The 102,619-nt window shown below is 63.7% G+C and carries 83 protein-coding genes, 1 pseudogene and 1 riboswitch; of the genes and pseudogenes, 52 read left to right on the top strand and 32 right to left on the bottom strand.

Annotated features, from left to right (window positions below):
• Positions 1-109: 109 nt before the first annotated feature.
• Genes BX592_RS23400 through BX592_RS34210 form a run of 8 tightly spaced genes read left to right on the top strand, consistent with a single transcriptional unit; the run spans position 110 to position 7,163 of the window.
• Positions 110-1,138, top strand: coding sequence for a hypothetical protein (locus tag BX592_RS23400; protein ID WP_208327962.1), 1,029 nt, complete (start codon positions 110-112; stop codon positions 1,136-1,138).
• Complete coding sequence (locus tag BX592_RS23395) at positions 1,135-1,686, top strand: PilN domain-containing protein (protein WP_243849687.1); 552 nt, start codon at positions 1,135-1,137, stop codon at positions 1,684-1,686. The genes BX592_RS23400 and BX592_RS23395 overlap by 4 nt, the downstream gene beginning before the upstream one ends.
• Before the next feature lie 2 nt (positions 1,687-1,688).
• Entirely contained in the window at positions 1,689-2,360 is a 672-nt protein-coding gene (locus tag BX592_RS23390; RefSeq protein ID WP_243849694.1) for a hypothetical protein, read from the top strand.
• Positions 2,357-2,902: a hypothetical protein gene (locus BX592_RS23385; protein WP_134195002.1), complete on the top strand. Its 546-nt coding sequence runs from the start codon at positions 2,357-2,359 to the stop codon at positions 2,900-2,902. The genes BX592_RS23390 and BX592_RS23385 overlap by 4 nt, the downstream gene beginning before the upstream one ends.
• A 23-nt stretch (positions 2,903-2,925) precedes the next feature.
• A complete protein-coding gene (locus BX592_RS23380; RefSeq protein ID WP_243849686.1) occupies positions 2,926-5,496 on the top strand; it encodes a secretin N-terminal domain-containing protein in 2,571 nt (856 codons plus the stop codon).
• Positions 5,493-5,984, top strand: a complete 492-nt coding sequence (locus tag BX592_RS23375) for a type II secretion system protein (RefSeq protein WP_134194998.1) — start codon at positions 5,493-5,495, stop codon at positions 5,982-5,984. The genes BX592_RS23380 and BX592_RS23375 overlap by 4 nt, the downstream gene beginning before the upstream one ends.
• Positions 5,985-5,989: 5 nt before the next feature.
• Entirely contained in the window at positions 5,990-6,379 is a 390-nt protein-coding gene (locus BX592_RS23370; protein ID WP_208327961.1) for a type II secretion system protein, read from the top strand.
• The gene (locus tag BX592_RS34210) at positions 6,366-7,163 is read left to right on the top strand and encodes a type II secretion system protein (protein ID WP_208327960.1); all 798 of its coding nucleotides are present in this window, start codon (positions 6,366-6,368) and stop codon (positions 7,161-7,163) included. The genes BX592_RS23370 and BX592_RS34210 overlap by 14 nt, the downstream gene beginning before the upstream one ends.
• A gap of 59 nt (positions 7,164-7,222) precedes the next feature.
• Here BX592_RS34210 and BX592_RS23360 read toward each other — a convergent pair whose 3' ends face one another.
• Positions 7,223-8,221, bottom strand: a complete 999-nt coding sequence (locus BX592_RS23360) for an LLM class flavin-dependent oxidoreductase (RefSeq protein ID WP_134195030.1) — start codon at positions 8,219-8,221, stop codon at positions 7,223-7,225.
• A 1,047-nt stretch (positions 8,222-9,268) separates the two neighbouring features.
• Here BX592_RS23360 and BX592_RS23355 point away from each other — a divergent pair.
• From BX592_RS23355 to BX592_RS23295, 13 genes are all read left to right on the top strand, one after another.
• Positions 9,269-9,838 carry a hypothetical protein gene (locus BX592_RS23355; protein ID WP_134195028.1) on the top strand — a complete coding sequence of 190 codons (570 nt, stop codon included), beginning with the start codon at positions 9,269-9,271 and terminating at the stop codon, positions 9,836-9,838.
• A gap of 49 nt (positions 9,839-9,887) precedes the next feature.
• Positions 9,888-11,075 (top strand): patatin-like phospholipase family protein, encoded by a 1,188-nt coding sequence (locus BX592_RS23350; protein ID WP_134195026.1) that lies wholly within the window; start codon positions 9,888-9,890, stop codon positions 11,073-11,075.
• A gap of 286 nt (positions 11,076-11,361) precedes the next feature.
• Positions 11,362-12,051 carry an ABC transporter permease gene (locus tag BX592_RS23345; protein WP_134194994.1) on the top strand — a complete coding sequence of 230 codons (690 nt, stop codon included), beginning with the start codon at positions 11,362-11,364 and terminating at the stop codon, positions 12,049-12,051.
• A gap of 7 nt (positions 12,052-12,058) precedes the next feature.
• A complete protein-coding gene (locus tag BX592_RS23340) occupies positions 12,059-12,772 on the top strand; it encodes an ABC transporter permease (protein ID WP_134194992.1) in 714 nt (237 codons plus the stop codon).
• 40 nt (positions 12,773-12,812) lie between these two features.
• On the top strand, positions 12,813-13,604 hold the full coding sequence (locus BX592_RS23335) for an ABC transporter ATP-binding protein (RefSeq protein WP_166676439.1): 792 nt from the start codon (positions 12,813-12,815) through the stop codon (positions 13,602-13,604).
• Between the two features lie 49 nt (positions 13,605-13,653).
• Entirely contained in the window at positions 13,654-14,715 is a 1,062-nt protein-coding gene (locus BX592_RS23330) for a GlxA family transcriptional regulator (protein ID WP_134194990.1), read from the top strand.
• Positions 14,716-14,977: 262 nt separating this feature from the next.
• The gene (locus BX592_RS23325) at positions 14,978-16,213 is read left to right on the top strand and encodes an aspartate aminotransferase family protein (protein ID WP_134194988.1); all 1,236 of its coding nucleotides are present in this window, start codon (positions 14,978-14,980) and stop codon (positions 16,211-16,213) included.
• Between the two features lie 99 nt (positions 16,214-16,312).
• Positions 16,313-17,404: an arginine/ornithine succinyltransferase subunit alpha gene (aruF, locus tag BX592_RS23320; RefSeq protein WP_134194985.1), complete on the top strand. Its 1,092-nt coding sequence runs from the start codon at positions 16,313-16,315 to the stop codon at positions 17,402-17,404.
• Entirely contained in the window at positions 17,401-18,492 is a 1,092-nt protein-coding gene (astA, locus tag BX592_RS23315) for an arginine N-succinyltransferase (protein WP_134194984.1), read from the top strand. The genes aruF and astA overlap by 4 nt, the downstream gene beginning before the upstream one ends.
• Before the next feature lie 2 nt (positions 18,493-18,494).
• On the top strand, positions 18,495-19,958 hold the full coding sequence (gene astD, locus BX592_RS23310) for a succinylglutamate-semialdehyde dehydrogenase (RefSeq protein ID WP_134194982.1): 1,464 nt from the start codon (positions 18,495-18,497) through the stop codon (positions 19,956-19,958).
• A 10-nt stretch (positions 19,959-19,968) separates the two neighbouring features.
• Positions 19,969-21,309, top strand: coding sequence for an N-succinylarginine dihydrolase (gene astB / locus BX592_RS23305; RefSeq protein ID WP_134194980.1), 1,341 nt, complete (start codon positions 19,969-19,971; stop codon positions 21,307-21,309).
• Between the two features lie 19 nt (positions 21,310-21,328).
• On the top strand, positions 21,329-22,423 hold the full coding sequence (astE, locus tag BX592_RS23300; protein ID WP_134195022.1) for a succinylglutamate desuccinylase: 1,095 nt from the start codon (positions 21,329-21,331) through the stop codon (positions 22,421-22,423).
• 212 nt (positions 22,424-22,635) lie between these two features.
• On the top strand, positions 22,636-24,033 hold the full coding sequence (locus tag BX592_RS23295) for an EAL and HDOD domain-containing protein (protein WP_134194978.1): 1,398 nt from the start codon (positions 22,636-22,638) through the stop codon (positions 24,031-24,033).
• Between the two features lie 121 nt (positions 24,034-24,154).
• On the opposite strand, the gene BX592_RS23290 is transcribed toward BX592_RS23295, so the two are convergent.
• Together BX592_RS23290 and BX592_RS23285 are read right to left on the bottom strand one after the other, a co-directional pair.
• Entirely contained in the window at positions 24,155-25,612 is a 1,458-nt protein-coding gene (locus BX592_RS23290; RefSeq protein WP_134194976.1) for an HDOD domain-containing protein, read from the bottom strand.
• Positions 25,613-25,697: 85 nt separating this feature from the next.
• Positions 25,698-27,521, bottom strand: coding sequence for a putative bifunctional diguanylate cyclase/phosphodiesterase (locus BX592_RS23285; RefSeq protein WP_134194974.1), 1,824 nt, complete (start codon positions 27,519-27,521; stop codon positions 25,698-25,700).
• A 550-nt stretch (positions 27,522-28,071) separates the two neighbouring features.
• On the opposite strand from BX592_RS23285, the gene BX592_RS23280 reads away from it, so the two are divergent.
• The 3 genes from BX592_RS23280 to BX592_RS23270 all read left to right on the top strand — a co-directional run bounded on the left by BX592_RS23280 (position 28,072) and on the right by BX592_RS23270 (position 30,668).
• Positions 28,072-29,373 carry an EAL and HDOD domain-containing protein gene (locus BX592_RS23280; RefSeq protein WP_377681532.1) on the top strand — a complete coding sequence of 434 codons (1,302 nt, stop codon included), beginning with the start codon at positions 28,072-28,074 and terminating at the stop codon, positions 29,371-29,373.
• Between the two features lie 193 nt (positions 29,374-29,566).
• Positions 29,567-30,130: a peroxiredoxin gene (locus tag BX592_RS23275; RefSeq protein WP_134194970.1), complete on the top strand. Its 564-nt coding sequence runs from the start codon at positions 29,567-29,569 to the stop codon at positions 30,128-30,130.
• 73 nt (positions 30,131-30,203) lie between these two features.
• Positions 30,204-30,668 (top strand): hypothetical protein, encoded by a 465-nt coding sequence (locus tag BX592_RS23270; protein ID WP_134194968.1) that lies wholly within the window; start codon positions 30,204-30,206, stop codon positions 30,666-30,668.
• Between the two features lie 55 nt (positions 30,669-30,723).
• On the opposite strand, the gene BX592_RS23265 is transcribed toward BX592_RS23270, so the two are convergent.
• The 5 genes from BX592_RS23265 to BX592_RS23245 all read right to left on the bottom strand — a co-directional run bounded on the left by BX592_RS23265 (position 30,724) and on the right by BX592_RS23245 (position 40,965).
• Positions 30,724-34,050, bottom strand: coding sequence for an efflux RND transporter permease subunit (locus tag BX592_RS23265; RefSeq protein ID WP_134194966.1), 3,327 nt, complete (start codon positions 34,048-34,050; stop codon positions 30,724-30,726).
• Positions 34,051-34,053: 3 nt separating this feature from the next.
• Positions 34,054-37,173, bottom strand: coding sequence for an MdtB/MuxB family multidrug efflux RND transporter permease subunit (locus tag BX592_RS23260; RefSeq protein ID WP_134194964.1), 3,120 nt, complete (start codon positions 37,171-37,173; stop codon positions 34,054-34,056).
• Positions 37,174-37,203: 30 nt separating this feature from the next.
• Complete coding sequence (locus tag BX592_RS23255) at positions 37,204-38,643, bottom strand: MdtA/MuxA family multidrug efflux RND transporter periplasmic adaptor subunit (RefSeq protein WP_134194962.1); 1,440 nt, start codon at positions 38,641-38,643, stop codon at positions 37,204-37,206.
• A gap of 588 nt (positions 38,644-39,231) precedes the next feature.
• Positions 39,232-40,080, bottom strand: a complete 849-nt coding sequence (locus tag BX592_RS23250; RefSeq protein ID WP_134194960.1) for an IclR family transcriptional regulator — start codon at positions 40,078-40,080, stop codon at positions 39,232-39,234.
• A gap of 489 nt (positions 40,081-40,569) precedes the next feature.
• Positions 40,570-40,965, bottom strand: coding sequence for a helix-turn-helix domain-containing protein (locus BX592_RS23245; RefSeq protein WP_243849685.1), 396 nt, complete (start codon positions 40,963-40,965; stop codon positions 40,570-40,572).
• 635 nt (positions 40,966-41,600) lie between these two features.
• Between BX592_RS23245 and BX592_RS23235 the strand changes: the two genes are divergently transcribed.
• Positions 41,601-42,191: a hypothetical protein gene (locus BX592_RS23235; protein ID WP_134194954.1), complete on the top strand. Its 591-nt coding sequence runs from the start codon at positions 41,601-41,603 to the stop codon at positions 42,189-42,191.
• Positions 42,192-42,419: 228 nt separating this feature from the next.
• Here the strand turns inward: BX592_RS23235 and BX592_RS23230 are convergent, their stop codons facing one another.
• The 4 genes from BX592_RS23230 to BX592_RS23215 all read right to left on the bottom strand — a co-directional run bounded on the left by BX592_RS23230 (position 42,420) and on the right by BX592_RS23215 (position 49,559).
• Positions 42,420-43,928: an efflux transporter outer membrane subunit gene (locus BX592_RS23230; protein WP_134194952.1), complete on the bottom strand. Its 1,509-nt coding sequence runs from the start codon at positions 43,926-43,928 to the stop codon at positions 42,420-42,422.
• Between the two features lie 37 nt (positions 43,929-43,965).
• Positions 43,966-47,151, bottom strand: a complete 3,186-nt coding sequence (locus BX592_RS23225; protein ID WP_134194950.1) for an efflux RND transporter permease subunit — start codon at positions 47,149-47,151, stop codon at positions 43,966-43,968.
• A gap of 171 nt (positions 47,152-47,322) precedes the next feature.
• Positions 47,323-48,507, bottom strand: coding sequence for an efflux RND transporter periplasmic adaptor subunit (locus tag BX592_RS23220; RefSeq protein WP_134194948.1), 1,185 nt, complete (start codon positions 48,505-48,507; stop codon positions 47,323-47,325).
• Positions 48,508-49,004: 497 nt separating this feature from the next.
• Positions 49,005-49,559 carry an RNA polymerase sigma factor gene (locus BX592_RS23215; protein WP_134194946.1) on the bottom strand — a complete coding sequence of 185 codons (555 nt, stop codon included), beginning with the start codon at positions 49,557-49,559 and terminating at the stop codon, positions 49,005-49,007.
• A gap of 197 nt (positions 49,560-49,756) precedes the next feature.
• Here BX592_RS23215 and BX592_RS23210 point away from each other — a divergent pair, with 197 nt between their 5' ends.
• Positions 49,757-50,980 carry a GGDEF domain-containing protein gene (locus BX592_RS23210; RefSeq protein WP_134194944.1) on the top strand — a complete coding sequence of 408 codons (1,224 nt, stop codon included), beginning with the start codon at positions 49,757-49,759 and terminating at the stop codon, positions 50,978-50,980.
• 68 nt (positions 50,981-51,048) lie between these two features.
• Here BX592_RS23210 and crcB read toward each other — a convergent pair whose 3' ends face one another.
• Positions 51,049-51,435 (bottom strand): fluoride efflux transporter CrcB, encoded by a 387-nt coding sequence (gene crcB / locus BX592_RS23205; RefSeq protein ID WP_134194942.1) that lies wholly within the window; start codon positions 51,433-51,435, stop codon positions 51,049-51,051.
• Between the two features lie 106 nt (positions 51,436-51,541).
• Positions 51,542-51,603, bottom strand: a riboswitch (Fluoride riboswitch).
• A gap of 131 nt (positions 51,604-51,734) precedes the next feature.
• The gene (locus BX592_RS23200; protein WP_134194940.1) at positions 51,735-52,937 is read right to left on the bottom strand and encodes an ammonium transporter; all 1,203 of its coding nucleotides are present in this window, start codon (positions 52,935-52,937) and stop codon (positions 51,735-51,737) included.
• A gap of 361 nt (positions 52,938-53,298) precedes the next feature.
• On the opposite strand from BX592_RS23200, the gene BX592_RS23195 reads away from it, so the two are divergent.
• Positions 53,299-54,969: a sensor histidine kinase gene (locus BX592_RS23195; protein ID WP_134194938.1), complete on the top strand. Its 1,671-nt coding sequence runs from the start codon at positions 53,299-53,301 to the stop codon at positions 54,967-54,969.
• Positions 54,970-55,065: 96 nt separating this feature from the next.
• On the opposite strand, the gene BX592_RS23190 is transcribed toward BX592_RS23195, so the two are convergent.
• Complete coding sequence (locus BX592_RS23190; RefSeq protein WP_134194936.1) at positions 55,066-55,392, bottom strand: hypothetical protein; 327 nt, start codon at positions 55,390-55,392, stop codon at positions 55,066-55,068.
• Positions 55,393-55,529: 137 nt separating this feature from the next.
• Positions 55,530-56,111, bottom strand: a complete 582-nt coding sequence (locus tag BX592_RS23185; RefSeq protein WP_134194934.1) for a DJ-1/PfpI family protein — start codon at positions 56,109-56,111, stop codon at positions 55,530-55,532.
• A 98-nt stretch (positions 56,112-56,209) separates the two neighbouring features.
• Here BX592_RS23185 and BX592_RS23180 point away from each other — a divergent pair, with 98 nt between their 5' ends.
• The 3 genes from BX592_RS23180 to BX592_RS23170 all read left to right on the top strand — a co-directional run bounded on the left by BX592_RS23180 (position 56,210) and on the right by BX592_RS23170 (position 60,180).
• Positions 56,210-56,707, top strand: coding sequence for a GNAT family N-acetyltransferase (locus BX592_RS23180; RefSeq protein WP_134194931.1), 498 nt, complete (start codon positions 56,210-56,212; stop codon positions 56,705-56,707).
• Positions 56,704-57,180 carry a BCAL1086 family glycoprotein gene (locus BX592_RS23175; protein ID WP_134194929.1) on the top strand — a complete coding sequence of 159 codons (477 nt, stop codon included), beginning with the start codon at positions 56,704-56,706 and terminating at the stop codon, positions 57,178-57,180. Before BX592_RS23180 ends, BX592_RS23175 begins: the two co-directional genes overlap by 4 nt.
• Positions 57,181-57,372: 192 nt before the next feature.
• Positions 57,373-60,180 carry a mechanosensitive ion channel family protein gene (locus BX592_RS23170; RefSeq protein WP_377681530.1) on the top strand — a complete coding sequence of 936 codons (2,808 nt, stop codon included), beginning with the start codon at positions 57,373-57,375 and terminating at the stop codon, positions 60,178-60,180.
• A 110-nt stretch (positions 60,181-60,290) separates the two neighbouring features.
• On the opposite strand, the gene BX592_RS23165 is transcribed toward BX592_RS23170, so the two are convergent.
• Positions 60,291-60,992 (bottom strand): cysteine dioxygenase family protein, encoded by a 702-nt coding sequence (locus BX592_RS23165; RefSeq protein ID WP_134194927.1) that lies wholly within the window; start codon positions 60,990-60,992, stop codon positions 60,291-60,293.
• 152 nt (positions 60,993-61,144) lie between these two features.
• Between BX592_RS23165 and BX592_RS23160 the strand changes: the two genes are divergently transcribed.
• Both BX592_RS23160 and BX592_RS23155 read left to right on the top strand, forming a co-directional pair.
• Positions 61,145-61,621 carry an Lrp/AsnC family transcriptional regulator gene (locus BX592_RS23160; RefSeq protein WP_134194925.1) on the top strand — a complete coding sequence of 159 codons (477 nt, stop codon included), beginning with the start codon at positions 61,145-61,147 and terminating at the stop codon, positions 61,619-61,621.
• 123 nt (positions 61,622-61,744) lie between these two features.
• Positions 61,745-61,969, top strand: a complete 225-nt coding sequence (locus BX592_RS23155) for a hypothetical protein (RefSeq protein ID WP_134194923.1) — start codon at positions 61,745-61,747, stop codon at positions 61,967-61,969.
• Between the two features lie 16 nt (positions 61,970-61,985).
• Here the strand turns inward: BX592_RS23155 and BX592_RS23150 are convergent, their stop codons facing one another.
• The gene (locus tag BX592_RS23150; RefSeq protein ID WP_134194920.1) at positions 61,986-64,559 is read right to left on the bottom strand and encodes an FUSC family protein; all 2,574 of its coding nucleotides are present in this window, start codon (positions 64,557-64,559) and stop codon (positions 61,986-61,988) included.
• Positions 64,560-64,779: 220 nt separating this feature from the next.
• On the opposite strand from BX592_RS23150, the gene arfB reads away from it, so the two are divergent.
• On the top strand, positions 64,780-65,187 hold the full coding sequence (arfB, locus tag BX592_RS23145; protein ID WP_134194918.1) for an alternative ribosome rescue aminoacyl-tRNA hydrolase ArfB: 408 nt from the start codon (positions 64,780-64,782) through the stop codon (positions 65,185-65,187).
• A 17-nt stretch (positions 65,188-65,204) separates the two neighbouring features.
• Here the strand turns inward: arfB and BX592_RS23140 are convergent, their stop codons facing one another.
• Positions 65,205-66,467 carry an EAL domain-containing protein gene (locus BX592_RS23140; protein WP_134194916.1) on the bottom strand — a complete coding sequence of 421 codons (1,263 nt, stop codon included), beginning with the start codon at positions 66,465-66,467 and terminating at the stop codon, positions 65,205-65,207.
• A 185-nt stretch (positions 66,468-66,652) separates the two neighbouring features.
• On the opposite strand from BX592_RS23140, the gene BX592_RS33975 reads away from it, so the two are divergent.
• On the top strand, positions 66,653-66,799 hold the full coding sequence (locus tag BX592_RS33975; protein WP_166676438.1) for a hypothetical protein: 147 nt from the start codon (positions 66,653-66,655) through the stop codon (positions 66,797-66,799).
• The gene (locus BX592_RS23135; protein WP_134194914.1) at positions 66,792-67,082 is read left to right on the top strand and encodes a putative quinol monooxygenase; all 291 of its coding nucleotides are present in this window, start codon (positions 66,792-66,794) and stop codon (positions 67,080-67,082) included. Before BX592_RS33975 ends, BX592_RS23135 begins: the two co-directional genes overlap by 8 nt.
• Positions 67,083-67,156: 74 nt before the next feature.
• Here the strand turns inward: BX592_RS23135 and BX592_RS23130 are convergent, their stop codons facing one another.
• The 3 genes from BX592_RS23130 to BX592_RS23120 form a co-directional block, all read right to left on the bottom strand.
• The gene (locus BX592_RS23130; RefSeq protein WP_134194912.1) at positions 67,157-67,414 is read right to left on the bottom strand and encodes a DNA-binding protein; all 258 of its coding nucleotides are present in this window, start codon (positions 67,412-67,414) and stop codon (positions 67,157-67,159) included.
• Positions 67,415-67,661: 247 nt separating this feature from the next.
• Complete coding sequence (locus BX592_RS23125; RefSeq protein ID WP_134194910.1) at positions 67,662-67,895, bottom strand: hypothetical protein; 234 nt, start codon at positions 67,893-67,895, stop codon at positions 67,662-67,664.
• A gap of 424 nt (positions 67,896-68,319) precedes the next feature.
• Entirely contained in the window at positions 68,320-69,048 is a 729-nt protein-coding gene (locus BX592_RS23120; RefSeq protein WP_377681531.1) for a YdcF family protein, read from the bottom strand.
• Between the two features lie 269 nt (positions 69,049-69,317).
• Between BX592_RS23120 and BX592_RS23115 the strand changes: the two genes are divergently transcribed.
• Positions 69,318-69,620 (top strand): hypothetical protein, encoded by a 303-nt coding sequence (locus tag BX592_RS23115; RefSeq protein WP_134194908.1) that lies wholly within the window; start codon positions 69,318-69,320, stop codon positions 69,618-69,620.
• A gap of 401 nt (positions 69,621-70,021) precedes the next feature.
• On the opposite strand, the gene BX592_RS23110 is transcribed toward BX592_RS23115, so the two are convergent.
• Together BX592_RS23110 and BX592_RS23105 are read right to left on the bottom strand one after the other, a co-directional pair.
• Positions 70,022-70,300: a hypothetical protein gene (locus tag BX592_RS23110; RefSeq protein WP_134194906.1), complete on the bottom strand. Its 279-nt coding sequence runs from the start codon at positions 70,298-70,300 to the stop codon at positions 70,022-70,024.
• A gap of 239 nt (positions 70,301-70,539) precedes the next feature.
• Positions 70,540-70,935 (bottom strand): annotated as a pseudogene (locus BX592_RS23105) (transposase); the annotation flags it as partial.
• Between the two features lie 464 nt (positions 70,936-71,399).
• On the opposite strand from BX592_RS23105, the gene BX592_RS23100 reads away from it, so the two are divergent.
• The 4 genes from BX592_RS23100 to rluB all read left to right on the top strand — a co-directional run bounded on the left by BX592_RS23100 (position 71,400) and on the right by rluB (position 77,316).
• Positions 71,400-72,302, top strand: coding sequence for a LysR family transcriptional regulator (locus tag BX592_RS23100; protein ID WP_134194902.1), 903 nt, complete (start codon positions 71,400-71,402; stop codon positions 72,300-72,302).
• A 193-nt stretch (positions 72,303-72,495) separates the two neighbouring features.
• On the top strand, positions 72,496-73,710 hold the full coding sequence (locus BX592_RS23095) for a pyridoxal phosphate-dependent aminotransferase (RefSeq protein WP_134194900.1): 1,215 nt from the start codon (positions 72,496-72,498) through the stop codon (positions 73,708-73,710).
• 464 nt (positions 73,711-74,174) lie between these two features.
• Positions 74,175-75,413, top strand: a complete 1,239-nt coding sequence (gene scpB, locus BX592_RS23090) for an SMC-Scp complex subunit ScpB (RefSeq protein ID WP_134194898.1) — start codon at positions 74,175-74,177, stop codon at positions 75,411-75,413.
• 61 nt (positions 75,414-75,474) lie between these two features.
• Positions 75,475-77,316: a 23S rRNA pseudouridine(2605) synthase RluB gene (rluB, locus tag BX592_RS23085; protein WP_134194896.1), complete on the top strand. Its 1,842-nt coding sequence runs from the start codon at positions 75,475-75,477 to the stop codon at positions 77,314-77,316.
• Positions 77,317-77,557: 241 nt separating this feature from the next.
• Here rluB and BX592_RS23080 read toward each other — a convergent pair whose 3' ends face one another.
• Positions 77,558-77,764, bottom strand: coding sequence for a hypothetical protein (locus tag BX592_RS23080; RefSeq protein WP_134194894.1), 207 nt, complete (start codon positions 77,762-77,764; stop codon positions 77,558-77,560).
• A gap of 95 nt (positions 77,765-77,859) precedes the next feature.
• Here BX592_RS23080 and rimP point away from each other — a divergent pair, with 95 nt between their 5' ends.
• The 5 genes from rimP to truB all read left to right on the top strand — a co-directional run bounded on the left by rimP (position 77,860) and on the right by truB (position 84,249).
• The gene (rimP, locus tag BX592_RS23075) at positions 77,860-78,318 is read left to right on the top strand and encodes a ribosome maturation factor RimP (RefSeq protein ID WP_134195016.1); all 459 of its coding nucleotides are present in this window, start codon (positions 77,860-77,862) and stop codon (positions 78,316-78,318) included.
• Positions 78,315-79,790 (top strand): transcription termination factor NusA, encoded by a 1,476-nt coding sequence (nusA, locus tag BX592_RS23070; RefSeq protein ID WP_134194892.1) that lies wholly within the window; start codon positions 78,315-78,317, stop codon positions 79,788-79,790. The genes rimP and nusA overlap by 4 nt, the downstream gene beginning before the upstream one ends.
• A gap of 122 nt (positions 79,791-79,912) precedes the next feature.
• Positions 79,913-82,822, top strand: a complete 2,910-nt coding sequence (gene infB / locus BX592_RS23065; protein ID WP_134194890.1) for a translation initiation factor IF-2 — start codon at positions 79,913-79,915, stop codon at positions 82,820-82,822.
• Positions 82,823-82,895: 73 nt separating this feature from the next.
• Positions 82,896-83,261 carry a 30S ribosome-binding factor RbfA gene (rbfA, locus tag BX592_RS23060; RefSeq protein ID WP_134194888.1) on the top strand — a complete coding sequence of 122 codons (366 nt, stop codon included), beginning with the start codon at positions 82,896-82,898 and terminating at the stop codon, positions 83,259-83,261.
• 22 nt (positions 83,262-83,283) lie between these two features.
• Positions 83,284-84,249, top strand: coding sequence for a tRNA pseudouridine(55) synthase TruB (truB, locus tag BX592_RS23055; RefSeq protein WP_134194886.1), 966 nt, complete (start codon positions 83,284-83,286; stop codon positions 84,247-84,249).
• Between the two features lie 69 nt (positions 84,250-84,318).
• Here truB and BX592_RS23050 read toward each other — a convergent pair whose 3' ends face one another.
• The 5 genes from BX592_RS23050 to BX592_RS23030 form a co-directional block, all read right to left on the bottom strand.
• Complete coding sequence (locus BX592_RS23050; protein ID WP_134194884.1) at positions 84,319-84,780, bottom strand: cupin domain-containing protein; 462 nt, start codon at positions 84,778-84,780, stop codon at positions 84,319-84,321.
• A 215-nt stretch (positions 84,781-84,995) separates the two neighbouring features.
• On the bottom strand, positions 84,996-86,561 hold the full coding sequence (locus tag BX592_RS23045; protein WP_134194881.1) for a DHA2 family efflux MFS transporter permease subunit: 1,566 nt from the start codon (positions 86,559-86,561) through the stop codon (positions 84,996-84,998).
• Between the two features lie 37 nt (positions 86,562-86,598).
• The gene (locus tag BX592_RS23040; RefSeq protein WP_134194879.1) at positions 86,599-87,837 is read right to left on the bottom strand and encodes an EmrA/EmrK family multidrug efflux transporter periplasmic adaptor subunit; all 1,239 of its coding nucleotides are present in this window, start codon (positions 87,835-87,837) and stop codon (positions 86,599-86,601) included.
• 76 nt (positions 87,838-87,913) lie between these two features.
• On the bottom strand, positions 87,914-89,476 hold the full coding sequence (locus BX592_RS23035) for an efflux transporter outer membrane subunit (protein ID WP_134194877.1): 1,563 nt from the start codon (positions 89,474-89,476) through the stop codon (positions 87,914-87,916).
• A gap of 55 nt (positions 89,477-89,531) precedes the next feature.
• Positions 89,532-90,047, bottom strand: a complete 516-nt coding sequence (locus BX592_RS23030) for a MarR family winged helix-turn-helix transcriptional regulator (RefSeq protein WP_134194875.1) — start codon at positions 90,045-90,047, stop codon at positions 89,532-89,534.
• 349 nt (positions 90,048-90,396) lie between these two features.
• On the opposite strand from BX592_RS23030, the gene typA reads away from it, so the two are divergent.
• From typA to BX592_RS23000, 6 genes are all read left to right on the top strand, one after another.
• Positions 90,397-92,223 (top strand): translational GTPase TypA, encoded by a 1,827-nt coding sequence (typA, locus tag BX592_RS23025; protein ID WP_134194873.1) that lies wholly within the window; start codon positions 90,397-90,399, stop codon positions 92,221-92,223.
• A gap of 404 nt (positions 92,224-92,627) precedes the next feature.
• Positions 92,628-95,486, top strand: coding sequence for a 2-oxoglutarate dehydrogenase E1 component (locus tag BX592_RS23020; protein WP_134194871.1), 2,859 nt, complete (start codon positions 92,628-92,630; stop codon positions 95,484-95,486).
• Between the two features lie 157 nt (positions 95,487-95,643).
• A complete protein-coding gene (gene odhB, locus BX592_RS23015) occupies positions 95,644-96,921 on the top strand; it encodes a 2-oxoglutarate dehydrogenase complex dihydrolipoyllysine-residue succinyltransferase (protein WP_134194869.1) in 1,278 nt (425 codons plus the stop codon).
• Between the two features lie 106 nt (positions 96,922-97,027).
• A complete protein-coding gene (gene lpdA, locus BX592_RS23010; protein ID WP_134194867.1) occupies positions 97,028-98,458 on the top strand; it encodes a dihydrolipoyl dehydrogenase in 1,431 nt (476 codons plus the stop codon).
• Between the two features lie 111 nt (positions 98,459-98,569).
• Positions 98,570-99,667, top strand: coding sequence for a cell division protein ZapE (zapE, locus tag BX592_RS23005; RefSeq protein WP_134194865.1), 1,098 nt, complete (start codon positions 98,570-98,572; stop codon positions 99,665-99,667).
• Positions 99,668-99,814: 147 nt separating this feature from the next.
• A complete protein-coding gene (locus BX592_RS23000; RefSeq protein WP_166676437.1) occupies positions 99,815-100,270 on the top strand; it encodes a transposase in 456 nt (151 codons plus the stop codon).
• A 122-nt stretch (positions 100,271-100,392) separates the two neighbouring features.
• Here BX592_RS23000 and BX592_RS22995 read toward each other — a convergent pair whose 3' ends face one another.
• Positions 100,393-100,881 (bottom strand): DUF2147 domain-containing protein, encoded by a 489-nt coding sequence (locus tag BX592_RS22995; RefSeq protein WP_134194861.1) that lies wholly within the window; start codon positions 100,879-100,881, stop codon positions 100,393-100,395.
• Between the two features lie 533 nt (positions 100,882-101,414).
• Here BX592_RS22995 and BX592_RS22990 point away from each other — a divergent pair.
• A complete protein-coding gene (locus BX592_RS22990) occupies positions 101,415-102,140 on the top strand; it encodes a DUF2968 domain-containing protein (RefSeq protein WP_134194859.1) in 726 nt (241 codons plus the stop codon).
• Between the two features lie 109 nt (positions 102,141-102,249).
• On the opposite strand, the gene BX592_RS22985 is transcribed toward BX592_RS22990, so the two are convergent.
• Positions 102,250-102,447, bottom strand: a complete 198-nt coding sequence (locus BX592_RS22985; RefSeq protein WP_134194857.1) for a hypothetical protein — start codon at positions 102,445-102,447, stop codon at positions 102,250-102,252.
• Positions 102,448-102,619 lie beyond the last annotated feature (172 nt).

Genomic DNA, 102,619 nt, shown 5'->3' with positions numbered 1-102,619 from the left:
GTGAAGGACAAGGCGCGCCGTAACGGCACGCGTCATCTGCGCGAAGTGGCACTGGCGCAGGTGAAACGTGGCGAGACGACGCTGGCCGAAGTGAAGCGGGTGACGCTCAATGCGTAAGTTTTCGATGCCCGCTTGGCCTGCGCCGTTTGCAACACGCCGCGGCCACTGCCGGCTGGCGTTGTCGCGCGGTGCCGTCGCGGTGCTGGGCATAGATGCACCGCGTTTTGGCCGTGCGCGCAAGACGGCACCGCGCGTGGCGGAAAGGCCGCTCGCGGATATCGCTACGGCCGCGCCCGACGAACTCGCCGCGCAGATCGCTACCGCGCTTGACGAAGCGGGCGGCAAAGGCATGCCGGTCTATGCGACTTTCAGCGACGACCTGGTGCGCTACTTCATCGTCACGCCGCCGGCCAACAGCGCGCGGATGCACGATCTGCGTGCGGCGGCCGGCCTGCGTTTCCAGATGCTGTACGGCGAATCGGCTGCCGCGTGGCAACTGGTTGCCGACTGGCAGGCGGGCGCACCGTTCCTCGCCTGTGCGGTATCGCAACGTCTGCATACGGCGCTGCAGCTTGCGGTACGCACGCAGCGCGGCTGCCTCGCGACGGTTGCGCCGAACTTCGTCGCCGCGTGGAACCGCTGGCGCCGGCGCGTAGCCGCCGATGCGTGGCTGGCGACGCTGCATGGTCATACGTTGACGCTCGGGCTGGTGTCCGGCGCGGCGCGGCACGCGCGCCTCGCGGCGGTGCGCAATTTGATGTTGCCGGAACAGACGCCGCCGCTCGCGTGGCTACAGGAGCAGATCGTCCGTGCCGCGCTGCTCGACAATATGGCGCCGCCTTCTGTGCTGCACGTGCACGGGGCGCAGATCGATGCGTGGTACGTAGCCGCCCCGGTGGGAGCCGCGCCCGCCTCGGTGACGGCAGGGACAAGCGCGGAGACAAGCGCGGGGACAAGCGCTGGGACAAGCGCTGGGACAAGCGCTGGGACAAGCGCAGGGACCATCGGGACCCCCGCGGACGGCTCAGGCATCAGCGTGCGCTGGTGCCTGACCGGCAACGCAGCTGTGCCCGCGCTCGCGCAAACCACGGCGCTGCCGGCGCTTGCACAACTCGCATGGGGCGGTGCCGCGCCGTGAGACGTCTGCATATCGATCTCGCACCCTTCAGCGTGCGCCGCTTGCTCTACCGCACGCATCCGGCGCTGCGCTGGCTGGCGCTTGCCGGTCTGCTGATGTGTCTGTTGGCCGGCGTCCGTGCGCAAAAACTGCTGACGCGGCTCGACGCTCTCGATGAGGAAACCGGGCATCTGGCCGAGCGCGCCGCCCGCGCGGCGCGCGTGCGCTTAACGGTTGCGCGCGCACCGGTCGACCCGAAACAGGGCGCGGCCGTCAATGCCGCGGTGGCACGCCTGAACCTGCCGTGGGACGACATTCTCGACGCGCTTGAAGCGGCCACGCCGCATCAGATCGCGTTGCTGTCGATCACGCCGGATGCGAGCCGTGCACTGCTGCGGATCGAAGCAGAAGGGGCCAGCAGCGAAGACATGATCGGCTATTTGAAGTCGCTGCAGCAGCAGCCGCTGTTCGGCCGCGTTTATCTGGTGAGGAACGAGCTTGCGAAGGATCACAGCGACGGCGTGATGCGCTTTCAGATTGAAGCGCAGTGGCGCAGGGCCGCGCCGTGAAGATGCCGGATTTCGCCCGCGCGCTGTTGCGGCCGCATCTGGCGCTCCGCCGTGCCAGCCTGGGCGCGCTGACGGCAGGCGCGTTCGTGCTGGGTGCCGCGTCGATGTGGTGTGTGCTGCTGCCGGGGATGGCGGCGCGTATCGTCGACGAGGCGCGCGCTGTCGCACGTGCGCGTTCGACGCCGCTTCCCAGGCCGGTGGTGTCGCCTGCGACGCTGGCGGCCGAGCGGCTGGCCGCGTTCTACACCGCGCTCGGCGACGCGGGCCACACCGAGCAGGTGGTGATGCGTCTGTTCGACGCGGCCGCTGAAGCCGGCGTCAAGCTCGACAAGACCGAATACAAGCCGGGCGACGACCGTGTCGGTCGCTTCGAAACCTACACGATCGTGCTGCCGGTGAAGGGCGATTACGCGAGCCTGCGACGCTTCTGCGAAAAAGTGCTGTTGAAGGTGCCGTATGCGTCGCTCGACGACATGCGCTTTAAGCGCAGTTCGGCGAACGACCAGACGATCGAGGCGAGCTTGCGCTTCACGGTGTTTCTGCGACCGGCTGCGCCGGTGACGCGGGCTACGATGGCCACCCTCGCATCGAGTAGCGCAACGTCGCGCAGCGTCGCACCGGCCACCACCGCGCGCGCCGCCGCCGCGGTTGTAGCCAGCGAGGTGGACCGGTGAAAACGACGCACATCGCGCTCGCCGTCGCGTTCGTCGTTTGCGCAGGCCTGCTGCTGTTCGTGGACCGTACACCGCCGGACCAGGTGGTCGAAGCCGCGCCGCACGCGGGCCGTAGCGAGGCGCCGGCGGCAGCCGCGGCAAACCGCGCGAATGGCGCTGACGGCACGCCCGCTGCAACCGTCATCCTCGCACTGCGGCCGCGCGCCGAGCTATTTCACGAGACCGGCGGCGGCCGCCACGAACTGTTCGGCAGCCAGTCGTGGGCCCCGGCGCTGCCTTCGATGGCGCCGGCAAATGCGCAGATTCCGCCCCTGCCGCCGATACCCGCGGAGCCTGTGTTGCCGTTCACGTATCTGGGCAAGAAGTTATCGGGCGGCACCTGGGAGGTGTATCTGGCGCGCGGCGACGAAACCCTGATCGTGCACGACCAGATGTTGATCGATTCGATGTATCGCGTCGAATCGATCAAGCCGCCGACGTTGACACTCGTTTATCTGCCGAAGAAAGCGGTTCAAACCATTGATATTGGCAGCGCCGATTGACGGGCCGCCAAAGGAAGCAATCGTTGCGTACGCAATTTTCCACTCGAAAGAAACTTCACGTCGCCCGCGGCTTTGCGCTGCGCAACTGGCGGGTGCTAGTGCTCAGTGTTGCGCTGCCGGCGGTGCTGGCCGGCTGCGCGGCTGAAAAGGCCTATCGCGACGGCGAGGATCTGGTCGCCCGAGGCAAAGTGGACGAGGGTCTCGCGAAGCTGCAGGAAGCCTCGACTCAGGAGCCGCGTGATGCGCAATACCGCGAGACTCTGCTCGCGGTGCGCGAGCACACGGTCGATCACGATGATGAGCAGGGCGACCGGCTGGCTGCCAGCGGCGCGCGTGAAGCCGCCCGCCAGTCGTATCGTCACGCGCTGACGCTCGAGCCGGCTAACGAACGCGCGCTGGCGGGGCTGGTCGCACTCGAAAACGAGAACCGGCTGGACACGCTGGTCGAGCGCGCCCAGGCGCTGGCCGCGAAACACGATGCCGACGGCGCGCGCCGCCTCATCGCGCAGGTGCTGACCGAAGCGCCGACGCACAAGCGCGCATTGGCACTGCAGCGTAGCCTCGGCGCCGATAGCGGCGCGTCACGGGTCGAGGCGTCGCTCGCGGCCGCGTACCGCAAGCCGATTCAGATCGACTTCAAGGACGCGACACTCAAGCAGGTGTTCGAAGTGATCTCGCGCAGCGCGGGCCTGAACTTTCTGTTCGACAAGGATGTGCGCACCGATCAGCGCACGTCGATCTACCTGCGCAACAGCACGATCGAAGCGGCAGTGCGCTATGTGCTCGCGACCAATCAGCTGGCGCAGCAGGTGCTCGACGAGAATACCGTGCTGGTCTATCCGAATACGCCGGCCAAGCTGAAAGACTACCAGGAGCTCGCGGTACGCACCTTTTTCCTGTCGAATGCAGACGCGAAGACCGTGGCCACGACGCTGAAGACGATCGTCAAGTCGCATGACATCGTGGTGGACGAGAAGCTCAACATGGTGATCGTGCGTGACACGCCTGACGCGATCAAGCTCGCCGAAAAGCTGGTGGCGCTCGAAGATGTGCCCGAGCCCGAGGTGATGCTCGAAGTGGAAGTGATCGAAGTGCAGCGCAACGCGACACAGAACCTCGGCGTCGCATGGCCGGATTCGGTGACACTCACGCCGCTGCCGGTGGGCAGCGTGATCAGTTCAGCCAGCAGCGCGGGCAGCGCGATCGGCGGCTCGTTCGGCAACCCGTTCGGTTCGCTGGGGACGACGACCGGTTCAACGAACGGTTCGTCGCCCTCGCTGTCGCTCAACGACCTGTTTCACCAGACTTCCCACACCGTCGGCGTGTCGTCGCTTTCGGCTACCGTCAATGCGAACCTGACCGATTCGGGCGCGAAACTGCTGACCGATCCGCGCATCCGCGTGCGCAACCACGAGAAGGCCAAGATCCTGATCGGCGAGCGCGTGCCGAACATCACGTCGACGGCCACTTCGACCGGCTTCGTTTCGCAGTCGGTCAACTACATCGATATCGGCCTCACGCTGAACGTCGAACCGACCATCTATCTGGACGACACGGTGGGCATCAAGGTGGCGCTCGAAGTCAGCAGTCTGCTCCAGACGCTGACCGGATCGTCCGGCACGACCGCGTATGAAATCGGCACGCGCACGGCCAGCACCGTGCTGCAGCTGAAAAATGGCGAAACCGACATCCTGGCCGGCCTGATCGACAGTCAGGAGCGCACCTCGGGTGACAAGATTCCGGGCTTCGGCCAGTTGCCGGTGCTCGGCCGCCTGTTCGGCGCGACCAAGGACGAAGACGACAACACGGAAATCGTGCTGGCGATCACGCCGCACCTGATCCGCAATATCCAGCGCCCGGATGCGAACTCCGCGTACTTCACGGCGGGCACTGAATCGAACATGCAGAGCATGGTCCAGTCGAACGGCAGCAGCGTGGTGACGACGTACAGCGGCGGATCGACGACGTCGGGCAGCAGTTCGAACCGCAGTTCCAGTTCGGGCAGCGCGGATGCATCGGGCGCGTCCAGCGGTGGCGGCTATGGCGCTAACGGGTCGAATTATCCGTCGGGTTACGGCAGCGGCAGCAGCGGCGTGGGCGGCGTGGCGGGAGTCGGCAGTTTCGCGGGCAGCGGTGTCGATCCGGCGGTGGTCGGCGGCGCCGGCCTCGCGGCGGGCACCGCACAGATGACGCTGCAGGGGCCGCCGCAAGTGAAGGTTGGCGACTCGCTGACGGTCGCGCTGATGATGCAAGCCGACCAGCCGGTGACGGTGGTGCCGGCCACCGTCACGTTCGACAACACGAAGTTGCAGTTCACCGGCGTGACCGAAGGCGACTTCATGAAGCAGAGCGGTGCGCCTACCAGCTTTTCGAGCCGGGTGAACAACGGCCAGCTGATTCTGGCCGATTCGATATCGGGCGGCACCGGCGCGGCGGCGCAAGGCACCTTCGCGGTGCTGAATTTCCGCGCGCTGGCGCCGGCTTCGCAATCGTCGATTCAGGTGACGCCCGGCTCGATGATCGGCGTAGCCGGCGTGCCGGTGACCGGTGTACCGCCGACGACGCCGTACGCCGTGACGGTGATCGCGAAATGAGACGCCGCCATGCGCGGGGTGCGGCCAGCGGCTTCACGCTGATCGAACTGCTGGTGACGCTGGCGATTCTCGGCGTGCTCGCCTGCATGACGATTCCGGTTGCCCAGGTGATGCGCCAACGCGAACGCGAACAGGAACTGCGTACCGCATTGCATGAAATTCGCAACGCAATCGATGCATACCAGACCGCGAGCAAGGACGGCCGCATCCAGAAGGAGGCCGGCGCGACCGACTATCCGCCGAACCTCGAACTGCTGGTGGCCGGCGTACCCGACCAGACCGACCCGAAAGGTAGCAAGATGTACTTCCTCCGACGTATTCCGCGCGACCCGATGAACGACGATCCGCAACTCGCCGACGCGGCCACATGGGGCAAACGCTGCTACGCGAGCGAAGCGGAAGACCCGCAGGAAGGCGACGATGTGTACGACGTCTATTCGGTGTCCAAAGGCGTCGGCCTGAACGGCGTTCCCTACCGGAGATGGTGAGCACGATGAAACGGTGTTTGCCTGAACGCGCGGGCTTCACGCTGATCGAACTGCTGATCGTTCTGGCGATTATCGCGTTGTTGATGACGCTGGCTCTGCCGGAGTACTTCCATTCGATCGATACGTCGAAAGACAAGATCCTTGCGCAGAATCTGCACGTCACGCGCATCGCGATCGACCAGTTTTACGGTGACCAGGGGCGTTATCCTGACTCGCTGCAGGAGATGGTGGACAAACACTATCTGCGCAGTTTGCCGTTCGATCCGGTTACCGATAGCGCGACGACGTGGCACATCGTGCCACCGCCCGACGAGCAGTTGCCGGGCAACGTGTACGACCTGAAGAGCGGCGCGGACGGCACGAATCGCGACGGCAAACCCTATGAGGAATATTAGACTGCGCGGCGCTCGAGGCGGGCATCGACGCACGGGTACGCGCAAGCGCGGGACAGCCGGGCGGCTCGCGGCGGGGCAACGCGGATTCGCGTATCTGGCGCTGCTGATCGTCATCGCGATTATTGCGGTGACGGCGGCTGCGCAGATCGAGCTCGGTGCTGTCTATCAGCGGCGCATGGCGGAGGAAGAACTGTTGGCGACCGGCCATGAATTCCAGCGCGCGCTACTGAGCTATGCAAATGCAACGCCGCTGGGCCAGCCGAATCAACCTCGCACGCTGCAAGATCTCGTGCGCGATCCGCGTTATCCGAATGTGGTGCGCCACCTGCGCAAAGTGTATGCGGACCCGATGACCGGCAAGGACGACTGGGTACTGATCAGATCGCCGGACGGGCAGACGATTGTCGGTCTGCATAGTGCGTCCACTGCGCACCCCATTCAGATTGCGCACTTTGCCGCCGAGTTTCGCGGCTTCGAGGACAAGCAGAGCTACATGGACTGGGTCTTCGTCGCGAGGACGCCCGCGTTGACGCAAGGGGGAAGACCACCGGCCGCCGGCGACGGGGCGACGAGCGGGTTACAGAATGGTGGGATGACGCCGACGGATGGCATGTCATTCCCCGCCGCCGGAGCGCCGCTCAGTGGCGGTTCGGGGAGCGGCGGGCCAATCGGTAGTTCGCCGTTCGGCAACCTGCCGGGCGGAAGTCTGCCGTCGAACAGCCCGCTATCCGGGGGGTTGCCGGGTAGCCTGCCGGGAGGCAGCTTCGGCAATCACAGTCCATAGAGCCATCGCGGCGCGGTGTTACCCGATTACATCGCGCAGCCGCCAGCGCGACGAATCGGTCACGCGTTATCCGCGCTCAGTTCGTCGCGCACCTGCCTGGCAATTTCAAACGAACGCAGTCGCGCTGCGTGATCGTAGATCTGCGCGGTCAGCATCAATTCGTCGGCGCCGGTCTGCTCGATGATCGACTTCAGCTGCTCGCGCACCGTGTCGCGATCGCCGATCACCGAATACGCGAGCGAATGCGCGACGCTCGCCAGTTCGAACTCCGACGCTTCGACGCGCTCGACCGGCGGCTGCAACTGTCCCGGCGTGCCGCGTCGCAGGTTGATGAACTGCTGCTGCAGCGACGTGAAGAGCCGTCGTGCGGCGTCGTTGGTATCGGCAGCGAACAGATTGACGCCGACCATCGCATACGGCCGCTCGAGCGCCGCCGATGGCCGGAACTGCGCGCGGTACAGCTTCAGCGCGGTCAGCATGTGATCTGGCGCGAAGTGCGACGCGAACGCGAACGGCAGACCGAGCGCCGCGGCAAGCTGCGCACTGAACAGGCTCGACCCAAGCAGCCACAGCGGCACGTTCAGACCCGCGCCAGGCACCGCGCGCACGCGCTGGCCGGCGACCGGCTCCGCGAAGTAGCGCTGCAATTCGACGACGTCGTCCGGGAACGAGTCCGCGCTGCCTTGCAGATCGCGCCGCAACGCGCGCGCGGTGGTCTGGTCGGTGCCCGGCGCGCGGCCCAGACCCAGATCGATGCGGCCCGGGTACAGCGACGCGAGCGTGCCGAACTGCTCGGCGATCACCAGCGGTGCGTGATTGGGCAGCATCACGCCGCCGGAGCCGACGCGTATCGTCTGCGTGCCGCCTGCGACGTAGCCGATCACTACCGACGTCGCCGCGCTCGCGATACCGGTCATATTGTGATGTTCGGCGAGCCAGAAGCGCCGGTAGCCCCAGCGCTCCGCATGCTGCGCGAGATCGAGCGTGTTGTGGAACGCGTGCGTGGCGGTCGAGCCGGCAGTGATCGGAGACAGGTCGAGAACGGAAAACGGAATCATGGCAATAGGGCGATAGGCGGTGGGCGGCGGCCCGACGAACGGCCGCGTCAGATGCGGGAATGAAGTACGTAAGCGCATGCCAGCGCGCGAGTCGGAACGCAAAGCGTCTTTCACTCCGGATGCAAACCGGTCGCCAAGCCAAATCGATCGCGATACGGAGCGCGCGTGGCAAGCATGCGCAGGCCAAAGCGGATTGTGCCAAAGCGCTTTCAATTCCGCTGACGGCGGCGATAAGCCCACAATCGCTTTAGGGTGTTGCAGCCGACGTCGCAAACAGCAGGTGTTGCAGGCTGACGTGGCTGACAACGGCTGGGGCAGCGGATGCGGCTGCCACGGCTGCCACAGTTGACACATGGCTGACACGAACGCCGCCGCGCTCGTGTGCCGCACGACAGCGTGTGAATTCGCACAGAAATGCGCCGGCCCCCGCGCTAGCCTGACACTGGCGCAGTCATCATGACCGCGGCCTTCCACGGACTTCGACGCCGGTCGGCCCAGCTCGTCACGCGTAGGTCGGCTACGCAGTGCACTCCCGGACGCAGCAGGCCGGCCGGCTCAGTCGGATGTTTGCCGAACGCGCGTCCAGCGAGCATGGCCGGCGTGCCGACCGCGCTGACAGAAACACGCACATCGAGACGAGCGCGGCAGCAATTTGTCAGCCGATTCGGTGTAAACGCGCTCTCGCGCGTTTCTTCGCGCGACGATAGATTGGCAACAACTGGCGAATGAGCGGAATTAGCATAGTCGAGGGGCCAAACGGCCGCGCATCATGTGCGGCCGATCAAAACGGTGGGCACACAACGGCCGTGGATGAAACGTCCACGGCCGTTGTTGTGCTACCTCTGCTACCTCAGCGGGTGGCGTGCAACATCGTCGAACATCGCGTCCGGACGCCCGCCATCGCGTCGCGGCCGACCTTTCTCTTCCTTACAGCCGCTTGCTTCCTGTTTCTGTTTTTACTTACCTGTGACAGGCGCTGCGCGGCGCACGTGCGGTATGCTGTGACGTCGTTGACTTCGTGACGTGTCTGTCACCGACCCTTATCCGATGGCCTTTCGCTACACATCGCGCTACACGTCGCTGATCGCGGCCATGCTTGGAGCGTCCATCGCGCTGACCGGCTGCGACGATCAACAAACCGGGCATGCCGTGCAAAAGCTGAAGGAATTCTTCAACTCGATCAAGCCGGACGTGCTGCTGCTCAAAGGGCTCACGCCCGGCGTGACGACCGAAGCGCAGATTCGCGAGCAGATGGGCAAGCCCGAAACCGAGCGTCACTTCACCGACGGCTCGAAGCGCCTCGAGTATCCGCGCGGCCCGGAAGGGCTCAACACCTATATGGTCGACATCGGCCCGGACGGCCGCTTGCTGGCGGTCACCCAGGTGCTGACCGCGGCGAACTTCGCGAAGATCCGCCCGGGCATGACCGAGGACGAAGTGCGGCGGTTGCTCGGTAAGCCCGGCGAAATCGCCGTCTATCGGCTCAAGCCGGAAACCGTCTGGAGCTGGAAGTGGCGCGAGGGCGGCGTGACCGGGGAAGGGTTCTTCAACGTGCACTTCGACGCGAATGACGTCGTCTACACGACGTCGCGTTCGGATGTGATACGCGGTCATTGACTCGCGTTTCGAGCCATAAACAAAGCAGAACACGGAAAGAGGATTGCAGTTGGTGCATCGGCGTCGTTACAAACGGATCGGTCTTGTGCTTGGCGGAGGCGCCGCGCGCGGTTGGGCGCATATCGGCGCGATTCGCGCGCTGCACGACGCGGGCATTAAACCGGACGTGGTCTGCGGCACGTCGATCGGCGCGCTGATCGGCGCGGTCTACGCAAACGGCGACCTCGACTGGCTCGAAGAGTGGGCGTCGCGTCTGACGTGGCAGTCGGTTGTGAGGCTGCTCGATCTGCGCTTCTCGGGCGGTTTGTTCGGCGGCAAGAAAGTGATCCAGGTGTTTGCCGAGCGCTTTAACGGTTGCAAGATCGCCGACCTGAAGATGCCGTTCGCGGCGGTCGCGACCGAACTCGATACCGGCCGTGAGACCTGTTTGCAGGAAGGCAGTGTGGTCGAAGCCGTGCGTGCATCGATTGCGATTCCCGGCATTTTCACGCCGGTGTGGCATGAAGGCGTGTGGCTGGTCGACGGTGGGCTCGCGAACCCGGTGCCGGTGTCGGTCGCGCGCGGAATGCGCGCGGACTGCGTGATTGCGGTCGATCTGAACAACGACATACTGAATGGCCGCGATTTCGGCGCGATGCTTCAGATGCCGGGCTCCGCCGTGCCGCGGATGAACGTGCCGGCGAGCGCGCGTGAGCTTGCGGCCGGGGCTGCGCTGGGGTCCGCCACTGGGTCCGCGTTCGGACCCTCGCTTGAACCCTCGCTTGAACCCGCGCTTGAACCCTCGCTTGAGTCCGACCCCGCGCCTGCATTGAATCCCAACCCGCGCGCGGACCCGCTTGGCCCCCAGGCCGGCATGCTGACGCGCCACACCGCGCTCGCCGATCAGGCTGCGCCCGCCGTGCCACCCGCGCTGCGTCGCAACGGCAAGCCGTGGCCACGCTGGCTGCAGCCTGCACCGGGATTCGAAGACGCCGCGCGCGCGAGCGACGTGCGCGCGCCGCGCGCACCGGGCGCACGCGTGCCGTCGATGCTGAGCGCGATCGCGCAGAGCATCGACATCATGCAGGTACGGATCACGCGCAGCCGCCTTGCGGGCGAACCCGCCGACGTGCTGATCCAGCCGCGCCTGGGCGGGCTCGGCATCTTCGACTTTCATCGCGCGGAGCCGGCGATTGCGGAAGGGCGCGCGGCCGTCGAGGCGATGCTGCCCGCGATTCGCGCGCTGCTCGACGCGTAAGCGCGGAACCGGCGGCTCGCCGCACCCAAACCTGCGCACCTGATGCACCGGAGCCTCGCCGGTCTATCGAAAAAGCGACTCCAAACTTGCGAATTCGCCGCGCACCGCGGCCACACGCAGCCGCCCGGCGCGCATCGCGCGCGCCCATGCATCCGGGCATTGCGCGCGGTCGGCCACCCGTTGCCGTGCATGCTGCGCCGCAATACCGCATCGGTTATCGGATTGAGCTAATTTTTTTCGCCTGCCAGACTGCGCGCCATTCACGATCAACCGACAGGAGGCGCGCATGGTTCTATACGGTTATGGCCCGCTGCTCGTGGACGGTACGGTGCGGACCATCGAGCTGTCGGTGCTGTCGCTGGCGGCTTCGGTCGTGCTGGGTCTGGTCGGCGCGGCGGCGAAACTATCGGCGAACGGCGTGCTGCGCAGACTGGCGACCGCCTACACGACGCTGATCCGCGGCGTGCCCGACCTCGTGCTGATGCTGCTGCTTTTCTACAGCATCCAGATCGCGGTCAACAACCTGACCGACGCATTGGACTGGCCGCAATTCGACATCGATCCGTTCGTCGCCGGCGTGCTAACGCTCGGCTTCATTTATGGCGCGTACTTCACGGAGACGTTTCGCGGCGCGTTTCTCGCGGTGCCGCGCGGCCAGCTCGAAGCAGGCAGCGCGTACGGCATGAACGGGATGCGCGTCTTCACGCGGATCATGTTTCCGCAGATGATGCGCTTCGCACTGCCGGGTATCGGCAACAACTGGCAGGTGCTCGTGAAGGCGACCGCCCTGGTGTCGATCATCGGCCTCGCGGATGTCGTGAAAGCCGCGCAGGACGCGGGCAAGAGCACGTTCAACATGTTCTTCTTCATACTCGTCGCGGCGCTGATCTATCTGGCGATTACGACGGTGTCCAACCTCGTGCTGATCGCGCTCGAACGCCGCTATTCGATCGGTGTGCGGCACGCGGAACTGTGAGGCGCGCATGATCGACATCCTGAACCAGTATTGGCGCGCGTTTCTTTTCTGGGACGGCCACCGGCTGTCCGGCCTCGCGGTCACGCTGTGGCTGCTGGTCGCATCGATCGGCATCGGCTTTGTCGCGTCCGTGCCGCTCGCGGTTGCGCGCGTGTCGAAGCGCCGCTGGCTGTCGACGCCGGTGCGCATCTACACCTATGTGTTTCGCGGCACGCCGCTGTACGTGCAACTGCTGCTGATCTACACCGGTCTGTACAGCCTCGAGTTCGTTCGCTCGCACGCGATGCTCGACACGTTCTTCCGCAGCGGTTTTCATTGTGCGATTCTCGCGTTTGCGCTGAACACCTGTGCGTACACCACCGAGATCTTCGCCGGCGCGATCCGCTCGACGTCGCACGGCGAAGTGGAAGCGGCGCGCGCGTACGGGATGAGCGGCTTCACGCTGTATCGCCGGGTTGTGCTACCTTCCGCGCTGCGCCGCGCCTTGCCTTTGTACAGCAACGAGGTGATCCTGATGCTGCACGCGACCACGGTCGCGTTTACAGCGACCGTGCCGGATATCCTGAAGGTCGCGCGCGACGCGAATTCGGCCACCTATCGTTCGTTCGAATCGTTCGGTGTCGCGGCGCTGATTTATCTTGCGGTATCGTTCGCGCTGGTAGCCGCGTTCCGGCGCGCCGAGCAGCACTGGCTTGCGCATCTCGCGGTGCGGCGTCATTGACCACGCGGTCCGACCGTCCCTTTTTGCATCGGAGAATATCTTGCTCCATAAAGCTCCCGCTGAAGCCTGCAAGCTCGCCGTGCAGGATATCCACAAGCGCTATGGCGACAACGAAGTGCTGAAGGGCGTGTCGATGAACGCGCAGAAGGGCGATGTGATCAGCATCATCGGCGCCAGCGGCTCGGGCAAGAGCACGTTCCTGCGCTGCATCAACTTTCTCGAGCGGCCGAACGCCGGGCAGATCATCGTCGACGGCGAGGCGGTACGCACCAAAGCCGACCGGTACGGCAACTTCGAAGTCGCGGACCACAAGCAGTTGCAGCGCATTCGCACTAAGCTCGCGATGGTGTTCCAGCACTTCAACCTGTGGGCGCATATGACCGTGCTTGAAAACGTGGTCGAAGCGCCGATTCACGTGCTCGGCCTGTCGCGCCGCGACGCGGAAGAGCGCGCGCGCACGTATCTGGAGAAGGTGGGTCTCGCGCCGCGGCTGGAAAAGCAGTATCCGTCGCACCTGTCCGGCGGACAGCAACAGCGTGTGGCGATTGCGCGCGCGCTGGCGATGAACCCGGACGTGATGCTGTTCGACGAACCGACCTCCGCGCTCGACCCGGAACTGGTCGGCGAAGTGCTGAAAGTGATGCAGAAGCTCGCCGAGGAAGGCCGCACGATGATCGTCGTCACGCACGAGATGGGCTTTGCGCGCAATGTGTCGAATCACGTGATGTTCCTGCATCAAGGCCGCACCGAAGAGGAAGGGCCGCCGGTCGAAGTGCTCGGCTCGCCGAAGAGCGAGCGGCTCAAGCAGTTTCTGTCGGGCAGTCTGAAGTAGCGCGGGATCGCTACACTTCGAGCCCGATCTGCCGCATTTGTCCAACTCCATGTCCAAAGACGCGCGTTCGCCGGCAGGTCCCGCTCGCACGCTGCAAGTCGCGATTGTCGCGTTGCCGCCGGTGTCGATGTCGGGAGTCGGGCCGATCATCGATGCGCTGAACCTCGCGAATGAAATCGACGGTCGTGCGCTGTACCGCTGGCAGGTCTGCTCGTGGGACGGGCGGCCCGTGCCGCTGTCCGGCGGCGCGCAATGGCCCGCCGATGCCGCGTTCAGCGACGCGATCGTGTGCGACTGGCTGATCGTGATCAGCGAGCGGTTCCAGCAGTTTGCCGACTATCGGCTGTTTCTCGCGAGCCTCGCGCGGGTTGGGCAGCGTACGCCGCTTGTGACCGGCATTCATCACGGCGTCTGGTGGCTCGCGATGGCGGGGCAGTTGTCCGGTTATCGCGTCAGCGTGAACTGGGAGACTTATCAGCAGTTCACCGAGCAGTTCGAGCGCTCGATCGTCACGCAGCAGATCTTCGAGATCGATCGCGATCGCGCGACCTGCGCGGGCGGCCAGGCGAGCGTCGATTTCATGCTCGCGATGATCGGCCGCGACCATGGGCAGGAGCTGGCCGAACGGATCGCCGACACGCTTGGCGTCGGCACGCTGCGCGCGGGCGTCGAGCGGCAGCGCATTCCGTTCGTGACCGCGCCGGGCGAACGGCATCCGCGCCTGAACGACGCGTTGCTGCTAATGGAGGCGAATATCGAGGATCCGCTGACCACCGATGAGATCGCAGGCCTCGTCGGCGTGTCGCGACGGCAACTCGAGCGATTGTTTCGCCAGTATCTGGGCGCGATGCCATCCAGGTACTATCTGGGGCTGCGACTCGCCAAGGCGCGCACGCAGTTGCAGCGGACCAGCAAGTCGGTGGTGCAGATCAGCCTCGCGTGCGGGTTTTCATCCGCTGCGCATTTCTCCAACGCGTACCGCGAGCGTTTCGATGTGACGCCGCGCGAAGACCGCCGTAACTGGCTCGAAAAGCAGCAGCGCGCGGGCGCGCGGCCGGACGAGCCGCGCCCGGCCGCGCTGATCGAGCCGCCGGAGCGCGACGGACGATAGTTTGCGTCGTTCGATAGTCCGATGGTCCGGCGAGCGGGCGCTACGTGGCTACCGTGCCGTGCCGCCGCGTCGGCATACAGGCGCACAGGCGCCACCGCGCCACCGCGCCACCGCGCCACCGCGCCACCGCGCCACCGCGCCACCGCGCCACCGCGCCATTGCGCGCGACTCCGACAGATCACGTCGCGTATGCGCAAGACGGCGCGCTCAGGGTTTTCTACACTACTGCCAATACCACCAGGAGCCGCCACGAGGATTCGCCATGAACGACCAGCATGTGACCCGCCAGACTTTCGATGAAGTGATGGTGCCGGTGTTCTCGCCCGCATCGTTCGTGCCGGACCGCGGCCAGGGTTCCCACGTATGGGACACGCAAGGGCGCGACTATATCGACTTTGCCGGCGGCATCGCCGTGACCGCGCTCGGCCACGCGCATCCGGAATTGCTGAAAGTGCTGCACGAGCAGGGCGCGAAGCTCTGGCACATCGGCAACGGCTACACGAACGAGCCGGTGTTGCGTCTCGCGAAGCGTCTCGAGGAACTGACCTTCGCCGATCGTGCATTCTTCGCGAACTCGGGTGCGGAGGCCAATGAAGCGGCGTTCAAGCTCGCGCGGCGTGTCGCGTTCGAACGGCACGGCGCGGACAAATATGAAATCGTGTCGTTCACGCAGTCATTCCATGGCCGCACGTTTTTCACGGTCAGCGTCGGCGGGCAGCCGAAATACTCGGAAGGCTTCGGACCGGTGCCGGCCGGCATCGTCCATCTGCCTTACAACGATATCGAAGCGGCACGCGAGGCGATCGGCCCGAAGACCTGCGCGGTCGTGGTCGAGCCGATCCAGGGCGAAGGCGGCGTGATCCCGGCCGATCCGGGATTCCTGCGCGCGTTGCGCGAAGCGTGCGATCAGCACGGCGCGCTGTTGATTTTCGATGAAGTGCAGACCGGTGTCGGCCGTACCGGCCATTTCTACGCGTATCAGGACACCGGCGTGACGCCGGATATCCTGACCAGCGCGAAATCGCTTGGCAATGGTTTTCCGATCGGCGCGATGCTGACCACCAACGAGCTGGCTGCGCACTTCAAGGTCGGCGTGCATGGCACCACGTATGGCGGCAATCCGCTTGCATCGGCGATCGCGCTCAAGGTCGTCGAACTGATCAGCGATCCGCAACTGCTGGCCGGCGTGCGCTCGCGCAGCGCCGAATTGCAGCAGCAGCTGGCGACGCTCAACCAGCGCTTCGGTATCTTCAGCGAGGTGCGCGGCAAGGGGCTGCTGATCGGCGCGGAACTGTCCGGCGTGTTCAAGGGGCGCGCGAAAGACTTCGTCACCGCGGCCGGCAAGCACGGTCTGATCATGCTGATGGCCGGGCCGGACGTGCTGCGCTTCGCACCGTCGCTGATCATTCCGCTCGACGATCTGCGCGACGGTGTCGCGCGGCTCGCGAAGGCGATCGAAGAAGTGGTTGGCGCGACCGCCGGAGCGCCGGCCCGCTAAATCGCGGTCGACGCTCGCACGCATGCCGCTATACGTCTTCACCGCTTTACGTTTAAACATCACGCACCAGCAACCTGTCCGGACCCTACTGGAACGACGATGCTCTTCGTACGCCCCGGTCGCCTCGCCGACCTCGATGCGCTGGAACAGATGGCGCGCACCGCGCAGCCAGTGTTGCATTCGCTGCCGCACGACCGGCGCGCGCTGGAGGCGCGCGTCGCTCTGTCGGAAGATTCGTTTCGCACGGACGCCGATTTTCCAGGCGAGGAGTTTTATCTGTTCGTGCTCGAAGACGGCGCAACCGGCACTTTGCTCGGTACCGCGAGCATCGTCGCGGCGGCCGGCTATTCCGAACCGTTCTATGTGTTTCGCAACGACGCGCTGATTCACGCATCGCGCGAGCTGCATGTGAACCGCAAGATCCACGCACTGACGATGTCGCATGAACTGACCGGCAAGAGCCGGCTCGCGGGTTTCTATATCGCGCCTGAATTGCGCGGCGCGGCGGCCGCGCATCTGCTGTCGCGCGCACGGATGATGTATGTCGCCGCGAACCGCAAGCGTTTTACGCCGGAGGTGTTTTCGCTGCTGCTTGGCGTGACTGACGATGCGGGTGTGTCGCCGTTCTGGGAAGCGGTGGGTCGCAAGTTCTTCGGGCGCAATTTCGCCGATATCGAAGTGCAATCGGGCGGACGCAGCAGTACGTTTATCGCGGAAGTGATGCCGAGTTATCCGATTTATGTGCCGCTCTTGCCGGAAGCGGCGCAGCGCGTGCTTGGCGAACCGGACGAGAAAGCGATGCTCGCGTACGAGATCCACCTCGAAGAAGGCTTCGAGACCGACCGCTATGTCGATATCTTCGATGCGGGGCCGGTGCTGACCGCGCAAGTCGATCGCAGCGCGTGTGTGACACGCAACGAAACCCGCACCGTGCGTGCAGCGAACGAAAATCTCACAAGCGCGCCCGCCGGTGACACGCGTGGCGCTGTCTATATGGTGGCAAGCAACCGCCCTGGCGAATTCCGTTGCGTGCTCGCCGATTTACCGCGCGCGTGCAGCGCCGGTGCGCCGTTGTCGGCAGCGGCGCGCGCCGCGCTCGATGTGCGCGATGGCGACCCGGTTCGCTGCGTGATCTTGCATCACGATCCGGACTTCGACGGCAGCCAACCAGCTTCGGAGGACGCGCAATGATCGTCGTGCGTGTCGTGCAGACGGACGACCTGGACGCGCTTGTCGCGCTGGCCCAGGAAACCGGTCCGGGCCTCACCTCGTTCAAGCCCGATCGCAATGCGCTCGCAGCGCGTATCGCGCGCTCGCGGCGCACGCTGGAAGACAACGCTTCGCCGCACGAGCAAGGCTACCTGTTCGTGATGGAAGACACGGCGAGCGGCGATGTGGCCGGCGTGTGCGGCATCGAAACCGCGGTCGGCCTCGATCAGCCGTTCTACAACTACCGCGTGAGCACGGTCGTGCATGCAAGCCAGGACCTCGGCATCTGGACGCTGATGCGCGCGCTGAACATTTCGCACGATCTGACCGGTTATGCGGAAGTGTGCTCATTGTTCCTGAGCCCGCGCTACCGGGCGGGCGGTGTCGGTGGCCTGTTGTCGCGCTCGCGTTTCATGTTTATTGCGCAATTCCGCGAGCGCTTCCCGCAGCGCGTCTGCGCGGAAATGCGCGGTCATTTCGATGCGCAAGGCTCGTCGCCGTTCTGGCGCGCGGTCGGCTCGCATTTCTACCAGATCGATTTCAACGCGGCCGACTATCTGAGTTCGCATGGCCGCAAGTCGTTCCTCGCGGAACTGATGCCGCGTTTTCCGGTGTACGTCGAGTTGTTGCCGCAGGAGGCGCAGGACTGTGTCGGCCTCACGCATAGCGATACATTACCTGCGCGCAAGATGCTCGAAGTAGAAGGGCTGCGGTATGAAAACCACGTCGATATCTTCGATGCGGGCCCGGTGCTCGAATGCCATATCGAGGATCTGCGTACGGTGCGTGAGAGCGTGGTCGTGCCGGTCGAGATCGGCACCGCGCGTACCGCACCGGATGCTCCGTCGAATGCATCAACCGACGCGCGGCCAGGCGCCCGTTCCGATGCACCGCGCTCGCTCGTGTCCAACACGTCGCTGCACGATTTCCGCGTCGGCATGGTAACGGGCGTGGTCGAGCATGGTGCGTTCCGCTTGACGCCGGAAGCAGCAGCGGCGCTGCGCGTCACAACAGGCGACCCGGTGCGCGTGATGCCGACCGCGCACGCGCCGAAACACAAACAGGGATGATCATGAGCGAGCTTTTTATCGATGGTGCGTGGACTACCGGCACCGGCCCCGCATTCGCATCGCGCAACCCCGGCACGAATGCGCTGGTATGGGAAGGCAACAGCGCATCCGCCGACGATGTCGAGCGCGCGGTGAAGAGTGCGCGCCGCGCGTTCGCGCATTGGTCGGCGACGCCGTTCGAGACGCGCTGCGCCATTGCGCGCCGCTTCGCCGCGCTGCTGACGGAGTGCAAGGAGGCGCTCGCCGCGGCGATCGGCCGCGAGACGGGCAAGCCGCTGTGGGAAGCGCGCACCGAAGTCGCGTCGATGGCGGCCAAAGTCGATATCTCGATTCAGGCTTATCACGAACGCACCGGCGAAAAGCGCACGGCGATCGCGGATGGCACCGCGGTGCTCAGGCATCGTCCGCATGGCGTGGTCGCGGTGTTCGGCCCGTATAACTTTCCCGGGCATCTGCCGAACGGGCATATCGTGCCGGCGCTGATCGCCGGCAATGCGGTTGTCTTCAAGCCGTCCGAACTGGCGCCGGCCGTTGCGCGCGCAACCGTCGAGATCTGGCACGAGGCGGGCCTGCCTGCGGGCGTATTGAACCTTGTGCAGGGCGAAAAAGACACCGGCGTCGCGCTCGCGAATCACCGGCAGATCGACGGCCTTTTTTTCACCGGCAGTTCCGATACCGGCACGCTGCTGCACAAGCAGTTCGGCGGCCGTCCGGAGATCGTGCTCGCGCTCGAAATGGGCGGCAACAATCCGCTCGTCGTCGCTGAAGTCGCCGATCTCGACGCCGCCGTGCATCACACGATCCAATCGGCGTTTCTGTCGGCCGGGCAGCGCTGCACCTGCGCGCGGCGTATCCTGGTGCCGGACAATGCGTTCGGCGAGCGCTTTATCGAGCGCTTCGTCGATGTCACGTCGCGCATCGCCATCGGCACATATGATGCGGACCCGCAACCGTATATGGGCGCGGTCATTACCGCACGCGCGGCATCGCGGCTCGTCCGTGCGCAGACGCATCTCGTCGATGCCGGCGCGCGCGTGCTGCTGAAAATGGCTCAGCGCGATCCCGAACTCGGTTTCGCCAGTCCCGCGATTCTCGATGTGACCGGGTTGCGGCATCTGCCGGACGAAGAGCATTTCGGCCCGCTCGCGCAAATCATCCGCTACGACACGTTCGACGACGCGATCGAACGCGCGAACGATACGGCGTACGGCCTCTGCGCGGGCCTGCTTGCCGACGACGAAACGCAATGGACGCATTTCCAGCGCGCAATTCGCGCCGGTATCGTCAACTGGAACCGGCCGACCAATGGCGCGTCGTCTGCCGCGCCGTTCGGCGGCACGGGCCGCTCCGGCAACAACCGGCCGAGCGCGTACTACGCGGCCGACTACTGCTCGTACCCGATGGCGTCGGTGGAAAGCGAGCACTTGCAAATGCCCGCGAACGTGTCGCCGGGTCTTCATTTTTAAGGATTGGACGATGCAAGCCACCGAAGCCAATTTCGACGGGCTGGTCGGCCCGACTCACAACTATGCCGGGCTGTCGTTCGGCAATGTCGCGTCGCTGTCCAATGAGAAGTCTGTCGCGAATCCGAAGGCGGCCGCGAAGCAGGGGCTGCGCAAGATGAAGCAGCTTGCCGACCTCGGCTTCCGTCAGGGTGTGCTGCCGCCGCAGGAGCGGCCGTCGCTGCGTCTGTTACGCGAGCTTGGGTTTTCGGGCGCGGACGCGAACCTGATAGCGAAGGTCGCGAAGGAGGCGCCGGAACTGCTCGCGGCGGCGAGTTCCGCATCGGCGATGTGGACCGCGAATGCGGCTACGGTCAGTCCGTCGGCCGATACCGAAGACGCACGCGTGCATTTCACGCCGGCGAATCTGTGCAGCAAGCTGCATCGCGCGATCGAGCACGAGTCGACGCGCCGCACGCTGCGCACGATCTTCGCCGATGAAAGCCGTTTCGCGGTGCACGAAGCGCTGCCCGGCACGCCGGCGCTCGGCGACGAAGGCGCGGCGAACCATACGCGTTTTTGCTCGGCGTACGGCGAGCGCGGCGTCGAGTTCTTCGTGTACGGCCGCAGCGAATACCGGCGCGGTCCGGAGCCGAAGCGCTATCCGGCGCGGCAGACCTTCGAAGCGAGCCGCGCGGTCGCGCAGCGGCACGGGCTCGCGGACGGTACGACCGTGTTTGCGCAGCAGAACCCGGACGTGATCGATGCAGGCGTGTTTCATAACGACGTGATCGCGGTCGGCAACGCGACGACGCTCTTTTGCCATCAGCTCGCGTTTGCTGGGCAAAGCGCGGTTTATGACGAATTGCGCGCGAAGCTCGCGGCGCGCAACGCGGCGTTCGATGTGATCGAAGTGCCGGATGCGCGGGTGAGCGTCGCCGACGCGGTGACGTCGTATCTGTTCAATAGCCAGCTGCTGATGCGCGCGGACGGCACGCAAGTGCTGGTCGTGCCGCAGGAGTGCCGTGAAAACGAACGCGTCGCGCAGTATCTCGACGATCTGGTGTCGGCGTCCGGGCCGATTGGCGAGGTGAAGGTGTTCGATTTGCGCGAAAGCATGAAGAACGGCGGCGGCCCGGCGTGTCTGCGGCTGCGCGTCGTATTGACCGACGCGGAGCGCGAAGCGGTCGCGCCCGGTGTATGGATTGACGACCGGCTGTTCGGCCTGCTCGATACGTGGATCGACACACACTATCGCGATCGGCTCGCGCCGGCCGATCTCGCGGACTCGCAGTTGTTGAACGAGTCGCGCACCGCGCTCGACGAACTGACGCAAATTCTGCGGATCGGCTCCCTGTACGATTTTCAACGCTGAAAACACGGCAGACGCGATGATGCTCGACGACTTTCTTGGCTTTACGCTGGCCGGCAAGCGGCCCGCTTTCGAACAACAGCAACAGGTGTGCGCGAACGGCGTGCGCTGGCGCTGGCTGGAAGACGGCGTGCTGCAATTCGAGCCGGCCGCGAGCGCGGAATCGGGCGTCGCGGCGAATCCGGCCGCGGACCCACGAACGTCAACGCACGCGCACGCACCGGTGCACAGCGTGCTCGCGTCCGCGGGCATTCATGGCGACGAAACCGCGCCGATCGAGTTGCTGTCGCTGCTGGTGCGCGATATCGGCGCCGGCCGCGCGCCGCTCGCGTGCCGCTTGCTGGTTGTGCTCGGCAATGTCGCGGCGATGCGCGCGGCGTGCCGCTATATCGACGACGATCTGAACCGCTTGTTCAGCGGCCGCCACGCTCAGTTGCCAGACAGCGCGGAAGCGCCGCGTGCCGCGGCGCTCGAGCGCGCGGCGGCGCAATTCTTCGCGAATACACCGCAACGGCGCGGCGCACGCTGGCATATCGACATGCATACGGCGATCCGCGCGTCGGTATTCGAGCGCTTCGCGCTGCTGCCGCATACCGGCGAACCGATGTCGCGTGCGATGTTCGAATGGCTGCGCGACGCGCGGATCGCGGCGGTGCTCGTGCATACGACGAAAGGCAGCACGTATTCGCACTTCACATCCGAAGCGTGCGGCGCCGATGCGTGCACGCTGGAACTCGGCAAGGTGCGTCCGTTCGGGCGCAACGATCTGACGCGTTTCGCCGGCGCCGATGCCGCGTTGCGCCGCCTGATTGCAGGCGAAGCGCTCAGCGTGTCCACGCCGTTGAGCGCTACCGATGCTTCGGTTCCACGTGTCTTCACGGTGATCGACCAGATCACCAAGCACAGCGACGCGTTCGAACTGCTGGTCGAGGCGGACGTGCCGAATTTCACCGCCTACGCACAGAACACCGTGCTCGCGCGCGACGGCGGTTATCGCTATACGGTCAGCCATCCGGAAGAGCGGATCGTGTTTCCGAACCCATCGGTCAAGCCGGGGCTGCGCGCGGGGCTGATGGTCGTCGAAACGACACAGCACGCGCTCGCATCGCTGCACTAAGCGAAGTTTCGTTGCGCACGCATAATTTCGCTGTCCGCGGAAGGCATGCGTGCGCTAAAATCCCCGGGCAAACAAATCCGGCTGCGCGCGCAACCGTTTGCGAATGCGCAGCGAATTTGCCGCGAAGCGCTGCAAATCGCCGGGTCCGCCGAAACTGCACCAATAAGATGAGAGCTCAAAGCGCCGCGCGCGCTTTGCAAAAGGGGAGCCGCATGACCACCACCGCAGTCCAGCAGGAAGGCCGGGCACATGGCCTTTCGGGTTTCACTGAGGCGACTTTGGGCGGCACCCCTGAAAACACGCATCACGTGTACTTTGCCCGCCAGCCGCTGTTGAACCGGGACGGCATGCTGTGCGGCTTCGAACTGAAAATCCAGCAGGTCACGGCTACCGCGCAAGCGAACGCGGATAGCGACGCATCGGACGCCGCGGACCGCGAATCTCCGGCCGGCGTCTCCGCGCAGGCGTGCATCGGCGCGCTGATCCGTGCACTGATGAGTTCCGACGTGCGTCTCGCGCTGACCGGTCATCGGGCTTACATCGATGCGACGCGCGAACTGCTGCTCGACGAAGCGGTGAAGACGTTGCCGCCCGAGCGCTTCATTTTCGAATTGCCGCCCGAGATCAATGTCGACGACGAACTGATCGCGCGCATCATCGCGCTGCATGGCCGGCGCTTTCGCTTCGTGATCGATCACGTGACACAGGTCGACGACCGTTTTGCGCGCTTGCTGCCGTACGCGGAGACCGTCAAGATCGATTTGCGGCGCACGCCGCCCGCTTTGTTGCCGAAGCTTGCGAGCGTGTTGAAATCGGCGGGCAAGATGCTGACCGCGCTCGGCACGGACACGCATGAAGAATTCGAAACCGCGTTCAATCTGGGCTTCGACCGGTTTCAGGGTTACTTCTTCGCTCGCCCGCACACCGGCGAGACCGCGCGCCGCGTGAGCGCGCCACGCCATGCGCTGCTGAACCTGCTGCAACTGCTTGCCGGTGAGCCGACGGTTGCGCAACTCGAAGCGGAACTGAAGCTGAACCCGGTGCTGGTGATGCACCTGATGCGGCTTGCCAATGCGAGCGGCCTCGCGCTGGGCTTGCGCGTCACGACGCTGCGCGATGCGATTAATGCGACCGGTACCGACAAGATCGCGCGCTGGACGCAATTGCTGCTGTATGCGGATGGCCGCAAGGTTGCGCTTGAAGACGATCCGCTGCTGCAACTGGCTGCCACGCGCGCGCGCTTTATGGAACTCGCCGTCGCGCGCTTGCCGGATGCCGGACGCGATGAAGCCGATGCGGCGTTTCTGACGGGTGTGTTTTCGTTGGTCGACGCGGTGTTCGGCGGTTCGCTCGAAAACACGCTGAATGTGCTGATGCTGACGCGGCCGATTCGCGATGCGATCGAGCGCCATGAAGGCGCGCTCGGCATGCTGCTCACGCTGATCGAAGCGCTCGAGCGCGGCGCGTGGGACGTGGCCGACCAGACGTGCCAGGCGCTTGCGCCGTTGACGACCGCCGAAGCTGCGCAACTGGCGCTAACCGCGGCCGCGTGGGCGGGCATCGCCGAACATAGCGCGGATGCGGAAGGGCTTGAGCGGATCGAAGATTGACGAGAGGCCGTGCTCGCCGCGCACGCCGTGTTTGAGTGCGCGCGCGTTTCGTACGCTTCAGTTTCCGAACCGACACCCAGGTTTCGCGCGAAGCGTGTGCATCCCGTTCACGCGACCCCTATCAAAGCATCTCCAGTTCACCCACTGGCGCACGCGCGAAAAAACGCCGCAATTCCCGCGATAGCTCGTTTAACGCAGCCATTTCCTGCTGCGTGATCGGACGCAACTCTCCGGAATGCATCCAGTCGCCATACAGCAGCGCGACTGTCGACTGATTGTCGAGCATCACCGGCAGTAGCACAAAAGATCGCGCGTCGCCAAACGAACGTTTATACCAGTCGGGCAGGCGCGCGACCATCTTCGGGTCACGCGCGTTCTCGATGAAAATGCCGACCGAGTTGGCGATCGCCAGATGGAACACGTCCGGCTGGAACGCGCTCGCGAACGACAATTGCGGCATCACCGCATCGACCTTCGGGCCGAAGCCCATGCGCGCCTTGAACGTGCCGCTGTTCTGTCGCACGAACACGACCGTGCGGTCAAAACCCAGCCCGGCGAGCACGGTTTCGGACGCCAACGTTAGCGCAGGCGCAAGCGCGTTATCCGACGGCAGCGCGCGCAAATCTTCGACACCCGCGCGAATCCGCTCCTCCGGCACCAGCGGTTCGCGTGCGATCGCGTCGGCGCTCGCGCGCAGCTCGTTGATCTCGCGCATCACACCGTCGCCGGCTTCCTCGCGCGCGAGCGCGATGCTCATCTCGATCAGCACGTCCGCGTCGGTGTTCAGTGGCCGGCTATAGCGTTGCGCAAGCTCCGCGATGCGCGCGTCGCGTACCGCGACCGGTAGGTCGGGCGCGGTCAGCAGGTTCGCGACGTCGGTCGAGAAGTTGGTGACCGCGCGCATCCATTGCGATTGACGCGAATCGTCGTCGCGCGCCGGATCGTAAGCGGTCATCCCGGTGCGAATGATTTCCGGCAACCGCCAGCGCACCGCGGCCTCGATGCCGATCTCTTCGTACGAGACGCCGAGCACGCTCACGCACGCGTCCTTCTCGGCAATGCCCGCATCGAGCTGGCGGCGAATCTGGTCCCATTCGGTATCCAGATAGAACACCACGAGCAGCTTGCCGACCTGGCGCATCAGCGTGCAGACCACCGCCTCTTCGCCGGCGCGCAGATCGCCGCGTTCGGTCAGCTTGCGCGCGACACAGCCCGACAGCATCGTGCGATTCAGTTCGAGCTTCGCATCGATACGGCGCGGCACGCTGTGATGGAAGTGATCGACGATCTGCAGGCCGACCACCAGATGGCCGACTGCGTCCATGCCGAGCACCATCAGCGCGCGCGAGACCGTCGTGATGTTGCCGCCGAACGCCATATACATCGCCGAGTTCGCGAGGCGCAGCACCTTGTGCGTCAACGCGAAGTCGGACAGCACGACTTGCACGAGCGACGTGAAGTCGAGTTCGTCGTTCTTGACCGCGGCCATCGTCGTGCGCAGCGATTGCGACAGCATCGGAAAATCGCCGCGTTCGCTCATCCTGCCCCAGAGCCTGTCGAGCAGCGCCGCCTTTAACATGTGAGTCCCGCAAAAGCCATACGTGTTCCAGTGAGTAGCCAGCCGCGCACTTCGTGCCGGCCGCCGGTGCCGCGCGCCACGCGCGTCATGCCTCGTCGTGCAGATAAAGCGAGCGCGACTCGAAGCGCTGCGCGAGTTCTTCGGACGGCAGCGCCTTGCAGACGAGCCACCCCTGAATATGATCGCATCCCATCTGGGTCAGCAATGCACGTTGCGCTTCCGTTTCGACGCCTTCGGCAACCAGTTCGAGATCGAGTGTCTGCGCGAGGCCGACCACCGCGCTGACGATTGCCTGATCGTTGCGGGAGGTTAGCAGATTCTCGACAAAACTCCGGTCGATTTTCAGCTTCGCAAGCGGGAAACGTTGTAGATACGCGAGACTCGAGTAGCCGGTGCCGAAGTCGTCGACAGCGAACCGAATGCCGATGGCAGTTAATTCGGCCAGCAGCGCGGTGGCATGCGCGGGATCGTGCATCAGCAGCGTCTCGGTGATCTCGAACACGAGGCGGCGCGGATCGATGCCGGTCAGTGCGATCGCTTCGCGCACGTTATCGGTGAAGCGCGGGTCGCGGAACTGCTGCGGCGACACGTTGACCGCCACGTATTGCAGCTTGATGCCTTTCTCGTCCCATTGAATCAGCTGCATGCACGCGGCTTTCAGCACCCAGTTGCCCAGATAGTTGATCAGGCCGACCGACTCCGCGAGCGGGATGAACATCGACGGCGGCACCAGACCATGCAGCGGATGATGCCAGCGGATCAGCGCTTCGACGCCGACCACGCCGCGCGACTGGCTGCTCGTGATCGGCTGGAAATGCAGCGAGAACTCGCCGTTGCGCACGCCGTCGTACAGGTCCGATTCGAGCTTCAGGCGCTCGGCGTCGGCCGGGCTGTCGTCGGGCACGTAGAACGCGAGGGTATTGCCGCCGGCGGCCTTCGCACGCAACAGCGCATGGTCGGCCCAGCGCAGCAGCTGGCTGTCGCGCGAGGTCGCGTCATTCGAGTGCTGCACGTCCGGATAAAGCGCGATGCCGATGCTGGCCGATAGATGTACGGGTTGGCGGTTGTACGTGTACGGCTGCTGGATCGCGGTCAACAGCCGCCGCGCGAGCGCTTCGGCGGCGATCGCGGCATCGGTGCGCGACGCGGCGGGCGGCAGCAGGATCGCGAACTCGTCGCTCGCGACGCGGGCGACCACTTCGCCTTGCGTCGTCATGTTCGACAGGCGCCGCGCGGTATCGCGCAGCATTTCGTCGCCGGCGTCGTAACCTAGCGCGCGGTTCACGCGTTGGTAATCGTCGAGGTCCAGTAGCAGCAGCGCGGCCGGCGTATTGTTCGCGTCGGCGTGCAATTGCGCTTCGCGAAGCGCATCGACGAGGGCCGGCACGTTCGCGATGCCGGTCAGGTGGTCGGTGTGCAGCGCGCGCTTGAGGCTTGCTTCATTCGCGCGCCATGCGGACACGTCGAAGCCGGCAATCGCATAGCCTTCGATGCCGTCGTGACTGTTGCGCACGACGCGCAATTCGACGGCGACCGGGTAGGTCAGCGACTTGACCAGATCGAGCGAGACCTTTTCGACCGCGCCGCTCGCTTCCGCGCGCGTTAGCACCGCTTCGAGACGGGTCGCATCGGCGGGCGCGACCAGGTCGTGCAGCGTGACGGTTTCCAGGTACTCGCGGTGATAACCGATAAAGCGCAGGCTGGCGTCGGTCACATACAGGAAGCGCAAGTCTCTGTCGACATGCGCGAGGAAGTCGACGGCGCCCACGGTCTGCTCGAGACCAAGGGCCGCCACGCCGGCGCCTGCCGCTTGCGCCTGCGCGCCGCGCGGGGTGCGTGCCGCACGCAGGCGTTCGAACGCCGTGCGCAGCCAGCCCCGTCGAGGTGCGGTGTTCCTGTTCGCTTCCATGTAAGTTGCTGAAAATCCTGTTTCGTCGCATGCGAAGCAGAGCCTGCATGCCGGTTACCGCATCCAGCCGGGAGATGGGAAGACGTCCATCAGAGCAACATAACGGCTGATGCGGGAAAATCTTTAGCCTACGTTCAAAAAAATCATCGCGCAGGCATGATTGATCGCAACCGCACTGCGTCGCCGTGGCGTTTTTCGACCTTTTCACCCCGCGCGCTTGCGTATTTTGCCAGGCTCGCTGCATCACACCCAAGGTTTCACTAAAGTACCGCCCGCCAGGTTCCGTTAAACCGGATGTTCGTGGGGCGGTTCGGTTTTGGTACGATGCGCGGCGGTCAGTGGGACCGTTTCCATCACTGGCCTGCACGATAGCTGTTTTTTGAACCCACGCCGCCACGAATCCATGTCAGAACCGTTCGACGATAGAGACCTTCTTGGGACCGAGAGAGGCGCCCATACCGGCACCGACAGGGCGACTGCCCGGCTCGGGCAGTCGCCCGTGTCCACGCCGCTCGCCGGCGTTGCGTCGGACGGCCTGGGCCATCCCGGCCTGGGCCATGGCGGTCTGGCCCACCATGGCCATCATGCGCAGGCCGGCTCGCGTGGCGCGCACCAGTTCGTCTATCTGGGCCGCCAGCCGATCCTCGACCGCAGCGGCGCGCTCAACGCGTATGAGTTGCTGTTTCGCGACAGTGCGCAGAACCACGCGCGCGTGTCCGACGACGCACAGGCGACCGCGCAGGTCGTCGCGCGCACGATCGGCGCGATCGGCGTGCCGGCCGTGCTTGGCCAGCATCGCGGCTATATCAACATCGGCCGGCGGTTGCTGTTCGACGACATCGTGCATCTGATGTCGCCGCAGCGCTTCGTGCTGGAGATTCTCGAGACGGTGACCGTCGATGCAAGGCTGCTCGCGCGGCTGGCCGAGTTGCGCCGGGCTGGCTTCCGGATTGCGCTCGACGACGTGTGGGAACTGTCCGAAAGCCTGTATGCGATGCTGCCGTACGCCGATATCGTCAAGGTCGACTTTCTGCTGGCCGAGCGCAGTTCGCTGAAGACGCTGACCGCGACGCTGCGTGGCCATGGCAAAACACTGATCGCCGAAAAAGTCGAAACACGAGAGGACTTTCTGCAGGCACGCGATCTCGGCTTCGATCTGTTCCAGGGCTACTTCTTCGCGCGGCCGCAGGTGCTGGCCGCGCACCGTAGCCGCTCATCGAGCACGGCGCTGTTGCGGCTGCTCGCGTTGCTGTCGCGCGATGCGGGGCTGTTCGAGCTCGAGGCGGAGTTGAAGCGCCATCCGAACGTCGTCGTGCAGTTGCTGCGTCTGGTCAATTCGAGTGCATTCGGGTTGGGGCGGCATATCGCTTCGCTGCGTGAAGCGATTATCGCAACCGGCACGCGGCAGATCGCGCGGTGGGCGCAGTTGCTGCTGTATGCGGGCGGCGGTGAGTTGCCGTGGAGCTCCGATCCTCTTGTGCAACTGGCCGGCACGCGTTCGCGTTTCATGGAACTGGCCGCGCGCCTGCTGCGGCCCGGCGACGAGGAATTCGCCGATGCGGCATTCATGACCGGCATCTTTTCGCTCGTGCATGTGGTGGTCGATGCGACACCTGCGAAGGCGCTCGACAAACTCGGGTTGTCGCCGCTGATCCGCAACGCGATCGTCGAGCGCGACGGCGAGATGGGCGCGCTGTTGCGCGTCGCCGAAGCAGCCGGGCAGGGCGCCGATACCGAGGCGATCCTGCAAGCGGAGACGTTCGCGCATTTTTCCGTATTGACGCCGTCGGTGATCGCCGAACTGAATCTGTCGGCTGCCGCTTGGTTCGGCGCGCATGCGGGCGGCAACTGAGCGTCGCCCGCCTGTCGCGGCCTGTCACCGCCTGTCACGGCTTATCGCCGCGATCCCCGGTGTGACGGGTACGGATCGCGCGCAATCTGTGCTCCAATAGCGAATGGACATCCATGACGGCGAACGGCGCATGCGTCGCGGGTAAAGGCGCAGCGCCGGCGACACGCCCGCCGAACGAACCGGAGCAACGCAGATGAAACGAACCCTGGTGCAAGCCTTCACGGCAGCCGGCGTGTGCGCCGGGCTGGCGCTTTTCGCGCTGACGGCCGGCGCGACGCTCAAGCCCGGCGATACCGCGCCGGACTTTACCGCGCAAGCGTCGCTCGGCGGCAAGACCTACACCTACTCGCTTTCCGACGCACTGAAGAAGGGGCCGGTGGTGCTGTATTTCTACCCGGCTGCGTTCACTAAAGGCTGCACGATCGAGGCGCACGAGTTCGCCGATGCAGTCGACGAATACAAGAAGTACGGCGCGACCGTGATCGGCGTGTCGCACGACAACATCGACACGTTGACCCAATTCTCGGTCAGCGAGTGCCGTAGCAAGTTCCCGGTCGCGGCCGACGCCGATGCGAAAGTGATCGGCGAATACGATGCAGGGCTGCCGATGCACAGCTCGATGGCGAACCGCGTGTCGTATGTGATCGCGCCGGATGGCAAGATCCTCTATGAATACACGAGCATGTCGCCGGACAAGCATGTCGAGAATACGATGCGGGCGGTGAAACAGTGGGCGGCGACGCATAAGTCGCAATGACGGGGGCGCGGCGCGCCGCGTCGATTGGGTCAATAGTGTCAATTGTGTCGACTTTCGTGATGACGGAGGCACGATGCCAATCTTTATCGCACTGTTCGTTCTGGCTGGCGTGATCTACGGCGCGGTGCACGCGTACGATGCGCTGGCCGAGCGCTTTGGCGTGGGTGTCGCGATCGGCGCCGCGGTGGTTGCCGCGCTTGTCGTGATTGGCGAAGGCGCGTGGTGGTGGCGACGCCGTCGCGAGATCGCACCGAATATCCATGATGGCGACTGGACCCACGAGTTGAAGGAATCGTGGGGCGGCGTGCGTCTTGCCGCGGGCAAGGGCCTTTGCACGATTCGCCTCGGCAGCGCGCAGGGCGACTATATTTTCGGCGACCTGCAACGCGCGCAGGCCGAACGCGACGGCAGCGGCTGGCGCGTCGGCCTTGCGGTAAAGGACACCGCGCGGCCGGTCTGGCAGTTGCCGATGCAAAGCGAGCGGCAGGCGCGCCAGTGGCAACGCATCCTGACGCTGGCGATCGCGCAGAAGCTGTAGCCGCGGCGCGGCGCGGCGCGTTTTCCGTCGGTTATTCCGTGAGTTTTTCCGCTGCTTATTCCGCCGCTGCGGCCGGCCGGCTCGCGCCGCCGCGCCGGTTTTCCCACCACAGGCGCAGCCGGTCCATGTACAAATAGACGACCGGCGTCGTATAGAGCGTCAGCATCTGGCTCACGATTAGCCCGCCGACGATCGCAAGACCGAGCGGCGCGCGCAACTCCGCGCCGTCGCCGCGGCCGAACGCGAGCGGCAACGCGCCGAGCATCGCCGCGAAGGTGGTCATCATGATCGGCCGGAAGCGCAGCAGGCACGCCTGTTCGATCGCTTCGCGCGACGAAAGCCCACGGTTGCGCGACGCATCGATCGCGAAGTCGACCATCATGATCGCGTTCTTCTTCACGATGCCGATCAGCAGGATCACCGCGATCAGCGCGATGATGCTGAACTCGGTGTCGAACAGCAGCAGCGCGAGCAATGCGCCGACGCCGGCGGACGGCAGCGTCGACAGAATGGTCAGCGGATGGATGTAGCTCTCGTACAGAATGCCGAGCACGATATATACGGCGGCGAGCGCGGCGAGAATCAGGATCGGCTGGTCGTTCAGCGACTGCTGGAACGCCTGCGCGGTGCCCTGGAAGCTGCCGTGAATGGTCGCGGGAACTCCGATCTGCGCCATCGTCTCCTCGATCGCAGCGGTCGCGTCGGACAGCGAACGGCCCGGCGGCAGGTTAAACGAGATCGTCGACGCGACGAATTGCCCCTGGTGGTTCACCGCGAGCGGCGTGTTGCCCGGCCCGAACTTCGCGATTGACGACAGCGGCACCATCGTTTCCTGCGACGTCGATACCGCGGCGCCCGTCGATGCGCTCGACTTGCCGCTTGCCGCGATCGAGTTATTCGCGAGATTGCGCGCCGCATCGGCGGCGATCGCCGCGGCGCTCGACGTGCCTGATGTGCCTGATGTGCCGCCCGCAGTGGCCCCCGTCGCGTTGCCCGACGCGTTGGTCATCGTCACGGTGCCAGCGGTCGCGTTGGTCGATTGCGAGCCGCTCGCGGTGCCGCCGGTCGTGCTGATCCATACCTCCTTTAGCATCTCGGGGCTCTGCCAATACTTCGGCGCGACCTCCATCACCACGTGGTACTGGTTCAGCGGGTTGTAGATCGTCGACACCTGGCGTTGGCCGAACGCGTCGTACAGCGTGTTGTCGATCTGCGAAGGCGTGATCTTCAGGCGCGCGGCGGTTGCGCGGTCGATCGTCACGAACGCCTCGAGGCCGCTTTCCTGCTGGTCCGAATTCACGTCGGTGAGCTCGGGCCGCGCCTGCAGCGCGGTGGTGATGCGCGGCGTCCATTTGTACAGATCGGGCGTCGAATCGGCGAGCAGCGTGTACTGATACTGCGCATTCGATTGCCGGCCGCCGACGCGGATGTCCTGCACCGCCTGCAGGAACGTGCGCGCGCCGGCGACGTGCGACAGCGGCCCGCGCAGTTGCTGGATCACCTGGTCGGCAGACAGCTTGCGGCCGGGCTTCGGCTTTAGCGACACATACATGAAGCCCGCATTGGTCTGCCGCCCGCCGGTGAAGCCGACCACAGTGTCGACCTCCGGATTCGACTGCACGATATGCATCATCTCGGCGAACTTGACCTTCATCGCCTGAAACGACGTGCTCTGGTCCGCCTGAATGCCGCCGACCAGCCGTCCAGTGTCCTGCTGCGGGAAAAAGCCCTTCGGCACGATGATGTACATCCAGATGTTCAGGCCGATGGTCGCGAGCAGCACGATCAGGATGATCCGCGGATGGCGCAGCGACCAGCCGAGCGTGCGCCGGTAGCCTTCCTGCATCCGGTTGAAGCCGCTCTCGAGCCACCGGGAGAAGCGGCCTGGCGTTTTCTTTTGATGCGCGTCGACCAGCAGGCGCGAGCACATCATCGGCGTCAGCGTCAGCGACACAACCAGCGATACCGCGATTGCGAGCGACAAGGTCAGCGCGAACTCGCGGAACAGCCGGCCAACGATGCCGCCCATCAACAGGATGGGCAGGAACACCGCGACCAGCGAAATGCTGATCGACAGCACGGTGAAGCCGACTTCGCGCGCGCCCATGATTGCCGCTTGCATGCGCGGCACGCCATTCCCGATATGCCGCTCGATGTTCTCGAGCACAACGATCGCGTCGTCGACGACAAAGCCGGTGGCGATCGTCAGCGCCATCAGCGACAGATTGTCGATCGAGAAACCCATCAGGTACATCGCCGCGAACGTGCCGATAATCGAAATCGGCACCGCAACACTGGGAATGAGCGTCGCGCGCCAGTTGCGCAGGAACAGGAATACGACCATCACGACCAGCGCGACCGCGATCATCAGCGTGTGCTCGGTGTCGAGCAGCGACGCGCGGATGGTGGTCGAGCGATCGGCGGCGGGCATCACCTGCACGTCGCGCGGCAGCGACGCGACGAGTTGCGGCAGGGTTTCCTTGATCCGGTCGACGGTTTCGATGATGTTCGCACCCGGCTGCCGGTAGATGATCACGAGCACCGCGCGCGTACCGTTCGCGAGGCCGAGGTTGCGCAGGTCTTCGACCGAGTCGACCACTTCGCCGACGTCCGACAGATGCACCGCGGCGCCGTTGCGGTAGGCGATCACCAGATCCTTGTATTGCGACGCCTTGCTGGCCTGGTCGTTCGTGTACAGCTGAACATGGTTGTCGCCGAACTCGATCGAGCCTTTCGGACTGTTCGCGTTCGCGGATGCGAGCGCCGCGCGCACGTCTTCGAGGCCGATTCCGTAGTGGAACAGCGCGTGCGGTTCCAGTTCGACACGCACCGCCGGGTTCGCGGAGCCGCTCACGTCGACTTCGCCGACGCCATCGACCTGCGACAGCGACTGCTGCAGTACCGTCGCGGCGGAGTCGTACAGCTGGCCCGGCTGCAGTGTTTTCGACGAGACCGACAGAATCAGGATCGGTGCATCGGACGGATTGACCTTGTGATACGTCGGGTTCTGCCGCAGGCTTGCCGGCAGGTCCGCGCGCGCCGCGTTGATGGCTGCCTGCACGTCGCGCGCCGCGCCGTCGATATCGCGATTGAGCCCGAACTGTAGCGTGATGCGGGTCGAACCGACCGAACTCGACGACGTCATTTCGGTGACGTCCGCGATCGCGCCCAGGTGCCGCTCGAGTGGGCTTGCGACGCTGGTCGCGACCGTTTCGGGGCTCGCACCCGGCAGCGACGCCTGCACGGAAATGGTCGGATAGTCGACCTGCGGCAGCGGCGCGACCGGCAGCTTCGAGAACGCGAACAGCCCGGCGAGCGCGATGCCGATCGACAGCAGCGTGGTGGCGACCGGGCGCGCGATAAACGGACGCGACAGATTCATCGGTCAGCTCCCGGCATCGGTGGCGGGCGGCGTCGCGTTGCGTGCAAAGCGCGCGCGCAGACGGCGCGCGAGCGAATCGAACGCGAGATAGATCACCGGCGTCGTGAACAGCGTGAGCAACTGGCTGACGACGAGGCCACCCGCAATCGCGATACCGAGCGGCCGGCGCAATTCGGAGCCGGCGCCGCTGCCGAGTATCAGCGGCAGCGCACCGAGCAGCGCGGCCATCGTCGTCATCAGGATCGGCCGGAAGCGCAGCAGACACGCCTGGTAGATCGCTTCGCGCGGCGGTTTGCCGTGTTCGCGCTCCGCTTCGAGCGCGAAGTCGATCATCATGATCGCGTTTTTCTTCACGATGCCGATCAGCAGCACGATGCCGATAATGCCGATGATGTCGAGGTCGTGCCCGGTGACCAGCAGCGCGAGCAGCGCGCCGATGCCGGCCGACGGCAGTGTCGACAGAATGGTGATCGGGTGCACGAAGCTTTCGTACAGCACGCCCAGCACGATGTACATCGTGACGATCGCCGCGAGAATCAGGAATAGTTCGTTCGACAGCGATGCCTGGAACGCGAGCGCCGCGCCCTGGAAGCGCGTCTGGAACGACGCGGGCAAGCCAATTTCTTTCTCCGCCTGCTCGATCGCCTTGACCGCGGCGCCGAGCGACGCGCCCGGCGCGAGGTTGAACGACACCGTGGTGGCCGGGAACTGGCTCAGGTGCGTGACGAGCAGCGGCGCCGGGCGCTCATGAAACTTCGCGATGGCCGACAGCGGCACCTGGCCGCCGGCCGCGGTCGAAGAGGGCAGGTAGATCGAATTGAGCGCATCGGTGTAGTGCTGCAGCGTCGGCGTCGCTTCGAGAATCACGCGGTACTGGTTCGACTGCGTGAAGATCGTCGAGATGATGCGCTGGCCGTACGCGTCGTACAGCGCGTTGTCGACGGTTGCGGGGGTGATGCCGTAGCGCGCGGCGGTCGGCCGGTCGATCTCGACGTACACCGACTGGCCGTTGCTCTGCAAGTCCGTCGCGACGTCGACGATATCCGGCACCTGCTGCAGCCGTTCGACGAGCTTCGGCACCCAGGTCTGGAACTCGTTGATATTTGGGTCCGTCAGCATGAACTGGTATTGCGTCGGGCTCACCGTCGAGTCGATTGTCAGGTCCTGCACCGGCTGCATATAGAGCTTCGTGCCGGGGATATGCGACGTTTCGGCCTGAATCTGGCGGATCACCTGGCTCGCGGTGTCGTCGCGGTCGTCGCGCGGCTTCAGGTTGATCAGCATCCGGCCGCTGTTCAGCGTGATGTTCGTGCCGTCGACGCCGATAAACGACGTCAGGCTCTCGACATTCGGATTTTTCAGCACCTCGGCGGCAAGCTGCTGCTGGCGTTCGGCCATCGATTGATACGACACCGACTGCGGCGCCTGCGTGATCGCCTGGATCACGCCGGTGTCCTGCACCGGGAAGAAGCCCTTCGGGATGTAGATGTACAGCAGCGCGGTCAGCACCAGCGTCAGCACGGCGACGACCAGCGTGGCCGGCTGGCGGTCGAGCACCCAGCGCAGCGCGACTGCGTAGCGATCGATCACGTAGTCGATAAACGCGTGCGCGCGCGCTTCGAAGCGGTGGCTTTCCTTCGGCGGCGTGTGGCGCAACAGCTTCGCGCACATCATCGGCACGAGTGTGAGCGAGACGACCGCCGAGATCACGATGGTCACCGCGAGCGTGATCGCGAACTCGTGAAAGAGGCGCCCGACCACGTCGCCCATAAAGAGCAGCGGGATCAGCACCGCGATCAGCGACACCGTCAGCGAGATGATCGTGAAGCCGATCTGTTTCGAGCCTTTGAGCGCCGCCTGTAGCGCCGAATCGCCTTGTTCGACGTAGCGCGCGATATTTTCGATCATCACAATCGCATCGTCGACGACGAAGCCGGTCGCGATGGTCAGCGCCATCAGCGACAGGTTGTCGAGCGAGAAGCCGCACAGATACATCACCGCAAGCGTGCCGATCAGCGACAGCGGCACCGACAGGCTCGGGATGATCGTCGCATAGACGTTCGCGAGGAACAGGTACATCACGAGCACCACCAGCACGACCGACATCAACAGTTCGAACTGCACGTCGCGCACCGATGCGCGGATGGTGGTCGTGCGGTCGGTGACGATCTGCACGTCGAGTGCGGCCGGCAGCGATTGCTGCAGCGACGGCAGCAGTTTCTTGATGCTGTCGACCACCTGGATCACGTTCGCGCCGGGCTGGCGCTGTACGTTCAGGATGATCGCGGGCGTGCCGTCGACCCATGCGCCGAGCTTCGTGTTTTCCGCGCCGGGGACGATTTTCGCGACGTCGGTCAGCATCACCGGCCGGCCGTTCTTGTACGCGACCACCGCATCCTGGTACGCGGCGGCGTCGGTGAGCTGGTCGTTCGCGTTGATCGTGTACGCGTGCGACGGGCCGTCGAAGCTGCCCTTCGGCGTATTGACGTTCAGGTTCGAAATGGTGGTGCGCAGGTCATCCAGATTCAGACCGTACGACGCGAGCGCAAGCGGGTTCGCCTGAATGCGCACCGCCGGGCGCTGGCCGCCCGACAGGCTGACCAGACCGACTCCGCCGACCTGGGAGATTTTCTGCGCGAGGCGCGTGTCGGCGATGTCCTGGACTTCGGTCAGCGGCAGCGTCTTCGATGTGATCGCGAGCGTGAGGATTGGCGCGTCGGCCGGATTGACCTTCGCGTAGATCGGCGGCGCGGGCAGGTCGGACGGCAGCAGGTTGCCGGCCGCGTTGATCGCCGCCTGCACTTCCTGCTCGGCGATATCGAGCGGCAGGTCGAGGTTGAACTGCAGCGTAATGACCGACGAGCCCGCCGAGCTTTGCGACGACATCTGGTTCAACGACGGCATCTGCCCGAACTGGCGCTCGAGCGGCGCGGTGACCGACGAGGTCATCACGTCCGGGCTCGCGCCTGGATAAAACGTCTGCACCTGGATAGTCGGGTAGTCGACTTCGGGCAGCGCGGACAGCGGCAGAAAGCGCAGCGCGACGAGACCGACCAGCATGATCGCGGCCATCAGCAGCGCGGTGCCGACGGGACGCAGGATAAAGGCGCGGGATGGATTCATGCGTGAGGGCAGGTCCTTGAAGCGGGTCCGTTATTGCGACGACGCTTCCGATGCGCGGCGATGGCGGTGAGCGTGCGCGCCGGACGCGGCCGAGGCGCCGGCGGCCCATGAAGCGCCTTGGCCGCCCGAGGCGGACGAACCCGACGCAGCCGACCCAGCCGATGCGCCGGCCGCACGTTCCGCCGGAATCGTGATCTTCGCGCCTTCCTTCAGGCGGTCCGAACCATCGATCACGACACGCTCGCCGACCTGCAGCCCGGACTGGATACTGGTGCGTTCGCCATCGACCGGTCCAACCTTGACCGTGCGCACCGTGACTGTGTTGTCCGGTTTCACCACATAGACGAACTGGCCGATCGAGCCGTTCAGCACCGCGGAGGTCGGCACGATCGTCGCGTTATGAATGACGTCGACCAGCAGCCGCGCGTTCACGAACTGATTCGGGAACAGCATGTTGTCGGTGTTCGGGAAGCTCGCGCGCAGCTTGACGGTGCCGGTGGTCGTGTCGATCTGGTTGTCGAGCGTCTCGAGGTAGCCGGATTCGAGCGACGTCGTATTCGTGCGGTCGTACGCGGTGACGGACATCTTCTTATTGCCGCGGTATTGCTTGAGGATCGCGGGGAGGTTGTCTTCGGACGTCGTGAAAATAACGCTGATCGGCTGCAGTTGCGTGATCACGACGATGCCGTTCGCGTCGCCCGGCGTCACGTAGTTGCCCGGGTCGACCTGGCGCAGGCCGACGCGGCCCGCAACCGGCGCGGTGATACGTGCATAGGTCAGATCGAGTTTGAAGGTGTCGATATTCGCCTTATCGGACTGCACTTGCCCTTCGTATTGCTTGACAAGCGAGGCTTGCGTGTCGACCTGCTGGCTGGCGATCGAGTCCTGCGAAAGCAGCGTCTGGTAGCGCTTCAGGTCGAGACGCGCGGTTTGCAGCAGCGCGGTGTCTTTCGCGAGCGTGCCTTGCGCGTTGGCGAGCGAGATCTGGTACGGGCGCGGATCGATCTGCGCGAGCACGTCGTCTTTTTTCACCATCTGGCCCTCCTGGAACGCGACCGTCTGCAGCGTGCCGGCGAGCTGCGTGCGGACCGTGACGTTCGCGAGCGGCGTGACCGTGCCGAGCGCGCTAATGACGATTGGCATGTCGCCTTGCGTGACCGACGCGACCTTGACCGGCTGCGGCTGGTTCGCGAATGCGCCGCGCCGCCCACCGCCGCCCATGCGGCTCGCGCGAGCGCCGCTCGCACCGGCCGCGCCGCTCGCGCCGGCGCTTTCGTCGGCCTTGCGCCACGGATGCCAGCGCACGAGCACGATGCCCACGACGATCACCACAACGACAGCGAGCAGCCAGCGGCCGCGCCCGCGCCGCGGTCCGCCGCCCGGCGGCGCGGGGGGCGGGTTGGTCGATGCCGAAGCCGGCGCCGGGGTCGGATGACGGGAAGGTTCCGACTGCTTTTGTTTTTCGTCCATCGGTTCTATCAACTGGCTGACGTGTGTGTTGTGCAAATCTACGGAGCATCGCGACTCTACACGGTCATCCGCGTATCGATATGGCGATCGGCACAGGGATCGGGCGTGTGGAGCACTCATCGGTAGGCGCGCGGCCGATGAGCGAAACGCGATGCGGCGTTAAAAATGAGTCAAAGCAGAGACTCGAGCCGGACAAAGAGCGAGGCAAAGAGCGTGATGCGGCGCGTCAGGCCAAACGGCGATAGACCGTCCGGACGCAGCGTCCGGCGTCAGCGTGCAGGTGGCGCGTCGCGCGCGGCACGCAGGGGCCGATGCCGCGCGGCGCTCGCTTTCACCGTCAGTATCGACGCGCCGATGCTTTGGCGGTGCGGCTGCCGCGGCGGTCGAACCCCCTCGCAACTGCGATGCACCGGCGGGCATGGCCCGCAGGAAAGCATGATGCTACGTCCCCCCCTGGTTACAGTCCAGAGCGGGTTTCTTTCGCAAGGTTACGTAGGTTACAGATTGAAAACGACGCCGCGCGGGACGGCGCCCCACGGGAAGGCATCGCGCGGAAAGCGGTTGCGCGGCAACGCGTCGCGCACAAAGCTAGTTGTCAACGTGCAGGCCGGGTGTGCCGCCGATTTCCCGCGTTATTTTCGCGACGCATTCGATCAGCGCCGGGGCCGCGCGGGTCTCGAGCCAGTCGCGCGGACACTGAAGCGCGGGGCCGCCACAGTTGACCGCATAGCGTTCGCCGGACGGTCCGATAAACGCGGTGGCGATCGCATTCAGGCCTTCGTACCATTCGCCGAGCGCGATCGAAAAACCGCGTTCGGCTGTTTCCCGCATCGCGGCGTCCAAACGCCCGCTAAGCGATGCCCAGTCGTCGCCGGTGGCTGCTTGCAGGCCGAGCAGAAGCTGCCGGCGTTCAGCCGCATCGAGCGCGCACAGATACGCGCGGCCGACCGCGGTGCGCGCGACGTCCATCCGCGAGCCGACGTCGAGCCGCGATACCAGTACCGCCGAGCGCGGCTTGATCGCATCGATGACAACCATGTCGAGCCGGTCACGCACCGCGAGATGGACGGACAGCGATGTCCGTTCGGCGAGTTCGAGCAGAAAGGGGCGGGCCCGCGCGCGAATATCGAAGTTACGCAGAAAGCCGTTGCTGAGTTCGAGTACCGACGAGGTCAATACGAAGCGCTCGCTGTCCGGCAACTGAAACAGAAAGCCGGCGCTGACGAGCGTCGCGGTAATACGCGAAACGGTCGGTTTGGGAATGCCGGTCAGCGCGGTCAATTCGCGGTTACTAATGGGCGCATGGGCGGCGGCGACCTGGCGTAGCACGGTCAAGCCTCGCGCGAGCGCAGTGACTTCCTCGCCAGTCCCTTCCTTTTCCCGGATCGTTCCGGCGGCAACAGTGGAAACGGCAACGGCGGTCGATGGCCTTTTCATGTTAATTTTTTTGAAACTTCATTCCGGATTAACCATATTGGCGTGCAGCGATGAGTATGTCACGCCGTGTCCGATGCGCGCGGCTCGAAACGTTTAAGTGTCCGTTTCATTGTACCTGAACGGTTTTTCAGGATTAGCGGGCACGGGAAGATTTTGCTTGACTTGGTCAGCATAACCATAAAAAATGGAACTTCATTTCGAAAGCGCAGGTTTATGTTTTACAGGTTGGGCGCGGCTGCTTTCATTATCTTGTCGTCGCGCCGTGGTATTCACATCGTGTGGATTCCCCAATATGTTTGCGTGGCTAGCACACCTGACTTTCGACGCAGGTGACGCGCGCGCGGCTTTCGGATTCTGTCTCTCAGGTTCTAGCACGGCCCTCGGAATGGCTAGAACTTTTTTAAGGCGCCACGGTTACGTGGCGCCTTTTTTTCGCGCGCTGTAATCAGGGGAGAAGTGAGCGGCGGCGGTTTTGCTGCTGCGGGTACGTTAGCGACGCGATTTCGACAACCGGTGTCCAAGGCCGAGGTCAGTCGCGATCTGCCAGGTATAGACGCGTGAATAGTGCACACCAAAACGCGAGCCGATCAGTTCGCGCAATCGTCCATTGGTCCACGCGTCGCTCGGAAAGCCATGCTCTTTCGCCGAGCCGCGCAACGCATCGGCGATCCATTGCCGCGCGGTATCGTCGAGCACCGAAGTACGGCCGCCAATACTGATTTTGCTCAATGCGTCAAGGCCGCCGTCATCGAGAATGGTTTTGTAGCGGCGCACGGTGTAGGCCGATATATGGAGCGCGTCAGCGACGGCATCGACAGTGGCGCCGTCGGTCAACATCCTGCCGGCCAACATTCTGCGGGCAACGCTCGGCAAATTTTCAGTCATGGATCGCATTTTCGTTTCATCCGTAGGAAATCCGTTCGGGGGCGCACCGCGCCACTGTCCGGAAGTACGTAAGATTTCCGCCCTAAAGCGGCCCTCGCGGAAAACGCGACGTCCGACCCTCGCGCATCCCAATCCGATCAATGTAAGAACGTCTTCTTTTCAGATATTAATAGTTCGCTTTTTACCGTCTTTGACACTTTCCAGGAAAATATCATCGTCTGCTGAATGTAATGTATTTTCCCTATGAAATGAAGATTCAGATAGCATAACGATGAGCCTGGTCTTATAATCGACGCGGCTTTTATGTGCGGCAACGTATATCAATTGGGTTTTATTCGGCGTTGCATTGAACACAGGATCGAGCAAGCGCGTAACCCGGCGCGGACGCCTATTGCACGGGCGAAGCAGGCGGCCGTCGTCAATCGGCGGGCTGTATTTCTTTGATATATCAGGGTTTTGATTTGCGATGTTATATCCTCCACAGACCGCCGCCGCCGATTTCAATGTCTCGATCTGATTTGAATAAATAATGTCATATTATTGAGCCGGTATATTCAAGTCGTTTAGCGCTCGTGGAAGGAAATCAGAGCGGTGTATTCATGTCGGGTAATCATGTATTGAATAAGGAGACTTGAATGCCAGTTGACTACGCGAAAATTTATGCCGCCGCATTACTGGTTTCAGTGACATTCAACATGCCAGTGGCGAATGCGCAAAGCTCCGAACCGCAAGCGGTACGCGGCGCGGTTGCCGCGCTTCCACCCGTTCGCGTGCAAGCGCAGGTGGTAGCTGTCAATGCGGGCGCGAATAGCGTGACTATTAAAGGGCCGCACGGCGAAGTCGAGGAGGTCGCGATCGACCCGGCCATTGCGGATGTGTCGAAGCTGCATGTCGGCGACATGCTCGACATCGCGTACCAGCATGCGCTGCTGCTGCAACTCGATAAAACTCGCGGAAGCGGTATTCGCGAGCGGGTCGACACCAGTGCGGCGGTTCCGGCGTCAGAAGGGCGTACTGCGATGGTGCACCGTGTCGATGTGATAGCGACCGTGCAGCAGGTCGACCGGAAGAAGCGGGTCATCGTGTTGCGCGGACCGACCCGCACGGTACGCCTCGATGTGTCGCCCGGCATCGATATCGATCACGTGAAGGCTGGCGATTCGGTGCGAGCGGTGTTCGAAGCGGCCGTGGCGGTGCAGGTGCAGCCGCGCGCCGCAGCGCAATGAGTGTGCGGCGCGACGCGCTGCGCTGTCTTACGCTGGGATTCCACGGCTGGCGCACGCGGGCGCTGCATGCGTCCGCCGCACGCGCCCGTTGCACGTGCCCGTTGCACGTGCCTGTTGCATGTGCCTGTTGCACACGCCAACAGACACATGGCCTGACGTAACGCGAATTGCGCGTCCGTGAACGGCTGGCGCTCCGAACGCCGTTATCGTGCGGAGCGCCAGGCGCGCTTACTGCTTCGCGAGGCTCGGTTCTTCCGGCGGTTTCGGCATGACGTCGCCCCAGCCGCCGCCGAGCGCGCGAATCAGATTGACGGTCGATGCCGCCTGCACGCCTTCGAGTTGCACCGCCACGCGGCGCGCATCCAGCACCGTGCGTTCCGCGTCGATCACATCGAGGTAGTTCACCGCGCCCTCGTTGTACTGGACCCGCGACAGATGCGCGGCACGCGACGATGCGTCGACCGCGCGTCCTTCCGTCTGGGTCTGGCCTTCCAGAATGCGCAGGTCCGACAGATTGTCTTCGACCTGCTGGAACGCAACCAGCACCTGCTCACGGTAGTTCGCGACCTGCTCGTCGAACTGCGCGTGCGCGTTCGCGAGATTGCCCTTGCGCCGGCCGCCGTCGAACAGGGTCTGCGTGAGCACGGTGCCGGCCGCCGGCCCCGCGAGAAACGCCCAGCTGCTCGCGCGGAACAGGTCCGCGAGCGTCGCGGCCTCGAAGCCCGCGTTGCCGGTCAGCACCAGCGACGGAAAGTACGCGGCGCGTGCAATGCCGATGCGCGCGTTGGCCGCGGCCATCGCGCGCTCGGCCGCGGCGATATCGGGCCGCCGCTCGAGCAGCGCCGACGGCAATCCCGGCGGGATGCGCACTTCGACCGGTGTCAGCGGATGGGCCGCCAACGTGAACTCGGACGGCGTCTTGCCGAGCAGCACGGCAAGACTATGCTCGGATGCCGCGCGCAGCCGCTGCACGGTCATCAAGTCCGAGCGCGTGCGTTCGAGCTCGGCGTTCGCGCGCGCGACATCGAGCTCGCTGATCTCGCCGTCGTTGAAGCGGTCCTGCACGAGCTTGAGCGCCTGCTCGCGCAGGTCGACCGCGTTCGCAAGCACGGCTGACTCCGCGTCGAGCTCGCGCAGCCCGAAGTAGTTCTGCGCGACGTCGGCCTGTAACGCGAGCAGCACCGAGCGCAGCAGCGCCTCGGTTTCCTGCGCATCTGCTTTGGTCGCGTTGTAGTCCGAATCGACGCGCCCAAACAGATCGACCTCATACGATGCGCTCGCCTGGGCACGCCAGATCGTCTGCTCCGGAATATGCGTACCGTCCGGCTGCAGGAACGACACCGCGGAGATCTGCTGGCGTGTCGGACCGAAGCCCGCGTTGAGCGTCGGAAAGAAGCCCGCGCGCGCGACCTGATTCAATGCGCGCGCTTCCTTCACGCGCGCGACCGCCGCCTTCACGTTCTGGTTCGCGTCGTGCGCCTGCTGTTCGAGCGAGTCGAGCGTCGTGTCGTTGAAGATGGTCCACCATTCTCCACGCGCGATCGCCTCGGACGGCTGAGCGGTTTTCCAGGTGCCGTCGGTCGGCACCTTGATCGCCGTCTGCGTGAAGTCGGGCGCCGTTTCCCTGTAAGCGGGCGCGACCTGCGCGTCCGGCACCTTGTAGGTTGGCGCAAGCGAGCAGCCAGCCATTGTGAACAAGGCGGTCAGCAAAGCCGGCAGCAGTGCCGGTCTCTTCATGAACCCGTCGATTGGAAGTGTTTTCATCGTGTGCCCTTTATTCTTCATAGACGGATTGCGCGACCTGCACATGCGGATGATTGCCGTGCTTGTCGACCAGGTGCTCGTCACCGCTCAGCTTGCGCAGCACGACGTAGAACACCGGCGTGAGCATCAGCCCGAAGAAAGTCACGCCTAGCATCCCGAAGAACACCGCAACGCCCATCGCGTGGCGCATTTCCGCGCCGGCGCCGACCGACACGACGAGCGGCACCACACCCATGATGAACGCGATCGACGTCATCAGAATCGGCCGCAGCCGCAGGCGGCTCGCCTCGATCGCGGCTTCGACGATCGAGCGCCCGCTCATCTCGAGCTCGCGCGCGAATTCGACGATCAGGATCGCGTTCTTCGCCGATAGCCCCACCAGCACCATCAAGCCGATCTGCGTGAAGATGTTGTTGTCGCCGCGTGTGAGCCAGACGCCGGTCAACGCGGACAGCAGACTCATCGGCACGATCAGGATCACCGCGAGCGGCAGCGTCAGGCTCTCGTACAGCGCGGCGAGCACGAGGAACACGAGCAGCACGCTGATCGGGAAGATCCACAGCGCGGAGTCGCCGGCGAGAATCTGCTGATAGGTGAGGTCGGTCCATTCGTACTTGATGCCGCGCGGCAGCACTTGCGCGGCAATCCGTTCAGCCGCCGCCTGCGCCTGGTCCGACGAGAAGCCGGGCGCCGGACCGCCGTTGATATCCGCGGCCGTGAATGCGTTGTAGCGCACCACCATTTCCGGACCGTAAGTCGGCGTCACCTTCACCAGCGACGACAGCGGCACCATCTCGCCCGCCGCGTTGCGTGTCTTCAGCAAACCGATATCGGCGGCGTTCGCGCGGAACGGCGCATCGGCCTGCACGCGGACCTGATAGACGCGGCCGAAGCGGTTGAAGTCGTTGATGTACAGCGAGCCAAGGTAGATCTGCATCGTATCGAACACATCGGTGATCGACACGCCCAGTTGCTTTGCGCGCACGCGGTTCAGATCGACGTTCAGTTGCGGGTTGTTGATCTGGTAGCTCGAGAAGGTCGGCCCGAGCTCCGGCGTTTGCGCGGCCTTCTTCACGAATGCCTGCACCGCGCTATTGAGCGCGTCGTAGCCGAGCGCGCCGCGGTCCTCGAGCTGCATCTTGAAGCCGCCGAGCGTACCGAGACCGAGCACCGGCGGCGGCGGGAACACCGCGACAAACGCGCCCTTGATGCCCGCGTACTTCTGGTTCAGCGCCGCGGCAATTTCATTGCCCGATTCGCCCTTGCCGCGCTCCGCCGACGGATACAGCTTCGCGAACATGATGCCGGCACTCGACGAGTTGGTGAAGCCGTTCACCGAAAGTCCCGGAAACGCGACTGCGTGCTGCACGCCGGGCTGCTTCAGCGCGATTTCGCTCATCTGGCGGATCACGTCTTCGGTGCGATCGATCGACGCGCCGTTGGGCAGTTGCGCGAAGCAGATCACGTAGTCCTTGTCCTGCGCGGGCACGAAGCCGCCCGGCACGATCTTCGCCATCAGGCCGGCGCAGAAGAGCAGCACTGCATAGACGCCCAGCATGATCGCGCGATGGCCGATCACGCCTCTAATGCCCTTGCTGTAGTTCTCCGAGCCGCGGTTGAACACGTGGTTGAAGTGATGAAAGAAGCGGCCGAGCACCTTGTCCATCACCCGCGTGAGCCAATCCTTCGGCGCATGGTGGTCCTTCAGCAGTAGCGCGGACAGCGCCGGCGACAGCGTCAGCGAATTGAACGCGGAGATCACCGTCGAGATCGCGATGGTCATCGCGAACTGCTTGTAGAACTGGCCGGTCAGCCCGCTCATGAACGCGAGCGGCACGAACACCGCGACCAGCGTACAGGCGATCGCGATAATCGGTCCGCTCACCTCGCGCATCGCCGCGTAAGTGGCCTCGCGCGCGGTCAGCCCGTTGCTGATGTTCCGTTCGACGTTTTCGACGACCACGATCGCATCGTCGACCACGATACCGATCGCGAGCACCATGCCGAATAGCGATAGCGCGTTGATCGTGAAGCCGAACGCGAGCATCAGCGAGAACGTGCCGACAATCGACACCGGCACGGCGAGCAGCGGAATGATCGACGCGCGCCAGGTCTGCAGGAACACGATCACGACGATCACCACCAGCACGATCGCCTCGATCAGCGTGTGAATCACCGCCTTGATACTGTCGCGCACGAATTCGGTCGGGTCATACGCGATCTTGTAGTCGACGCCGGCCGGCATATCGGCCTTCAGTTCCTTCATCGTCGAGTACACGTTCTGCGCGATCGCCAGTGAGTTCGCGCCAGGCTGCTGGTTGATGATCATCATCACCGCCTGCTTGTTGTCGAGCATCGCGCGCAGCCCATATTCCTGCGCATCGAGATCGACCCGCGCGACGTCGCCCAGGTGCGTGACCGCACCGTCCGGCGACGCTTTCAGCACGATGTCGCGGAATTCGTCGGCGGTCGTCAGGCGCCCGCGCGCGTTCACGTTCAGCTGCAGCGGCGCATTCGACGGCGCACCGCCGACGATACCCGCGGCCACCTGAATGTTCTGCTCGCGGATCGCGTTGACCACGTCGGTCGCGGTCATGTTGTGCTCGGCGATCTTCTGCGGATCGAGCCAGATGCGCATCGCGTAGTCGCCGGAGCCCCACAATTGCACTTCGCCGACGCCCGGAATCCGGCTCAACCGGTCCTTCACGTTGATCAGCGCGTAATTGCGCAGATACGTCATGTCGTAGCGGCCGTCCGGCGACACGAGGTTCACGCCCATCGTCAGTGTCGGCGAGCTTTTGATGGTCGTGATGCCGAGGCGCTGCACTTCGTCGGGCAGGCGCGGCAGTGCCTGGTTCACGCGGTTCTGCACGAGCTGCGTCGCGAGGTCCGGGTCCATGCCGAGCTTGAACGTGACCGTGGTCGTCATATTGCCGTCGCTATTCGCCTGCGACTGCATGTACAGCATGTTCTCGACGCCGTTGATCTGTTCCTCGATCGGCGATGCGACGGTCTCCGCGATCACCTTCGGGTTCGCGCCTGGGTATTGCGCCTTCACGACCACCGAGGGCGGCACGACTTCCGGATATTCGGCAAACGGCAGAAGCTCGAGCGAGATCAGGCCGCCGAGCAGAATCAGCATCGATAGCACGCCCGCGAAGATCGGCCGGTCGATGAAGAATCGGGATATGTTCATGATGAGGTTCCGTCGTATTTCACAGGCTTCGTCGTCCGGCGGGCGCCGCGCGGTTCATACGCGTGGCGCGGGCCGCCGCTCGGTATCGATCGCTCGCGATCGTTGCGCCTATCGGACTGAGGTGGCCGCATCAGGTAGCCGGAGCGGGCCACCCGCTCGGGTCACGCTGGATCAGGCCGCCGGGCCGCTTGCGTGTGCGGCGGTCGCCATGTCGACGTCGTGGGCCTTGATCAGATCGCCGGGACGCGCATGCTCGATGCCATTCACGACGATCCGGTCGCCCGTCTTCAGGCCGCTCGTGACGACGCGCAGGCCTTCATGCAGGTTGCCCTGAACGATCTCGCGGTACTGCACGTGATTCGTGTGGTCGACGACGAGCACGAATTTCTTCGCCTGATCGGTGCCGATCGCCGCATCGTCGATCAGGATCGCCGGATGCCGTTCGCCGCCGCCGACCTGCACGCGCGCATAGAGGCCCGGTACCAGCGAGCCGTCCGCGTTGTCGAAGCGCGCACGCACGCGGATCGTGCCGGAGCTCGTATCGAGATGGTTATCGACGAAGTAGATCGCGCCCTGGCGCGAGTAGCTGGTTTCGTTCGCGAGTTCGAGTGAAACGGGCACCGGCTTCCCGGAGTCGCGATTCAGGTAGTCGAGGTACGTGTGTTCGTCGACATCGAACGCCGCGTAGATCGGCGACACCGATACAAGCGTCGACAGCACCGGCGCATTCGCACCGGGCGCGACGACATTGCCGACCGTCAGCAGCGCGCGCGACATGCGCCCCGACACCGGCGCGGTGATGTGCGTGTAGTCGAGGTTGACCTTCGCGGCTTCGAGTGCGGCCTGCGCCGCCTTCACCTGAGCGATCGCTTCGCGCGCGCGGCTCTGTGTTTCGTCGTAGTCGCGCTTCGCAATCGCGTTGTCGGGCAGCAAACGGTCCGCGCGCGCGGCGTCGGCATCGGTGTACTTCTCGTGCGCGACGGCCATCGCGAGCTGCGCGGACGCGCGATCGACTTCGGCGACGTACGGGCGCGGATCGATCGTGAAGAGCGGGTCGCCTTTCCTGACCAGCGCGCCGTCCTTGAAATGTACGGCGACAATCGTGCCGGGCACGAGCGGTTTGATTTCGACCGCGTCGATCGCCTCGAGCCGCCCCGAATAATCCTGCCAGTCTATGATCGGTCGTGAGATCACGGTGGCGACGTCGACTTCGACCGCCGGTGGCGCCGCGTGATCGGCGGCCGCGGCGGAGCTGACCGGGCCCGCGCCGTTACGCCACGCGACGAGTCCAACAGCCCCGCCGATCAGAATGAGCGCACTGAACGCCCAGATCATCCGCTTTGAATTTTTCAGCATATTGGTATCCCAGCCGAATCAAGTTAACGCTTTAAAACGAAGGCGAATCGAACGGACGAGCACGCACAGCGCCGCCTCGATAGAGGCTGCTGCCTGGCTGATTCGCACGACCGGGTTGTCCGCCGCGAAAAGAAGACTGCATGAAGACTGCTTGAGCGCAGTCCACACGAAGCACATAACACCCGACACAGCCGATTAATGCCGAACTGGATCAGGTGTATTTACAAAAAAATCGGTTTTTGCAACAGCAAGGGGAATTGACTTGACGCATGCGCATCGCAATTACCGGGGGGCGCGAGCCGGTCTGTCAAAAACGCACCGATTGTCGCCGCATGCGTACTAACGAATAAACGGTGGAGCGTAGATGACACTATTGCGTGAAATGACTTCATGTTTAATGTTTGACATGGAATAAGCACTCAGTTGAAGCGTTCCATTTTCACCGCGACGGTGGCGCGGTCGATCGTGCCGCGCCATGGCGAATCGCGTCACATCGCTTAGATGAGTTCGTTATCCACGTCGCGCGAAGGCGTCGGTTCGACAGCGTGCAGTGCCGGTTCATCGAGCAGCGCACCGATCGAACGGCGCGCGCGCGCGATACGGCTCATCACAGTGCCGATCGGCACGCCAAGCGCCGCGGCTGCCTCGCTGTAAGTCAGTCCTTCGACGGCAACCAGCAGCAGCGTCGCGCGCTGGGTTTCAGGAAGATGCGCGACCGCCTGAATGATCTGCGCGTACATCAACCGTGTTTCGGGCGTGCGAGCGTTCGGGTCGGCGACGACCTCGAGCAGTGCGTCATCCCATCCGACCGTCGTGCGGCCGCGAATGCCGCGTGAGCGCAGCTCGTTGAGCCAGACCGAATGGGCGATCGCGAACATCCAGCTAAGCGGCGAGGTATTCGCTTTCAACTGATGCTGTCGTTCGAGCGCGCGCAAGCAGGTGTGCTGCACGAGGTCTTCGGCGTCATGCCGATCGCCCGACAGGCGCAGCGCGAACGCCCAGAGCCGCGGCAACAGGTCGGGAAGCAGGCTGGGTAAGTCGGTGCCGTTCATCGGCAATGCCAGTCGGGTCGATCCGGATAATTCGATTCCGATTGATTTTGACATCGATGTCAATATTGTCAACGCTGTCGATCGTTTCGCGGTGAGAAGGTGTTTTGTTCAGGGGCACGGTAATGTTCGCCGGATATCGGCCGCTTGCGCGGGTTTCGCTATCATGTAGCCCGTACCGCTACCGCCTGGAGTTCTTTTTGCAGTCGCGTCTTGCCCGTTCTGCCCATGCTGATCGAAACCGCTTTCTGTCGCTCTATGCGGTGATGGCGATCGGCTTGATCGTTGCCGCCGCGCTATTTGTTTTCGAGGCGCGCAAGATTGTCGAAGATGGCTTGCGTGACGAGGACGCTTTCGCGGTGTTGGGCGCGGCGAACCGGGTGCTGCACGACCTGGAGAATGCGGAGACCGGTCAGCGCGGTTATCTGCTAACGGGCGACGAACGCTATCTGGGGACCTATCGAGCCGGCGTCGAGGATCTCGACGATACGGTGTTGCAGTTGCAGCGAGTCGTCACGAACGACGAGAAATCGGTCGAACTCGTGCGCCGTATCGAGCACGCGAAGACGATGAAGGTCACCGAGCTCGCGCGCACCGTCGAACTTGCGCAGTCAGGCAATCGGGAAGCGGCGATCGCGCTCGTGCAGACGAACGAGGGCAAGCGCTATATGGATTCGCTGCGCGCCGACCTCGGCGCGTTGCTGCACGACTGGCGCGCGCGGCGCGCGGCCGCGGTGCGCGATGCGCATGACCGGATCGTGTGGGGCACGGCCGCGCTCGCGGCGCTGGCGGTGCTGATCTGCGGTCTGCTGGTGTATACGCTGTTCGTGCAACGGCGGGCATTCGGCAAAATGAGCGCCCACTCAAAGGCACTCGACAAGGCCGCCGCGCACGACCCGCTTACCGGATTGCCGAACCGGCGCAGGCTGCTCGAACTGCTCGACGAGCAGGGCGAACGCAGCGCCGCGCCAGGCGCGGAGCGGCTTGCGCTGCTTTACCTCGATATCGACGGGTTCAAGGGTGTCAATGATGCGCTCGGTCACAGCGCCGGCGACTCGCTGTTGCGCCGTATTGCCGAGGCACTGCGCACGGTGACGCGCCAGCAGGACTTGCTGGCGCGCGTCGGTGGCGACGAGTTCGTGCTGCTTGTACCTGGCTACAGCGACGAAGCGCAGTTGCGCGAGCTCGCGGGACGGCTGATCGAGCGCGTACAGCAGATCGGACAGCGTGATTACGGCGGGCGTTTTCCGCTCGGCGTGAGCGTCGGCATTGCGACCTGGCCGGATCGTGTCGATGCGGTCGAGCAATTGCTCGACGTCGCCGATGCAGCGATGTATACGGCAAAGCAGGCCGGGCGTTCGACTTATCGTTTCGGCACACGGCCCGGCCGTCAACAAGGCAATGTCGTGACATTGCCGCGCTGATGCCCGATGTGCGGCGTGAGCGCCGCTAGCCGCGCTGCCGCCAGTCAACCCTCGCCGGCAAGCTGTTATTAGCGGGTCGCTGCCAGCGCAACCGTCGCCAGCCCCGCAATCGTCGCGACGAGCGACGCCGACACATGCACCGCAATTTCTGCCGCTGCCCAGCCATAGCGCCCTTCCTGCAGTCGTTGCACGACTTCAGCGGAGAACGTCGAAAAGGTTGACAGGCCACCCATCAGACCGGTGATCACAAACAGGCGCCACTCAGGCGCGAGGTTCGGATTGCGTGCGAAGAAGGCGACCGCGACGCCGATGATGTAGCCGGCGATCAGATTGGCCGCGAACGTGCCAAGCGGCAGCGCGGGAAAGATGCCGTTCAGGCGGATCGCGAGAAACCAGCGGAACAGCGAGCCCAGCGCGCCGCCGATGCCGACGGCAAGTATGGATAGCAGATACATGGAAAGGCCTGGAAAGTCGGAAACGTCGACGAACCCGGCTGACGATGAACCACACGCGAACAACGCTGGACGACCGGCGTGATGACGCAGCGTCCGAGGTCAGCCGGACGAAGCAGGCATCATCAGCCACGAGGGCGGTTAAAGGAGAATGCCATCTCCGGTGCGCAAGTCTATCATTGCCGCCCCGCTAACGGGGCGGCATCGGCTGCGAGGCGGGCAGAGTCGGGTTGTGCGGCGCGTAGCGGATGCGCGATGGCGGCTCGCACGCGCCGCTACTCAGTCGGCTTGCCTACACCCGCTCAAAGCACGGTCTCGCGTTCCGGTGTCGACGAAATCCGGTGGATCGATAGATCGGCGCCGTCGAACTCTTCCTCTTGCGTGAGACGCAGGCCGACTGCCGCGCGGATGATGCCGTACACGATCGTGCCGCCCAACGTGGCGATCGCGACCCCGCCGAGCGTGCCGACCAGTTGCGCCACGAACGACACGCCGCCGAGACCACCGAGCGCGCGCAGTCCGAAGATACCGGCCGCAATGCCGCCCCATGCGCCGCACAGGCCGTGGAGTGGCCATACGCCGAGCACGTCGTCGATGCGCCAGCGGTTCTGCACGCAGGTGAACATATGGACGAACAGCACGCCGGCGATGCCGCCCGTCACCAGCGCGCCGAGCGGGTGCATCACGTCGGAGCCGGCGCAAACGGCGACCAGCCCCGCCAGCGGACCGTTATAGGCGAAGCCCGGGTCGTTGCGGCCCGCGAGCCATGCGGTCAGCGTGCCGCCGACCATCGCCATCAACGAATTGACGGCGACCAGGCCGCTGATATGGTCGATGGTCTGCGCGCTCATCACGTTAAAGCCGAACCAGCCGACCGCGAGCACCCACGCGCCGAGCGCGAGAAACGGAATATTCGATGGCGGATGCGCGGCGATGCGTCCGTCGCGGTGATAGCGCCCGTGACGCGCGCCGAGCAGCAACACGGCCGGCAACGCGACCCAGCCGCCGAATGCGTGCACGACCACGGAGCCGGCAAAGTCATGAAACGGCGCGCCGAAAGATGCCGCGATCCGGTCCTGGATGCCGAAGCGGTCATTCCATGCGATCCCTTCGAAAAACGGATAAACGAAGCCGACCAGCACGAAGGTCGCGAACAGTTGCGGGTTGAATTTCGACCGCTCTGCAATGCCGCCGGACACGATCGCCGGAATGGCGGCCGCGAAGGTCAGCAGGAAGAAGAAGCGCACCAGCGCATAACCGTCATGCTCAGCCAGCGTTTTCGCGCTATCGAAAAACTGCACGCCGTAAGCGATCGTGTAGCCAATAAAGAAATATGCGATCGTCGACACGGAAAAGTCGACGAGAATCTTCACGAGCGCGTTGACCTGATTCTTTTTCCGGACCGTGCCGAGTTCGAGAAACGCGAAACCCGCATGCATCGCGAGCACCATTGCGGAGCCGAGCAGCAGAAAGAGGGTGTCGGTGCCGGTTTTGAGGTTTTCCATGGGTCGTTGAAACCTGCTTTGCGCAAAAAGCGGGCATTGGACGCAAGAAGTGGGCCAATGTGGTTCGAAAACGCATTGAATGAGTGCAAGGCCGCACTGAATTGGGCTGACGGGCGGGCGGCAGCGCGTGGCCTCACTACGAACGCGGGCCGCGTTGCATCGCTTGCGCGCACTATCAAAGTGCGTTGCCCGAAAAAAGGGCGATGCGATGTTCCATTATCGGGCGAAATCTTCCATTTCAATTACTATCGTTCTTTGCATGAGTACGTCGCGCGATCTTTGTCACGCTACTCAAACAACGACATAATGTCCGGTCCCGCGTGCGCCGCCTGGCGGCGCTTCGAACTTTTCTCGCGCCTCAATGAGACTGACCACCAAAGGGCTATTGCTCATCGCGATTCCGGCCGTTATCGAACTGGCGTTGCTGTCTGGCATCGTCAAGGCGCAGGCGGACGCGCGTGAAGCGGAGCGTTGGAGTCTGCATAGTGAGGACGTGCTGCGCCAGACCACCGCGATTCTCGAGCCGGTGCTGCTCGAGTCGCTGCGGCTGCGCGGCGCGGCGGTAGGCGGCGTGCGCGATGTCGGCACACCGGTGTCGCTGTGGATCGACACCGACCGGCGCATCGACCAGCTCGCCGAGACCGTGTCGAACGACCCCGCGCAAGTCGAGCGCGCGGTGCAGATCCGCCAGGCCGTGCAAGCGTACCGGCAGTGGTCGGATCGCCTGCAGGACTTGATGCGCTCAGGGCGGCGGCACGACGTGATCGAACGCTTCAAGGATCTCGCGAACGCCGACGTGCTGGATAACTTCCGGATGCAGGTCGCCGCGTTTCAGACCGAGGAACGCCGGCTCGATGCGCTGCGCACGAGTGCGGCGGCAGCGGCGCGCGCGCGGCAGCAAGTGCTGATTGTCGCGGCGGTGCTCGGCTCGCTCGCGTTCGTGGCGATCGCGTGCTGGCTGTTCACGCGCGGCGTCGGCGGCCGGCTCGATTTGCTGTCCGATAATGCGAGCCGTCTTGCGAGTAACGAACCGCTCGCGCCGCTCGATACCGGTACCGATGAAATCGCGCGCCTCGACCGCACGTTGCATGAAACGAGCCGCCGCCTGCTCGAAGCCGAGCGCTTGCAGGCGCGCTTCCAGTTCGACCTCGCGCGGCGCGCCGGCGAACTCGCGCGCACGAATGAAAGTCTGCGTCAGCAAACCCAGGAAAACGAAACCTTCATCTATAGCGTGTCACACGATCTGCGTGCGCCGCTCGTCAATCTGCAAGGCTTTTCGAAGGAACTGCTGCACGCGTGCGACGACCTGCGCAAAGCGGTGCGGCAATCGTCGCTGTCACGCACGGAGCGCGAGCATATCGAGCGGCTCATCGATGGCGACATCGGCGAAGCATTACATTTCCTGCAGACCGCGGTGCTGCGCGCGTCGCACATTATCGATGCGTTGCTGCGCCTGTCGCGCGTCGGCCGTGTCGAGTACCGGCGTCAGCAGGTCGATGTGCGCGACATTGTGCAGCGCGTGATCGATGCGATGCAGGTGTCGATTCGCGCGCGTCGCGCACGGGTCGTCGTGCATACGCTACCGCGCGTATGGGGCGATGCGACCGCGCTCGAACAGGTGTTTGCCAATCTGATCGGCAATGCGGTCAACTATCTGCATCCGGATCGCAACGGCATCATCGAAATCGGCACCGCGCCGGCTCCGCCGGGTGTGCAATCGTTACGCATTTTCTATGTGAAGGACAACGGGCTCGGCATTCCGGAGGTCGCGCTGCCACGCCTTTTCAATGCGTTCCAGCGCTTGCACGGCGATATCGCCGCGGGCGAGGGCATCGGCCTTGCGATGGTGCGCCGCGTCGTCGAGCGTCACGGCGGGCGCGTATGGGCGGAATCGATGGAGGATGTCGGCACGACGTTCTTCCTGTCGCTGCCCGATTCCGCTTCGCGTTTGCCGCAGGCGGAAGAAGTAACCGAGGAAACGGCCGGCACACAAGACCTCGGCTTTGCGATCTGGCCGCTGAGTACGCGCTAATACGCGGTCGATATGTGGTCGATTCGCGTTCGCTGTTGTCGGCTGCGCGACCCTCAGCGTGTTGTACTGCCTTCGTTCCGCGTCTATTCCGCCTGTTCACCATGCAGTGAAGAGCCTGCGTGCCTTAAGAAGCTTCACGCCGCGAATCAGCCAGTAGCCGCCGCACACCGCAAGCAACGCGGCAACGATCAGTAGCGCGTGCGGTGTCGTCTCCGGCATGCGTTGTACGCTGGTGAACGCGAACCCGCGCACCACGATCAGCGCGGCGCTCCATATCGCGAATACCGCTTGCGCAATCAGGCGCGACCCCGCGCGCCGTCGCACACGATTTTCAATCGACCAGTCCGCGCGCTCGCGCCAGCAAAAAAACGCCACCGCAATCCAGGCGATGGCGAGCATGATGATCCAGTTGATCAGGTCCATCGAAAGGGCCTCAAAAAGTCAGCGGTCGACTTTAGAGAGGCCCTGATCTTCAAACCATCGGATTTGTCTCAAACGCTCGAGTTTGTGCCGCTCGCGCGCGGAATCGCCGTGCCAGCGGCACAATGCGCGTGAGTCGTTTAGAGTTCGATATGCGTGCCGAGCACCGCAAGGAACTGCCGCAGCCATTCCGGATGCGCGGGCCATGCAGGCGCAGTGACGAAATTCGCATCGGTGTGCGCGGCATCGATCGCAATGTCCGCGTACTCGCCGCCCGCGAGCCTGACCTCGGGCGCGCACGCGGGATACGCGGAAATGCGTTTGCCGCGTATTACGTCGGCGGCCGCGAGCAACTGCGCGGCATGGCAGATTGCGGCGATGGGCTTACTGCCCGATGCGAAATGGCGCACCACGTCGAGCACTTTCTGATTGAGCCGCAGGTACTCCGGCGCACGGCCGCCAGCAATGGCCAGCGCGTCATAGTGCGCGAGCTCGATTTCGTCGAACGTCGCGTTCAGTGTGAACTGATGGCCGGGTTTTTCGCTGTAGGTCTGGTCGCCTTCAAAGTCGTGGATCGCGGTCTTGATCCGTTCACCCGCGCGCTTGCCCGGGCACACCGCATCGACGCGATGACCGACGGCCTGCAGTGCCTGAAAGGGCACCATCGTTTCATAATCTTCGGCGAAATCACCGGTTAAAAAGAGAATCTTTTTTGCCGCCATCGAATGCCTCCGTTGAGGATGGAACACGTGGGTCGCCGACGAGTCTACTCCTTCGATCACGACAGAAGCACGACAGCAACACGAAGAATGGTGAAGCAATGGCAATCGATCATATTGAATGGCGAACCCTTCGGGCCGGCGATCCGCCTGCGCTCGCGGTACTGTTTCGTGACGCGGTGATGCAACTCGCCGCGTCGCATTACGATGACGCCGGCCGCACGGTGTGGGCGGCGTCGGCTGACGATCTCGACGCGTTCGCTTCGCGTCTTGCGCAGGGCCTGACGCTCGTCGCGGTGGCGAATGACACAATTGCCGCATTCGGGCAATTGCATCCGGCCGATCATGTATCGATGCTGTATACGGCGCCTGCGTTCGCGGGGCAGGGCATCGCATGGACGCTGCTTGCGCGCTTCGAGGCGGTGGCGCGCGCGGCGGGCACACCGATGCTGACCGCGCATGCGAGCGCGAGCGCGAAGCGCAGCTTCGAGCGGGCCGGGTTTCATGTGCTCGCGGAAGAGGACCTCGAACGCAACGGCGTATCATTGAAACGCTTTCGCATGCAAAAGCCGCTTGTCGCGGCGCACATTCCTCAATGATTCCGTTCTACCGTCCGCTGCTGGTTCGCTGTACCGTGTTCACAATTGCATTGCTCGGCGGTCTTGCCGCATGCGGGAAAAATGAGGCGACGGCGGGACAGCCCACCGGCAGACTCAACGATATGACGCAGCAGGCTGGGCAAAAGCTCGATCAGGCGTCGAGCTATGTCGGGCAACAGACCGACGTTGCGCGCTCGACCGTTGAGCAGAACTTCGCGACAGCGGCCTCCGATGCGTCTAATCCGGCCGCGACCGTGAATATCGATCCGAGCCATCTCGCAGCGACCGCGCAAGCCAATCTGCACGGTGCGGCGAGCGCGACCCAAGCCGCGCTCGGCAAGGCCGCTGGCACCGCGGGCGCGGGGCTCGACGCAGCAGGGCGCCGGCTGCAGCAGTGGTCAAGCGATGCCGCGGCGAATTCCGCGGCCGCGTCTGGCGATACGAGCGACGCGCAAAAGCAGATGGACAAGTAGCCGCGCGGTCGCGTCGTCCGTCGCGCGTGTCGGCTGACGGGTATTCGTCTGCGTATGCTGCGCTGCGGAACGCGGGTTGCGCATCTGCGCAAGCGATCTAACATTCCGTTACGCAATCCCCGCATTTGATGCGGCCTTGCGGGCGCAACTGCGGCTAAACTTGGCCGTCTGCCGTTTAGTCACCGACCCGTCATGAAGTCATGTCCGCCGCGGCGCGAATGTCGAGCCGCGTCGAACGCCGGTGAGCGTTTGGCGCGCTTCGCCATGTCGGCGTTTGCGATCTTTTCGTTGTGCTTCTCGCTTGCGTGGCTCGCAGCGAGTGTTGCTGTGCGCGCGGTTGTGCGCGTGGTTATGCGCGCCGTTGTACGTGAGGTTGCACCTGTTAGCGTGCGGTCTTTCGCGCGGTTTCGCGTGTGGGTTCGCATGGGGGTTTGCGTGCACTCAGCGGGGCGCGACGGCCGCTGCGCATACCGCGCGCGTGGCGCGCTGTGCGCCGGGTTCGCGCTCGCCTGCTGTTTGCTGCCGGCGCCACGCATCGCATACGCCGCGGGCGGTCCTGTGCTGCCTGCGCTGCAAAGCCTGATCAACAGTGCAACTGCGTCGCCTGCGTCATCCGCATCGGCTGCGCAAGCCGCGTCCGCGCCGTCGCCTGCGAGTCAGGCCGAACTCAACCGGTCGCTCGACAGCGTCATCTCCACACTCGATAACGACCGCCAGCGCACCGCGCTCGTCACACAACTGAAGAAGCTGCGCGAAGCCACGCAAACCATCGGACCGGTCGCACCCGCGCAACCGAGCCCAGGTCTGCTAGGCGCGATCGCTTCGGGTATCGCGTCGGTCGAGGCGGATGTGAATCATGGACGCACGCCGGTCAGCTATTGGTCCGGACGTCTGAATGCGGCAGGCAATGAGTTGTATACGATCGTGTCGAGCCAGGGCCGCGAGAAGTTCGGCCGCATCCTGCTCGATATGTTCGCGATGCTCGCGGGTTGGGGCGCGTGCGCGGCCGCGCTGATTTATGTGCAGCGCAAGGTGCACGCGCGCTACGGGATCGTCGTCAGACTGAACGCGAATCCGACCACACGCGAATTGCTGATTTTCGCGCTGCGCCGCGTCGGACCGTGGATCGTCGCGTTTCTCGCCGCGTTGATGTTCGCGCGCTCGATGCCTGACGCGCTGGGCCGCACGGTTGCAATGGTGATTGCATACGCAATCGTCGCCGGTGCGGTGTTCTCCGCGATCTGCCTGATCATGTTCTCGCTGTTCGGCTCCGGCCATCGGCGTGCGGCCGTGCATCTGCTGATCGAACATGCGCGCCGGCTGCTATTCGCGATCGGCATTTGCAGCGCGCTCGGCGACGCGGCGACGAACTACGACGTGGCCCATCAGCTCGGTACGAATCTCGCCGCGCTCGTGTCGACGGTGTCGAACATGACCGCCGCCGCGCTGACCGCGTACTTTGCGATTGCGTTTCGCCGGCCGGTCGCGCATCTGATCCGTAACCGTTCGTACGAACAGCGGCATGGCCACAAGGTCGCGACCGACGCGTTCGACGTGCTCGGCTCGTTATGGCATCTGCCGATGCTGGTGCTCGCGATCGCGTCGGTGGTCGCGACGATCGGCGGCATGGGTAGCGGCGAAAACGTACTGCAAATCTCGGTGGTCACTGCATTGCTGCTGGTGCTGGCCTTCTTCCTGTCGGCCATCGTGATACGCATCACGCGACCGCAAAGCGCGCGGCGGCGGCGCCGTTCGCCGTATGTGACGCGGCTCACGCGTTTCGCCGGCACGCTGCTGATGCTGTTTATCTGGCTCGCGTATTTCGAACTCGCGTCGCGGCTGTGGGACGTGTCGCTCGCGCAGATCATCGAGGAAAGCGTGACCGCGCGCGGCATCGCGCATGCGATGTCGGCGATCGTCGGGACGCTGTTCCTGTCGTGGCTCGTCTGGATTCTGATCGACACCGCGATTCTCGAGGCGCTCAATCCGGCCAATCCGCGCAACAAGGCGCGCAATCCGAGCATGCGCGCGCGCACGATGCTGCCGCTGTTGCGCAATGTGCTGTTCGTGCTGATTCTGACCATCGCGGGTATCGTGACCGCAGCCAATCTGGGCATCAATGTGACGCCGCTGCTGGCGGGGGCGGGCGTGATCGGTCTGGCGATCGGCTTCGGCGCGCAATCGCTGGTGGCCGATCTGATTACCGGGCTTTTTATCATTCTCGAAGATACGATCTCGGTCGGCGACTGGATCGACGTCGACGGCGGGCATGCGGGCACGGTCGAATATCTGTCGATTCGCACCGTGCGGCTGCGCGACGGACAGGGCGCGATCCATGCGATTCCGTTCTCGCAGATCAAGATCGTGAAGAACCTGTCGCGCGACTTTGCGTACGCAGTGTTCGAAGTGCGGGTGCCGTTCTCGGCCGATGTCGATCAGGTCACGCAACTGATTCGTGCGGTCGGCGCGGACCTGATGGCCGATTTCCGCTACCGGCGCGAGATGCTTGGGCCCGTCGAAGTGTGGGGACTGGACCGGTTCGATCCGAACTGGATGGTTGTGAAAGGGCAGATCAAGACGCGACCGCTTCAGCAATGGAGCGTCGCGCGCGCATTCAATCTCCGCCTGAAGCGCAAGATGGACGAAGCGGGCATCGAGATTCCGGTTCCGCAGATGCGCATTTTCACGGGCGCGCCGGACGATCAGGGCGAGCCGTTTGCCGACGATTCCGCGGCCGCGCAGTCGGCGCAAGAGGCCGCCGTCAATGAAATGAATCCGGCAAGTACCGCGCATGCAGACGCGGGAATGAGCGTTTTGCGGCCAAAGAGTGGGGCGACGCCGGAGTTGACTGTCGCGGGCAGCGGCACGGCCGGTGTCGGATTGGCGACGCCGCCCGCACGCGATGTTTCACACGAACCGCGCCCGGCGCCGCCGTCCACCGGCCAGACCGCATCGGTGCCGCCACAGATTCCGACGGCAGGTGAAGCAGGGAAGAGCTGACGAAGTTCACTCGAATGATGGTTGCAAGAACAACCATCGTCGATCGGTCGATCAGTCGATCGACACGCACAACGCGGTGCCGTGCCTGGTGAGCAACGCGCGGATACGGTTCAGGCAGGCACCGCGGCGATTGCGTCCCGCGGTGTGCTTTCCGCGTGATCTGCGCAGCGCACCACGTCGTTCACATGGGTTGCGAACTGCGTGTCGGGAACGCCGTACACATGCAGCGAGATGGCGGTCGCTTCGCTCGCGTTACCCAGCCTGTGAATGCAGCCGCGACCTGCACGCGTGTACGACACCGCGCCACTGTCGCGCCCCCGCGTGCGAAGCGGTACCGCGTAGTCTTCCGTCTCGTTCCACTCATAGATCGCTTCGCTCAGCGTGCCGTCGAGCACCACATACCCGCACCACGTGTGATGCGCGTGTACGGGGCTCATCTGGCCCGGCAACCAGACCAGCGATGCGATCGCATAGCGGCCAAGCGGATCGGCGGCGAGCAGGTGGCGTTGGTATTTTTCCGCGGCGGCTACGCGATGCGCGGGCGCGAGCAGGTGCGGATCGGCAGCCGCTTCGACGAGTGCGGTGCGCACCGCGCGGGCAAAGCGCGCGTCATGCGATGGATCGGGCAACTGCCGACACGCATCGAACGCGGCATCGAACGCGGCATCAAGCGCCGCGCGCAGACGCTCAATCGCATGGGCTGCGCATGGCGCCGGCTGCACGGAAAGCGTCATGCGGTTTGACGCGGCGGTACAGCGCGACGTGTGTTTGCCGTGACGATCGGCGTTGAGCGGGTGAATGGAATCGCGCATCGGGGGCTCCGGTGTTCTTGATGATTTTGCGTGGTCGGGCAGTCACATTTATACCGGTTTGCGCGGAGAAAGAGTTTTCATATAATTTCTCTGGAACGCGCCAGGATAGAAAATTTTTCTATCCGTAAGCAAAAACTAAATGGACATCATCCATGGATATCATCGATAGGAAGCTGCTTGAGTTGCTCCAGCAGGACGCGACAATGCCGGTTGCCGAGTTGGCGCAGCGGGTGAACCTGTCACAGACGCCATGCTGGAAGCGCGTGCAGCGGCTCAAGGAGGCTGGCGTGATCCGCGCGCAGGTGGCGTTGTGCGATCCGCGCAAGTTGGGCGTCGGCACGACGGTGTTCGTCGCGGTGCGCACGAACCAGCACACCGAAGCGTGGGCCGAGGCGTTTACGCGCGCGGTGCGCGATATTCCGGAGGTGGTCGAGGTGTACCGGATGAGCGGCGAGACCGACTATCTGCTGCGTGTGGTGGTGTCCGATATCGACGACTACGACCGTGTGTACAAGCAACTGATCCGTTCGGTGCCGCTTTACGATGTCAGCTCCAGCTTCGCGATGGAGCAGATCAAATATTCGACCGCGCTGCCGGTGCGCTCGGTGGCGGTGACGGGCGGTCACTGAAGTTCGTGGACATCGTCGGAGCGCCGCCAGGTTCGAATCGCAACGCGGGACTGCAAGCCCTCCGCAAGGCAGGGCAGCGTAGAATGCCCGCTTTGTCGAATTAACCGCAGGCAGAGCTTTCAGATGAACGAACCGCGCAAGAAGAACCCGACCTTCCGTGTCGCCGTGCTGATCGTGGTCGTGGTGTCACTGGTGATCGCGACCGTGCTGTATAACGCGATCACCGAGAAGCGCGAATTCGATCGCGAGAATCCGGACGATACGCCGATCACCGCGTCAGCCCCCGTGCAAGCGTCCGCCGCGGATGCGGCGAGTGCGGCTAACGCTTCCGGTGCTGCGGCACACTGACGCAGCACCGGCCCGCTTAATTTTCCGGCAGCCGGATCACACTTGCATCCTTGCGAATCAGACACGACGCCGCGAGCATCTGCTTGCACTGATGCGCGAGCAGCTTCAATTCATTGACCGCGTCGGCTTTACCGACGCTCTCCGGCGCTTTTTCCGCGTCAATCACCATCGAGTCGAGTTCGCGGGTCAGTCGCTTCATCAGGTCCGCCTGATCGGCGGGCGGCGGCGTGCCCGCTTCGGCTTGCTCGAGGTTTTCGCGTACGACGCTCAACCCGCGCTGCAGCGGCTGCTGCGTATGGCGATCCGCCTGGACCACGGTGCGCAGCAGCGGTGCGGCGGCGGTGATCTCCGATGCGAGCACGTGGCTGCGCACCAGCAGATTGTTCAATTCGGGAACGAACTTCTGCGCCGACTTCGGCTCGAGCATCATCCGCTGGAACGCCTGGCCGAGATTGGCAAACGCGATATGCACGTTCTTGCGTGCGAGACGGTAGCGAAAATCGCGATCGAGCGCGCCTGCTGCCGCGGAGCTCGCGGCGTTCGACGCCGCTGTGCGCCCGCCGGCCGCGCTGGCCGCAGGCTGGTCGGCAGGAATCGCGGTCGCCGTCGCGGCCGCGAGGGTCGCGACCAGTTCGTCCTTCGAATCGATCCCGTCCTTCGGGTTGACGGCGCGCGTTTCCATGTGGATGCCGGGTTCGCTGTCGACGTGTTCGCCGGTCCTCGCGCTGGCGGAGCCGCGAACCCCTGCGGGTGTATCCGCGGACGCGTCCGCGGGGCGGCCCGCCGTGCCGGTGACGGGTTCGGTCGCGATGACGACGCCCGACGCGCGCGCACCGGCTTCGGTGACCACCGCGGGCGCGACCACGACGGCCGGCTTGCCGCTCCACCACCAGCTCGCTTCCAGATACTGGCGCGTCGCGGCGATCATGTCGTTCACGAGCTTGCCCATCAGCCGGTATTCCCAATACGGGAACAGGTGGCTTGCGGCAATCGCGATCGCGCAGCCGACCACCGTGTCGATCGCGCGCTCGCCGATGATCCGCATGCTGCCCGGCGCGAGCAGATGGAACATCAGCAGCACGTAGGACGACGTGAATACGACGCTCGCGGTGTAGTTGAACAGCAGCAGGCTGTAGCTCATCACCATCGACGCGAACATCACGACCAGCAGGATATGCGGCTCCTTGACGAACATCATCAGCACGATGCTCGCCGCGCAGCCGATCAGCGTCCCGACGATACGCTGGCCGTTACGCTGTTTGGTCAGCGAATAGCCGGGCTTCAGGATGATGATCACCGTCATCACGATCCAGTACGCGTTGGTGAGCGGCAGCAGCCGTCCGAGCCAGAAGCCAACCGCGACGCCGATCGTCACGCGCAGCGCGTGGCGAAAGCTCGGTGACGCCATCGACAGATTCGAGAAAATCTGCCGGAACGGCACGCGACGGCTGGACACGAATTTCGATAGCGCCTGGTCGATCCGCAGTTCCGTTTCGATCGACGATGTCGGGTCGGCGAGACTGCGACGCATCCTGTCGATCATGCGTGTGCCGCTCCACAGGCGTCTGAACGATGACGACACGGCCGCGTACGCCTCGGCGTTCTTCGTTGGCAGACCCTGCTTGCGCATCTGGTCGAGCTCGTACTCGATCGCGCGCAGTTCCGCTTTGATATTGATCCGCGCGCGCGGCGGGCGATCCTGCAGCACCGCGAGGCCGATGTCCTCGAGGTCCGCCGCGGCCTTGCGAATCAGGTCGCGGTAGAAGATCAGCACGTCCGAACCGCCGAAGGTCGTGCGCACGAGCGGATAGTCGGTATGCGCGCCGACGAACAGTTCATGCAGGTCCACGGTATTGATAAACAGATTGAACAGCGTGACGCGCGCCGGTTCGAGATGGCCGCTCTTCAGTCTCGGCAGATTGCGCAGCACGATGTCGCGCGCGGCATCCTGGCGCTCGACCGCGGCGATCTGCTTCGCGACAAGATTGCGGTAACAGTCGTCCAGATTGTTATCGAGATCGAAGAAGTCGGCGCGCGCGAGCAGGTAATCCGCGCACGCGAATACGCTCTCCGCCAACGCCTGCTGTTCGATCCGATGCACCATCCAGCGGCTGACGAAGGTCGACCAGTACGTGTACCACAGGCCGCCAAGCAGAATCCACGACGCGTTCACGAGCGCCTGCAACGGCGTGAAGTGCTCCTCGAGCGTCAGCGTCATCATGAACAGCGTCGCGAAGCTGATCTGCGGCCAACGGTTGCCGTACACGACGATCAGCGACAGCACGAACGTAAGTGGCACGACGGTGCTCCACAGCGCGAACGCGTTGATCGTCGCGAGTCCGGTCGCGAGCGCCGCGAGAAAGCCGATCACGCTGCACGCCAGCATCTCGTTGTGCTTGTACTTGAGCGGGCCGGGCATATCGACCGCGCACGCGCCGAGCGCGCCGGTCGCGATCGTGAAGCCGAGTTCGCGATTGTGAAATACCGTTAGACACAGCACCGCGGGCAACGACACACCCACGGCGATGCGCAGGCCACCGTAGAAATATTGGCTGTACAGGAATTTCTTGATCTCAACCGAGTAGCGCATCGAACGGGACCGGGCGTGCTAGATGTTGGGATGATGCAGGGCAAAACTGCAGGCGAGTCTAACTGATTTTATTTTCGGTCTGACCTTGTCCGTTAGGCCAGGTTCAGCGGCGTCGACGCGTTTGCTATGCTGTCGGATCGTGTTTGCCTCGGCGCCGCCTGTATGCGGCGCCGCCGTCCGGTTTTTTTTTGCGCTGGCGTCGTGTCGCCGCGCCTCCATCATGACCTATCGCCATGTCATTCCGCCGAACGAGATCGAGTTGACTGCCGTGCGCGCGCAGGGGGCGGGCGGACAGAACGTCAACAAGGTGTCGAGCGCAATTCATTTGCGCTTTGACGTGCGCGCGTCATCGTTGCCGGACGTGCTGAAGATGCGCCTGCTGGCGCTGCACGACAGTCGCATTACCCGCGATGGCGTGGTCGTCATCAAGGCGCAGCAGTACCGCACGCAGGAGATGAATCGCGCTGCCGCGCTCGCCCGGCTCGACGAACTGATTGCGAGCGTTAGCGTAAACCGTAAGGCGCGCGTCGCGACGCGGCCGACACGCGCATCGCAGACGCGGCGTCTTGACGGCAAGTCGCATCGCGGCGAAGTGAAATCGGGCCGGCGCAGGGTCGGCGAAGAGTGAACGATGCGTTGATGCAGTTAGCGCTGCTTGCCCGGCAGGAAGTCGACGCAGAACACGCTGAGTTCTCCATCGAGACGCACCGCGACCGCTGCGGTATAGCAGTCTTCGCCGTCGGTTAGCGAGCAGTGCGGACCCATCATCGCGACGCGCCCGGGCGCCGCCAACGCGTGCTTGAAGTACGCGCGCCGCGACCAGTTGATGCGCGTGTCCGGAAAGAGTGGCGCGAGCCGCGGTGATGGCGGCGGCGTATTGCGTGCTGTGATCGAAGGCTGCGTTTGCTCGCCGCGCTCGTTCAGCACGAACACACGGCGGGCATCGGCAATCTTGAAGACCGGCTGCGCGGCCTGTTCCAGATCGCCTGACTGCGCGTAAATCTGCGCGCCGGCCAGCACCGCTTCGGTGAAGCCCTCGAATTCCGGACGCTGATAGCGCGCGTGCATGCGTTCATAGTCGGCGAACTGTCGCCACATCTGCCCGATCAGTTCGGGCACGCGCGCGCTCGCGGCCTTGATCGACGGTTTGGGCTGGCCGAACCAGAAGCCTTGCACGAAATCGACGTCGGCCTGCATCAGCGTCATCAGTTCGTCTTCCGTTTCGACGCCTTCGGCGAGCACCATCGTGCCGGACTGATGCAGCATCGTAATCAGATGATTGATCAACGCGTTGTCGCTGTCGCGCTGTCCGGCGCGCGCGACGAGCGAGCGGTCGAGCTTGACGATGTCCGGCCGGAAGCGCCACACGCGGTCGAAGTTCGAGAAGCCCGTGCCGAAGTCGTCGATCGCGATCAGGAAGTCGCGCGGCTGCGACGCGGCCAGCATGCTTGCGACCGCGGATTCATCGTCGGCCGGTTGCTCGAGCACCTCGATGACGACACGTTCCTGCGGCAGTCCGAAATGCTGTGACAGTTCGTCGATAAATGGTCGCTGCGGCCAGCCGGTTTCGAACACCTGCGGCCGTGTGTTCAGAAACAGCCAGCCGGTGTCGATGCGTTGTTCCATGAAATTCGCGACATGCAGGCACCGCGCGAGCCGGTCGAGTGCGCGCGCATCGGCGGTCGAGCGCGTGCCGGAAAAGAGCACGGCCGGAGAAATCGGGTGGCCGATCGGATCGAACGCTCGCAACAGCGCTTCGTACCCGACCACGCGCTGATGCGTGATGGACACGACCGGCTGGAACACGCTGCGCAGCGTGATCGTGCGCCAGGGTGCGGCCCAGCCTGTCTCTTCCAGCACCATGTGCTGCAAGAGGCCAGTGAGCGTCGTATCGTCGACGTTTGGCATGGCGTCAGAATGTCCTATGCAGCGTGCGGCGCGTGGTGGGACCGGGTAGCAGGAAAACCATACGGCGGCGGCGCGAAGCTTACGCGCGGCAGATGCGCCGCGCTGACGGGCGTGCGGGGCAAGGCTGGCAGGTGCGGCACCGGCGAGTTTGCCCGAAGCAGTCTAGCAAATCGAAGGCTACGCGAATGTTCGGGTTATCACAGACCCGGACAAGAATCCCGGTGCGGCCGCGCGACAGGATTGCGCGCGTGGTGCAGCGCGTCCGGCGCGACTTCGGCTTCGCGGGTATCCTCTTTGATTTTGCACAAAACAAGGAAGCCGACAATGAGTGAAATCGCAGTCGTGGCAATCTCGGTCGCTAAACCGGGTTGTGAAGAACAGTTGCGCGTCGCGCTCGAAAGCATCGTTGCGCCATCGCGCGCGGAGCAGGGGGCATTGCAGTACGACTTGCATCGCGACCTGCGCGAGCCGCGCCGCTTCGTTTTCTACGAACGCTGGGAAAGCGAGGACGCACTTGCGACGCACGCGCAGTCAGCGCATATCGCGGCGTATCGGAAGCAGATTGCGGATTGGGTCGAGCACTCCGAAATCCGGGTGCTGAAGAAGATCATCTGAACCGCGTGCTCGCGCTTCGCGTGTCGCGCGAGCTCACAATATGACGGGGTGCGCGCGGTCTTGCGTGCGATGAATCAGTGCGTTGCTTGCGGAACGTCGAGAATCAGAATGATGGTCCAGTCCGCGTCGCCGTCATGGTGATACTGGCGCTCCGCGACGATGAACGGTTGCTGCTTGCCCGCCGGTCCGAGAAACAGCACGTCGCCTTCCATCGGCAGGCATTCGACTGGCGGCAACGCGAGGAACGCATCCTGACTGCCACGCGGCATCAGCTTTTCGATCTTGCGCGAGGCGGCCTCGGTCCATTCGATGTCCAGCTGGATGTTGCTCATGCTTTCCTCCGCACCTCGGTGCGCACGTTTGATTCGGTTCCATCGGATTCCGGCGCGACTTTAGCATATCGTCGCTAGATGGCGCTGCGCTGTGTGTGGGCGAGATATTTGTCGAAGCATAGCCGCATCATGACAAAGGCCGGAACCGTGTGTACGGTTCCGGCCTTTTGTCTGGTATGCGCGTCGAGCCGCGTTGCATGTCACCACGCCGGATCCGGCGCGGGCAGTACGCGTATGCGTGCCGCCGTTACTGAGCGGACTCCGATTTCGGTTTCTTGTGATGCATCGTGCCCTTGTGGTGCTGAGGCGCCGGTGCGGTATCCATGGCCTGCTGACGGTTTTGCACGTCTTGTGCGTGCTGCTCGAACTCGGCGGCCTTCGCGGGATCGGTGCTCATCACGATGCCTTTGTCCTGCTGGGCATACGCGGCACTCGTCAACGCCGAAAGGGAAACCAGGACTGCGAGGGACACTTTCTTCATCGCTAACCTCCGGAGAGAGTGGTTATGGACCCAAGTATGGCCTGTCCAAGGGGAAAGACAAATGCATTCTATCCAGCAATGTTCAGCCCAGCGGTGACGCAGCAACAGATTTCACATACCGTTACATTTCGTTACGATCGCGCGGGGAAGCCGCGAACGCCCGCGCTATACGGCTTCGCGAACGGGCTTGATGTGCGCCACATCGGCCAGGTTGATGGGTAAAAGGTAAAAAGGGACGATTGCGACGAATGCGCGATTGTGCCCGCGTAGCCGCGATAGCGGACGGGCGCTGGCTAGCCCGTTTTGGGCCTGTTGGTACAGCGTTAGCATTGCGCCCGTTCGTTATCCTGTGAATGATATGTCGGATCGCTAAACAAATTGCCAGGTGCACGACATCCGCACTGATGCGGATCAGCTGACGCGTTCAAAACCAGCCGAGCGCGCGATAGACATGAAACTGGGCGATTCCTATCAGTTCGTGCAAAGCGAGTTCCGCGCTGACCAGATTCTCATAGCGCGGCAACACGCCGCGCTGCGCGTGCCGTGTATTCGACACGACCGGCAGCGGCACCATACCGAACCGGTGGAAATCGAGCAGCGCGCGTGGCATCTGGTACGCGGACGTGACGAGAATCAAAGAACCGTAATATCCGTGCGGCAAAATAGCAGCGACATTACGCGCGTTTTCATACGTATTGAGGCTGCGGTTTTCGAGAACGATGTCGGTGCGCGGTACGTCCGCGCGCAGTAGCCACGGAAGATAGGTGTCGGCTTCGCTTGCAGCGTGATGCTGCGGATTGCCGCCGCTTACGATCACATCGCAGACGATCGCCGTGCGCTTGCATTGCGCGTAGAGCGTCGCGCTTTTGCCGATGCGCGCAAAGACGTCATGCTTCGGGATCAGCATGCGATTCTTCGCGTACTCGGTGCCGCCGCCAAGCAGGATGATTGCGGTGCGTGCGGTGAACGCGGATGCCGGCAAATCCCCGGTGTAGGCGCGGGCAGGCTGCACGCGGGCAAGCAGCGGCGCGGTAAGCCAGCCTGCCGCGATCAGCCAGAAAACGACCGCTGCGCTCACGGCGATCACTACCCGAGCGCGTTTCATTAGCAGAAATGCTGCAAAAAAAAGCGTCAATAAAATGAATAGGATCAATTTGATTGGGGTAACGTATCGTTTTGGAACATCTGTTCCGGAGTATTGGCGCGTTCGGTATCGTAGCGGGTAACCGCTGCATCGCCGCACTTTTTAGCGCGCAGCGAACGTCACCATGCCGGTCAACGGGGGCCGGAATGAAACAGACGGCGGCCGGCAGAATGGCCGCGGGGCGCGCGGCACGGCGAGACTTCGTCGGCGCTGTTTGCCGTCCGTCAGGCCACTGTCGCGCGACACATACGATGGCTGCACTTTAAGAAAGAAGTGAGATGACCACTTACTCTAATGAAGCGGTACTCGAAGCATTGCGGCGTGTGCAATATCGCCAGGTGCCGTGGGCAAAACGTCCCGGTGTGTTTGAATATCTGCGCTCGCTCGGCATGATGGACACGGTGCGACAACGCACCGTTGCGCCCGCGCCCGGCTTTCATGCACCGGTTGATATCGCGGTGCTGACCGAGCGCGGTCGAGCGGAATTTGCGCGGCTTGCGCGCGACGAGCAAGCGCTCGACTGGGATGCGCGACGCATGACCGGCTACGTGGCGGCCGAGCCCCGCGCGGCGGCGCTCTAGCAGGCAGTAAGGCGCTCCTCTGAAGAACGGATGACGCGGACCGCTCTGGTCCGTAACCGCATGACACGCGAGCGGTGTCATGCGTCGACGGCGCCGTGCCGGCTCCGCGGGAGAAGGCGTGCGCGATCCTGTACGCGGCGGTGGAACCCCCGAGGCAAAAAAAGCCCGTATCGCGAGGATACGGGCGTACCGGATACTTCTGCCACGCTGTGCTTATGGCAATGAATGAGACTGGCCTGTCCGCACCAGGTTCCCGTATTTATCGATTGGGTTGCTCAGGCGCAGAGGTGCGCACACAGCGCTGCCGCCGCGCTTGCGCGGCACACCGGCGTTGGTCGAATGCTGCAGCACTGGTCCACCGGCATGAACGGCGGCGGGTGAGCCCAACCACCCGTCGCCGGTCAACGATGAGTCGGCGGTGGACGGCGGCGCGATGCGTCGTCGCGTGACGGCGCATCGCTGCGCGGTGCGCGCACATTGCTGGCAATGTCGCCGCGCAAGTCGCCGCGCGGCGTCGGCGGCGTGAAATCGTGATTACGCGTTTCCGCCTGCTGCCACGCCTCTAACGTCGCTGGCTGGTCCGGTTTCCAGTTCCAGCCTTGCGGCCGTTGTTGGGCCGCAGCGGTTGCGGCAAGTGTTGAGACGACAATGCCGCACATAAGCAGGGACATTGGTCGCATGGTAAGGCTCCCGTCAGGACGGTCAGTTCCGACTGGTTTGCATAGTGCAACGTTAGTCCCGCTGAAGAAAGCGTGCTGTAAATAATAGTAAATGGTTGTTTCATCGCAGCCGGGCGGCTGCGGGTGGCGGCATGGGTCCGAGGCCGTTGCAACGGCCTCGGCGGGATCGCCAGATATGCGTCGGGCGCCCTGAGGCGCCCGTCGCGACAATCAGTAGGCGGTGACGGGAGTGGCCGTCAGGCCATTTTCACCGGTGCGCGCCACGATTCGGGATTGGTCCAGAATGCGCCGCGTAGGCGGTCGCGGCTCGGCGGTGCAGGCGGCTTGGATGCCGTCGCGCCGATGCGTCCGCGCAACGAAATCTGACGGCCGCTGGTGCCGAGGCGTTTGACTATTTCGGCGAGGGTGCCGTCGGCCTGCCACTCGTCGAAACGGCGACGGCAGGTCGGCGGAGAAGGATAGCGGCCAGGCAGCTTGGACCAGCCTTCGCCTGTCGACAGAACCCACAGCACCGCATTGACCACGGCGCGTGCCTCCACGCGTGGCCGTCCGCGGCGTTCGCTCCGCGCCGGCTCCGCACAGAACAACGCCTCGACCAAAGCCCACTCGTTGTCTTTCAAATCGTCGAACAGCATCATGTTTCACCTCAGCGAAGCTAACTCCGGTGCGCTGCCCCGCGCCGCGCACTCTGGATGCATCCGGTTTTGCGCGTGAAGCCGTTCAATGCTGCACAGATCGCGCGTCGAGCCGGATGCCAGGCGGGGTCGGGCTTGCCGCGGCGGGTATTGCATAAACCGCATTCGGCGCCGACCTTGTGCGAACCTAAACGCATGAAGTGTGCCAATCGGTCGTCGACCGCCTCAAAGTCCCGTTAAATCAAGCCGGGACGGGTGCTTGCCAGGCCCGTATGAGAATCCAAAAAACCTGACACGCAAATCAGGACAATCACCAATCTTGTGCAACGAGGCCCGCCGTCCGTGCGTTCGCGCTATATTGCTGCGCTGCAGCGAAATGGGGTGGCAACAATGCGGTCGCGCGCGACCCTCGATGATTCGCGCATACAATTCGCATTAAACGACGAGATTGATGAGGGGCCCAAATGAATGTGACGCTTCGCCAATTGCGCGTGTTTATCGAAGTCGCGCGGCTGCAGAGCTTCAGTCGGGCCGGCGATGAGATCGGCCTGACGCAGTCCGCGGTGAGCCGATGCGTGCGCGAACTCGAGGCGGAGCTTGGCCTGAAGCTGATCGATCGCACGACGCGCGAGGTGCGGTTGACCGATGCGGGCGGCAATCTCGTCGCGAGCGTATCGCGCCTGCTGAGCGACCTCGACGACGCGCTGCGCGAAATTCGCGAGATCGGCGAGCAGCGGCGCGGGCGCGTCGTCGTGGCGGCGAGCCCGACGATCGCATGCCGCCTGATGCCGCAGGTGATTGCCGCATGCGGCCGGCAGTTTCCGTATATCGCACTGGGCTTGCGCGACGATGTGCAAAGCGATGTCGTGCGCCGGGTGAAATCCGGGGAGGTCGACTTCGGCGTGGTCGTCGGGCCGAACGCGGCCGAAGACCTGCTGACCGAGCCGCTAATGACCGATTCGTTCTGTTTCGTATCGCGTGCCGATCATCCGCTGGCAAAGCGTCGGCAGGTCGAATGGAAAGCACTCGACGGACAGCGGCTCGTGATGCTCGACTACGCATCCGGAAGCCGGCCGATTATCGATGCGGCGATGGCCGAGCACGGCGTGCATGCGACGGTGGTTCAGGAGCTCGGCCATCCGGCGACGGTGTATGGCCTCGTCGAGGCGGGTATTGGTGTCAGCGTGTTGCCGTGGCTCGCGCTGCCGCTGCCGGCCGACGCAACGCTGGTCGCCCGGCCGCTATTGCCGCGCGCGCAGCGTACGGTTGAACTGGTGCGGCGGCGTGACCGGTCGTTATCGCCGGCCGCTGAAGCGGTGTGGGGTTTGATCACGCAAGTGCCGGCGCGCACTGAAGATCTCCATTGAGTTGAGCGCAAGGGCGCCTGCATCCGCGCGTGCAGGCATGCTTACGCGAACCGAGGCGTTGCGCTATTCAATCGATGCGAGCGTAGCGCGCATCCTCCGAATGTGCGCATCGCATCGCATCGTCGGCCGAACCGGACAGGCAGCGTTCGCGATGTAAACTATCGCCTTTCCGATGACCTGCCTGGATGCCGCGATGAGCGAAACGGACCTGTCCCAAGCCCTCTTTCCCCATGCGCGCGACGCGGTGCGCGCGCTGCGGCCGTCACAGATTCGTGAAGTGGCCAACGCCGGCTTCGGGCTAGACGATGTGCTGCCATTCTGGTTCGGCGAGTCCGACCGCGTGACGCCGCCTTTTATCCGCAACGCGGCAAGCGAAGCGCTCGCCGCCGGCGCGACGTTCTACACGCATAACCTCGGCATTGCGCCGTTGCGCGCGGCGCTGGCCGGTTACGTGAGCACACTGCACGGCGCAACCGCAGTCGATCACGTCGCGGTCACGAGCGCCGGAGTGAACGCGCTGATGCTCGCCGCGCAACTGGTGGTAGGGGCGGGCGATCGCGTGGTCGAGGTCACGCCGCTGTGGCCGAATCTCGTCGAGATTCCGAAAATTCTCGGCGCACACGTGGAAACGGTGGCGCTCGATTATGGTCCGCGCGGCTGGACGCTCGATCTCGAACGGCTGCTCACCGCCCTGACCCCGGCGACGAAGCTGCTGATGCTGAACTCGCCGAACAACCCGACCGGCTGGGTGATGACTCGCGATGAACAGCGCACGGTGCTCGACCATTGCCGGCGCAACGGTATCTGGGTCATCGCCGATGAGGTCTACGAGCGGCTCTACTACGCCGGTCACGAGCATGGCGTAGCGCCGTCTTTCCTCGATCTGGCTTCGCGCGACGAACGGGTCATCTGTGTGAATTCGTTCTCGAAGGCGTGGCTGATGACCGGCTGGCGGCTCGGCTGGATCGTTGCGCCCGCGCAGTTGATGGACGATCTCGGCAAGCTGATCGAATACAACACGTCCTGCGCGCCGGCCTTCGTTCAGCAGGCCGGACTCGCCGCGCTTCAGCAAGGCGAGGCTTTTACGCAGCAGCTGGTCGGCGAACTGAAGGCGTCGCGCGACCACCTGGTGCGGGCGCTATCGGCGTTGCCCGAGGTCGACGTGAAGGCGCCGGCGGGTGCGATGTACCTGTTTTTCTCGCTGCCGGGCGCCGCCGCGGGCAGCCTTGACCTGTGCAAGGCGCTGGTGCGCGATGCGCGCATTGGTCTTGCGCCGGGCAGTGCGTTTGGGCCCGAGGGGGAAGGCTTCGTGCGCTGGTGCTATGCGTGCGACACGGCGCGACTCGACGAAGGGGTTGCGCGGCTACGAAGGTTTCTCGAAGGACGGTGGGCGGCTGAGCGGGCTTAGCGGGGTGGGCTTGGCTCAGTGTGCCTGGCAGAGCGGCTTGTGAGCGCGCGCGTCGGGCGATGCCGCGACATGCCGGACCACTCCCGTCGCTCGTGCGTTGCCGGCGTTCACTAGCCGGCTCCTCCGGCTTTGTCGCGCTTTATCGAGTGGCCCAGGCCACCGGCATCACGCTGTTGGCCGAAGTTGGCCCCTCGCACTGAACGGGCTTCGGGCCCTGGTGACCCCCACTCGCTTTACGCACCGAATCTTTTTGCGTAATATGGCACCCAGTCACGCGGTTCCTTTCCGGAATTTCGCTGCTCCGTCGTCCGGCTGGGTTTGGCCTGAATGCCAGTTTTGCCTCCCCCCGGTGCGTGCTCCCATCAATATGACCGATCAAAATCGGGCGAGCGCGTCTTCAGTTCCACTACTGCTTGTCGTCTGTTTGATCCGGTTCTTTTGACCACAGGGTCTGACCTAGCTGCATGAATACCCAAGAGGCGAAGATCGTCCTCGAGACTGCATTGATCTGCGCGCAGGAGCCATTAAAGCTCGGTGAGTTGCGTAAGCTCTTTGCCGATAACGTGTCGGCAGATACGGTTCGCACGTTGCTTGAAGACCTGAGGCACGAGTGGTCTGGGCGCGGCGTCGAGCTGGTGTCGCTGGCGTCGGGCTGGCGCTTCCAGAGCAAGCCGGCGATGCGCACGTATCTCGATCGGCTGCATCCGGAAAAACCGCCCAGGTATTCGCGTGCGGTACTGGAAACATTGGCGATCATCGCTTATCGGCAACCCGTTACACGCGGCGATATCGAAGAAATTCGCGGCGTGACGGTGAATACGCAGGTCGTCAAACAGCTCGAAGACCGTGGCTGGATCGAGGTGATCGGTCATCGCGACGTGCCGGGCCGTCCGGCTTTGTACGCGACGACCCGCCAGTTTCTCGACGACCTCGGCCTGAAGGCACTCGACGAACTGCCGCCGCTTGACGATCCGTCGGCCCAGGCGAATGTCGATCTGCTCGCGCAGCATTCGATCGAATTCACCGATGGCGACACGCTGGACGCACAGGCATCGAGCGATGAGGCGAGCGCGAGCGGCGGCACCGACGAACACGCTACGACGACCGGCGAAGGTGGCGTGTCTGAAGCAATGCAGCACGGCTTGGCCGCCGATGATGCGATGGCGCCCGGTGCAATCGGACCTCATTCATCGAGCGACGCGGCTGAAGCGGGCGCACCGGGCGCGGGATTTGCGCAGCCGGATAGCGAGCACGTCGGACAGCCTGAAGGAAATCTCCCGGCGGCCGGCGATTCGGACGATGGCAATCCGAGTGCACGGACTGGCCTCGCAAGCGGCGCAGTCAGTGGCGACACCGAACGCGCCGTAGCGCGCGAAGCGGGCTCCGCGAATACACATGCGCATGATGCTGCGGATCAGGCAGATCAGGCGGATCAGCTGGATGAAGCGCCGCACGGCAACGCGGCAGCCACCGCTGACAACGCAAACAACGACGAATCGGCCTCTACCGCGGCCGTGCAGGAACGCAACGAGTATCACGGCGAACCGGACCGCGAACATCGTGGCGAACTTCGCAGTGAAGCGGAGCCCGCAATCGGGCCGCATTCGACTCATGCGGCGCAGGGTGGTCCGCAAGACCGCCGGGACACCGCACAAGACGCGGGCGTGGTGACGGACGACGAGCCCGAGTCACGCAGCGCCTGACGTAACCGAACCTATTTGCCGCGCCCGCAACGGGCGCGAGATCTGACATTTTGAGGTTGTTTTGACAGACATCCACGATACCGATTCGCCCGAATCCGAGCGCGCGGTCCGCCCTGCGCCGTCTGACGACACGCGCGCGGCGCCCGCGCCGGCCGGCGCTGCGGAACGCAACAGCCGTGCGGGTGACCCGGGTGGCCCAGGCGAGGCGTCCGACACAGAAGGCGGCGAGCGTCCGCGACGCGGTTTGCGCCGCGGCCCGCGCAGTCTGATCGCGCGTCGCCGAGCGGGCGCGAAAGGCAAGCCGGGCGCCGAGGTCGCCAATGCGCAGCCGGCACCGGTTGTGCCTGAAGCGCCGCCGGATGGCGAGGTGGTCGCTCAGGTGCGTATGCCGCGTAAGGACGCTGCCGCGAAAGGTCAAGGCGGTCGTCGAACGGGCGGCAAGCGCGACGCGCAGCAGCCGCGCGGCGCCGCGCCGCGCGAAGGCGCACGCCAGAACCGGCGCGGCCCCGGCCAGAACAGCCCGCAGGCCGCGCCGGACGCGGCGACGGACGACGATCTCTTTTCGTATGTCACGTCGCCTGCATTCGATGCGGACAATTCGTCGAACGGCGGCCCAGGCGGCAGTGTGCGCGCGCCGATGCTGCGCCGGGGCCGTCCGGCGCAACCGAAGCGCGTACTCGCGCCGGACGACGACGCGCCGAAACTTCACAAGGTGTTGGCGGAAGCCGGTATGGGTTCGCGCCGCGAGATGGAAGAGCTGATTGTCGCGGGCCGTGTGTCCGTGAATGGCGAGCCGGCGCATATTGGCCAGCGCATCATGCCGACCGACCTCGTTCGCATCAACGGCAAGCCGGTCAAGCGCAAGTTGCAGAACAAGCCGCCGCGCGTGCTGCTGTATCACAAACCGACTGGCGAGATCGTTAGTCACGCGGACCCGGAAGGCCGTCCGTCGGTATTCGACAAGCTGCCGCCGATGAAGACCGCGAAGTGGCTCGCGGTCGGCCGGCTCGACTTCAATACCGAAGGTCTGCTGATGCTGACGACGTCAGGCGATCTGGCGAACCGTTTCATGCATCCGCGCTATAGCGTCGAGCGCGAGTACGCGGTGCGCGTGGTCGGCGAACTCGCCGAGGGTATGCGGCAGAAGTTGTTGAGCGGCGTCGAACTCGACGACGGTCCGGCGAACTTCCTGCGTATCCGCGACGGCGGTGGCGAAGGCACGAATCACTGGTATCACGTGGCGCTCGCGGAAGGGCGCAATCGCGAAGTGCGCCGGATGTTCGAGGCAGTCGGCCTGATGGTGAGCCGTCTGATTCGCACGCGGCATGGTCCGATTTCACTGCCGCGCGGTCTGAAGCGTGGTCGTTGGGAAGAACTCGAAGACAACCAGGTGCGCAGCCTGATGGCGTCGGTCGGACTGAAGGCGCCAAGCGAAGAGAAGGGCGGCGGGCGTAACGCGTCGCAGGAGCGCCGCCAGCCCGATCCGATGCAGACATCGATGGGCTTCATACATCGCGAGCCTGTGCTGATGTCGCATGGCCGTTTCGATCAGCAGCAGCGAGGCGGTGGCGGTAGCGGCGGGCGCCGCGGCCAGTCCGGCGGCGGGTTCGGAGCGCTGAACAGTGGTCCCGGCGGCGGTTTTGGCAACCGCAACGGTAATCGTGGCGACGCACGCACGCCGAACAAGGGTGGCCGTGGCGGACGCGACATCGACGGCAACCGTGCGCCGTCGGGCGGTGGCAATCGCGCGGCGGGCGCGGCAGGCGCGGGCAATGGCGGCAATCGTGCTGGCAACCGCGCTGCCGGCGGCGGCAACGCGAACCGCGGCGGCAACGCGAATCGCGGCAACAATCCGAACGCAAACGGAAACCGCGCGCCACGCGGCCGTACACGCGGCCGGTAGACCCAATTTTCCTGAGGCGCAAACCGCCTGACGGTGGGTCCGCAGCCGGATTAACAGGCTCAACGGATCTCGCGTGCGATGCTGAACGTCAGACCCGCGGAGACGGCCGGCCGACTCTGCGCCGCCACGTCGCGGAGTCGTCTTTCGCCTGGTTTTTTCCGCTCGATTGACGCCAAAGCAAGCGCGAATGCGCCTCCTCGGCGGCCTCGCGGTTTGCGTTTGTCCTGAAAAATGGCTACAATCACGAAGTCGCTGGGCGTGCGGTTAAGAGTCTGGTTTTTGCGTGCGGCTCAGGTGCGACCACCGGCAATAAGATGATGGGCGTTTCGCCCATTTTTTTTTGCCGCGCAAGTTCGCAATTCGATGCGTTCGACATGTGGTTCAGCATCTCGGCAAGCACACGCACGTCGGCCTGGCGCGGCCCGCTGTGGTGGTGTTCGATGGTCATTCGTGGCAGGTTCTGCAACCTCGCCTGGCAACCCCACTGCGGCAACTCCGCCGTGGCAACCGGCAGGCGCGCCGCGCGAACATCTAGAGGGCATTGTGCAACTGACGGAACTGATTGAAACGACGGTCGTGGGCCTTGGCTACGAACTGGTCGATCTCGAGCGCACCGGGCGCGGCATGCTGACCGTGTTCATCGACCAGCCTGCCGGCATCGCGATCGAAGACTGCGAAAAGGTCACGCGTCAGCTCCAGCACGTCCTGACGGTCGAGAATATCGACTATGAGCGGCTCGAAGTATCGTCGCCGGGGCTCGACCGGCCGCTCAAGAAACTGATGGATTTCGAACGCTTCGCGGGTAGCGAAGCAGTGATCACGTTGAAAAAGCCATTGGACGGACGTAAATCGTACCGGGGTATTTTGCATGCTCCGCAAGGCGAGACGATTGGTCTTGAATTTGAAGGGAAGGAAGGCGCCGCGATGCTGGATTTCACGCTTGCGGATATCGATAAAGCACGCCTCGTTCCGAAAGTTGACTTTAGGAGCCGCAAACAATGAGTCGCGAAGTGTTGATGCTGGTGGATGCGCTGGCACGCGAGAAGAACGTCGACAAGGACGTCGTATTTGCTGCGCTTGAAGCGGCGCTCGCCTCGGCATCCAAGAAACTCTTCGACGAGGACGCGGACATTCGCGTTCATATCGACCGTGAGAGCGGCGAGCATGAAACGTTCCGCCGTTGGCGCGTGGTGCCCGACGAAGCCGGTCTGCAGGAGCCGGACCAGGAAATCCTGCTGTTCGAAGCGCGCGAGCAGAAACCCGACGCGCAAATCGACGATTTCCTCGAAGAACCGGTGCCGTCGATCGAATTCGGCCGTATCGGGGCACAGGCTGCGAAACAGGTGATTCTGCAGAAGGTTCGCGACGCGGAGCGCGAGCAGATTCTGAACGACTTCCTCGAGCGTGGCGAAAGCATCATGACCGGTACGGTCAAGCGTCTCGACAAGGGTAACTTCATCGTCGAATCGGGCCGTGTCGAAGCGCTGTTGCGTCGCGACCAGTTAATTCCGAAAGAAAACCTGCGTGTCGGCGACCGCGTACGCGCGTATATCGGCAAGGTCGATCGCACCGCTCGCGGTCCGCAGATCGAACTGTCGCGCACCGCGCCCGAGTTCCTGATGAAGCTGTTCGAAATGGAAGTGCCGGAAATCGAACAGGGCCTGCTCGAGATCAAGGCGGCCGCGCGCGATCCCGGCGTGCGCGCGAAGATCGGCGTGGTCGCGTATGACAAGCGCATCGATCCGATCGGTACCTGTGTCGGCATTCGCGGCTCGCGCGTGCAGGCCGTGCGCAATGAGCTCGGTGGCGAAAACGTCGACATCGTGCTATGGTCGGAAGATCCCGCCCAGTTTGTGATCGGCGCCCTTGCGCCGGCAGCCGTCCAGTCGATCGTCGTCGACGAAGAAAAGCATTCGATGGACGTCGTCGTCGACGAAAACGAACTGGCGGTCGCTATCGGCCGCAGCGGCCAGAACGTGCGTCTTGCCAGCGAACTGACCGGCTGGCAGATCAATATCATGACGCCGGACGAGTCTGCGCAAAAGCAGAATCAGGAACGCAGCGTCCTGCGTGACCTGTTCATGGCGCGTCTCGATGTCGACGAGGAAGTCGCTGACATCCTGATCGACGAAGGCTTCACGAGCCTCGAAGAGATCGCTTATGTGCCGCTCAACGAGATGCTCGAGATCGAGGCATTCGACGAAGACACGGTTCACGAATTGCGTAATCGCGCGCGCGATGCGTTGCTGACGATGGCGATCGCGAACGAGGAGAAGGTCGAGGGCGTGGCGCTCGATCTGAAGAGCCTCGACGGTATGGATGCGGATCTGCTTGCGAAGCTTGCCGAACATCAGGTGCAAACGCGCGACGATCTGGCGGAACTGGCAGTAGACGAGCTGGTTGAAATGACCGGCATGGAAGAGGACGCCGCGAAGGCGTTGATCATGAAGGCCCGTGAACACTGGTTTCAGTGACAAAGTGACATGACCATGAACCACTGACCTGAACGCGGCAGGCGCCGATGTGTATCGATGCCGGATGGCCGCACGACCCGATGCTAACAGCAAGGAATCGGTCCTTGCACTAAGAGGAATGAATGGCGAGTAACAACGTAGCCCAATTTGCCGCGGAACTGAAAATGCCTGCAGGCGTGCTGCTCGAGCAGCTGCAGGCGGCGGGCGTCGAGAAAGCGAGTGAGGACGACGCCTTGTCGGAAACCGACAAGGCGCGTCTGCTCGACCACTTGCGCAAGTCGCACGGCTCGCAGGACGCCGACAAGCGCAAGATCACGCTGACGCGGCGGCACACGTCGGAGATCAAGCAGTCCGACGCGACGGGTAAGGCTCGTACCATTCAGGTCGAAGTTCGCAAGAAGCGCACCTTTGTCCGCCGTGACGAATCGGCCGATCAGGGCGAGCACGCGGCTGCCGCCGAGGCTGAAGATCTCGAATTGCAGCGTCGCGAGGAAGAAGCGCGCCAGCAGGCCGAGTTGCTTGCGCAGCAGGCTCAGGAGCTGAAGGAGCGCCAGGAACGTCTCGAGCGCGAAGAGGCCGAGCGCCAGGCGCGCGAGCAGGCGGCCGAGGCGGAGCGGCAACGCGCGGAAGAAGAGGCGGTGAAGAAGCGCGCCGCTGCGGTGGCCGAAGCGGCTGCGCGCGAGCAGCAGGCGGAAGCCGAACGCGCCGCTGATCAGGAACAGGAAGACGAGCGCGCGGCAGCGGAACGCGCGGCGCAGCGCGAAGCGGCGAAGAAGGCCGAGGATGCCGCGCGTGCCGCGTCGGAGAAGGCGCGCGCCGAGCAGGAAGAGATTGCGAAGCGTCGTGCGGCGGCGGAAGCCGAAGCGCGCGCGATTCGCGAAATGATGAACACGCCGCGTAAGGCGGCTCAGGCGAAGGCGCCGGAACCGGCGCCCGCGGCGCAAAAGCCAGCCGAACAGCCGAAGGCTGCCGAGGCGAAGGGCACGCTGCACAAGCCGGCACGGCCGGCTGGCGAAACGCCGGCGGCGCGTCCGGCGGCGAAGAAGCCCGCGGCAGCTACGCCGGCGTCGACGACGCCGTCGTCGCCGTCCGCACCCGCTGGCGACAAGAAAAAGGCGGGCGGTAAAGCAGGCGGCTGGCAGGACGACGCAGCCAAGCGCCGCGGCATCAAGACGCGCGGCGATACCAGCGGCGGCGTCGATCGCGGCTGGCGCGGCGGTCCGAAGGGGCGTGGCAAGCATCAGGAAGCCACCTCGTTCCAGGCACCGACCGAGCCGATCGTGCGAGAAGTGCACGTGCCGGAAACGATCACGGTGGCCGATCTCGCGCACAAGATGTCGGTGAAGGCTTCGGAAGTCATCAAGGTGATGATGAAGCTCGGCCAGATGGTCACGATCAACCAGATGCTCGATCAGGAAACCGCGATGATCGTTGTCGAGGAGCTGGGGCACCACGCGGTGGCCGCGAAGCTCGACGATCCGGAAGCGATGCTGGTCGAAGGCGAAGTGAGCGACGCCGAAGCGCTGCCGCGTCCGCCGGTTGTCACAGTGATGGGTCACGTCGACCACGGCAAGACCTCGCTGCTCGACTACATCCGGCGCGCGAAGGTCGCCGCCGGCGAAGCGGGCGGCATTACGCAGCACATCGGCGCATACCACGTCGAAACGCCGCGCGGCGTGATCACGTTCCTCGATACGCCGGGTCACGAGGCGTTCACGGCGATGCGTGCACGCGGCGCGAAGGCAACCGACATCGTGATTCTCGTGGTCGCGGCCGACGACGGCGTGATGCCGCAGACGAAGGAAGCGATCTCGCACGCGAAAGCGGGCGGTGTGCCGCTCGTCGTCGCGATCAACAAGATTGACAAACCGGAAGCGAACCCTGACCGCGTGAAGCAGGAACTGGTCGCGGAAGGCGTCGTACCGGAAGAATACGGTGGCGATTCGCCGTTCGTGCCGGTGTCGGCGAAGACCGGCCAGGGCATCGACGATCTGCTCGAGAACGTGTTGCTGCAGGCTGAAGTGCTTGAACTGAAGGCGCCGGTCGAGGCGCCGGCCAAGGGCCTCGTGATCGAAGCGAAACTCGACAAGGGCAAGGGCCCGGTCGCGACGATCCTCGTGCAGTCCGGTACGCTGAACCGCGGCGACGTCGTGCTGGCCGGCAGTGCGTATGGCCGTGTGCGCGCGATGCTCGACGAAACCGGCAAGGCAACGAAGTCGGCGGGCCCGTCGATCCCGGTTGAAATCCAGGGTCTGTCGGAAGTGCCGGCGGCCGGCGAAGAAATGATCGTGATGCCGGATGACCGCAAGGCGCGCGAAATCGCACTGTTCCGTCAGGGCAAGTTCCGCGACGTGAAGCTCGCGAAGCAGCAGGCCGCGAAACTGGAAAACATGCTCGAGCAAATGGGCGAAGGCGAAGTGCAGAACCTGCCGCTCATCGTCAAGGCGGATGTGCAGGGTTCGCAGGAAGCACTGGTGCAGGCGCTGCTCAAACTGTCCACCGACGAAGTGCGCGTGCAGATCGTGCACAGCGCGGTCGGCGGTATCAGCGAATCGGATGTCAACCTCGCGACGGCATCGAAGGCGGTTATCGTCGGCTTCAATACGCGGGCCGATGCGCAGGCGCGCAAGCTGGCCGAGACAAACGGCGTCGACATCCGCTACTACAACATCATCTACGACGCGGTGGATGAGATCAAAGCGGCGATGTCGGGCATGCTCGCGCCGGAGAAGCGCGAAGTCATCACTGGCATGGTCGAGGTGCGCCAGGTATTCAAGGTGCCGAAGGTCGGTTCGGTGGCGGGCTGTATGGTCACTGATGGTGTCGTCAAGCGGACCTCGTCGGTGCGCGTGCTGCGCAACAACGTCGTCATTCACACTGGCGAACTCGATTCGCTCAAGCGCTTCAAGGACGACGTCAAGGAAGTGCGCCAGGGCTTCGAGTGCGGTATGTCGGTGAAGAACTTCAACGATATCGTCGAAGGCGACCAGTTCGAAGTTTTCGAGGTCACCGAAGTCGCGCGTACGCTGTAACCGGAGCGCCGCGCTACCAGGGCGGAGCGGGCGCTGAGCCGGCTCCGCCCTGTGTTTTTATGCCTGACTGAACATGCCGAAAAAACGTACTTCCCCCAATCGCAATGTACAGATCGCGGATCAGATCCAACGTGATCTGTCCGACTTGCTTCGCGAGGTCAAAGACCCGCGCATCGGAATCGTCACGATTCAGAGCGTCGAGTTGACGCCGGACTATGCGCACGCGAAGGTCTATTTCACGACGCTGACCGGCGATCCGGCGCAAACGCAGGACGCGCTCAACCACGCAGCCGGCCATTTGCATAACCAGCTTTTCAAGCGGTTGCATATCCACACAGTGCCGACGCTGCATTTCCACTATGACAAGACGATCGAGCACGCGGTGCAGATGTCGCGACTGATCGACGAAGCAAACGCGAATCGCGCGAAAGAAGACTGATCATCGTTGCGTGCTAGCTGAAATGACGAACGCCTCTCCGACCGCACCGCAGCGTCCGCGCGTGCCGCGCCGCGCGCTGGACGGCGTGCTGCTGCTCGATAAACCGGTGGGTCTGTCGAGCAACGACGCGTTGATCCGCGCAAAGCGCCTGTATCAGGCGAAGAAGGCAGGCCATACGGGCACGCTCGATCCGCTCGCGTCCGGCTTGCTGCCACTCTGTTTTGGCGAAGCCACCAAGTTCTCGCAGGATCTGCTCGACGCGGACAAAACGTACGAGGCGACGATGCGGCTCGGCGTGACAACGACAACCGGCGATGCGGAAGGCGAAGTACTGCGGACACGCGACGTTCACTGCGACGACGCAGGCGTCGCCGCTGCGCTAACGCAGTTTTGCGGTGAGATCGTGCAGATTCCGCCGATGTATTCGGCGCTCAAACGCGACGGCAAGCCCCTTTACGAATACGCGCGCGCCGGGCAAACGGTCGAGCGGGAAGGGCGCCGGGTCACGATTCACGCGCTTGAATTGATTGCGTGCGCGCTACCGGACGTGACGTTTCGCGTGACATGCAGCAAGGGGACTTATGTGCGCACGCTCGCCGAGGATATCGGCGCAGCGCTGGGTTGCGGCGCGCATCTGATCGCGCTGCGGCGCACCGGTGTCGGCGTGCTGACGCTCGAGCATGCGGTGACGCTCGACGCGCTCTCCGATGCGGCCGACGGCGATCGCGATCGCTGGCTGCAGCCAGTTGACGCATTGTTATCGACCTTCCCCGCAGTGCACCTCGATGACGAAGCGACGCGCCGTTTCCTGCATGGACAGCGGCTGCGCCTCGCGGATCTGTCGATCAGCGGCGACGTGCTGGGCGCGCCGCGCGTGCGTGTCTATGCGGCGTATGAAGGCCCGCATGAAGGCCGTCTACTCGGCGTCGCGAAAGCAGCCGACGGCGTACTCGCACCGGACCGGTTGGTCGTCACCGCGCCGACCTGAACACGGAGTCCGGGGCGCTCGGTCCGCGTACGGCTGCGCGTGTGAGTTCGTGCGTGAGCTATTTCTAAACTACTTCTTCACGTCGTCCGGGTTGTACGTGACGTACAGCTTCGTGTAGCCCTTCGTATCGAAGGTGCCGCTCCAGCCTCTGGGAATCGTGACGGCTTCTCCCGCGTGGACCGCCACGACCGAGCCATCCGGAGATGTCAGCGTGGCACCCCCGCTGATGAAGTACAGGAACTCGTTGTACGGATAGTCCTTGTCGGTTTCATGCAGCGGGCCGGATTGGTAGAGCCCGGTTTGATATCCGTTGTCTTTCGACGTGAACGTAACGACATCCGTCGTCGCGTTGCCGTCCTTGCTCTCATGCACCGCGCCCTTGCGCTGAAAGATCGAGCCGTTGATTTCAGGTTTCGTTACCTTGATCGGCTTGATCACTTCCGCTTGCGCGTGCGCGGCGACGGCGAAAAGCGCGACGAGCGTCAGCGTTGCACCGAAGGTGGGTACTCTGCTTATCCAGCGTCTGTTCATGGGTGACCTGCAAATGGCGGACCGGAAGAGGGCGTAGTTTGCCGCAAGCTGTGTCGCGAACGCTAACAATCGCGTATTGCCGCCATGAATCTAGCGCTTCGCGATCACCAGGTCACGTCAACAATCGATGTGAATTCGCCCCGCCATGCGGCGGTTCGTGTCCATGGCGCGCAACGGCAGCGCCGTGCGCCGCATATCGCGCGCGATTTAGCCGTTTAGTGTGCCGCCGACGCCGCCGCACCCGCATCGCCGCCAGGCGAGCGTTCAGGCTTGGTAATCCAGATCAACGCGATCAGCGCGATGAAAATACCCGCGGAGATATAGAACAGGTCGTTGACGCCCAATTGCGCGGCCTGTTGCGTGGCCATCGAGTTGAACAGTCCCAATGCCTGCTGCTTGTCGAGACCCATCTGGTTCAACTGCTGGACGGTCGCGTCGAACGCCGGGTTGTACGGATTCGCCTGCGCGACCAGCCGCGTGTGATGAAGAATCGACCGGTGATCCCACGCAGTCTGGAAAATCGATGTGCCGATGCCGCCGCACATGATCCGCACGAAGTTCGATAGACCCGATGCCGCGGGAATGCGGTTGCCCGGCAATCCCGATAGCGTGATCGACACGAGTGGGATAAAGAAACCCGCCATCGCGACGCCCTGGATCAGCGTCGGCACGGTCAGCGCAAATGTATCGACGCCGGTCGTATAGCGCGAGCGCATCCAGAAACACAGCGCGAAAATCAGAAACGATGCGGTCGCGATATAGCGCGGATCGGTGCGTGGCAATACCTTGCCGGTGACCGGCGACAGCAGGATCGCGAACAGACCGACCGGCGCCATGATGATGCCCGCATCGGTTGCCGTATAGCCGATGTCCGTTTGCAGCCAGAGCGGCAGCAACACCAGGTTGCCGAAGTACAGCCCATAGCCGATCGATAACGCGACTGTTCCGCCGGTGAAATTGCGCAGCTTGAAGAGCGACAGATCCACCACCGGATGATCCGCGGTCAGTTCCCAGACGATAAAGAACGCTAACGCGATCACCGCGGTCAACGCGAGCACGACGATCGTCGTCGATGAAAACCAGTCGAGGTCTTTGCCCTTGTCGAGCATGATCTGCAGCGAACCGACCCAGGTAATCAGCAGCGCGAGACCGACTGTGTCGATCGGCGCTTTTCTGATCACCGAATCGCGATCGCGAAAGATCGCCCATGTGGCCGCCGCCGCGAGCACGCCGACCGGAATATTCACATAGAAGATCCACGGCCACGAGATATTGTCCGAGATCCAGCCGCCTAGAATCGGGCCGGCGACCGGCGCGATCAGCGTGGTCATCGCCCACATCGACAGCGCCATCGGCGCTTTCGCGCGCGGATAGCTGGCCAGCAGCAAGGTCTGCGATAGCGGAATCATCGGCCCCGCGACGGCGCCCTGGAACACGCGCGACGCAAGCAGAAACGGCAGCGTCGGCGCGAGTCCGCACATCCACGACGAGATCACGAACAGGATGATCGACGCCATAAAGAGCCGCACCTGGCCGATACGATCGGTCAACCAGCCGGTGAGCGGCACGGAAATCGCGTTGGCAACCGCGAACGACGTGATCACCCACGTGCCCTGGTCGGACGACACACCCAGGTCGCCGGAAATAGACGGGATCGACACGTTGGCGATCGACGTGTCCAGCACGTTCATAAACACCGCGAGCGATACCGCGATCGTGCCGATCACAAGTTGCGCGCCTTCCAGCGGTGGATGAACGATCGGCGCTTGAGCCTGAGCCATTGAGCGAAAGCCTTTGTTCTGGTTTGACGGGGGGCGCTTACATCAGCTTCGCAGCCGCGCGTTTGCCCGCGCCGCGTGCCGCTGCTTTCTGCGATGCGTTGCCGCCCGGCCCCGCGTTTTCGGCGATGATGCGCGCGATTTCCGCGTCGGCTTCGTCGCCGTATTTGTCGAATACCTTGGTCTGGTAGACGGTGTTCTGCGCATTGCCGAGCTGACCGCCGCTTTCGTTCTTGATGTCGACGTCGGCCAGCATCGACAGGCCGATGCGCAGCGGATGTTTCGCGAGTTCCCGCGGATCGAGTTCGATGCGCACCGGCAGACGCTGGACGACCTTGATCCAGTTGCCGGTCGCGTTCTGCGCGGGCAGCAGCGCGAACGCGGCGCCCGTGCCGGCTGAGAACCCGACCACCTTGCCGTGATAGACCACCGACGAGCCATAGAGGTCGGCCGTCAGTTCGACCGGCTGGCCGATGCGCATATGCCTCAACTGACCTTCCTTGAAGTTCGCATCGACCCACACGCCATTGAGCGGCACGACCGCCATCAGCGGATTGCCCGGCGACACGCGCTGGCCGACCTGCACCGAACGCTTCGCGACATAGCCGGTGACCGGCGCCGGCAGCGTGTTGCGCGCGTTGTTCAGATACGCATCGCGGACCTTGGCGGCGGCTGCCATCACGTTCGGGTGATCGGTGATCGTCGTGTTCGCGGTCAGTGCGCGGTTGGCCGCGAGCTGCTGTTCGGACGCGTCGAGCGCGGCCTGCGTGCTGCGCACCGCATCGCGCGCATGCGAAATCTCCTCGGCGGATACGGCGCCGGTTTGCGCGACGGTCAAGCGGCGGCGCAGATCGTCCTGCGCGCGCGACAGATCGGCCTGGCGAACCGCGACCTGCGCCTGGTACTGGTTGTCGTCGACGTACAGGCCGCGCACCTGACGCACCACCTGCGCGAGATTGGCTTCCGCCTGCTGTAGCGCGACGCGGGCGTCGGCCGGATCGAGCACGACGACCGGATCGCCGACCTTCACGGTCTGCGTGTCGTCTGCATTCACCGCTATCACCGTGCCGGTCACTTGCGGCGTGATCTGCACGACGTTGCCATTCACATAGGCATCGTCGGTGGTTTCATGAAAACGCGCGACGAGGAAGTAGTACAGCCCGTAGCCGATCGCGGCAAGCAGGATGATGACGGTGAGCACCGTCATCATCCGTTTGCGCTTGCCGTTGTTGTTCGAAGGCCGCGCGTTGGGCGCGGGTTGCGGTTGAGGCGTGCTCATGATGGACTCCCTGTACTTTCGTGTCTCTTGTGCGTGTGTTGTGTAGCGTGTGCGGCGTGCGTGTCGCGAGGCCCGGTCAGTTCGCCGCGTGGGCCGATGCCGCAGTGGTCTCAGTGGCGTCACTCGGCGCTTGCGACGGCGCGCCGTCGCCATCCGGCGGCGGCGCGGCGAGACCGATCGCCGTTGCGTCGAAGCCGCCGCCGAGCGCTTTGACGAGACCGATCTGCAGGCCGCGGCGGCGCATCTTCAGATTCGTTACCGCCTGCTCGGCGGCGAGCCGGTTGTCGTCTGCGTTGAGCACCTGCAATTGCGGCGACAGCCCGGCCCGGTAACGGATCACGGCAAGCTGATACGCTTTCGTCGATGCGTCGAGCGCACGTTGCGCGTCGCCTTCCTGCCTGTCGATCGAGCGGATCGATGAAACCTGCGTCGCGACATCGTTCAACGCGTTGATCAGCGTCTGGTTGTAGTTCGCGACGTCGAGGTCGAAATCCGCGTAGCGACCCTTTAGTTGCGCGCGCAACGCACCCGCGTCGAAGAGCGGCAGATGGATGGCCGGGCCGGCCATGATCTGGCGGCTCGACCACAGAAACAGATCACTCCAGCCAAACGAGTCGAAGCCGAAATTCGCGGCGAGATTGATGTCCGGGAAAAACTCGGCCTTCGCCTCCTTCACGCCTTGCATCGACGCTTCGACCTGCCAGCGCGCGGCAACGAGATCGGGGCGGCGCGACACGAGGTCGGCGGGGACGTTGTCCGGCAAGGTCACCGCGTCGCCCACGTTCAGCGTCGGCTGCGCAATCTGCAGACCGCGGTCCGGTCCCTTGCCGAGCAACGCACCGAGTTGATAACGCACGACGGTGATCTGACCGTCGAGATCGGTGAGCGACGACTGGCTGGTCGCAATATTGCCGTTCGCGGTCTGCTTCTCGACGTTGGTGTCGAGCCCCGCGCCAACGCGGTCGTTGGTGATCGAACCGACCGTCTGGCGGTTCTCGATCTCGTGCTGCGCGATGTCGCGCAGCGCGTACAGTTGCGCGAGCTGGTTGTACGTGCTCGCAACCGACGTCGCGAGCGCCACGCGCACCTGCTGCACTTCGGCTTGCGCCGCCTTTTGTTGCGAGACCGCCGCCTGCAGCTTCGCGCGATTCTTGCCCCACAGGTCGAGGTCCCATGTCGCGCTGGCGAGCACGGAATTCTCGCTGTCCCACTTGCCGCCGATCGGCGGTGCGAACAGGCCGTTGGGCGAATAGCGCTCGCGCGTCCACGTGTAACTGCCGGTCACCTGCGGAAACAGCGCGGAGCGAGAGCTTTCGATATACGACTGCGCCTTCGCAAGGCGCGCCTGCGCCTGTGCAATCGACGGATTGCCTTCGAGCGCCTCGGCGATCAGCTTCGGCAATTGCGGGTCGCCGAACTGGTTGGCCCAGTCGAGCGACGGCCACGCGCCGCCTTCGTTCGGCACGCTTTGCGTGGTCTCGTACTGCGCGGGCTCCGCAATCTTCTTGTTGCTGCTAATGCCCAGATAATTCACACAGCCTGACAGCGCGAGCGTCATTGCCGTCAGCGCGACCGACGCGACGGAAACGGCCGCAGCCCGGCTCGACCGGCCGGGCGCAAACGAGTGGTACGACTTCATCGATCGGTCTCTTTGGTTTTAATCAGGTTCAGTGATGGACACTGCAACCAATTTGCTACGGTTTTGCGTCTGGATTGCTTGCCGTGTCACGGGTTATGCCGCTTGAATCTGCGTTATTCGCGAGCACGCGCCTGAGCATGCTTTTGAGGAAGCCGGTTTCCTCCGGCGTGAACCCGGACAGCAACTTATCCAGCACGCTGGTGAAGATGGCCGGCAACTTTGCGGCAATCGCACTGCCTTCCGCAGTGAGCGCGAGGCGCACGACGCGCCGGTCCTCGCTACTGCGCACGCGGGTCAGCAGCCCACGCTTTTCGAGGCGGTCAATCAACCGCGTCACCGCGCTCGCGTCAATGCCATATTCGCGCGCCAGTTCCGCCGCAAGCAGGCACTTGCCGCTCGCGACCATGAACAGAATGCTGGCCTGCGTGCTGGTGATGCCAAGTTCGGCCATCGCGCGTTGCGTGACCATGTTCGACATCGTCGATTTCACGCGGGAAATCAGATATCCGACACTTTCCGAGAGCTGGTAATCGCGGATCTCGGGTGGTGGCGTGATGGACGGCTCCGTCATGATTCTTATGCGAAAGCAATAGTTGACTAGGCATGATTATAAGAATGCTTAATTGACATGGCAAGCGTTCTTGCAGATCGGGTAACGGTGTTTTGTCATCCGAGCCGGCGACAGGCGGGGCTGGCGGCGGCTGGCGCGGTCCGACGCCGGTGTCGGACAACGATCGCGGCACGGTCGGGCGCGGGGCTGGTCGGGGTTTCCCGCCGTGCTATTGGGGAATACGCGAGCGAATATGAGATACGCGTCACGACTGCGTGCTAGAATATGCGGTTCCCGGAAGTGCGTTCGCGGTATGTTCTGAATAGGTTCAGAACGGTCGGCGGGTGCGCTCAATCGTTCTCAGGTTCCTATGTCCCGCGCTCTTCGCAATATCGCCATCATCGCCCACGTCGACCACGGCAAAACCACGCTTGTCGACCAGTTGCTCCGCCAGTCCGGCACCTTCCGCGAAAACCAGCAGATCGCGGAACGGGTGATGGATTCGAACGACATCGAAAAGGAGCGCGGCATCACGATTCTCGCGAAGAACTGCGCGGTCGAATACGAAGGCACGCACATCAATATCGTCGACACGCCGGGCCACGCCGATTTCGGCGGCGAGGTCGAGCGCGTGTTGTCGATGGTCGATTCAGTGCTGCTGCTGGTCGATGCGGTGGACGGCCCGATGCCGCAAACGCGCTTTGTCACGAAGAAGGCGCTCGCGCTCGGCCTGAAGCCGATCGTCGTGATCAACAAGATCGACCGGCCGAGCGCGCGTATCGACTGGGTGATCAACCAGACTTTCGACCTGTTCGACAAACTGGGCGCGACCGAAGAGCAACTCGATTTTCCGGTGGTTTATGCGTCGGGCCTGATGGGCTACGCAGGGCTCGATCCGAGCGTGCGTGAAGGCGATATGCGTCCGCTGTTCGAGGCGATCCTCGAGCACGTGCCGGTCCGCCCGGCGGACCCGGATGGTCCGCTGCAGTTGCAGATCACGTCGCTCGATTACTCGACGTATGTCGGCCGGATCGGCGTGGGCCGCATCAACCGTGGTCGCGTTAAGCCCGGCCAGCAGGTCGCGGTGCGCTTCGGGCCGGATGGCGAAGTGCTGAACCGCAAGATCAATCAGGTGTTGTCGTTCCATGGCCTCGAGCGTGTGCAGGTCGACGAGGCGCAGGCGGGTGACATCGTGCTGATCAACGGCATCGAAGACATCGGCATCGGCGCGACGGTCTGCGCGACGGATACGCCCGAGGCGCTGCCGATGATCACCGTCGACGAACCGACGCTGACGATGAACTTCCTCGTGAATTCGTCGCCGCTCGCGGGCAAGGAAGGCAAGTTCGTGACGAGTCGCCAGATTCGCGACCGTCTGATGAAGGAACTGAATCACAATGTCGCGCTGCGCGTGCGTGACACCGGCGACGAAACTGTGTTCGAAGTGTCGGGTCGCGGCGAACTGCACCTGACCATTCTGGTCGAGAACATGCGCCGCGAGGGGTTTGAGCTGGCGGTGTCGCGGCCGCGCGTCGTGCTGCAGGAAATCGACGGCGTGAAGCACGAGCCGTATGAGCTGCTGACCGTGGACGTCGAAGACGGCAACCAGGGCGGCGTAATGGAAGAGCTGGGCCGCCGCAAGGGCGAAATGCTCGACATGGCATCGGACAGCCGCGGCCGCACGCGCCTCGAATACCGTATTCCGGCGCGTGGCCTGATCGGTTTCCAGAGCGAATTCCTGACGCTCACGCGTGGTACCGGCCTGATGAGCCACGTGTTCGATTCATATGGTCCGATCAAGGAAGGTTCAGTGGGCGAGCGCCGCAATGGCGTGCTGATTTCGCAAGACGATGGCGCGGCGGTTGCGTATGCGCTGTGGAAGCTGCAGGACCGCGGCCGCATGTTCGTCACGCCGGGTGATCCGCTGTACGAAGGGATGATCATCGGCATTCACAGCCGCGACAACGACCTGGTCGTGAACCCGATCAAGGGCAAGCAGTTAACGAACGTCCGTGCGTCGGGCACCGACGAAGCGGTGCGCCTGGTGCCGCCGATCCAGATGTCGCTCGAATATGCAGTCGAATTCATCGACGATGACGAACTCGTCGAAGTGACGCCGCAGTCGATCCGTCTGCGCAAGCGCCACCTGAAGGAGCACGAGCGCCGCCGCGCAAGCCGCGAAGCGGCGGTCGACTGACGACGCGCGCGCCGAAGCCGTCGTGGATGGTTTCTCCGATCGGCTTCGCAGTGGCTTAATAAAAACCGCCTTCATTTTTCGAAGGCGGTTTTTTTATTGGCATTTGCCCTGATATATCAGTTATGGAAAAGCGCAATCGTTGCGATTTTGCACACAGACTCCTGCGTAATTCGCAGCAGCCTCCGCATTGACCTGCTGACGCGTCGCGAGGCCTTTCCCAACGGGCGTTCGAGGCTTTCCCGCCCGGCATTCGCGATGGTTCTGTGCTATTCTCCGCGGATGCAAGTTTTAGGTCCTTCCAAGCAAGACTTGATTCGCGCAATCCGCTAAACGGTCAGGCCGTGTCGCGGAAGGTTCAACAACCCGCTATTTCTCGAGAAACTCGACGAAAGGTGAGCGTAAACATGATGAAGCAATTCCAGCTGAACTCGTATTTGTTCGGCGGCAATGCTCCGTACGTAGAAGAACTGTACGAAGCGTATCTCGACAATCCGGCGTCAGTGCCCGAGAACTGGCGCAGCTATTTCGACGCGTTGCAGAATACGCCTGCATCGGATGGCACCACTGCCAACGATGTGGCCCATGGCCCGATCGTCGAATCGTTTGCTCAACGCGCGAAGGCCAATGCCTTTATCCCGCGTACCGCTGGCGGCGCGGAAGAATCAACCGCCCGCAAACAGGTTTTCGTTCAGTCCCTCATCGACGCATATCGCTTCCTTGGCTCGCAATGGGCCAATCTCGATCCGCTGAAGCGCCGCGAACGTCCCCCGATTCCCGAGCTCGAACCCGCGTTCTACGACTTCACCGAAGCCGACATGGACCAGGTGTTCAACGCGAACGCGCTCTACTTCGGCTTCGAGCAGGCATCGCTGCGCGATATCGTGAAGAATCTGCGCGACACGTACTGCGGCACGATCGGCGCCGAGTACATGTACATCAGCGATCCTGAGCAGAAGCGCTGGTGGAAGGAGCGTCTGGAGTCGATCCGCTCGACGCCGAACTTCTCGAACGAGAAGAAGAAGCACATCCTGAACCGCCTGACCGCATCCGAAGGCCTCGAGCGTTTCCTGCACACGAAGTACGTCGGCCAGAAGCGCTTCTCGCTGGAAGGCGGCGAGAGCTTTATCGCGTCGATGGACGAAGTCGTGCATCACGCGGGCGCGAAAGGCGTGCAGGAAATCGTGATCGGCATGGCGCACCGTGGCCGTCTGAACGTGCTGGTAAATACGCTTGGCAAGATGCCGGCGGACCTGTTCGCCGAATTCGAAGGCAAGCACGTCGACGACCTGCCGGCCGGCGATGTGAAGTACCACAAGGGCTTCTCGTCGGACGTCGCAACCAATGGCGGCCCGGTCCACCTGTCGCTCGCGTTCAACCCGTCGCACCTCGAAATCGTGAACCCGGTCGTCGAAGGCTCGGCCAAGGCCCGTATGGACCGCCGCGGCGACGACATGGGCCTGCAGGTGCTGCCGGTGCAGATTCACGGCGACGCGGCATTCGCCGGCCAGGGCGTCGTGATGGAAACGCTGAACCTCGCGCAGACGCGCGGTTACGGCACGCACGGCACGCTGCATATCGTGATCAACAACCAGATCGGCTTTACGACGTCGGACCCGCGCGACTCGCGCTCGACGCTGTACTGCACGGACGTGGTCAAGATGATTGAAGCGCCGGTGCTGCACGTGAACGGCGACGATCCGGAAGCGGTCGTGCTCGCTACGCAGCTGGCCATCGACTACCGGATGCAGTTCCACAAGGACGTGGTTGTCGACATCATCTGCTTCCGCAAGCTGGGTCACAACGAGCAGGACACGCCGGCGGTCACGCAGCCGCTGATGTACAAGACGATTGCGAAGCACCCGGGCACGCGCGCGCTGTATGCGGAAAAACTCGTGCAGCAGGGCGTGATTAGCGCGGAAGAAGGCGACGAATTCGTCAAGGCGTACCGCAAGGCGATGGACGAAGGTCATCACACGATCGACCCGGTGCTGTCGAACTACAAGAGCAAGTACGCGGTCGACTGGGTGCCGTTCCTGAACCGCAAGTGGACCGACGCCGCCGATACGGCCGTGCCGCTCGCGGAACTGAAGCGTCTCGCGGAACGCGTGACGACGATCCCGGAAAACTTCAAGCTGCACCCGCTGGTCGAGCGCGTGATCAACGACCGCCGTGCGATGGGTCGCGGCGAAGCGCCGCTCGACTGGGGCATGGGCGAGCACCTTGCATTCGCGTCGCTGGTCGCATCGGGCTATGCAGTGCGCCTGACCGGTCAGGACTCGGGCCGCGGCACGTTCACGCATCGTCACGCGGTGCTGCACGACCAGAACCGCGAGCGCTGGAACGACGGCACGTACGTGCCGCTGCAGAACGTCGCGGACGGTCAGGCGAAGTTCACCGTGATCGACTCGGTGCTGTCCGAAGAAGCGGTGCTCGGTTTCGAGTACGGCTACTCGACCGCCGAACCGAATACGTTCGTCGCATGGGAAGGCCAGTTCGGCGACTTCGTGAACGGCGCGCAGGTCGTGATCGACCAGTTCATCTCGTCGGGCGAAGTGAAATGGGGCCGCGTGTCGGGCCTGACGATGCTGCTGCCGCACGGCTACGAAGGCCAGGGTCCGGAGCACTCGTCGGCGCGTATCGAGCGCTTCCTGCAGCTGTGCGCGGACCACAACATGCAAGTGGTCCAGCCGACCACGCCGGCGCAGATCTTCCATCTGATGCGCCGTCAGATGATCCGCCTGTTCCGCAAGCCGCTGATCATCTTCACGCCGAAGTCGCTGCTGCGTCACAAGGAAGCCGTGTCGGATCTGTCGGAACTGGCGAAGGGCTCGTTCCAGCCGGTGATCGGCGAAGTCGACGCATCGATCGAACCGAAGAAGGTCAAGCGCGTGCTGGCGTGCTCGGGCCGCGTGTACTACGACCTCGTCGCACATCGCCGTGAAGCGAAGGCGACCGATGTCGCGATCATTCGTGTCGAGCAGCTGTATCCGTTCGCGCACAAGCAGTTCGAGGCGGAGATCAAGAAGTACGACAACGCGACCGAAGTGGTGTGGGTGCAGGACGAGCCGCAGAATCAGGGCTCGTGGTTCTACATCGAGCATCACCTGAAGGAAGGCATGAAGGAAGGCCAGAAGCTCGCGTACAGCGGTCGTCCGGCTTCCGCATCGCCGGCCGTCGGCTACTACGCGAAGCACTACGAGCAGCAGAAGGCGCTGGTCGAAGGCGCATTCGGCCGTCTGAAGAGCACGTCGATCATCAAATAACGACAACGCGAACCGCGGGAAAGCGCAGCGCGCTTTCCCGCACCGCGAACGACCGCCGCCGCGAGCGCATCTGTCCAGGACGAACTGCTTGTGGCCGCGTGTGCGGTTCTCGCGATTTATTACGCCGTTACCCAAATACGTATTCCAGGAAAATCACATGGCTATTGTTGAAGTCAAGGTTCCCCAGCTCTCCGAGTCGGTGTCGGAAGCCACGATGCTGCAGTGGAAGAAGAAGCCGGGCGAAGCAGTGACGCAAGACGAAATCCTGATCGAAATCGAGACCGACAAGGTCGTTCTCGAAGTGCCGGCACCCTCGGCCGGCGTGCTCGCGCAAGTGATCAAGCACGATGGCGATATCGTCGTCGCCGACGAACTGATCGCGAAGATCGACACGGAAGGCAAGGCAGGCGCGGCGGCCGTCGAGGCCGAAGTGAAGCCCGCACCGCAAGCCAACGCCGCACCGGCACCCGTGCAAGCCGCGGCCCCGGCTGCCGCCGCGAATGCGAATGCTGCGTCGTCGCCGGCCGCGACCAAACTGATGGCCGAAAAGAACCTGTCCGCCGGCGATGTCGCGGGCACGGGCCGCGACGGCCGCATCACGAAGCAGGATGTGCTGGGCGCGGGTGCAGCGCCGGCACCGGCCGCCAAGGCCGCACCGGCACCGGCCGCGCCGAAGGCCGCGAAGCCGTCGCTGCCGGACGTGAAGGCGCCGGGCTCCGACCAGTGGCTGCACGACCGTCCGGAACAGCGCGTGCCGATGTCGCGTCTGCGCGCGCGTATCGCGGAGCGTCTGCTCGAGTCGCAGCAAACCAACGCGATCCTCACGACGTTCAACGAAGTGAACATGGCGCCGGTAATGGATCTGCGCAACAAGTACAAGGATCGCTTCGAGAAGGAACACGGCGTGAAGCTCGGCTTCATGTCGTTCTTCGTGAAGGCGGCTGTGCATGCGCTGAAGAAATTCCCGCTGGTGAACGCGTCGATCGACGGTAATGACATTGTCTATCACGGCTATTTCGATATCGGCATCGCGGTCGGTTCGCCGCGCGGCCTCGTCGTGCCGATCCTGCGCAACGCCGACCAGATGAGCCTCGCGGACATCGAGAAGAAGATCGCCGAATTCGGTCAGAAGGCGAAGGACGGCAAGCTGTCGATCGAAGAAATGACCGGCGGCACGTTCTCGATCTCGAACGGCGGCGTGTTCGGCTCGATGCTGTCGACGCCGATCATCAACCCCCCGCAGTCGGCCATTCTTGGCGTGCACGCGACCAAGGAGCGTCCGGTGGTCGAAAACGGTCAGATCGTGATCCGCCCGATCAACTACCTCGCGCTGTCGTACGACCACCGGATCATCGATGGCCGCGAAGCGGTGCTGTCGCTGGTCGCGATGAAGGATGCGCTGGAAGACCCGGCGCGCCTGCTGCTCGACCTGTAATTCGCGGCGTTCCAAGTCGTTCCAGCAAGTCAGTACGTAGTCTGTACCGCAGAGATGCGCGTCACGAAACGTGGCCGCGCATCGCTGCGCCATCCAAAGGATTGTCATGTCCAAAGAATTTGACGTCGTCGTGATCGGTGCCGGTCCCGGCGGCTATATCGCCGCGATTCGCGCCGCTCAGCTCGGCAAGTCGGTCGCCTGCATCGAAAAATGGAAGAACCCGGCCGGCGCGCTGAAGCTCGGCGGCACGTGCCTGAACGTCGGCTGCATTCCGTCGAAGGCGCTGCTCGCGTCGTCGGAAGAGTTCGAGAACGCGTCGCACCACCTCGCGGACCACGGTATCAGCGTGGAAAACGTGAAGGTCGACATCGCAAAGATGCTCGCGCGCAAGGAAAGCATCGTCGAAAAGATGACGAAGGGCATCGAGTTCCTGTTCCGCAAGAACAAGATCACGTGGCTCAAGGGCCACGGCAAGTTTGTCGGCAAGAGCGATGTCGGTGTGCAGATCGAAGTGAGCGGTGAAGGCGAAACTGAAACGGTCGTCGCGAAGAACGTGATCATCGCGACCGGCTCGAAGGCGCGTCATCTGCCGAACGTGCCGGTCGACAACAAGCTCGTCGCCGATAACGAAGGCGCGCTGTCCTTCGACGCGGTGCCGAAGAAGCTCGCGGTGATCGGCGCCGGCGTGATCGGCCTCGAGCTGGGTTCCGTGTGGCGCCGTCTGGGTGCCGACGTGACGGTGCTCGAAGCGTTGCCCGAATTCCTCGGCGCCGCCGACCAGGCGCTGGCGAAAGAGGCGGCCAAGCAGTTCAAGAAGCAAGGTCTCGATATCCACCTCGGTGTGAAGATCGGCGAAGTGAAGACGTCGGCCAACGGCGTGTCCATCGCGTACGCGGACAAGGACGGCAATGCGCAGACGCTCGAAGCGGACCGCCTGATCGTGTCGATCGGCCGCGTGCCGAACACCGACAATCTCGGTCTCGAAGCGATCGGCCTGAAGGCGAACGAGCGCGGCTTTATCGACGTCGACGACCATTGCGCGACCAGCGTGCCGAACGTCTATGCGATCGGCGACGTAGTGCGTGGCCCGATGCTCGCGCACAAGGCCGAAGACGAGGGCGTGCTGGTGGCTGAGATCATCGATGGCCAGAAGCCGCATATCGACTACAACTGCATTCCGTGGGTGATCTACACCGAGCCGGAAATCGCATGGGTCGGCAAGACCGAGCAGCAGCTGAAGGCCGAAGGCCGCGAGATCAAGACCGGCCAGTTTCCGTTCATGGCGAACGGCCGCGCGCTCGGCATCAACAAGGCGGACGGCTTCGTCAAGATGATCGCCGACGCGAAGACCGACGAACTGCTTGGCGTGCATATCATTTCGGCCAACGCTTCGGATCTGGTCGCGGAAGCGGTGGTGGCGATGGAATTCAAGGCGGCGTCGGAAGACATCGGCCGGATCTGCCATCCGCACCCGTCGTTGTCGGAAGTGATGCGCGAAGCCGCGCTCGCCGTCGACAAGCGCGCACTCAACATGTAAGCGCCAAACGCCCGATTTCCTCGCATTGGGTATCACGACGAAGGCGGGCAGGGTTCAAACCCTCCCGCCTTTGTCATATCTTGCTGCATGGCTGTTGCAGAGTTGCATAAGATGAACGTCACCGAATACTACGAAAACGAACTGCAGACTCGGGGTTACCAGTCCGATCCCGCGCAACGCGCGGCGGTGGATCGTCTGCAGCAATGCTACGAACAGTGGGTGGCGTACAAGGCGCGCCGGCCGAACCGGTTCATGAAGCTGATCATGCATCCGGACCTGCCGCGTGGCGTCTACATGTGGGGCGGTGTAGGGCGCGGCAAGAGCTTCCTGATGGACAGCTTCTACATGGTCGTGCCGCTGACGCGCAAGACGCGGCTGCATTTCCACGAGTTCATGCGCGAAGTGCATCGCGAGCTCGAGGAACTGAAAGGGCAGGCCGACCCGCTCGACGAACTCGCGCGGCGGATTGCCAAACGCTATCGGCTGATCTGCTTCGACGAGTTCCACGTGTCCGATATCGCAGATGCGATGATCCTGTACCGGCTGCTCGACCGGCTGTTCGAGAATGGCGTGCAGTTTGTGATGACGTCCAACTACGATGCGGACACGCTCTATCCGGACGGCCTGCATCGGGACCGCCTGCTGCCGGCGATCGAACTGATCAAGAGCAAGCTGGACGTGATCAATGTCGACGCGGGTGTCGACTACCGGCAGCGCACGCTGTCGCAGGTCGAGGTGTATCACACGCCGCTTGGCGCGGCCGCGGACAAGTCGCTGCGCGACGCGTACGCACGGCTCGCCGCGGTGCCGGACGAGAGCCCGCTGCTGCGCATCGAAAAACGCGAACTGAAGGCGCTGCGACGCGCTGACGGTGTCGTCTGGTTCGATTTCGCAACGCTTTGCGGCGGCCCGCGCTCGCAGAACGACTATCTGGAACTCGCGTCGCGTTTTCACGCGGTGATCCTCTCCGACGTGCCGCAGATGACGCCGCGTATGCAATCGGAGGCGCGCCGTTTCACCTGGCTGATCGACGTGTTCTACGACCACAAGGTGAAGCTGCTGATGTCAGCCGCGGTGCCGCCGGAACAGTTGTATGTCGAGGGGCCGATGGCCAACGAGTTCACGCGGACCGTGTCGCGCATCGTCGAAATGCAGTCGAAGGAGTATCTGGATACGCCGCGACGCGTCGTCGATACATCGCTTACGTAGTACGCGGATTCACCTGAATGAGATAGCGCATCGCGTACTACGCCGATTGGCGTAGGGCGCGTCGCATTTTCAAGATTCGGATTGCTCTGATATTCGGTGTACAAGGGAGTCGATATCGTCGTCGGGGTCTCGACGAAGGAGGATACCTTGACCCCATACCGTGATCTCACCGATGAAGAATGGCTGCGCGTCGCACCGCTGCTTCCCGAACTTCGGCCGCGCTCAGAATTGCGCGGCCGCCCCCTCGCCAACACTCGCGCCGTGCTGAACGGCGTACTTTGGGTGATGTTCAGCGGCGCGACGTGGTCGGCCATGCCGCGCAAGTACCCGTCATATCAAACCTGCCATCGCCGCTTCAAGGCATGGCATCAATCGGGCGTGCTCAAGCGTCTGCTCGAGCAACTGTTCGGCCTGGCAGGAGCGGATCTGTGCAATTCGATGGAGGCGCGCATGCGCATCCATGTCGCTGGCCAGGCTGGCGAGTTGCCGGCTACCGAAGACACCGACACAGCAGCTGCAGTCGCTTATGCACCGACGGCCTCGGGCGCATCGGCCGTTACTCCCGTGTTCAACTTCGCGCGCGCCTTCAAGCACGCGGCCTGATACGACCGCTTGTCCGAATCGAATCGAATTGCACCGAAGAGACGGCCGGCCGGCGACGACACCGCCGGCCGGTTTTCTATCGTCAGTTGCTGTGACATGCGCCCGTGTGCATTCGGCTTCGCTCAGTCGTGACGAATCCAGGTCTGCGAGCGCCCAAGCAACGACACACCGATATACCCGCGAACAATTAGCTTTTGCCCGCCATCTTCAGTGTGCATCTTGCACTTGTAGACTTTGCCGTTCTCAGGATCGAGAATCTGGCCGCCGGCCCAGACATCGCCGTCCTTCTTCATGTCGTTGATGATGGTCATGCCGAGGATCGGTTGATCCTTGCGCGCGTCTGTGCATTCGGTGCAGCGCCGGCCAGGCGGCTCGTTCGGGTTGAGCGACTTGATGACCTTGCCGCTGAGCGTGCCGTTCTCGTCCTGCGTGATCTGCACGAGCGCCTTCGGCTGATGAGTATGATCGTCGATCGTTTGCCACGTGCCGACCGGACTGTTGTCGCCTTGCGCGTACGCGAGCGTCGCACTGATGAGCAGCGTGCTTGCGACGGCGGCTTCACACAGCGCGCGGCTGGCGAGTCTGCGGGCGTGCCGGGAGAACTGCAGCATGGTTTTTCCTATGATGGGAAGTCGTCGCGAATCGGCGCGGGCGGTGTGATCCGCGTGCGTGCATTGTGAACAGGTTCGCGAGCGGTCTCTTTTCGGCGCTTCGTTTCGGTACTTTCGATTGCGCGTTTAGCCGGCTAGCGGGTGATTCTGTCCGCGAGCGGCAGAATACGTGAAAGGACGCAGCCCGTTTGATAGGAAAACTTCTAGAGGGCGGCCGATGTCACGTGGCGACGAACGAAGTGATGGGCGCGTGCGATCGACTGATCGACGCACGGTCGGTGTGGACGCGGCCTTTGTGCATCAATCGACGTGGCGACTGCCATCGCAACAGACGTGCGTGGCGTGGCAGGATCCGATGCGACGCGCGTGTTCTGTTCGCATCGGATAGCAGGTCGCGACGTGAAAGCCGTTCACTGCGCAGTACCCACGCGCGGCGCGCGTATCAAATTTCCGACGATGAACCCGAAACGCCCGATTCTGGGTAATAATGAGACGATTGGGTTAAAACAAAAACTGTTCAAAGCAGGAACTACATGGACCAGAAGTCGAAAATCCGGCAGATCGTACTGTCGGTATTGATCGCGACCGGGGGAATGCAGGCCGCTCAGGCGCAACAGGCGGTGTCGGACAGTGCAGCGAGTGGCGTTGCTGCGGAAACCATCACAGCGGCGGTACAACCGGATACCTCGGCGGCATCTTCCGCAGCGCCGGATCAAGCGATTGCGCTGACGCCGGATGAGGCAAAACAGTCGGCAACGGGCAATGTGGCGGAACTGCAACAGATGATCCACGGCCCGGATCTCACCGAAATGCGCACGACGTACAACGGCAGCTACGGCGCGAGTCTGCTGTTTTATGGCAAGGAAATGACGTACTACGTCGCGCTGTTCCAACAGAAAAACTTCTGGCGTGTGATCAAGACGCAGGACGATCAGCGTGCCGAGATGATCTACAAAGACTTCGTGCGTCAGACCGCGCAACTATCCGACGTCGAAATCCGTCGGACCAGGCTGGAAGCGCAAAAGGCGCTCACTGATCGCCTGATCGCGCTATCGCAGGATCGCGCGAACCGTCTGCAGGCGGACCTGACGATCGCACGCCAGCAGCAGGCGATCGTCAGCAATCAGCAGCAGCAGACACGCGCGGAAGCGACCGCGCTGCAGCAGCAGAAGTCGCAAGCCCAGGCGCAGTTGCGCGACGCGCAGCGCCAGGTGCGAGACCTGCAGCGTCAGCTGGATAGCGGTCTGCCAATTCGTTGACCCATTGCCCGATAGCGCATGTGCGCTGTCGAGCATGGTCTGCTGGCGCCCCCGTTCAATGACGCTGACCGATCGTCTACAAGGTCATCCGCGCAGCGCGGCGGTCGGATCAGCGCGGTAGAGGCCGCGCATGCGGTTGAGCCGGGCGCTTCGCCGCGGTTGTCTTGCGCTTCGCCGGCGTGCGTTTGGGTTCGTCGGGATCAACCGCGATCGGATCACTGGCCGGAAAGGTCTCTGCGAGCGCCTCGTCGAGGCGTTGCTCGACGGTGAGCTCGGCCTGCTGTGCTTTCGGCTTCGACGTGGACATATCGCTCTCCGCTCTGACGTTGTCGAACAACCAGCATAGCGCAAACCCCCGCCGACGACATTCGACCCATTGACCTAAGTTAGTTCTTAATGTTTCGGACCGCGGCTCGAAGTTTGACGCGCGATCCTAACCGCAATCGTATCTCGCCTGCCGCAGACCCTCGTTCCTGGTT

The sequence above is a fragment of the Paraburkholderia rhizosphaerae genome (assembly GCF_004366595.1).
GTDB classification, from domain to species: domain Bacteria; phylum Pseudomonadota; class Gammaproteobacteria; order Burkholderiales; family Burkholderiaceae; genus Paraburkholderia; species Paraburkholderia rhizosphaerae.
The sequence above is the reverse complement of the archived record's forward strand: the minus strand, read 5'-3'. Positions and strand labels throughout refer to the sequence as shown.

What these genes read in the sequence shown, in the direction of transcription:
- scpB (WP_134194898.1), top strand. Translation starts at nt 74,175, where the DNA reads ATGAATACCCAAGAGGCGAAGATCGTCCTCGAGACTGCATTGATCTGC.
- BX592_RS23135 (WP_134194914.1), top strand. Translation starts at nt 66,792, where the DNA reads ATGAGTGAAATCGCAGTCGTGGCAATCTCGGTCGCTAAACCGGGTTGT.
- infB (WP_134194890.1), top strand. Translation starts at nt 79,913, where the DNA reads ATGGCGAGTAACAACGTAGCCCAATTTGCCGCGGAACTGAAAATGCCT.
- BX592_RS23250 (WP_134194960.1), bottom strand. Translation starts at nt 40,080, where the DNA reads ATGAAAAGGCCATCGACCGCCGTTGCCGTTTCCACTGTTGCCGCCGGA.
- BX592_RS23140 (WP_134194916.1), bottom strand. Translation starts at nt 66,467, where the DNA reads ATGCCAAACGTCGACGATACGACGCTCACTGGCCTCTTGCAGCACATG.
- BX592_RS23200 (WP_134194940.1), bottom strand. Translation starts at nt 52,937, where the DNA reads ATGGAAAACCTCAAAACCGGCACCGACACCCTCTTTCTGCTGCTCGGC.
- BX592_RS23165 (WP_134194927.1), bottom strand. Translation starts at nt 60,992, where the DNA reads ATGCGCGATTCCATTCACCCGCTCAACGCCGATCGTCACGGCAAACAC.
- BX592_RS23150 (WP_134194920.1), bottom strand. Translation starts at nt 64,559, where the DNA reads ATGCGCTACTCGGTTGAGATCAAGAAATTCCTGTACAGCCAATATTTC.
- BX592_RS23325 (WP_134194988.1), top strand. Translation starts at nt 14,978, where the DNA reads ATGAACGACCAGCATGTGACCCGCCAGACTTTCGATGAAGTGATGGTG.
- BX592_RS23095 (WP_134194900.1), top strand. Translation starts at nt 72,496, where the DNA reads ATGAGCGAAACGGACCTGTCCCAAGCCCTCTTTCCCCATGCGCGCGAC.
- astA (WP_134194984.1), top strand. Translation starts at nt 17,401, where the DNA reads ATGATCGTCGTGCGTGTCGTGCAGACGGACGACCTGGACGCGCTTGTC.
- BX592_RS23400 (WP_208327962.1), top strand. Translation starts at nt 110, where the DNA reads ATGCGTAAGTTTTCGATGCCCGCTTGGCCTGCGCCGTTTGCAACACGC.
- BX592_RS23330 (WP_134194990.1), top strand. Translation starts at nt 13,654, where the DNA reads ATGTCCAAAGACGCGCGTTCGCCGGCAGGTCCCGCTCGCACGCTGCAA.
- BX592_RS23155 (WP_134194923.1), top strand. Translation starts at nt 61,745, where the DNA reads ATGAACGAACCGCGCAAGAAGAACCCGACCTTCCGTGTCGCCGTGCTG.
- astE (WP_134195022.1), top strand. Translation starts at nt 21,329, where the DNA reads ATGCTCGACGACTTTCTTGGCTTTACGCTGGCCGGCAAGCGGCCCGCT.
- BX592_RS23180 (WP_134194931.1), top strand. Translation starts at nt 56,210, where the DNA reads ATGGCAATCGATCATATTGAATGGCGAACCCTTCGGGCCGGCGATCCG.
- BX592_RS23170 (WP_377681530.1), top strand. Translation starts at nt 57,373, where the DNA reads ATGAAGTCATGTCCGCCGCGGCGCGAATGTCGAGCCGCGTCGAACGCC.
- BX592_RS23080 (WP_134194894.1), bottom strand. Translation starts at nt 77,764, where the DNA reads ATGACCATCGAACACCACCACAGCGGGCCGCGCCAGGCCGACGTGCGT.
- BX592_RS23125 (WP_134194910.1), bottom strand. Translation starts at nt 67,895, where the DNA reads ATGAAGAAAGTGTCCCTCGCAGTCCTGGTTTCCCTTTCGGCGTTGACG.
- BX592_RS23225 (WP_134194950.1), bottom strand. Translation starts at nt 47,151, where the DNA reads ATGAACATATCCCGATTCTTCATCGACCGGCCGATCTTCGCGGGCGTG.
- arfB (WP_134194918.1), top strand. Translation starts at nt 64,780, where the DNA reads ATGACCTATCGCCATGTCATTCCGCCGAACGAGATCGAGTTGACTGCC.
- BX592_RS22995 (WP_134194861.1), bottom strand. Translation starts at nt 100,881, where the DNA reads ATGCTGCAGTTCTCCCGGCACGCCCGCAGACTCGCCAGCCGCGCGCTG.
- astB (WP_134194980.1), top strand. Translation starts at nt 19,969, where the DNA reads ATGCAAGCCACCGAAGCCAATTTCGACGGGCTGGTCGGCCCGACTCAC.
- truB (WP_134194886.1), top strand. Translation starts at nt 83,284, where the DNA reads ATGACGAACGCCTCTCCGACCGCACCGCAGCGTCCGCGCGTGCCGCGC.
- BX592_RS23030 (WP_134194875.1), bottom strand. Translation starts at nt 90,047, where the DNA reads ATGACGGAGCCGTCCATCACGCCACCACCCGAGATCCGCGATTACCAG.
- BX592_RS23275 (WP_134194970.1), top strand. Translation starts at nt 29,567, where the DNA reads ATGAAACGAACCCTGGTGCAAGCCTTCACGGCAGCCGGCGTGTGCGCC.
- BX592_RS23190 (WP_134194936.1), bottom strand. Translation starts at nt 55,392, where the DNA reads ATGGACCTGATCAACTGGATCATCATGCTCGCCATCGCCTGGATTGCG.
- nusA (WP_134194892.1), top strand. Translation starts at nt 78,315, where the DNA reads ATGAGTCGCGAAGTGTTGATGCTGGTGGATGCGCTGGCACGCGAGAAG.
- BX592_RS23045 (WP_134194881.1), bottom strand. Translation starts at nt 86,561, where the DNA reads ATGGCTCAGGCTCAAGCGCCGATCGTTCATCCACCGCTGGAAGGCGCG.
- typA (WP_134194873.1), top strand. Translation starts at nt 90,397, where the DNA reads ATGTCCCGCGCTCTTCGCAATATCGCCATCATCGCCCACGTCGACCAC.
- BX592_RS23130 (WP_134194912.1), bottom strand. Translation starts at nt 67,414, where the DNA reads ATGAGCAACATCCAGCTGGACATCGAATGGACCGAGGCCGCCTCGCGC.
- BX592_RS23050 (WP_134194884.1), bottom strand. Translation starts at nt 84,780, where the DNA reads ATGAACAGACGCTGGATAAGCAGAGTACCCACCTTCGGTGCAACGCTG.
- lpdA (WP_134194867.1), top strand. Translation starts at nt 97,028, where the DNA reads ATGTCCAAAGAATTTGACGTCGTCGTGATCGGTGCCGGTCCCGGCGGC.
- BX592_RS23370 (WP_208327961.1), top strand. Translation starts at nt 5,990, where the DNA reads ATGAAACGGTGTTTGCCTGAACGCGCGGGCTTCACGCTGATCGAACTG.
- BX592_RS23160 (WP_134194925.1), top strand. Translation starts at nt 61,145, where the DNA reads ATGGATATCATCGATAGGAAGCTGCTTGAGTTGCTCCAGCAGGACGCG.
- crcB (WP_134194942.1), bottom strand. Translation starts at nt 51,435, where the DNA reads ATGTATCTGCTATCCATACTTGCCGTCGGCATCGGCGGCGCGCTGGGC.
- astD (WP_134194982.1), top strand. Translation starts at nt 18,495, where the DNA reads ATGAGCGAGCTTTTTATCGATGGTGCGTGGACTACCGGCACCGGCCCC.
- aruF (WP_134194985.1), top strand. Translation starts at nt 16,313, where the DNA reads ATGCTCTTCGTACGCCCCGGTCGCCTCGCCGACCTCGATGCGCTGGAA.
- BX592_RS23260 (WP_134194964.1), bottom strand. Translation starts at nt 37,173, where the DNA reads ATGAATCCATCCCGCGCCTTTATCCTGCGTCCCGTCGGCACCGCGCTG.
- BX592_RS23220 (WP_134194948.1), bottom strand. Translation starts at nt 48,507, where the DNA reads ATGCTGAAAAATTCAAAGCGGATGATCTGGGCGTTCAGTGCGCTCATT.
- BX592_RS23110 (WP_134194906.1), bottom strand. Translation starts at nt 70,300, where the DNA reads ATGCGACCAATGTCCCTGCTTATGTGCGGCATTGTCGTCTCAACACTT.
- BX592_RS33975 (WP_166676438.1), top strand. Translation starts at nt 66,653, where the DNA reads ATGTTCGGGTTATCACAGACCCGGACAAGAATCCCGGTGCGGCCGCGC.
- rbfA (WP_134194888.1), top strand. Translation starts at nt 82,896, where the DNA reads ATGCCGAAAAAACGTACTTCCCCCAATCGCAATGTACAGATCGCGGAT.
- BX592_RS23215 (WP_134194946.1), bottom strand. Translation starts at nt 49,559, where the DNA reads ATGAACGGCACCGACTTACCCAGCCTGCTTCCCGACCTGTTGCCGCGG.
- BX592_RS23235 (WP_134194954.1), top strand. Translation starts at nt 41,601, where the DNA reads ATGCCAGTTGACTACGCGAAAATTTATGCCGCCGCATTACTGGTTTCA.
- BX592_RS23270 (WP_134194968.1), top strand. Translation starts at nt 30,204, where the DNA reads ATGCCAATCTTTATCGCACTGTTCGTTCTGGCTGGCGTGATCTACGGC.
- BX592_RS23195 (WP_134194938.1), top strand. Translation starts at nt 53,299, where the DNA reads ATGAGACTGACCACCAAAGGGCTATTGCTCATCGCGATTCCGGCCGTT.
- BX592_RS22985 (WP_134194857.1), bottom strand. Translation starts at nt 102,447, where the DNA reads ATGTCCACGTCGAAGCCGAAAGCACAGCAGGCCGAGCTCACCGTCGAG.
- BX592_RS23100 (WP_134194902.1), top strand. Translation starts at nt 71,400, where the DNA reads ATGAATGTGACGCTTCGCCAATTGCGCGTGTTTATCGAAGTCGCGCGG.
- BX592_RS23285 (WP_134194974.1), bottom strand. Translation starts at nt 27,521, where the DNA reads ATGGAAGCGAACAGGAACACCGCACCTCGACGGGGCTGGCTGCGCACG.
- BX592_RS23360 (WP_134195030.1), bottom strand. Translation starts at nt 8,221, where the DNA reads ATGATTCCGTTTTCCGTTCTCGACCTGTCTCCGATCACTGCCGGCTCG.
- BX592_RS34210 (WP_208327960.1), top strand. Translation starts at nt 6,366, where the DNA reads ATGAGGAATATTAGACTGCGCGGCGCTCGAGGCGGGCATCGACGCACG.
- zapE (WP_134194865.1), top strand. Translation starts at nt 98,570, where the DNA reads ATGAACGTCACCGAATACTACGAAAACGAACTGCAGACTCGGGGTTAC.
- BX592_RS23355 (WP_134195028.1), top strand. Translation starts at nt 9,269, where the DNA reads ATGGCCTTTCGCTACACATCGCGCTACACGTCGCTGATCGCGGCCATG.
- BX592_RS23035 (WP_134194877.1), bottom strand. Translation starts at nt 89,476, where the DNA reads ATGAAGTCGTACCACTCGTTTGCGCCCGGCCGGTCGAGCCGGGCTGCG.
- BX592_RS23175 (WP_134194929.1), top strand. Translation starts at nt 56,704, where the DNA reads ATGATTCCGTTCTACCGTCCGCTGCTGGTTCGCTGTACCGTGTTCACA.
- BX592_RS23295 (WP_134194978.1), top strand. Translation starts at nt 22,636, where the DNA reads ATGACCACCACCGCAGTCCAGCAGGAAGGCCGGGCACATGGCCTTTCG.
- BX592_RS23040 (WP_134194879.1), bottom strand. Translation starts at nt 87,837, where the DNA reads ATGAGCACGCCTCAACCGCAACCCGCGCCCAACGCGCGGCCTTCGAAC.
- BX592_RS22990 (WP_134194859.1), top strand. Translation starts at nt 101,415, where the DNA reads ATGGACCAGAAGTCGAAAATCCGGCAGATCGTACTGTCGGTATTGATC.
- BX592_RS23020 (WP_134194871.1), top strand. Translation starts at nt 92,628, where the DNA reads ATGATGAAGCAATTCCAGCTGAACTCGTATTTGTTCGGCGGCAATGCT.
- BX592_RS23340 (WP_134194992.1), top strand. Translation starts at nt 12,059, where the DNA reads ATGATCGACATCCTGAACCAGTATTGGCGCGCGTTTCTTTTCTGGGAC.
- BX592_RS23390 (WP_243849694.1), top strand. Translation starts at nt 1,689, where the DNA reads ATGCCGGATTTCGCCCGCGCGCTGTTGCGGCCGCATCTGGCGCTCCGC.
- BX592_RS23345 (WP_134194994.1), top strand. Translation starts at nt 11,362, where the DNA reads ATGGTTCTATACGGTTATGGCCCGCTGCTCGTGGACGGTACGGTGCGG.
- BX592_RS23375 (WP_134194998.1), top strand. Translation starts at nt 5,493, where the DNA reads ATGAGACGCCGCCATGCGCGGGGTGCGGCCAGCGGCTTCACGCTGATC.
- BX592_RS23115 (WP_134194908.1), top strand. Translation starts at nt 69,318, where the DNA reads ATGACCACTTACTCTAATGAAGCGGTACTCGAAGCATTGCGGCGTGTG.
- BX592_RS23255 (WP_134194962.1), bottom strand. Translation starts at nt 38,643, where the DNA reads ATGGACGAAAAACAAAAGCAGTCGGAACCTTCCCGTCATCCGACCCCG.
- BX592_RS23185 (WP_134194934.1), bottom strand. Translation starts at nt 56,111, where the DNA reads ATGGCGGCAAAAAAGATTCTCTTTTTAACCGGTGATTTCGCCGAAGAT.
- BX592_RS23230 (WP_134194952.1), bottom strand. Translation starts at nt 43,928, where the DNA reads ATGAAGAGACCGGCACTGCTGCCGGCTTTGCTGACCGCCTTGTTCACA.
- odhB (WP_134194869.1), top strand. Translation starts at nt 95,644, where the DNA reads ATGGCTATTGTTGAAGTCAAGGTTCCCCAGCTCTCCGAGTCGGTGTCG.
- BX592_RS23265 (WP_134194966.1), bottom strand. Translation starts at nt 34,050, where the DNA reads ATGAATCTGTCGCGTCCGTTTATCGCGCGCCCGGTCGCCACCACGCTG.
- BX592_RS23245 (WP_243849685.1), bottom strand. Translation starts at nt 40,965, where the DNA reads ATGACTGAAAATTTGCCGAGCGTTGCCCGCAGAATGTTGGCCGGCAGG.
- BX592_RS23290 (WP_134194976.1), bottom strand. Translation starts at nt 25,612, where the DNA reads ATGTTAAAGGCGGCGCTGCTCGACAGGCTCTGGGGCAGGATGAGCGAA.